Below are 111,958 nucleotides of genomic sequence, written 5' to 3' on the forward strand. Positions count from 1 at the left end.
GTCATAGAGATGGTCGGCACGCTTGAGCCGGTCACCGCCCTGCCCCTCGCCGAGCCGGATCGCCTGGTTGTAATGGCGGTCGCTGGGATCCTCGCACCAGGCGTCGGCTGCGGTGATGATCCGGGTCGGCAAGAAACTCTGCGGCCGGCTGTGGCGGTCGCCCCGCCACCACAACCGCCTGGGACGGAAGCTGCCCCTGGGGGTGCCGCCGTCGCCCTCGCGCTTGTTGGCCAGAATGCCGCCCCGCCCCAGCGCGACCGGTATGATCAGCGATCCCGCCGTCAGCCAACCTCGGCGCGGATTTCCGGCTGCAGGCTTAACGCGGATCGCGGAGAGCGGCCCGGCGCTTCGATTCATGGTGTAACCGACTGAAGATGCTTTGCTTTTCATTTGTAATTGCGGTGTCGAATTCATTACAGGACATTCATCAAAGCCGCCGGCTATTTTGGGTTAGAGTGGTTCTGGCTTGTGAATCGGTGACAGCCCACTACTTCAACACGAACAACAATAACAACAGCGACCCCCCTAAACTTCCCTCACGGCTGGGTGCAGCATGGATGCGCGCCGAGTCGGACCCCAAAAGGATGACCCCCTATGGCCAATGCCCGCAAGATCCTGATCGTGGATGACGATACCGATCTGCGAGACACGTTGGTGGAGCAACTATCGCTACACGAAGAATTCGAAGCCTCGGCCGTGGATACCGGCGCCAAGGGCGCGAGCGCCGCCAAGGCCAATGCCCCCGATCTCGTCCTGATGGATGTGGGTCTGCCCGACACCGACGGCCGCGAAGTGGTCCGCTCCCTGCGCAAGGGCGGCTTCAAGGCCCCGATCATCATGCTGACCGGGCACGACACCGATTCCGATACGATATTGGGGCTGGAATCCGGCGCCAACGACTATGTGGCAAAGCCTTTCCGATTCGCCGTCCTGCTGGCCCGCATTCGCGCCCAGCTCCGTCAGCACGAGGCCAGCGAGGACGCGGTGTTCTCGGTCGGCCCCTATTCCTTCAGGCCTGGCTCCAAGATGCTCACCGCCGCCAACGCGCGCAAGGTGCGGCTCACCGAGAAGGAAACCGCCATCCTCCGCTTCCTCTACCGCGCCGGCCAGATGCCGGTCTCGCGCGAGACCCTGCTCCAGGAGGTCTGGGGTTATAATTCCGGCGTGACCACCCATACGCTGGAAACCCACATCTACCGCCTGCGCCAGAAGATCGAGAAGGACGCCGCCAACCCGGAAATCCTGGTCACGGAAGCCGGTGGCTACAAGCTGGTGCCGTGATACGCTTGAAGGGCGTGCGAATCGTTTTAGATCGCATGCCCTTGAGCCTCGGATCTGAATGTCAATCGACGACGACGTAGCGCTTCTCGAGCGAGTCCCGACACTGCGCCTGTTGGGAGACGCCTCGTTGCGCATGCTGGCGATCGGCTCCGAGCAGCGTGACTTCGTCCGCGGCGACACTCTGTTCAATCTCGGCGACGATGCCGATGCCGGCTTCGTGGTCCAACGCGGCGCCTTCCGGGTCGACGACGGCGCCGGCGCCGAAATGATCGCCGGTCCCGGCGCATTGATCGGCGAGCTCGCGCTGGTGGTGCCGATGAAGCGGCCGTCGAGTGCGATCGCGCTGGAGCACTCCTCCGTCATCCGCGTCGCCCGCAGCCTGTTCCAGCGCGTGCTCGAGAGCGACCCGGCCGCCGCCGTGCGCCTGCGCGATGAATTCGCGGTGCGCTCCAGCCAGATCGCGAGCGATATTTTGATGGCGGGTGCGAAGCTGACGTCATAGGTCTTTCCGCCTGTCATTCCGGGGCGCGCATAGCGCGAACCCGGAAGGACGACAGGGACCTCACACCTCCAGCGTCACCGTGACCGGCACATGGTCCGATGGCCGCTCCCAGCTCCGCGCATCGCGAAGAATCTTGAAATCACTGACCGCGTCTTTCAGCGCGCGCGAGACCCAGATGTGGTCGAGCCTGCGGCCGCGATCGCCGACGGTCCAGTCGGCGGAACGGTAGCTCCACCACGTGTAGACCTTCTCGGACATCGGGATGCGCTCGCGTGCGACGTCGACCCAGTCGCCGGCCTGGAGCGCGGCCTGGAGCTTCTCGGTTTCGACAGGCGTATGCGAGACCACCTTCAGAAGCTGCTTGTGCGACCACACGTCGTTTTCGTGCGGGGCGACATTGAGATCGCCGACCAGGATGTGCCTGTCATCGCCGCGCGGATGCAGCGGCTCGCACGCCTTCATCTCGTCGAGGAAGCGAAGCTTGTGGTCGAACTTCTCGTTCAGCGCGGGATCGGGAATGTCGCCGCCGGCGGGGACGTAGAAATTATGCAGCACCAGCGGCTTTGCGATATTGGCCTTCTCGCCGAACGACACCGAGATGTGGCGCGAATCCACCTTGTCGCAGAAGGTGCGGATGTCCTTCGATTCGAATGGAATCTTCGAGACGATGGCGACGCCGTGATAGCCCTTCTGCCCGTTCAGCGCGACGTGCTCGTAGCCAAGCCGCTTGAAGCGCTTCAGCGGAAACGCATCGTCGATGCACTTGGTTTCCTGCAGGCACAGCACGTCCGGCCGCGCGCTCTTGAGGAATTTCGCGACCAGATCGATGCGCAGCCGCACCGAATTGATGTTCCAGGTTGTCAGGGAAAGACGCATGGGAAATGCGTCTTAGCATGGATTGGCGTGGGGAAAACGCTTGTCCACAACGAGCTCTCGTGGGTGGGCAAAGCGGAAGCGTGCCCACGTTCCTGCCGCGAGACGAGAGATGGTGGGTACGGCGCAAAACGCGCCTTTGCCCACCTTACGGCAGCGGAGCGCTCAACCCGGCGACGGGGCGTAATTGGTGAAGTCGATCTTGAACATGCCGGGATCGAGCTTCTTGCTCGTATCGAGATTATAGACCGCGATCGTGGTGTCGTAGCCCTGCGGGTCGGTGACGGTCCACTGCTTCAACTGGCCGTCCTTGGCGCCGAACATCAACAGGAGACGGCTGGTGCCGACCAGCGCCTGCTTCTCCTCGATGGTGACGCTGACGAAGACGTCGTCGGCGGAGACGTTGACGACGTTGGTGTCCTTCATCAGGTCGATGCGGTCGGACAGCAGGAAGCGCAGCGGCGTCTGCGACAGCGGGTAGACATCCTGGGTCGCAAGCTTGCGGTCGCGCACCACCAGCGAGGACCCGTCGGCGACGATGTCGATCGGGCTCGGCGCGTCATATTCGAAGCGGACCTTGCCCGGCTTCTGAATGTAGAAATCGCCTTGGGTCTTGCTGCCGTCGGGGCCGACCTGGACGAAATTTCCGACCAGCGTCTGCAGCGAGGACAGATAGGCGCTGACCTTGGCCGCCTGAGCCTTCTGGTTCGCATCGAAGGTCTGGAAGATGCTGCTCGGCACGTTGCGGCGCGGATCCGGGATCACAGGATTCGGCGGCGCCTGCGTCGCGCCGGTGACAGCCGGTCCACCGCCTCCGGATTGAGCACCATCACGGCCCTTCGGTGCGGGCTTCGGCACCGGCACGGTCTGCGCGAGCGACGTCGTGGTCACCATCGCGGCAGTGACGAGCAGCACGCCGGCCACCCGCGCGCTTCGCGCGGCGATGGTGGCAGCGAATCGAATGTCCGGATGTCTGATCAACGCGTCGTCCTGTATGGCTGGGCGTCTTTTAGCGTGGTTTCGGGCAAAAGCAGATAACGATTTCGCGTGAAATGATGTGTCGAGGCGGCTGCCTCACATATGGCTGTCTTCTTCCTCGACCAGAATCTCGCGCTTGCCGGCATGGTTGGCGGGTCCGACGATGCCTTCCAGTTCCATGCGCTCCATCAGTGAAGCGGCGCGGTTGTAGCCGATCTGCAGGCGGCGCTGGATGTAACTGGTCGATGCCTTGCGGTCGCGTTTGACGATCGCAACGGCTTGCTGGAATAGATCGCCGCCGCCATCCCCGCCCATGCCGGTCGCATCGAACACCGCGCCGTCCTCGTCCTCGGTCGGCTCCTCGGCGGTAACCGCTTCGAGATATTCCGGTTGCCCCTGCGTCTTGAGGTGACGCACGACCTTCTCGACTTCCTCGTCGGACGCAAAAGGTCCGTGCACGCGGCTGATGCGGCCGCCGCCGGCCATGTAGAGCATGTCGCCCTGGCCGAGCAGCTGCTCGGCACCCATCTCACCCAGAATGGTACGGCTGTCGATCTTGGACGTCACCTGGAAGGCGATGCGGGTCGGGAAGTTCGCCTTGATGGTGCCGGTGATGACGTCGACCGACGGACGCTGCGTCGCGAGGATCACGTGCAGGCCGGCGGCGCGTGCCATCTGCGCGAGGCGCTGCACTGCGCCTTCGATGTCCTTGCCGGCCACCATCATCAGGTCGGCCATTTCGTCGACGATGATGACGATGTAGGGCAGCGGGTCGAGCGAGAGCTTCTCTTCCTCGTAGATCGCCTTGCCGGTCTCCTTGTCGAAGCCGGTATGAACCGTGCGCGTCGGCTCTTCGCCCTTGGCCTTCAATTCGAGCAGGCGTGTGTTGTAGCCGTCGATGTTGCGCACACCGAGCTTGGCCATGTTCTTGTAGCGCTCTTCCATCTCGCGCACGGCCCATTTCAGCGCGACCACCGCCTTCTTCGGGTCGGTCACGACGGGCGTGAGCAGATGGGGGATGCCGTCATAGACGGAGAGTTCGAGCATCTTCGGATCGACCATGATCAGCCGGCACTGGTCAGGACGCAGCCGGTAGACCAGGCTGAGGATCATGGTGTTGATCGCGACCGACTTGCCCGAGCCGGTGGTGCCGGCGATCAGCATGTGCGGCGTGCGCGCAAGGTCGATGATAACGGGGTCGCCGCCGATGGTCTTGCCGAGGCAGAGCGGCAGCTTCGCAACCGTGTCGGTCGCCTCCTTTGCGATCAGCAGTTCGCGCAAATAGACCTTTTCGCGATGCGCATTGGGCAGCTCGATGCCGATGGCATTGCGGCCGGGCACGACGGCGACGCGCGCCGACAGCGCGCTCATCGACCGGGCGATATCGTCGGAAAGGCCGATCACGCGCGACGATTTGATGCCGGGCGCCGGCTCCAGCTCGTACAGCGTGACGACGGGACCCGGATTGGCCTTCACGATCTCGCCGCGCACGCCGAAATCCTGCAGCACGCCTTCGAGCGAACGGGAATTGGCTTCCAGCTCGGCCTTGCTGAGCGGTTGGCGATCGCCGGCCTTGGGCGCCGCCAGCACGGACACGGACGGAAGCTCGAACTTGTCGGAGGATTTCTTGGCAGGAGCTTTCGGCGCGGCCTTCTTGCGCGGGGCGCGCGCGACGGGCTCCTCCTCTTCGACCTCTTCGTGCTCGTCCTCGTCGTGTTCGTCGTGCTCGTCTTCGGGCTGCGGCGAGATCGAGGGCGCGGCGCGGCCGCCGCCGAGATTCGGCTCCTGGCGGCTGAATGCGGCGGCCTTGGTCTTCGGTCCGCTCGAGACCAGCGAGCGATAGGCGGCGCCAAGCAGCCAGCCCAACCGTGCCTTGGTGCTCATCAGCGCATGGAACAGCCAGCCCAGCGACACCGAGCCGCGATCGTTCTCCTCGTCTTCGTCAAGCGGCTTGTCGTCATCCTCGATCTCCGCGAGGTCGTCGTCATGCTCACGGGCGCCAAGACCGCAGGCGATCAGGAATGTCGCGGCCAGCGCGGCGAACAGGATCGTGCCGAGCACGATGCGATAGATCGTGCCGGCCGGTCCGAAAATCACCGCGGGCGCGCGCACCAGGGCGTCGCCGACCACGCCGCCGAGGCCGGTCGGCAGCGGCCATGCGCCGCCGTGGGGCCAGCAGCTGACGAAGCCCGCCGCAATCACCGTACAGAGAATCCAGGAGCCCAGCCGCAGCGCCTCGCGATCGAACGGGCGATGCGTCATCATGCGCCAGCCCCAGACCGCGACGGTCAGGACCAGCATGATGGCGCCGAGCCCGAGAATCTGCATCGCAAGATCGGCGCCGATCGCGCCGGCATAGCCGAGGATGTTGCGGATCGGCCGCGAGGTGGCGTGGCTGAGGCTGGGATCCTGCACCGACCAGGTCATCAGCGCCGCCGAGGCGACGCCGGACAGTGCGATCAGGCCGAGGCCGGTGAGCTCGCGCATGCGCCGCGCCAGACCCTCACGGATCGAGGGCGGCAGATGGCCGACCAGTGGAATGACACGTTCGATTGCCGACATGCTCATGGGCCCCGCCTAACCCAGAGTCTCGACCAGGCGGTGCAGCGCCTGCGCCGTGGTCTCGCCATCCTGCACCAGCGCAAGGCGAATGTAGCCCGCGCCGGGATTGAATCCGTCAGGCTGCTGCCGCGCCAGAAAGCTGCCGGGCACCACACGCACGCCCGCTTCCTTGAAGAGCTTCAGACACACCGACACGTCGTCGCCGATCGCGGACGTGTTGAGCCAGACGCAGAAGCCGGCATCGGGCCGGCGATAGAAGTAGCGATTGCCGATGATCTGGTCGGCGAGATCGAACTTGATCCGGTAAAGCCTGCGGTTCTCCTCGACATGCGCTTCGTCGCCATAGGCAAAGGTCGCGACGTGCTGGAGCGGCACCGGCACCTGGGGAGCGGCGATGTTGCGCAGCTCCAGGAACATCCCGATGAACGTCTTGTCGCCGGCGGCGAAGCCGACACGCAGGCCCGGCAGGTTCGAGCGCTTCGACAGCGACTGGAACGCGGCCACGCGGGTGAAATCCGCACCCGCGCATTCGAGCGCACTGCCCGGTGCTTCGCGGGTGTAGATCTCCGAATAGCACTCGTCGCTGAGGATCATGAAACCGTAGCGATCGGCGAGGCTTTTCAGGCGCGTGAAATAATCGCGCGAGGCGACCGAGCCCTGCGGATTGGCGGGCGAGGCCAGATAGAACGCCACGGTGCGCGCCAGCGTCGCTTCGTCGATGGCGTCGAGATCGGGCAGGAAACCGTTTTCGACCGTCGTCGGCAGATGGACCGGCTCGCAGCCCGCAGCAAAGGCGCCGGCGCCATAGACCGGATAGAACGGGTTCGGCATCAGGATCGCGGGCTTGCCGGGACGCGGGCCGACGTAACGCTTTGCGGCGATCGCGGCGAGGAACAGCCCCTCGCGGCTGCCATTGAGGACGAGAATCTCGCTTTTGGGGTCGAGCGGCCGCGGCAGCTTGAATCGCGACGACAGCCAGGTGCTGGCCGCCTGACGGAACGGATCGGTCCCCTGGTTCATCGGATAGCGGCCGAAATCGGCGATGTGCCTGGCCAGCACCGGGCCGACGAAATCAGGCACGGGATGCTGCGGTTCACCGACGGCGAGCGAAATCAAGGGCTTGCCGGGCTGGTGCGGCGCCAGCAGCTCGTTCAGCCGGACGAAGGGCGAGCGTTCGGTATCGGAGCTTCCACCGGCCTGCGGCGCGCGGGATGAAGCGGTCATAGCCATTCTGGGCGCCAGCACTCTTGGAACTGCCGGTTGCACCAAGGCACCGGCGGGAAGCGGTTCACTTCACCATAGATAGGGCGAGGTTAAGACGCGATTAACCATCGGCCGCCGCCCCCGTCCAGAGCAGGAATATCGAGGCCGGATGACAACGGGACGGGTGGCGACTTGTCTTGCCGGGACCCGATCGAAAGAAAGGGGCTCCAGCTTGCGCTGGAGCCCCTCAACGGTCAGGGCATTGCCGGGTATGTGCCCGGACCGTAGTTGTGGACGCGGTCTCCGGGGAGACCGCGCCCGGGAGGAGACTTACATGTTGTAGGCGCGCTCGGTGTGCTCGGTGATGTCGAGACCTTCACGCTCGCTCTCGACATTGGTGCGCAGTCCGACGATCACGTCGACGACCTTGTAGAGGATCGCCGAACCGATGCCCGACCACACCAGCGTGGTGGCGACGGCCTTGATCTGGGCCATCATCTGCACGGCGAAGTCGTAATCGGCGACCTTCGGCGGGATCGCGGTGTAGTCGACGATGCCGGCGCCGCCGAGAGCGGGGTTGACGAGAATGCCGGTGCCGATGGCGCCGACGATGCCGCCGACGCAGTGCACGCCGAACACGTCGAGCGAGTCATCGTAGCCGAGCGCGTTCTTCACGACGGTGCAGAAGAACAGGCAGACCACGCCGACAACGAGGCCGAGGACGATCGCGCCCATCACGCCGGAGAAACCGGCGGCAGGCGTGACGGCCACGAGACCCGCGACGGCGCCGGAAATGACGCCAAGCACCGACGGATGGCCCTTGATGATCCACTCCGCGAACATCCACGACAGCGCGGCGGCTGCGGTGGCGACGAAGGAGTTGGTCATGGCGAGCGCAGCGCCGCCGCTGGCTTCCAGGTTGGAGCCGGCGTTGAAGCCGAACCAGCCGACCCAGAGCAGCGAGGCGCCGATCATCGACATGGTCAGCGAGTGCGGGGCCATCAGCTCCTTGCCGTAACCGACACGCTTGCCGATCAGGAGGGCGCCGATGAGGCCTGCGATACCCGCGTTGATGTGCACCACGGTGCCGCCCGCGAAGTCGATCGCGCCCATCTTGAAGATCCAGCCGGCGTCGGCGTTGAGCTCGTCGAGCTTGGCCTGCGCCGCGGTCTTTGCCGCCGCGTCAGTTGCAGCAGCGAGCGCCTTGGCGGCGTCCTGGAGCAGATCCGGACCCTGCCAGTACCAGACCATGTGCGCGATCGGGAAGTAGACCAGCGTGACCCAGAGCGGGACGAACAGCGCGATCGCCGCGAACTTCATGCGCTCGGCAAAAGCGCCGACGATGAGGGCGGGCGTGATCGCCGCGAAGGTCATCTGGAAGCAGACATAGATGAGCTCCGAGATGTTGGCGTCGACCGAGAAGGTCGCGGCCTTCGTATCGGTGGTCACGCCCATCATGAAGGCCTTGGAGAAGCCGCCGATGAAGTCGGAGCCGCCGGTGAAGGTGAGGCTGTAGCCGTACACGGCCCAGATCACGGTGACGACGCAGACGGTGTAGAACACCTGCATCAGGACGGAGAGCATGTTCTTGGAGCGGACGAGACCGCCATAGAACAGCGCAAGGCCGGGGATCGTCATCAACAGCACGAGCACTGTCGATGTCATCATCCAGGCGTTGTCTCCCTTGTTGACCGTTGGCTCGGCGTAGGCTGCGGTCGCAGCGAACAGGCCGACTGCAAGAGCCGCCAATCCCGCGCCATAGGGACGCTTAAACGTCATATTATTCACTCCTGAATTGGATAAGGTTGAGCGCGAAATCAGAGGGCCGCGGCATCGGCCTCGCCGGTGCGGATGCGCACCGCGTGGTCGAGGTTGATGACGAAGATCTTGCCGTCGCCGATCTGTCCGGTTTTCGCGGCAGACGTGATGGCGTCGATGGTCTTGTCGACCTGGTCGGAGGCGACAGCGACCTCGATCTTGATCTTGGGCAGGAAGCTCACGGCATATTCGGCGCCGCGATAGATTTCCGTATGACCCTTCTGGCGGCCATATCCCTTGACTTCCGTCACCGTGAGACCGTGAACGCCGATGGCGGTCAGGGCGTCCCGGACTTCTTCCAGCTTGAATGGCTTAATAATCGCCATAACAATTTTCATGGGTCCTATCCCCGCTTGGGCCCGGTCCGGACATGGCCGGGCGTTCTCGACTGGTTCGCCACGAGGGAGAAAGTTCACTACGCGGGCACAGCCGGGACCCATAGAATCAAATGCCGTGCCAGATCAGGCGTGTTGCCTAACGGACTATGAAGACGGGGGTTTTCGCGTTTGACGGGTATTGCGGTGCGGTGCGCTATTCCGTCGCGCCCAAAACGTGGTCAGGCCTGCTCAAAACGCGAGCACGACAGGCTGCCGACACAATGTTGCTCATGCGTCGGGCAGACCAGAGGTAATTACGTAGCGCCGGCGCTCTATTGCAAGGCTTCGCCGTGCTGCGAAATATCCAGCCCCTCGAGCTCGTGCTCACGGGATACGCGCAAGGGCACGAACAGGCCGACCAGCTTGAGCAGGATGAAGCTCACGCCTGCCGACCAGACGAAGGTGACGGCGACGCCATAGAACTGGATCAGGAGCTGCTGCGGATGGCCCTCGAACAGGCCGGCGGTGCCCCCGATGGCGCTGGTCGCGAACACGCCGGCGAGCAGGGTCCCGGTCAGGCCGCCGATGCCGTGGACGCCGAACACGTCGAGCGAATCATCATAGTTGAAGCGGTGCTTCAGCCAGGTGCAGGCCCAATAGCACACGGCACCGGCAATGATGCCGATGACGATGCCGTGCCAGGGCGCCACGAATCCGGAGGCCGGCGTGATGGTGCCGAGGCCCGCGACCGCGCCGGAGATCATGCCGAGCACGGAGGGCTTGCGCCGGGTCGACCATTCGATCGCGGCCCAGGTCAGCGCGCCGGCGCAGGCGGCGAGATGGGTCGCGATGATCGCCATCACCGCGCGCGAATTGGCCGCGCCGGCCGAGCCGCCGTTGAAGCCGAACCAGCCGACCCACAACAGGCCGGTGCCCATCACCGCGAGCGACAGATCGAAAGGCGATAGATTTTCGCTGCCGTAGCCCTGGCGGCGGCCCATCACCTTCGCCGCAATGAGGCCGCTGGCCCCGGCCGACAGATGCACCACGAGACCGCCGGCGAAGTCGAGCACGCCCATGCTGTTCAGGAAGCCGCCGCCCCAGACCCAATGCGCCAGCGGAATGTAGACGAAGATGAACCAGGCGACGGAGAACAGGAGATAGGCGGAGAACCGCATCCGGTCGGCGACCGAGCCTGCGACCAGCGCCACCGTGATGATGGCAAACGTCATCTGGTACAGCATGAAAAGCGCTTCGGGGATGGTCTTCGCCGCCGGATTGACGCTGTCCATGGTCATGCCGGCGAGAAACCAGCGGTCGAGCGTGCCGATCCACGGACCGTCGCCGACGAAGCAGAGCGAATAGCCGAATGCGACCCAGAGAACGGAGATCATCGCCACCGCGGAGAGGCTCTGCGCCATGGTGGCGAGCACGTTCTTCTTGCGCACCATGCCGGAGTAGAACAGCGCGAGGCCCGGGATCGTCATCATCAGCACCAGCGCGGTGGCGACGATCATCCAGGCGGTGTCGGCGGAGTTGATCTCGGAGCCTGCGGCCTGCGCCGACGATGTCGTGATCGACGCAAACCCGATCGGCGCAGCGATAGACGCCGCGCGGCGCAACAATCCCGCCATCTCGTTTCCCCCAGCATAGAAATTACGTCGCACGCTATGGCCTCGTTGCCCGGTGCGATCGATGAAGAATTTGTTCGGTCAGAGCGTCTTCAAGCGAAGTGGATACCGGTTCGCGTCAAGAAAACGCGTCAAGACAAAATCTAGAGCGCGTCGCTGTCGGTTTCGCCGGTGCGGATGCGCAGCGCGTGGTCGATCGGCGTGACGAAGATCTTGCCGTCGCCGATCTGGCCGGTGCGCGCAGAGGCGGTGATCACACCCACGGCCTTGTCGGCGATGTCGGAGGCGACCGCGATCTCGATGCGCAGCTTGGGCAGGAAGTTCACGACATATTCGGCGCCGCGATAGATCTCGGTGTGGCCCTTCTGGCGGCCATAGCCCTTCACCTCGGTCACAGTCATGCCGTGGACGCCGATCGCCGTCAGGGCCTGGCGGACCTCGTCGAGCTTGAAGGGTTTGATGATAGCGACGACGAGCTTCATGGTCAGGCCTATTCCCCGGGATGCGCCGCGCCGCATGTCTCCGGCGCAGCGTCAATCTGGCATCTTTCCGGGCAAATGGCATAAAAAAGTTGCAGGTTGAAGCGGAAAAACGTTTGTCCATGTGAACGGGCGCCTCTGTACAGGGCAGCCGTTCATCCTTCACAATGCATTTTTGGCATGGATGCGGTGAACCCAAGCATCCGCGCCCGTACATAAGTATGTTCGAGGGGGACGGTACATGGCGAGCTGGTTCTACGCATCCGAGGGCAAGCAGCAGGGGCCCTTTCCGGAGGGGCAATTCCGCGACCTCGTCGCCCAAGGCGTCGTGCGCCCGGATACCCTGGTGTGGACCGAGGGCATGGCCGGCTGGCAGAAGGCCGCCGAAATCCCTGGCCTGGTCGGGGGTGGCGGCGCGCCGCCGATGATGCCGGCGGGCGGCCCGCCCATGATGGGCGGAAGCGGCTACGGTGGCGCCGGCGGCTACGCTGCGGCTGGCAGCGCAGGATCGCTGGCGGTCGATTTCGGCATTCTCGAGTTCACCTGGCGCAGCATCGTCCTGCTGATCGGAATGATCTTCATCATCCCGGCGCCGTGGGCGTTCGTCTGGTACACGAAATGGATCGTGTCCTGTGTGAAGGTCCCGGGCCGGCCGAACCTCACCTTCGCCGGCAGCGCGATGACGCTGGTGCCCTGGTATTTCGGCTTCATCGTTCTGGCCATCGCGATCGCCTTCGTCGGCAGCGAGATCCTGAGCAATCTGTTGTTCATCGTGCAGATCGTTCTCTACTGGCTCCTGATCAAATGGTTGGTCGCGAATCTTGCTTCCAACGGACAGCTGCTGGGCTTGAGCTTCACGGGCTCGATCTGGGCCTATATCGGCTGGAGCCTGCTGTTCGCGATCTCGATCATCACTATCATCGGATGGGCCTGGGTCGCCGCGGCACAGATGCGCTGGTTCTGCCGCAGCATCGAAGGCACGCGGCGCGAGATCGTCTTCAAGGGCAGCGGCCTCGGCATCCTCTGGCGCGGCATCGTCGCTGCGCTGCTGTGCAGCCTGATCATCCCGATTCCGTGGGTGTATCGCTGGATCATGAACTGGTTCGCGTCGCAGACGGAGCTGGCTCCGCGCGGGTCGCAGGGCGCATGATCCGGAAAGCCTCGAACGCGATACATCGCGTTCGAGGCGATTATCCCTTCCGCTCGCGCACGGAGCCTTCCTGCGCGACGGAGGCGACCAGGGTGCCGTCCGGCTTGAAGATGGAGCCGCGGGTGAGGCCGCGGCCGCCGCGCGCGCTCGGCGAGTCCTGCGCGTAGAGCAGCCATTCGTCGGCGCGGAACGGACGGTGAAACCACATCGCGTGGTCGAGGCTCGCAGGCATCATGCGCTTGTCGAATAGCGTGCGGCCATAGCGCGCCATGATCGCATCCAGCAGCGAAAAGTCGGAGGCGTAGGCGAGCGCGCACATGTGCAGCGCCGGATCGTCGGGCAGCGTCGCGGCGGTCTTGATCCAGACGTGAATGCGGCCATCGTCGATCTTCTGGCCGAAGTAACGGCCGAGCTCGACCGGGCGCAGCTCGATCGGGCGATCGGATTCATAGTAGCGGCGGATGAAGTCCGGCATCTCCCGGAACATCGGCTGCTTCGCCACCTCCTCCGCCGTGAGTTTTTCCGGCGGCGGCACGTCAGGCATCCTGTCCTGATGGTCGAACGCACTCTCTTCCTCGGCGTGGAACGACACCATGATCGAGAAGATCGCATTGCCGTGCTGGATCGCCGTGACGCGGCGTGTCGAGTAGCTCTTGCCGTCGCGCAGGCGCTCGACCTGGTAGATGATCGGGATCTGCGGATCACCCGGCAGCACGAAATAACAATGCAGGGAATGCGGCAGCCGCCCCTCGACCGTGCGGCAGGCCGCAACCATCGCCTGTCCGATCACCTGGCCGCCGAACACCCGCTGCCAGCTCGTCTTCGGGCTGTTGCCGCGGAACAGGTTCACCTCGAGCTGTTCGAGGTCGAGGATCGAAATGAGGTCGATCAGGCTTTTGGACATGACGGTGCTTTCAATTGTCTCGTCATTGCAGGGCATCGCGCTTTGCGCGCCCCGGAATGACGGGAACGAGGCCGTTCCGCCCTCGTTTCACCGCACTGTTTCGCCCACCTCAAGTCTGCTAGCAAGACCAGGATTTGGCCGGGAAGCTTGGTATGTCGGTACAGGGTAGCATTGTCATTGGTGGCGGCGCGTTCGCAGGGCTGGCGCTGGCGCTGGCGCTGCGACAGGGGCTCGGGCCCGAGATTCCCGTCATCGTCGCCGATCCCGCGCTCGGCACCCGGCCGAGCCGCGACCCCCGCGCCACCGCGATCGTCGCCGCCTGCCGCCGCCTGTTCGAGGTCATCGGCGCCTGGGACGACGTCAGGAGCGAGGCGCAGCCGATCCTCGACATGGTCGTCACCGATTCCAAGCTGGAGGACGCCACCCGTCCGGTGTTCCTCAATTTTGCCGGCGATGTCGCGCCGGGCGAACCCTTTGCGCATATGGTCGAGAACCGACGCCTGATCGATGCGCTGGCGGCGCGCGCCGAAGCCGAGGGCATCGACCTTCGCGCCACCGCGGTGACCTCCTACGACGCGCGTTCCGAGGGCATCGATGTGACGCTCGGTGACGGCAGCATGATCGCCGCCAGTCTCTTGGTTGCCGCCGACGGCGCGCGGTCGAGACTGCGCGAGCGCGCCGGCATCGTGACCCATGGCTGGGAGTATGACCAAGCCGGCATCGTCGTCACCGTCGGCCATGAGCGCGACCACGAGGGCCGCGCCGAAGAACATTTTCTCCCCGCAGGCCCCTTCGCGATCCTGCCGCTCTCGGGAAAACGCTCCTCGCTGGTATGGACCGAGGGCCGCGCCGAGGCCGCGCGCATCGTTGCGCTCAGCGACGAGGAATTTCACGCCGAGCTCGAGCAGCGTTTCGGCCTGCATCTGGGCGAGGTGAAGGCGCTCGACAAGCCGCGCGCGTTTCCGCTGTCCTATTTCGTCGCGCGCTCCTTCATCGCCACCCGCCTCGCGCTGGTCGGCGATGCCGCCCATGTCATCCACCCCATTGCGGGCCAGGGTCTCAATATGGGCTTGAAGGATGTCGCCGCGCTGGCCGAAGTCGTCGTCGATGCCGCGCGGCTCGGCATGGATATCGGCGGAGCCGACGTGCTCGAACGCTACCAGCGCTGGCGCCGCTTCGACACCATGGCGATGGGCGTTGCCACCAATTCGCTGAACTTCCTGTTCTCCAACCAGTCGACGCTGCTGCGCACCGTCCGCGACATTGGCCTAGGCCTGGTCGACCGCGCCCCGCCGCTGAAGAACCTCTTCATCCGCCAGGCCGCCGGGCTCACAGGCGAGGTGCCGCGGCTATTGAAGGGCGAGGCGCTGTAGGCGGCAATTCTCCTGTCGTCCCGGGGCGCGATGACGACACCGAGATTGTTGCTCCGTCATCGCGCAAACAGGATCTCCCCTCAATCGATCTTGCGCGCCTCTTCCGGCAGCATGATCGGGATGCCGTCACGGATCGGATAGGCGAGCTTGGCGCTGCGCGAGATCAGTTCCTGCTTTGCAGCATCGAACTCCAGCGGGCCTTTGGTCAGCGGGCAGACGAGAATCTCCAGCAATTTCGGATCGACGCTGGCGTCGGGACGGTCGGTGGGCGCGTTCATTGGGGTCTCCGGCAATCGGTTGCCTCTAACACAGAAATTCGCGCCCGCCCATCATGGTCGCCAAAGCGACTTCCAGCGGAATGGGCGCGGGTGCACGTCAAGCCCGGCACCTACGCGGAGACCATCGCCAGGACCTCGTCGATCAGGGCCTGCAGCCGAGCTGCCGGCAGCGGCGCGCCTGAGAGGGCGAAGCCGAGAAACGTCCAGTACAGGATCTGTGCGCGGGCTTGCGCGGTTGCCGGGGCGATCGCGCGTTTTTCCAGCAGCCCTTCGATATAATCGAGCCTGCGGCGATCGATTGCGCGCACCGCCCCTTGCGCCGCCGCATCGAAGGCTGCCCAATTGCGCACGGCGCGTTCGAGATCGAGCCGCGCGCCGAACGACCTGCGCAGCAGCGCCTTGAGCGGCTCGTCGCTTGCGGCCTCGACATCGGCGATGATCTGCTCCGCCGCGATCTCGCGCCAGCGCCTCAGCACGGCCGCGTGGAACGCGCCGAGATCGGCGAAATGCCAATAGAAGCTGCCGCGCGACACGCCCATGGCCTTTGCCAGCGGATCGGCCTTGAGCGCCGTGAACCCGCTTTTGGCAAGTGCCTTCAGACCTTCCTTGATCCAGTCGTCGGCGGAGAGCTGTTCGGTCATGTCGCGTTCCCAAGCTGACCATACACTAGTGTATTGACAGGCGGCAGGCCAGCGCCTATCTATCCATACAGAACTGTATGGATGAAGGAGGCGAGGTCTGCTGATGCGTGATCTGCTGCTGCAATGCGCCGGCGTCGCAGGAATCGTGGTCGCCCTGATCCATGGCGTGCTGGGCGAAGCCAAGGTGTTCGCCAAAGCGACCATCACCCCGGAACGCCTGCGCATGCTGATCCGACTGGTGTGGCAGGCTGGCACGGTGGCCTGGATCGGCGGCGGCGTGCTGCTGCTTGCGGCACCGACGTTGGGATCGGAGAGCGCGCGGCACTGGATTGTGGCGACCATCGTCGCTGTTTACGGCTTTGCCGCCCTCGCCAACGCCTGGTGGTCGCGCGGTCGCGGCTTTGGCTGGAAGGCTCTCACCGCCGTGGTCGCGCTCGCGGTCGCGGGATACTGAACCTGCCGATGCAATCTAAAGGAAGTGCGCGAGTCCTCGGGCCACCGACGATGGCGTGGCTCACGCCGACCGTCTATGATCGGCTTCACCGCATCGTCGGCTATGCCGTGCTCGGACTTCTGGCCTTCCGCCTGGCCTGGGGCCTTTGGGGAAGCCGCTATTCGCGCTTCCGCATGATCAGGGTCAGGCTCCGGGCTGCGCCAAGCTATCTCTGGAATCTGCGCCGCGGCATCACCGGCCGCTATATCGGACTCAATCCCGCTGGCACGGTGATGCTGGTCGTGCTGCTGGTCTCGCTCGCGGTCTCGGCGATCACGGGCGCGATGTCGGTGACCGTCACGTTCTTTGGCGTCTGGTGGGTCGAGGACACCCACCATTATTCGTCGGATGCGGTCATCGTTCTGGTCCTGCTGCACGTGCTTGGCGTGCTGCTGATGGGGATTCTCCAGCGCGAGAATCTGATCCGCGCAATGCTCACCGGCCGCAAGCACATTCGCAATCGCCCCTAGATACGTTGCCGATCGTTGCACGCCCTTCGCCCAGTTTGGGCGGGATTGCGATAGGAGGCATAGGAATGCCAGGCAAATTCGAATCGAATCCGAAGCATTAACGGGCCGGTAAGCATGCAACCGGACATTGCACGGGATTAACGCAAAGGACGCTTAGCCGGTCCACGATCCACCATATTGACGATGGAGCGGTACTGGATGTTCCGCATTTTCTCCTGTCTTACCGTAGAGCACGATTGGCGGCTGGTCCTGCTCGCTGGTCTGGTCTGCTTCGTCGCAAGCATCGTCGCGGTCAGTATTTTCCACCGTGCGATCGCGGCGCGCGCAAGAACGCGCCTGATCTGGATCGCGATCGCCGGCGCTGCGATCGGATACGGAATCTGGGCGACGCATTTCGTCGCCATGCTCGCCTACGAGCCCGGCGTCGCGACCGGCTACGGTCTCGTGCTGACGGCACTTTCGCTGGCAACTGCGATGCTTCTGACGTCGGGGGGCTTCGGCGTTGCGGCCGGTGATTCCGGCCGGTGGCGCGCGGGGACAGGCGGCATCATCGTCGGCGGCGGCATTGCCAGCATGCACTATCTCGGAATGTGGGCGCTCGAAGTGCCGGGCCGCATCGCATGGTCGCTCGACCTCGTGCTGGTCTCGATCATCCTGGGCATTTGCTTTGGCTATGCCGCCCTGGCTGTCGCGATCAAGTACCGGAGCTACCAAGGAACGCTCGCGGCGGCAGTCCTGCTGACACTTGCCATCACATCGCATCATTTCACGGCGATGGGCGCGGTGCACATCACGCCGGATCCGGCGCGTGCGACGGACGCCCTGTCGCTGTCTCCGGGCGTGCTCGCTGTGGCCATCGCCGGAGTAGCACTGTCCGTGCTGGGCATGAGCCTGATCGGCGTGTTGGCCGATCGCCGCCTGGCAAGCAGAACCGCCAAATTCGAGGAGATCATCAGCCAGCTTTCCGACGCCCGGCAGCAGCTGGAAGGTTCGCAGCACGAATTGCAGGCGCAGACGCTCAGGCTGGATACGGCGATCAACCATATGGTCGAGGGCCTTTGCATGTTCGACGCCGACAAACGGCTCGTGATCTGCAACGAGCGTTACGCCAACCTGTACCGTCTGCCGCCGGAGCTGCTGCGCGCGGGAACGCCGCACGGCGACATCATCAGGCATCGCATCGTCAGCGGCACACTCAAGGGCGATACCAGCGACATTGCCGCCGAACAGCTGATCTCGAAGCTCGATGCCTTGCCGGTCAATGCCGTTTCGAGCCGGATCGACGAGTTCTCCGATGGCCGGTTGATCTGCGTGACGAGACAGCCGATGGCCGGCGGCGGTTGGGTGGCGACACATCTCGATGTCACCGATCAGCGCCGGTCCGAAGCCAAGATCACCCATATGGCGCAGCATGATGCGTTGACGGAGCTGCCAAATCGCGTGCTGCTGAGGGCGCGTCTGGATCAGGCCTTTGCCAGCACGCGGAAGGCAGACCTTCATCTGGCGGTCCTCATGCTCGATCTCGACCGCTTCAAGGAGGTCAACGACACGCTTGGACATCCTGCGGGCGATTCGCTGTTGCGCGCGGTAGCGGCGCGCTTGCGCCTGTGCAGCAGGGAGACGACGTTGATTGCCCGCCTCGGCGGCGACGAGTTCGCCGTCGTGGACTATGTGACGAATCCGGTCGTGGAGGCGGCCACCCTCGCCGAGACGATCAAAGTGGCGCTCTGCGAGCCCTTTGATCTTGGCGACCATCAAGTCACGGTGGGAGCCAGCATCGGCATAGCCGTTGCGCCACGCGATGGCGTCGATTCCGATGTCATTCTCAAGAGCGCCGATCTCGCCCTCTACGCGGCGAAGGCCGCCGGACGCGGCGCATTCCGCTTCTTCGAGCCGGAGCTGGACCAGCTCATCCACGTCCGGCGCAACCTGGAAAAGGATATGCGGAAAGCGCTGGCGCGGGGCGAATTCGAGCTCCATTACCAGCCGTTCGTGAGCGTGGAGAGCGGACGGATCTGCGGCTATGAGGCGTTGTTGCGGTGGCATCACCCCGAGCGCGGTCTGGTCCTGCCTGGCGAGTTCATTCCGCTCGCGGAGGAAACCGGCCTGATCCTGCCTATCGGCGAGTGGGTCTTGAGGACGGCCTGCACTGAAGCCGCCAACTGGCCTTCCGATCTCACGATCGCAATCAACCTGTCTCCCGCCCAGTTCAGGAGCAAGGAGCTCGTCTCCATCATCGTCGGCGCCCTCGCGGCCTCGGGGATTGGTCCGCAAAGGCTCGAGCTCGAGATCACCGAGACGGTCATCATGCATGACAGCGAAGCGGTGTTCGCAGCCCTCGAACAGTTGCGTGAGCTCGGCGTGCGAATTGCCCTCGACGATTTCGGCACGGGCTATTCGTCACTGAGCTTCCTGCAGAAATTTCCATTCGACAAGGTCAAGATCGACCGCAGCTTCGTCAGCGAGCTCGCCAGCGAGAGGGAAGAGGCGCGTCGAATCGCCCGCGCCGTGGTTGCGTTCGCCGTCAGCCTCGGAAAGACGACGACCGCCGAAGGCGTCGAAACCGCGGACCAGTTGGCTATTCTGCGCGAAGAGGGCTGTGTCGAGGCGCAGGGCTACCACTTCAGCCGCCCCATGCCGGCCTCGCGGCTCGCACAGCTCGCGCAGCGCAAGGTCGAAGCGGCCATCTGCGCAGCCTGACTATATGGACCCTCACTGCAGCGGCGGATCGCCGCTGGTGCGCTTCTTGGCGAGGTCCATCTCGGTGACGGCGATCAGAATCTCGGCGCGCGTCTTCAGGTCGTGCGCCTCCAGCATGGCCTGCTTCTCCGCAGGGCCATAGGGCGACATCATCGCCAGGGCATTGACGAGCGCTTCGTTGGGCGCGCTTTCGACGCCTTCCCAGTCGACCTTGAGATTGTTGGCCTTCAAGAAATCTGCCAGCACGGCCAGCAGCGCCTCGCGGTCGACCTCGTCCTCGCCCATGCGGGCGGTGAAGTCGTCGACGAAGGCGAAGAAATCCACCTTGCACTGCCGGTAGGCGGTGAGCACTTCCAGCTCCTCGACCACCTTGAAGCGCGAGACGCCGGTGAGCTCGAGGATGTAGCGGCCGTCGCCGGATTCGGCGAGCTGGGTGATGCGCCCGACGCAGCCGACGCGGAACAGCGTCGGCTTGTCGGAATTTTTCGGCGAGTGCGCCACGTCAGGCTGGATCATGCCGATCAGGCGATGGCCGTCGCGGAAGGAATCATCGACCATCGAAAGATAGCGCGGCTCGAAGATGTTGAGCGGCATCTGGCCGCGGGGCAACAGCAGTGCGCCCGGCAGCGGAAACACCGGAATGATCTCCGGCAGGTCGGCGGGCCCGCGATATTCGATGTTGATCGGCATCTGCCCGGTCCCCCTGGCGTTGCCAGTACCCTTACGAAAACAGGATCGTCGACAAGCGCTTGCGTCCCTCGACGGTTGCATCATCCGTGCCGCCCCAGGCCTCGAAGAACTGCACCAGCTGCTTGCGGGCGCCGTCGTCGTTCCACTTGCGGTCGCGCTTGACGATCTCGAGCAGCTGCGCGGTGGCAGCAGCGCGGTCGCCTTGCGCGTTGAGCGCGGTCGCCAGATCGAATCGTGCCTGATGATCGAGCGGGTTTGCGGCGACTTTCTGTTCCAGCTCCGCGACCGGACCCAGGGATTGGGCCTGCTCGGCGAGATCGATCGCGGTCTGCACGGCCTTCACCGCCGGATCGCTGCGCTTGGATTCCGGCACCATGGCCAGCGTCTGCTTGGCCTGCTCCATCGCCCCGGAGACGGCGTAGCACTTCGCAAGGCCCGCGAGCGCGGCGATATTGGTCGAATCGTGGTGAAGCACCTCCGCATAGATCTGCGCGGCGGCTGCGGGGTCGCCCTCGGCGAGCACGGCCTCGGCCTCCTGCAGGATTTCAGCGATATTCGGCTCGCCCGGCGCAGTCACGCCCTTGGTCAGCTTTTCGATGAAGGCGTTGAGCTGGCTCTCGGGCACTGCGCCCATGAAGCCGTCGGCCGGCTGGCCGTTGACGAAGGCGATCACGGCCGGGATCGACTGGATGCCCATCTGGCCCGGGATCGCGGGGTGCTGGTCGATGTTCATCTTGACCAGCTTGACCTTGCCCTTGGCCGCCTTGACCGCCTTTTCCAGCAGGGGGGTGAGCTGCTTGCAGGGGCCGCACCACTCCGCCCAGAAGTCGATCAGCACCGGCTGGCGCTTCGACTCTTCGATCACGTCCTTCACGAAGGTCTGGGTGGTGGTGTCCTTGATCAGATCGGCGGCGGCCGGGTTTGCGGCTCCGTTACCCTGGTCGATGATCGTCACGGGATCCCCTCGTCATGTCCTGGAATGGCGGCTCTTTAGCACGTCGCCGCTGCCTATGCTTGGTGTCGGCTCTAAATTGGGCCGAATGGGCCGAATTTCAATCCGCCGCGGGCGATTCGCCGGTTCCGGCGTGTTTTCGGGCGATTTCGTCGCATCCGGGGCCCATATGGGGCCACCGATTGCGAATTGATGCCGCCGGTAGCTGTTGCATTCCCCTCCCGCTTTTGGCATACGACACCCGTTGCCGGCGCGTCACGCGACCGACACAGGATGCGGGTGTAGCTCAGTGGTAGAGCACGACCTTGCCAAGGTCGGGGTCGAGGGTTCGAGCCCCTTCGCCCGCTCCAATTTTTTCCAGAGCATCCAGCCGATCCGGACGGAAGAGTGGTTCTCCACGCCGACGGTGGCTGTTTTGGGTCTCACATGACAATTCTGGTTACGGGCAGCGCGGGTCACCTCGGCGAAGCCATTTTGCGGAAGCTTTGGACGCGCGGGTCGCCCGCGCGCGGGATCGATCTGAAGCCATCGCCCTTCACCGATGCCGTCGGCTCGATCGTCGACCCCGGCTTCGTGCGGCGGCAGATGGACGGCGTCACCACCGTGATCCACACCGCGACGCTGCACAAGCCGCATGTGGCGACCCACTCCAAGCGGGATTTCGTCGACACCAACGTCACTGGCACGCTCAATCTGCTCGAGGCGGCCGCAGCGGCCGGCGTGACGAGCTTCGTCTTCACCAGCACCACCAGCGCGTTCGGATCGCAACTTCGCCCCGAGGCGGGGCAGGCCGCCGTGTGGGTCACCGAGGATTTGCCGCCTGTCCCGAAGAACATCTACGGCACCACCAAGCTGATGGCCGAAAACCTCTGCGAGCTGTTCTTCCGCGAACGCGGGCTGCCGGTCCTGGTCTTGCGGACCTCGCGCTTCTTTCCGGAGGACGACGACGATCCGGCGATGCGCTCGGCTTACGCACTGGACAACGCGCAGGCCAACGAGCTGCTCTACCGCCGGCTGGATATCGCGGACGCCGTAAGCGCCCATCTGCTTGCCGTGGAGCGCGCGCCGAAGATCGGGTTTGGCCGCTACATCGCCTCCGCGAGCAGCCCGTTCGAGCCGCGCCATCTCGCCGCGCTGGCGCGTGATGCGGCTCGTGTCGTGCGCGAGCTCTATCCGGATTGCGCGGAGCTCTACGCGGCGCGCGGCTGGAACCTGCTCCCTGAGATCGACCGCGTCTATGTCAACGAGCGTGCGCGGCGCGAGCTGGGCTGGCGGCCCGAATTCGACTTCGCGCATGTCCTGAGATGCCTGCGCGATGGCTGCGATTTTCGCAGCACGCTGGCACACGAGATCGGCTCGAAGGGCTACCATGACACGGCGTTTGAAGACGGACCCTACCCCGTCGCCTCGTGAGCGCCTCGTTCGTCATTTCGCTCGATGCATCAAATGCCTGTCCAATGTCACCGCGCACAACCCGGCCCGAGCCGTTCTGCTTTGCATGGGGTTGTTTTCGCATTTTTTGTTTGACGCCCCTTTGGGGCCTCGATTCCGCGTTGCAGCGAGAACGCCGCCGTCGCCGCGTTTGCCCTCATTGACATTCCGTCTCAATTTTTATTGAGCGCAACCGCGGCGCACGCGGCGCCCTTCTCAGCGCTCGCAGATGTGCTAGCCTTTTTGCGTCTGCTTCTCGGCAGACCCCAAACTTCGCCTCTCGATTAGCAAAATAAAATAAATCGCAGCCCTGACGGCTGCCTTAGGGGAGTGACGCGATGACATCGATGTTCCATCGATCCGTGTTTGCGCTTGCAGCCGTGGCCCTTCTTGCGGGGACCAGCGCGGGCTATGCGCAAGACAAGAGCAAGCCGCTGAAGAAATACGAATCCGGCACCAAGGAGTTCTGGACCCATCCACCGGATGACTGGTTCCTGGGCGACGAGACCGAGGCGCAGAAGGGCCTTGCGCCGCCCTCGGGTCCGCCGACCGGCGCCTCCGACGCCGAGCTGGCCAACATCGTCAAGAAGATCAAGCTGCCGGCGGGCTTCAAGATTGAGGTCTATGCCTCGGGCGTGCTGGCCGCGCGGCAGATGGCCTGGGGTGACAAGGGTACGCTGTTCGTCGGCTCGTTCGGCCTCGGCAACGTCTACGCCATCAAGGACAACAACGGAAAGAAGGAAGTCAAGACCGTCCTCAAGGGCCTGAACATGCCCACCGGTCTCGCCTTCAGGGACGGCGCGCTCTATGTCATCGCCGTCGACAAGCTGATCCGCTACGACAACGCGGAGGCCAATCTGGACAAGCTCGGCGACGGCAAGGTCGTCTATGACGACATGCCGTCCTATGCCGCGCATGGCTGGAAGTACATCGCGGTCGACAAGGAAGGCTGGTTCTTCCTGCCGTTCGGGCCTCCCTTCAACATCGGCATTCCGCCGACCAGCGTGTCGCAGATCCGGCGCGTCGATCCCAAGACCGGCAACGCCGAAATCTGGGCGCTCGGCGTCCGCAACTCGGTCGGCGGCGACGTCGACCCCCGCACGGGCAAGCTCTGGTTCACCGAGAATGCCCGCGACTGGATCAGCGATGATCTGCCCTCGGACAAGCTCAACATGATCAACAGGATCGGGGAGCATTTCGGCTATCCCTATTGCCATCAGGGCAATCTGCCGGACGACAAGTTCGCGATGGGCCACAAGTGCTCCGAGTTCACGCCGCCGGTGTTGAATCTCGGCGCGCATGTCGCTCCGCTCGGCATGAAGTTCTACACCGGCAACCAATTCCCCGCCGAGTACAAGAACAACATCCTGATCGCCGAGCACGGCTCCTGGAACAGGCACAAGTACCAGGGCGCCCGAATCGTGCGCGTGATCGTCGGGCCTGACGGCAAGAACCCCAAGCGGGAGGTCTTCGCCTCCGGCTGGCTCGAGGGTGACCAGGGTTATCTCGGCCGCCCCAACGACATCCTGCTCGACAAGGACGGCTCGATCCTCGTCGCCGACGATTGGGCCGGCGCGATCTATCGCATCAGCTACAGCAAGAAGTAGCGCGACGTCACGGAGAGGCTGCGAGCGGGCGACCGACGCAGCCTCTTTCATGTCAAGGCCGACGCGTCGTTCCGGATTGCGCGCCAGCGCAAGTCCGGAACCCATAACCCCGGATCGTGGTTATGGATTCTCAGATGCGCAATTGCGTATCTTAGCTCGTGCTCCGCACGCCCCCATAGATCGGAATCGCAATCATGCGCCGGCAGTTCATCTCGCATGCAATCAGCACGATTGCGCTCCTGGCGCTCGGAGCTCTTCCGACAGGCGCCGCCGACAATTCTGCGATCAAGGAGAAGGCTTCGGTCTGCTCCGGCTGTCACGGCGAGAACGGCATTTCGCAGACGGAGAACATCCCCTCACTCGCGGGCCAGCCCGATCAATTCACCCAGTGGCAGCTCGTGTTCTTTCGCGCGGGATCGCGCAAGAACGACCAGATGCAGCCGATCGTCGAGCAGATAACCAACGAGGACATCCGCAATTTCGGCGCCTATTTCGCCTCGTTGGCGCCGCCGAAGGGCCCGGAGGACGACGACCCGGATCTGTCGAAGAAAGGCGCGCAGGTCGCCGCCGGCCGCCGCTGCGCCTCATGCCATCTGGACACTTATGCCGGCACCAAGGCGGTCGCGCGGCTTGCGGGGCAGCGTGAGGAATATCTCGTCAAGGCGTTACGAGACTACAAGGCGGGACAGCGCGTCGGCGGCGGCGTCGCCGCGATGGCCGATGTCGCCTATCACATGAGCGAGGAGGAAATCACCGCCGTCTCGCACTATCTCGCGCATTTGAAATAGCAGTGATGCTGCCTCCGCGGCCCCCGCCGTCGTGCCGGGTTCGCGCTATGCGCGCCCCGGCACGACGGCGGAATGTGGGGTTACCATCTACCCCGCCCGCTGCTTCTCATACGCCTTCAAATGCGTGTAGGCGATGCGCAGCTTCGGCACCGGCACCTTGGCGGCATCTGCGCGTGCGACGAGATCGCCGATGACGTGATCGGCCTCGACCGGCAGGCCCGCCTTGATGTCGCGGAACATCGAAGCGGTCATCGGCGAGCCCTCGGTGGTGAGCAGACCCTTGACGCGCTCGAAGAACGGCCCGCCCGGCGTATAGCCCGACGCGGCGGCGATCGCGCTGGTCTCATCCAGCATGCCGAGCAGAAAATCCCTGCCCCCGGGGGCGGCAAGAATGTTGCCGACGGAGGTACGCATCAGGCTGGTCGACGCCGCGAGCGAAGAAAGGAATACCCACTTCTCCCACATGTCCTGCATGATATTCTGGCTGGCGGTGGCGCCAGCGATGCCGCTCTTGAAGGCCTCGTCGATGGCCTTGACGCGGTCCGACAGCTTGCCGTCCCGCTCGCCGTAATTGATCGACTGCATCGGCTGGAGCTGCACCACCTCGCGCTGCTCGTTCAAGGTCGCGGCGATGGCGCAGAGTCCGCCGAGCACGCGCTCCTTGCCGAACTTGGCATCCAGCGTGTCGAGATGCTTCATGCCGTTCAACATCGGGATGATGGCGGTGTTCGGTCCGACGGCGGCCGCAAACGATTTGATGGCGTCGTCGAGGTCGAACGCCTTGCAGCTCAGGAGCACGACGTCGAACTTGTCCTTGAGCGCGCCGGCCTGCACTGTCGGTGGATTCTTCAGGGTCACGTCGCCATTCGGGCTCTTGATGACCAGGCCGTCGCTCGCAAGCTCGCCGGCGCGGCGTGGCCGCACCAGGAAGGTGACGTCGCGGCCGGCCTGCAACAGCCTGCCACCAAAATAGCCGCCGATGGCGCCGGCGCCGACCACGAGGATACGCATGGGGTGCTCCACTGTTGTTGTTCTTCAGACGGACGCGAATGGCGAATAGGGAGTAGCGAATAGGTTAGCACGCCACGAAATGCGAGTAACGTTTCCACTACTCGTTATTCGCCATTCACTATTCGCCCTTCTCCAACACCATTTCCTCGACCTCGCGCAACTGCTCCTTGCCGAAGAACATCTCGTCACCGACGAAGAAGGTCGGCGAGCCGAATGCGCCGCGGGCCACAGCCTCTTCGGTGTTCTTGATCAGCTTGCTCTTCACCTCGGGTTCCCCGGCGCGGGCGAACAGCTTTTGCGCATCGAGGCCGGAGGACGCCAGCGCCTTCGCCGCAACTTCCGGGTCGTCCATCTTCTTCGGCTCGCGCCACATGTGATGGAAGGCCGCCTCGACATAGGGCTCGAACACGCCCTCGAGCTGCGCGGCGATTGCCGTGCGCATCAGGTTCAGGGTGTTGACGGGGAAGAAGGGATTCATGACGTAAGGCTGGACCTTGAAGCGCTTGATGAAGCGCTCGGTCTCGACCGCGTGGAATTCGCGCTTGTTCTTGATGCCGGCGAGGGTCTCGGCCGGCGACTTGTTGTTGGTCGATTTGAAGATGCCGCCGAGCAGGATCGGGACGTACTCGAATTTGACGCCTATGCGCTGCTCGATCGCCGGAATCGCCAGATGGCTGAGATAGGCATTCGGGCTGCCGAAATCGAACAGGAATTGCGGTGCGGTGCGGGTCAAAATTCGATCTCCCTGACTTCTCTTTCGCGCATTGTGGCGCAGCATACGCCACAGGTCCACCGTTTAATGACGGTCATAATACATAGCTGTCAGACCAGCCGGCCGATCGCGCGCTTGCGCCACACCAGGAAGTAATAGCCCATCTGCAAAACGAACATGGCGCAGAACACGATGGGATAGGCGGCCCATACGCCGGCAAGCCCGATCGTGTGGCTCAGGAACACGGCGGCAGGCAGCTCGATTGCGACAATCGCGACGATCGAGAGCAGCATCGGCGCCAACGCGACGCCCGCCGCGCGCATCGCCCCGGAGAACACCGTGGCGAGGCCAAACGGCACGGAGCTCCACAGGGCGATGTCGAGCAGGCCTTTCGCCAGTTCGAGCACGGCGCCGTCGGTGATGAAGAGGCCGAGAACGGCGCGCGGGGCGAGATAGATCAGCGCCACGAGCCCGCCGGTCAGGACGAGGTTGAACGCGATCCCGATCCGCACGATGCCGTCGAGCCGGGCTCTGTCGCCGCCGCCGACCGCCTGCGCACCGAGGATCGAGACCGCGATCGAAATCGACATCGCCGTGAACTGCGTGTAGCCCATCACCTGGTTGACGGCGCCATAAGCCGCCGTGGCATCCGACCCGAAGCCGTTGACGAGGCCGAGCAGGACCAGCTCCGCGAGCGCCATCACCACCATGCCGATCGCGCTCGGCAAGCCGATGCCGAGAATCTTTCCGAGCATAGTGCCATCGAGCCGCAGGTGACGCAGCAGGGCCGCGTCCGGTGCGAGCGCGTGCTGCTTCCGCCGCAGATAGAGGGCCAGCGCCACCAGCGTGACCGCGTTCGAAATTGCTGCCGCCCATGCCGGACTGGTGATGCCGGCCGCCGGCAATCCGAACGCCCCCCGGATCAGCAGAGGCGTCAGGATCAGGCCGATCGCGGTCGACAACGCCAGCGCCAGCAGCGGCGTGAGCGCATCGCCGACGCCGCGGACCATCGCCGTCATCAGCAGGAAGACGAAGCCGAGCGGCATGGTGAGCAGCATGACGCGTGCGTAGGCGCTGGCTTGGTCGAGGATATCGGCGGGCGTCGCGAGTGCCATCATCAATTGGCGGCTGAAGATGCCGCCGATCAATGCAATCGCGATCGAGAACAACAGTCCAATCGCGAGCGCGGTGCCGACGACCAGCTTGATCCTGCCGTGCTCGCCTGCGCCAAAGGCGTGGCCGATCAACACCGTGGCGCCGGTGCTCAGGCCCATGACGAACGCAAACAGGAAGAACATCACGGGGAAGAAGGCCGAGGCTGCGGCGAGCGCGTCGATACCGATCATCTGGCCGAGATAGACATTGCTGACGGTGCCGAACAGCGATTGCAGGGCGTTGCCCAGCATCAGCGGTGCAAGGAAACGAAGAAACGTCGTCCAGAGTGGTGGTGTGGCGGACATCGGATCGGCCTTTCATCAGGGCGTGCGAAGCCGTTGCCGCGCGATGCGCGGCTCGGCCGTCGATGGGATTTTGCGGAGACGCGCCTAGGCGCGGTCGCTGTAGGCGAGCTTGACGATGTGGTCGCGGATATCGGTCGGCCAGTCCGCGATCAGTCTGGTGAAGCGCCGCCGGTCGTCCGCGAACAGCGCCCGCGAAGCTTCCTCGAATTGCGGCAGATTACCCGCCATGGTCGACATGAAATGATAGGCGGCCTCGCGCGCCTGCCGCTCGCGATCCTTGTCGCCGCTGGCGCGCCTCGCCTCGTCGACGAGCTTGCGCAACGCGACCGAGGCGCCGCCTGGCTGCGCACCGAGCCATTCCCAATGCCGCGGCAGCAACGTCACCTCGCGCGCGACCACGCCGAGCTTGGGCCGGCCGCGTCCGCGCGGCTCGCTCGGTGGCATGCTCTCCTCGACCGGGGGCGGGACGAGCTTCGCGAGCCGCGCCAGCACTTCGCGATCGCCGCCACGCAGATCGAAGTCGATCGATCGGCCCGTGCCGTCCTCGAAGATGATGATGGGCTCGTCCGGCCGTGAGGCCACGCGCTTGACGACCAGCGCGACCTCTCCGGCCGGCCCGGACACCAGACGGCGCGGGCCTTGGAAAGCGGTGAACATCTTCTGCATTGGAATCATTGCCAAATTGACGAAGCTGGGCGTTTTAATATCCGGGTATATTTAGAAGGTCAATATACCCGGGTGAAAATATCCGTGGCGATGGCTCGACATTGCGTTCCCGGGCTGGCACGAACGGCGCGGCGGACCGACCGCGCCTAGAGCCACCACGCTTCCCTGGGGACCTCACCGATGTTGACCGTTCACCACCTCAACAATTCCCGCTCGCAGCGTGTGCTGTGGCTGCTCGAAGAGTTGGGCGTGCCCTATGAAATCGTGCGCTATCAGCGCCAGGCGGACATGCGCGCGCCGACGGAGCTGCGCGCCATCCATCCGCTCGGCAAGTCGCCCGTCATCACCGACAACGGCAATACCATCGCCGAGTCAGGCGCGATCATCGAATATCTCATCGCGACCTACGGCAACGGCCGTCTGATCCCGCCACCGAACACGTCCGAGCGGCTGCGCTTCACCTATTGGCTGCATTATGCCGAAGGGTCCGCGATGCAGCCATTGCTGCTGAAGCTGCTGTTCACGCTGATGCCGAAGCGCGCTCCCGCGTTGCTCCGTCCGCTGGTGCGCAAGGTCTCGAACACGGCCCTGACCACGCTGGTCAACCCGCAGCTCAAGCAGCACATGGATTACTGGGAAGGCGAGCTTGCGAAGAGCGAGTGGTTCGCCGGCAACGAATTTACCGCGGCCGACATCCAGATGAGCTTTCCGCTGGAAGCCGCGCAAGCGCGCGGCGGGCTCGAGCAGGGCCATCCCAAAGCGATGGCATTCCTGGAGCGCATTCACGCGCGGCCGGCTTACGCCAGAGCGCTGGAAAAGGGCGGGCCATATCAGGTGGGGCGGTAAGCCGCTCGCCCGTCATTCCGTCCATGCAAATGTCCCGCCTACTGCCCCGCTGCCTCCGCGCCGCGCGTGCGCAGATCGGGCGCGCCGAGCGGCCCGTTCGGCGTCACGAGGATCGAGTTGGCCGATGTCTGCCCCATCGGCTCGACGATGAGGTGGCCCATCGCCTTCAGTTCGCCCAGGACATCGCTGGGGAAGCCACTCTCGACACGTACCTCGTCCGGCAGCCATTGGTGATGCAGCCGTGGCGTTGCGACGGCGGCGGCCACGTCCATCTTGTAGTCGAGGACGTTCACGATCACCTGCAGCACCGTCGAGATGATGCGGCTGCCGCCGGGCGAGCCCGTCACCAGCACCGGCTTGCCGTCCCTCAGCACGATGGTCGGTGACATCGACGACAGCGGCCGCTTGCCGGGTCCCGGCAGATTGGCCTCGAAGCCGACGAGGCCATAGGCATTGGAAGCGCCGACCGCCGCGGTGAAGTCGTCGAGCTCGTTGTTGAGCAGCACGCCGGTGCCGTCTGCGACCAGGCCGACGCCATAACTGAAGTTCAGCGTATAGGTGTTGCTGACGGCGTTGCCACGGCCGTCGACGACGGAGAAATGGGTGGTGTTGCTGCCCTCGCGCTGGGACGAGACCGCCGAAACCAGCTCCTTCGAGGGCGTGGCGCGATCCGCGGAGATGCCCGCGCGCAGCTTGACGGCGTAGTCCTTCGCGATCAGCGTCTCGATCGGTGCTTTGACGAAGGCGGGATCGCCGAGATGGCGCGCACGGTCCGCATAGGCGCGCTTCATGGCTTCGATCAAAAGGTGCAGCGATGCCGGCGAGCCCTGCTTCAGATCGGCGAGTTGGAAGCCTTCGAGGATATTGAGCGTTTCCACCAGCACCACGCCGCCGGAGGAGGGCAGCGGCATCGACACGATGTCGTAGCCGCGATAGCTGCCGCGCACCGGCGCGCGGATCACCGCCTGATACGATTTCAGGTCGGCCGGCGTCATGATGCCGCCGGCATCAGTCACGGCCTTGGCGAGCTTTTCCGCGACCGGCCCCTCGTAGAAGCCGCGTGGCCCCCGTGCGGCGACGGCTGACAGCGTTTCAGCGAGATCGCCCTGCACCAGCCGGTCGCCTTCACCGATCGGCGTGCCATCGGGCCGCGAAAAGATTTTGGCCGAAGAAGGCCAGCGTGCCAGCCGCCGGTGCCAGCCCGGCAGCGTATCGGCCATGTCGTCGCTGACGACGAAGCCATCGCGGGCGAGCGCAATCGCAGGCGCGAGCAACTGGGCTAGCGTGAACTGGCCTGAGCCGTATTTCTCCAATGCCAGAGCAAGACCTGCGACAGTGCCGGGCACGCCGATTCCAAGTGCGGAATCCCGTGATTTGGCTACGTCCGGCTTGCCGTCGGGTCCGAGGAATATCTGCGGCGTGGTCGCAGCTGGCGCGGTCTCGCGATAGTCGATCGTGATGTCTTCATTGCGGTCCGCGGAATGGATCACCATGAAGCCGCCGCCGCCGATATTGCCGGCGCGCGGATAGGTCACGGCCATCGCAAAGCCCGTCGCGACCGCGGCATCGATCGCATTGCCGCCGCTGCGCAGGATGTCGGCACCGATCTGCGCAGATAGCCTCTCCTGCGCAACCACCATGCCATGTTCGGCGGCGACGGCCCGCACCGTGTCGCGCGCGGGCGCGACATAGCCCCGCCGCGCATCCTGTGCCGTCGCGGGAGCAAGGCCGAGCGAAAGCGTGGCGATGACGGCCAAAAATGTCCGCCGTGTCGAATAAGAGGACATCATCAGAATATCCGTCGTGACTTGGGACCAGTTCACACCCGCCACCGCAATGCTATACGGTTTGCCCCAAGACAGGCAAAACTGTTCGTGATGAGGACCGCGTGATGACGACGATCGCCCCGGACGCGTGTATGGCGGGCGCGCCGCGGACCTATCCGCCGCGCGCTGCCGTCGTCAGCTGGATATTCTTCGACTGGGCCGTGCAGCCCTATTTTACGCTGATCACGACCTTCGTGTTCGCACCCTACTTCGCGACCGCCATCGCGCCAAATCCCGCCACCGGCCAGTCCTTGTGGGGCTTTGCGATGGCGGCCGCGGGCCTTGCCATCGCGTTGTTGTCGCCGTTGCTCGGAGCCATCGCCGATGCTTCGGGCCGCCGGAAACCCTGGATCGCAGGTTTCGGCCTGGTGCTGGTGCTGGCGTCCTGCACGCTGTGGATCGGCAAGCCCGGCGATGTCGCGATCATTCCGCTGCTCCTCACCGCGGTCGCGCTTGCCAGCGTCGGTGCGGAATTCGCCACGCTCTTCAACAACGCGATGATGCCGACGCTGGTGCCGCCGGAGCGGATCGGACGGCTCTCCGGCACCGGTTGGGCGACAGGCTATGTCGGTGGCATCGTCAGCTTGATCATCGTGCTCGGTCTCCTCGCCGCCAATCCCGAGACCGGCCGTACGTTGCTGGGTCTCTCGCCGTTGTTCGGGCTCGATCCGGTCAGCCGTGAGGGCGATCGCATCGTCGGGCCGCTGACCGGGCTGTGGTTCGTAATCTTCGTGACGCCCATGTTCCTGTTCACACCGGACTATCCGGCCAAGCGTCCGCTGGGCGAGGCGCTGCGCGAAGGACTATCGCAGCTGAAGCGATCGATCAGGGGGTTGCCGCAGCAGAAATCGCTCGCGGCCTTCCTGCTCGCCAACATGATCTACACCGACGGTCTGGTGTCGCTGTTCGCCTTCGGCGGCATCTATGCTGCGGGCACGTTCGGCTGGCACACGATCCAGATCGGCACCTTCGGCATCATGCTCGCGATCGCCGGCGCTCTCGGCGCCTGGCTCGGCGGCAAGCTGGACGATCGGCTCGGGCCGAAGCGTGTCATCGCCGGCAGCCTGCTGGTCCTGCTGCTGTCGGTGGCGGCGATCCTGCTGGTCGACAAGGACAGCGTGTTGTTCGTCAAGGTCGCGCCGCCGCAAGCCGGCGCTCCCTTGTTCTCGAGCGTGGCCGAGCGAGCCTATCTGGTGCTGGGCTGCCTCATCGGCGCGGCCGGTGGTCCACTCCAGGCGGCCTCACGCACGCTGCTCATCCGCCTCGCACCGAAAGACCGCATCGCCCAGTATTTCGGCCTGTTCGCGCTGACCGGGAAAGTGACGTCCTTCATCGGACCGCTTCTCATCGGCGTGATCACCGCGGTGACCGCAAGTCAGAAGGCCGGCATGGCCGTGCTGGTGGTGTTCTTCGTCACGGGGCTGGGACTGTTGATGCGGGTGCGGGAGTAGTCCGCAATTTGCTGTCATTCCGGGCTCGCGCCAAGTGGCGCGCCCCGGAATGACGGCGCGCTCAATGCCTGAAGTGCCGCGTGCCCGTGAACACCATGGCGATGCCGTGCTCGTCGGCGGCCTTGATCACCTCGTCGTCGCGCATGGAGCCGCCGGGCTGCACCACGGCGGTGGCGCCGGCCTCGATGCAGGCGAGCATGCCGTCGGCGAACGGGAAGAACGCATCCGAGGCCACCACCGAGCCCTTGGTCAGCGGCTCGGCGAGTTTCAGCTCGCTCGCCGCATCCTGCGCCTTGCGCGCCGCGATCCGCGCTGAATCCACCCGGCTCATCTGGCCAGCGCCGATGCCGACGGTGGCGAGATCCCTGGCGTAGATGATGGTGTTGGACTTGACGTGCTTGGCGACGCGGAACGCAAACTTCAGGTCGCGCATTTCGGCATCGGTCGGTGCACGCTTGGTCACGACCTTGAAGGTCATGTCGTCGACCACGGCATTGTCGCGGCTCTGCACGAGCAGGCCGCCGGCAACGGTCTTGGCGGTGAGGCCCGGCGCGCGGGGATCGGGCAGGCTGCCGGCGAGCAGCAGGCGCAGGTTCTTCTTGCCGCCGATGATGGCGATCGCCTCCTCGCTGGCATCGGGCGCAATGATCACCTCGGTGAAGATCTTTGTGATCTCGCGCGCGGTATCGGCGTCGAGCGCGCGGTTCATCGCGATGATGCCGCCGAACGCCGAGGTGGAATCGCAGGCCAGTGCCTTGCGATAGGCGCTGACGAGGTCGGAGCCCTCCGCGACGCCGCAGGGATTGGCGTGCTTGACGATGACGCAGGCCGCGGTGCGCTTGGCGTCGAACTCGCCGATGCACTCATAGGCCGCGTCGGTGTCGTTGATGTTGTTGTAGGAGAGTTCCTTGCCCTGGAGCTGGCGCGCGGTCGAAACGCCCGGGCGCTTGTCCGGCGTCGCATAGAATGCCGCGGTCTGGTGCGGGTTCTCGCCGTAGCGCAGCGATTGGATCAGACGGCCGCCGAAGGCGCGGAAGTCGGGCGCGTCGATGTCGAGCTGGCGGTTGAACCAGTTCGAGATCGCGGCATCGTAAGCGCCAGTGCGCGCATAGGCCTTTGCCGCAAGCCGCCGGCGCAGCTTCAGCGTGGTCGCGCCGTCGTTGGCTGCGAGCTCGTCGAGCACAGCCTTGTAGTCTTCGGCCTCGACCACGACCGCGACGTCGTCATGGTTCTTGGCAGCGGCGCGGATCATCGCGGGGCCGCCGATGTCGATGTTCTCGATGCAATCCTCGAAGCCGGCGCCTTTGTCGACGGTCGCCTCGAACGGATAGAGGTTGACGACGAGGAGATCGATCGGCGCGATGCCGTGCGCTTTCATCGCCTCCGCATGCTCCTTGTTGTCGCGGATCGCGAGCAGGCCGCCATGCACCTTCGGATGCAGCGTCTTGACGCGGCCGTCCATCATCTCGGGAAAGCCGGTGAGGTCGGAAACGTCCTTCACCTCGAGGCCGGCCGCAGCGATCGCCTTGGCCGTGCCGCCGGTCGAGACCAGCTCGACATCATGCGCGGCAAGCGCCTTGGCGAACTCGATCAGGCCGGTCTTGTCGGAAACGGAAAGCAGGGCGCGGGTGACGCGGCGGGGATGGTCAGTCATGAGCAAGATCCTCTGTTCAGGGAGTGTCTATGCCCAGGCGCGCGGCAGATATATCTCGCGCTTCCCGATGGTGCTCCATCCAAGGTCGCCAGTCGCGCGAGCGAGGGCTCGATAGCAGTTTCCGGCCGGTTTCACAACGCCAGACAGGACTGGCAGACACGCGTCTACAGCGGTAGTTCCGGCTCCCGCCGCGCGTTTCTTCGGGCATTGGTGACGGCAGGCGACGCGGTGGAACGCACAAAACTCCAGCGGATCGAGGGCGCCTGCCGCGCGTCCTGCCGGATCACGATCTGGGCGGTGCGGCGCGGGCCGTCATTGCCGGCCAGGAACACGCTGTCCTCGAGGTCGACCTTGTCGTCGAGCGCCTCGAAGGTCCAGACGTCGCGGTTCGGCAGCACCAGCATGACGCCGCGCGCATCCGAAAGCCGGCTCGCCTTCACCGCCGGATGCAGATGGAAGCGCAGCGCGAAATCGGCATCCGCGCCCTTGAAGCGTCCGCCCTGCGGCGGCGACAGCGTGTCCTCGCCGTCGATGCGCGCCCCGTCATTGGCGATCATCAGCACGCGGCGATGGATCGCGCCGAATTTGGCGAGATAGCCGTCATGCGAGGTCGTGAGCAGCGTGCCGTTTTGCACGATCTCGCGGTAGCTCTCGACCTCAACGGGGCCGCTCGTCACCGGCGAGCCGTGCAGGAGCCGCTTCATCGCCGACATCTCGACGAACTGGCATGACGAGGCGCCATGATAGGTCAGCGTCGAATGCGCCGCCGTGCCGCGTGCGAACGGCCGCCAATTGTCGCGGCCCGTGGTCGGCATGCCGCAATTAGTCACGATGCGGCTGATGCCGGAAGACAGTTCGAACGACAGGCAGCCGGCATGGGCGTCGTGACTGACGCCGGCCGGCGGCGGCGGGCCGGTGTCGATGATCACAGTGGTCTGTCCGGCATCGAGGCGCTGAAAGCCGGTATGCGGCATGTTCGCCATCGGCACGCCGTGGGTATCGTCATAGGCGAGAAGCGTCGCGAGCAGGTCCGAGGACGTTGCGCTCATGCCGTTGAACAGCGCGAAATTTCCGTCGCCATGCCGGAAGAAACGCAGCATCGGCATCATGCGGTCGATCGCGTTGAGCAGTGCCGGCGGTGGCGCGATGTTGCGCGCGGCAAAGGTCTGCCGGAGCGGCAGCAAGTCGATCAAGAGTTCGATCAGCGCGCCCGGGTTGCGGGAGATGTGTCCGCCGTCGGGCAGGATCTGCCGCTGCAATTCGTCCGAAAGCTTCTTCGACGCGTTGCGGATGTGGCTCGCCTGGTTGGCGAGGCACAAGGCCGCATAGCACAGCGCGATCAGCACTTGGAGTTTCGGCACCCCGTCCGGAATGTTGACCATGGTGTAGCGCAGGAAGCGGATCTCGCGGGCGAGAGCGCGCAGATAGCGGCGGTAGAATTTGTTGTCGGTCTCGTTGAGCACCAGCGGCGCCTGCGACAGCAGCGAGATCACGCGCCGGGCGAGCACGTCGGCACGGCGCGCGACCGGGCGACGCTTGTTGGCGGGGTTGGCGATCCAGTCTTCGATCAGCGCGCGCGCATTCGCCCGTGTCAGCGCTGTGTCGGCGGCGCGCAAATGGCGCAGCCAGCCGAAGCCGAGCAGCGCGACCTCCCAGTCCTCCGACGGCGGCTCGAGATCGAAGATCGAGCGGCCGTGGCAATTGACGATCTTGCCGGCAAAGACGAAACGGCCGGCATAGATCTCCGCAGCGCGAGTCGCATCCGCGGTGCGCAAATCGTGCGGCGCGATGATCAGCCGGTCGGTGCGGCCGGGCCAGACCCGCGACAGCGCAACGGAACCGCCGCTCGCGCGCGCGAGCATGTTCCGCGCGAAGCGGTTCATGACCAGCGTCGAGATACGTCTGCGTTGAGCGACTGACACGCCTTGCCTTGAAGGGGGAGAGGATTCCGACGAATCCCTATTAATCCCAAAATCGGGCGTCGGACACCACCTTGAACGTGTGAGAATCAGCGTCGTGGTCGCAAAATCCGGTGCAAAATCAGGATTTAACGAGCCGGGCCGCGAAAAATCCGTCGAGCCCGCCGAGCTTGGGATCGGCGTTCGGCAGATGGCTGGGCAAAGTGCGCAGGTCGCCTTCGCCGGTGATGATTTCGTCGAGGCCCGCGACCTCTGACGCCTCGATCGGGACGCGGCGAAGTGCAGGCTCGGCGGCCAGCAGCGTCGCTACGGCCTGCTCGCCTTCCTCCGGTTCCAGCGAGCAGGTGCAATAGACCAGCGTCCCGCCCGGCTTGAGCAGCGACACCGATTTTCGAAGCAGCCGCTGCTGGAGCGCAGTCATGGCGGTGACATCGGATTCCTGCCGCAACCAGGCCACGTCGGGATGACGGCGGATCGTGCCGGTCGAGGTGCAGGGCGCATCGACCAAGATACCGTCGAAGCCCTCGGGGGGGCCGGCCCATTCCACGGCGTCAGCGACGACAGTCTCGGCCTGGAGCGACAACCGCGTCAGGTTTTCGCGCAGCCGCGCCACCCGGGCCGGCGAGCGGTCGAGCGCCGTGACATGCGCACCCGATAGCGCCAGCTGCGCGGTCTTGCCGCCCGGAGCGGCGCAGAGATCGGCGATGGATTTGCCGTTGATGTCGCCGAACAGCCGGGCCGGCAGCGCGGCGGCGGCATCCTGCACCCACCATTGTCCTTCGGCGAAGCCGGGGAGCATGGTCACCGAGCCGTGCAGCAGCATCCGCACCGTCCCGGTCGGCAGCGTCTCGCCATGGAGGCGGCTCGCCCATTGCGCGGCATCCGATTTCACGGTGAGATCGAGCGAAGGCTCGTGCCCAAGCGCCAGCGCCATGTCTCGTGCGGTCGCCTCGCCATAATGCGCGCTCCAACGCGCAAGCAGCCATGGCGGTAGGTCCAGCGATTGCGCGGTAACTTCCTCGACCAGCGCCTTGCCCTCGCGCGCGCAGCGGCGCAGCACGGCATTGACGAGGCCGGCATAGCGCGCGGCGCGCCGGTCGGATTGCACCAGGCGAACGGAGAGGTCGACGGCCGCATGATCGGGCACGTCCATCCAGAGAATTTGCGCCGCACCGATCAGCAGCGCGCTCTGCGCGCGCGGCGCCTCGGAGGGAATGCCCTTGTCGAGCAGGCGGGACAGCACATGGCCGAGCGTACCGAGCCGGCGCAGCACGGTGGCGACCAGGCGCCGCATCAGTGCGCGGTCGCGGTCGGCCAGCGTCTTCAGTCCGGGATGGGCGCCGCTGCCGTCGAGTTGATCGTCAAGGGTACGGTGCTTGTGCAGCACGCCGTCGACGATATCGGCGGCAATCCGTCGCGCCGCAAGACCGGGCACTTCGGATGGAGGGGCGAAACGTTGAGATGGCATGCGGAAGCAAGGTTCTGAGCAAGCGGCAGTTCCGCCGCAATGGGCGCATGCCTTGAGAACTCGATCTCTGGCACGCGAATATGCCAAATGTAAGAATCGCTTCCGGCTTTTTCAGCCCTTCCCGGGCTGATTTCAGGAATGCGTTATTGGACGTCGCGTTGCAGGTCGTCCTGCGCTAGAAAGCCGGGCGATGAGTGACCAGCCGCCCGTTTCCGACCGCAAGCAGCTCACGCCGGCCGCCCAACGCGCGCTGGCCGAAGCCGAGGCACGCCGGCAGGCTGCCGCCGCCCAGGCCAAGGATGAGGCCAGGGCCAAGGAGTTGCAGGGGCCGAAGGGTCCGGAGCCTACCCGCTACGGCGACTGGGAGCGCAAGGGCATCGCCTCCGATTTCTGAGGCCTCCGTGGTTACGGCGGATCGTGCCTGTCCCGGCCGCTACAGATAGCGATTGTCCCTGAGATAGCGCATGATGCGCTCGCAAGCGGCGTCGGTCGACAGCTCCGAGGTGTCGATGGTGATCTCCGGGGCCTGGGGCGCCTCATAGGGATCGTCGATGCCGGTGAATGCCGCTAATTCACCGGCCCTTGCCTTGCGATAGAGTCCCTTGGGATCGCGGCGCTCGCATTCGACGAGCGGGGTCGCGACATGGATCTCGATGAACTCGCCCGCTTCGACTCGCTGGCGCGCCAGCTCGCGTTCACTGCGGAACGGCGAGATCAGCGCGACCAGCGCGATCATGCCGGCATCGACGAACAGCGCCGCGATCTCAGCAGTGCGCCGGACGTTCTCCGCCCTGTCCGTGTTGGAGAAGCCGAGGTCGCGGTTGATGCCGTGACGAAGATTGTCGCCGTCGAGCAGCGCCGCATGACGTCCGAGTTCGGCAAACCTGCGGTCAACGAGATCGGCGATCGTCGATTTGCCGGCGCCGCTGAGCCCCGTGAACCAGAGCACGCAGGGCCGCTGCTGCTTCAGCCGCGCCCGCACGGATTTGTCGACGGCCAGCCGCTGCCAATGGATGTTGGTGGCGCGGCGGAGTGAAAGGTCGATCATGCCTGCTGCGGCGGTGCGGTGGCTGATCGGATCGACGAGAATGAAGCTGCCCATGTCGCGGTCGTCGCGATAGGCCTCGAATACCAGCGGTCGGTCGAGGCTGAGATGGGCGTAACCGATCTGGTTGGCGTCGAGCGTAGCGGCGTCTTCATGCGCCATGGTGTCGATGGCGATGCGGTGCTTGAGCGTCGTGATGACCGCGCCGGTCGAGGCCGCGCCGCATTTGAGCAAATAGCGCCGGCCCGCGACCATGGCTTCGTCATCGAACCAGACGAGATGGGCGGCGAGCTGATCCGAGACCAGCGGCGCGGGTCCCGCCGTCAGCACGTCGCCGCGACTGACGTCGATCTCGTCGGTCAATGTGAGCGTGACCGATTCGCCCGCAGCAGCCCGATCGCGCTCGCCGCCGGGCGTGAGAATGCGTGCGACGCGCGTCTGACGGCCCGAGGGCTGCACCGCAATGGGCTCGCCTATCTCAATCGTTCCGCTGGCGATCCTCCCGCAGAAGCCGCGAAACTCCGCGTTCGGCCGGTTGACCCATTGCACCGGCAGCCGGAACGGCCGCTGCGAGACGTCGCCGGCCACGTCGACCGATTCCAGGTACGCGGTGACGGTCGGCCCCGTGTACCAGGGCATCCGCGCGCTCACTGTCACGATGTTGTCGCCGTCGGGCGCCACGACCGGGATGCACCGGACCTGCGAGATTCCGAGCTGTCCGGCCATGGTGAGATATTCGGCGGTGATGGCCGCAAAGCGGTCCCCGTCGAATCCGATCAGGTCCATCTTGTTCACGGCGAGCACGACGTGGTGAATGCCGAGCAGAGACAGGATGTGGCTATGGCGTCGCGTCTGCGTAATCACGCCCTTGCGGGCGTCGACCAGCACCACGGCGAGATCGGCGTTGGATGCGCCGGTCGCCATGTTGCGGGTATATTGCGCATGTCCCGGCGTGTCGGCGACGATGAAGCGGCGCAGCCTGGTGGCAAAGAAGCGGTAGGCGACGTCGATGGTGATGCCCTGCTCACGCTCCGCCTGCAAGCCGTCGACCAGCAGCGCGAAATCGAAATCGCCGCCAGTCGTGCCGACGGTCTTGCTCTCGGACGCCAGCGCGTCGAGCTGATCGTCGAGCAGCGTCTTGGAATCGTACAGCAGCCGGCCGACCAGCGTGCTCTTGCCGTCGTCGACGCTGCCGCAGGTGACGAAACGCAGCGTCGGACGATCATCCTGATCCAACCGCAGCACATCGGAGGCGGCGATCGTGGGGGCCTCGTGATAGGACATCAGAAGTAGCCTTCCGCTTTCTTGCGCTCCATTGATGCCGGACTGTCCCGGTCGATCATGCGTCCTTGCCGTTCGGAGGTGCGCGAGGCCGTCATCTCCCGGACGATCTCGGGCAGGGTTGCCGCCGTCGAGACCGTGGCGCCGCTGAGCGGATAGCAGCCCAGGGTACGAAATCTGACCGAACGCCACAGCGGCTCTTCGCCCGCACGCAGCGGCATCCGTTCGTCGTCCACCATGATCAGCGCGCCATCGCGCTCGACCACCGGGCGCGAAGCCGCCAGATAGAGCGGAACAATCGGGATGTCCTCGAGCAGGATGTAGTCCCAGACGTCGAGCTCTGTCCAGTTCGACAGCGGAAACACCCGCATGCTCTCGCCGGGCGCGAGCATCGTGTTGTACAGGCTCCACAGCTCGGGCCGCTGGTTCCTCGGATCCCAGCGATGCGCCGCGCTTCGGTGCGAGAATATGCGCTCCTTGGCGCGTGACTTCTCCTCGTCGCGCCGTGCTCCGCCGATCGCGGCGTCAAAGCCGTGAAGGTCGAGCGCCTGCCGCAACGCCTGCGTCTTCATGACGTCGGTGTAGCGCGCCGAGCCGTGCGTGAAGGGGTCGATGCCCTGGCTCAGTCCGTCCTTGTTGATATGGACGATCAGATCGATGCCGAGTCACGCGCGCGGCGGTCGCGAAATTCGATCATCTCGCGGAACTTCCAGGTCGTGTCGACGTGCAGCAGCGAAAACGGCGGCTTGCCTGGATGAAATGCCTTCATCGCCAGGTGCAGGAGCACCGAGGAGTCTTTGCCAATCGAGTACAGCATGACCGGCTTGCGGAATTCGGCCGCGGTCTCCCGGAGGATATGGATGCTCTCCGCCTCCAGGCGCCGAAGATGCCTGACGGCGTGAAGCTGCTCGCGGCCCGTTCGTTCAGCGGGCGCGGGCTCGGCGGTCGTGAGAATATCCAGCATGCTGATCACGCGGCTTCGGCGAACCAGTCGCCGAACAGGTGCGCCGAAATTGCCGCGTTCAGGCCGAGATCGCGAGCGCAAGCCGCGACCGAGGCTCGATAGGCATCATTGACCCCGCAGCGCTCCAGAATCTCCAGCTGAGCTTCGCTCACCGAGGCCGTCGCGCGGCGCTGGTAGCGATAGGCGCTATCGGAGGTGTGCAGATTGGGCACCTTGTAGATCGTCGCTTCGCTCGGGAAGATGACGCGCGCGTTGCTTGCTTGCGCGTCCCCCGGGTCCCGCCACGACGTCACGGCGTTCTCGGTAAAGCTGCTGGAAAGGCCGAGGCGATCGAACAAGACGCGCACCGACGATACGGCCTCCTTGCTCACCTCGTAGACGTAGTGAGTGACGGGAATGCCCTCTCGCCGGGCGCAACTTGCGACCCGGGCCGCGCTGAGCGCGGCGACGACGTAGTGCCGCAGCAATGTCTCTTCCGGCGCGCGCGAAATCAGCTTGTCGAACCAGGACGCCAGCGAGCTCGCCGGCTCGCGATCGAGCATGATGAGATGCAATCGGTCCCGTGGATATCCCGCGTCGATCAGGAGCTGCAGTGGATTGAACAAGCTCTCGGCGAGCACGTAGGGCCCGATCGTTTCCTTGCTGAAGATGTGCGGCTCGTCGGTCGCCGAGGGGATGATCCAGGGCGTCAGCGGACGGCCAACGAGCGCCTCGCGCAAGATCGCCTTCAGCGGCTGATAATACGAAGGCATCCCGGTCATGCCGAACAGATTGCTGAGGGCGGTCGACCCGACCCTGGCTTTGCCGCATGCGAAATAGAGCATCGGAAAGTCGTGCGCGGGACGACGCAGGAAATCTTCTGCGAGACAGTCCGTCACTTCGCGCATCAACGTCGCCAGGGTAACGGCTCTGGTCTGGAATTCGCCGACCGGCGCCAACGGCGTGGTGTCGAGGGAACGATGCTGCTGTCGAACGAGGTCGGCCATCCGTTCGAGCGAATCGGCTGAGGTTGCGTCGATGTTCATGTTGGGGGCCCACTGCATGGGAGTTCCACGAGCAATTGCGCGTGCGATAGAACCCAACCTACAGTTGTTGAGCGTGCCGAACAATTCCGGGGAATCCCGGAGGCGCTATCCAGATGCGACGAGCGTCGGAGATATGTTGCCGCTTTCCAGATTCATGCTGCGCGTACGGTGTTGAGGAACTTCTCGACTTCCGCCTTCAGGAGGCTGCTTTCGCTCGACAGCGAGCGCGCCGATGCCAATACCTGTCCCGATGCAGCGCCGGTGGCGCTGGCGCCATGACTGACCTGGGCGATCTTGTCCGCGACTTCGACGGTTCCCTTGGCGGCCTCGCTGACGTTTCGTGCAATCTCCGCCGTTGCTGCGCCCTGCTCTTCGATCGTCGCAGCAATGGTCGTTGAAATGTCAGAAATGCGGGCGATGGTCGTGCTGATTTCCTTGATCGCTCCGACGGAGTCCTCGGTTGCCGATTGCATGCCGGCGATCTGCGTGCTGATTTCCTCGGTCGCTCGCGCGGTTTGCGCCGCGAGTGCTTTGACCTCGCTGGCCACGACCGCAAAGCCGCGGCCGGATTCGCCGGCACGCGCCGCTTCGATCGTTGCGTTCAGCGCCAGGAGGTTGGTCTGTTCGGCAATCGCAGTGATCAATTTGACGACATCGCCAATTCGGCCCGCCGCCTTGAGCAGTTCGTTGATCCGGACGTCGGTGCGTTCCGCCTGCCTGACCGCTTCGCCGGCGATGCGGCTGGAATCGTGGACTTGGCGGCCGATCTCGACGACCGACGTGCTCATTTCCTCGGCGGCGGACGCCACGGCTCCGACATTGGTCGATGCCTCCTCCGAGGCAGCCGCGACCATGCCGGAGAGCTCCTGAGTCTCTTCCGCGGTTCCCGACAGCGTCCCGGCGGCAGCCTCGAGCTGCTGGGAGGCCGCCGACACCGAGTCGATGATGCCGCCGACCGCGGCTTCGAACACGCCGGCGAGCTTGGTCATCTCCGCCTTGCGCTGAGCGACCGCAGCGGCTTCCTGATCTTTCTGCTCGGCTTCCATCCGTTCGATACGGATGAGGTTTTCCTTGAAGGTCTGGGCCGCGCGAGCGTTGTCGCCGACTTCATCGCCACGGCGCGTATAGGGAATCTCGACCGTCTTGTTGCCGTTGGCGAGCTCGAGAAGCACGGCGCCGATGCGCCGGATCGGTCGGGCGATGTTCAACACGGAAAAGACGGCGGACCCGATCAACGTCAGGACGACGAATATGCCGACCACCAATGCGAAGTTCGCGACACGGTCCAGTTCGGCGAGCATCTCACCCTTGCGGCGCGCGGCGAATTCGTTGGCGACACCGACCAGATCGTCGATGCGTTTGCTCACTTCCAGCGCCGCCGGACGCATACGCTCTGCGAGAATGGTCGCCTTCGTCGACTCGGCCGCCGTTCGGGCGCCGCCGGCCGCTGCGCCGATGACTGCCTTTTGCGCCCCCGCCAGTTCAATGCCGCTGGCCAGATACGCATCGACAAATTTCTTGGTCTCACGGTAGGCGTCCTGGGTGACCTTCCGGGTCGCCCGGTCTGTCGCGGCATCGATTTCCGCGCCGGCTTCGCCTGCTCGCGTGCGGAGCATTTCGAGCAGCTTGTCGACCTCTGCGGCTGACGAAGCGGAACCGATCTCGAGGGCTGCGAGCTGCGCCCGCGCCATCGCCGTCTGCGCCGCCTGGGCATTGCCCTTGTTGAGATAGTTGATGGTGACCAGGCGATTGGATTCGGCAATCGACCGGTTGCCGAGCATCTGATTGGTCAGCATGCCGAAGACCAGCACAACGCTGACGCCCGTCACGATGCCGAGCTTTGTTCCAATGCGAAATCTGAATGACCCCACCACCATCTCCTTCGCGCTGACGTGTAACACGTATTCGCAACCAATGATTGAGATTTGGGTAATGTTCGCGGGCCTCCAGTAGTACTACGGCTGATGTATTCGAGAGGCGGAACTTTCCTGCAGGCTTGCACATCGGCCAGTGCGGCGCGTGCACGCCCATGCTTGTAGGTTCCCCCGACTCAGTCCTAGCGTGAGGCGATGCGTTTCCAGGATCGACCAAATATTCATCGGCCGCGGTTCGGCGGCTCGCCGTTCGGTCGGCACTTCTCGGGATTGTTGCCGTGGATGTTCGTGGTCGGCGTCGTGATGGCTGTCGTGCTCGGTTTCCGCCATGGGATGGACTGGCTTGTTCCGCATGAGAGCGACAGCCAATCCCAGGCGGCGGAAATCGTCCTGCAGCAGGCGGGTCATCCCGATGTGCGCGAGCCGGTCAATGTCGTTCGCACCATCGACGGCGACACCTTCCTTGCGCGTGTTCGTCAGCGCGACGGCCGCGATCTCGTCGTGCGTGTTCGGCTGCGCGGCATCGATGCGCCCGAATTGAAGGCATCGTGTCAGGAGGAGCTGGACAAGGCTGAAGCCGCGGCCCGCGCGCTGCGCAATCTGCTCGGCCAAGGCGATGTGACGATTTCCAATCTCGCGCCCGACAAATACGGACGCATTCTCGCCGATGTCGCGACCCGCCGGACCGCTAGCGTCTCGGCCACGCTGCTCGCGGGCGGTTACGTGCGCAGCTACAATGGCGGCCATCGCGACGGCTGGTGCGCGCGCGGCTGGCGCTTCTGGCAATGAAAAGCCGCGTCGAGCGACGCGGCTTTCGCAATCCTCCCGATCTTCTCGATCAGCGCGTCACGACCACTGTCGTGCCGACGGAGACGCGGCCATAGAGATCCGTGATGTCGTCGTTGAGCATGCGGATGCAGCCATAGGAGACGAAGCCGCCGATCGAACCCGGCACGTTGGTGCCGTGGATGGCATATTCGCCGCCGGCCAGCGTCATCGCCGCGACGCCCATCGGATTGCGGGGCGAGCCGCCGGGAATGACATCCGGAATGCTCGGCTTGTCGCGCTTCACCTCTGCCGGCGGCGACCAGGCCGGATTTCGATACTTCCCGTCGATGCGAGTGGTGCCGGCCCACTGCTTGCCGGACTTGCCGACGCCGACCGGATAGCGCACGGCGTGGCCGTTATCGAGGACGAGGTAGAGCCGCCGCTCGCTGGTTTTGACCACGATGGTGCCCGGCGAATAGTCGGCCAGATGCGCTCCCACCATCTCCGGCCGCGCCTCTGCCGCCGTCGATATCAAGACCCCCGCCCCGATGGTGGCAGCCATCGCCGCCGCAATCTTCATCGACATCGATTTCCCCTTGCCCAACACGTATCGCCCAAAATCACGCAGAACCGGCAATCGCTGCCTCGCCCACCTATTCTTAACCGCGCCTGTTAACCGGATGGTTTCCAGGCGCGGCCACCAACGGCCAGCCAGCAGGGGGAACAAAGAAAATGTTCGAAATAAAGTAAATGACCTGAAAACAACACTCGGCGGGAAAGTTGCGGGCTCGCCGCTGTGGGCCTGACAAGGACGCGAGGATATGAGCGCCTACTGTTCGGGGGCGTTGGCGCGGAGGCAGCCCCGTGTCCCGGACGCGCCGCGGCGCTCCTGCGCTGCTGGGCTACGTCCGGGGCACGAGAGCGATGCTTACGCTGACTTCCTGTTCTGCCGATTCTTGACGAGATCATCGACCACGGAGGGATCGGCCAGGGTCGAGGTATCGCCCAGGCTGCCCGGCTCGTCCTCGGCGATCTTGCGCAGGATACGGCGCATGATCTTGCCGGAGCGGGTCTTGGGCAGGCCCGGCGCGAACTGGATCTGGTCGGGCGAAGCGATCGGGCCGATCTCCTTGCGCACCCAGGTCACGAGTTCCTTGCGCAGGTCTTCGGTCGGCTCGACGCCGGACATCAGGGTGACATAGGCGTAGATGCCCTGCCCTTTGATGTCATGCGGGAAGCCGACCACTGCGGCCTCCGAGACTTTTTCATGCGCCACCAGCGCGCTCTCGACTTCCGCGGTGCCCATGCGGTGGCCGGAGACGTTGATGACGTCGTCGACGCGGCCGGTGATCCAGTAATAGCCGTCGGCGTCGCGCCGGCAGCCGTCGCCGGTGAAGTACTTGCCCTTGTAGGTCGAGAAATAGGTCTGCTCGAAGCGGGCGTGATCGCCGTAGACCGTGCGCATCTGGCCCGGCCATGACCGCGTGAGACAGAGATTGCCGGTGGTCTCCCCTTCCAGCACCTTGCCGTCGGCATCGACGATTTCGGGCACCACGCCGAAGAACGGCTGCGTTGCCGAACCCGGTTTCAGCTTGGTCGCGCCCGGCAGCGGCGTGATCAGGATGCCGCCGGTCTCGGTCTGCCACCAGGTGTCGACGATCGGGCAGCGGTCGTCGCCGACCACGCGGTGATACCACTCCCAGGCTTCCGGATTGATGGGTTCGCCGACCGAGCCGAGCAGGCGGAGCGAAGCGCGCGAGGTCTTCTTCACGGGCTCGTCGCCCGACTGCATCAGCGCACGGATCGCGGTCGGCGCGGTGTAGAAGATGTTGACCTTGTGCTTGTCGATGACGTTCCAGAACCTGGAATTGTCGGGGTAGTTCGGCACGCCTTCGAACATCAGCGTGGTCGCGCCGTTCGCCAGCGGCCCGTACAGGATGTAGCTGTGGCCGGTGACCCAACCGACGTCGGCAGTGCACCAGTAGATGTCGCCGTCGTGATAGTCGAAGACGTATTGATGCGTCATCGAGGCGAACACGAGATAACCTGCGGAGGTGTGCAGCACGCCCTTGGGCTGGCCGGTCGAGCCCGAGGTGTAGAGGATGAACAGCGGATCCTCGGCATGCATGTGCTCGACCGGGCATTCCGTCGTCACCATCGCCGCCGCCTCGTGATACCAGAGGTCGCGCGTCGGGTTCATGTCGATCTTGCCGCCGGTGCGCTTGACCACGACGACCCAGTCGACGCCGTCGGCTTTCGTGAGGGCCGCGTCGACATTGGCCTTCAGCGGCACCTTCTTGCCGCCGCGCAGGCCTTCGTCGGCAGTGATGATGACCTTGGATTGGCAGTCATTTATGCGCTGGGCGAGGCTGTCCGGCGAGAAGCCTGCGAACACCACGGAGTGGATGGCGCCGATGCGCGCGCAGGCGAGCATCGCATAGGCCGCTTCCGGAATCATCGGCAGGTAGATGGTGACCCGGTCGCCCTTCCCGACGTTGCGGGTGCGCAGGATGTTGGCCATCCGGCAGACTTCGTCGTGCAGCTCCTTGTAGGTGATGTGCCTGGATTGCGAGGGATCGTCGCCTTCCCAGATGATCGCGGTCTGGTTGCCGCGCGTGTGAAGGTGCCGGTCGATGCAGTTATGGGCGACATTGAGGACGCCGTCCTCGAACCATTTGATCGAGATGTTGCCCGGCGCGAAGGAGACGTTCTCGATTTTCGTCGGGGTCTTCATCCAGTCGATGCGCTTGGCCTGCTCCGCCCAGAAACCGTTGGGGTCCGAGATCGAGCGAGCGTACATCTCCTTGTACTTGGCCTGGTCGACCCAGGCGCGCTTCGCCCACTCCGCGGGGACGTCATAGATCTTCTCGGACATGCTTTCCCTCCACCTACGGCAGGCCGAGCGCTAGCGACTGGCGAGCCGACTTGATCATTGACTGATTATGCGTCGGGCTAACCGGACCCGACAAGGAGCACAAGCTGGACCTTCGGCGGGCCGTCTGCCATGCGGAGGATCAAGGCCTGCGGCACGAGTGTCGCAGATCTGAAACAGGCCAGGGCCCCGGCCTTTCGGTATTTACCCAGACCGCCAAAATCAGCCGCGCAGGGTGCCCATGCGCCGCGGGCGGTATTTAGAAACCGCTTCTCACCGATTCGGGACTCGCAATGCGGTTCGGAACACCCTAAATGGCCAACCCGGGTCCGGAGAGACCCCTTGGAACAAAAATTACAACAGCGGCATTGAACGGTAACAGACAGGGTCAAGGCTTAACACTATGATGGATCAGCAGAATCTCGGGACGATGCGGCCCGCTTCAGCCGATCCTGCGGCCATTGCCCTCGCCAAGGCCCTCGGACAATGGCCGAAACCGGCCTCGTTCAGGCGTCCGAGCCCGAAGAAAGTCTTCGACACGGCGCCCGCGGCGACGGTCGAGGCGCTCGCAAGGGAGCTCGGCCTGCGGCTCGGCGACCAGAACGAGCTGACCATCCGCCGCATCAAGCGCGGCAAGGGCTATTCCTTCGTCCGTCCGAACGGCGCACACATCCGCGACGCCCGCACCATCCGCCGGCTGCATGCCATGGCGGTGCCCCCGGCCTATCGCGAGGTGCGCTACTCCGCCGATCCGAGCTTGCATCTCCAGGCGGTGGGACGCGATGCCGCGGGCCGGCTGCAATATCGCTATCACGCCGATTGGGAAAAGATTCGCGAGCATCGCAAGGCGCATCGCCTGGAAAAGCTCGTCGGCGCGCTGCCGAAGATCCGGCGCAAGGTCTCGGCGTTCCTCTCGGGCGACGAGCCGACGCGTGAATTTGCGCTCTCGGCCGTGATCGAGCTGATCGCGCGCACCGCCATCCGCCCCGGCAACGAATCCTACGCCCGCCTCAACGGCACCCGCGGCGCGACCACGCTGTTGAAGTCCAACGTTACGCTGGAAGACGACAGCTTCGTGCTGACCTTCAAGGCGAAGGGCGGCAAGGCCGTGCGGAAAGAGTGCGACGCCGCCAAGCTGGTGCGCGCCATCGGCATTTTGCAGGGCGTCCCCGGCAAGCGCATGTTCCAGTATCGCGATGCCTACGGCGTCGTGCGCGCGGTCAGCACCACGCAGGTGAACGCGTTTCTGCGCGAGATCGCCGGCATCAAGATCTCGCTGAAGGATTTTCGTACGCTGATGGCGTCTGCCGTCGTCGTGGAATCCTTGTCGCGGATCACGCCGGCAACCAGCCAGCGCGGCCGCAAGAAGCAGGTGCTGGACGCGATCCGCGCCGCTGCGGACAAGCTCTCGAACACGCCGGCGATCTGCCGCAAGAGCTACGTCCACGACACCATCGTCACCGCGTTCGAGGACGGCATCCTCGAACGCTTTGCCGCGACCATGAAGGGCCAGCGTTCGCAGGCGCGGCGCGAGCAACTGCTGGCGCAGGTGGTCGCGACAGCGGCGGTGTAACGTCGCGCTACGCTTTGTTGGAAATGCCCCGATCCGGGCCGGGATCGCCACCCGCCGCTGCGATCGTCAGCCGCTCCAGATAATGCGCCCACCCCGTCGCGTGCGCGGCGGCCTGTGCTTCGCTCGGCAGGCCGCTATGGGTCATGCGCAGCAGCGTGCCGCCATCGTGTTCGATCAGGTCGATCTCGATCAGGCTCGAGCCGGGCGGCACTTCCTGGCCGGCCTCCCAGCCGAACGTGTAGGCGAGACGATGCACCGGCACGACCTCGCGGAATGTGCCGCGGGCGCCGCCGTCGCGTGGGCCGACGCCCTTGAGCACATAGAGCCCGCCGGGATGCGGCTCCGTGATCGCGTCTGAACCCATCCAGCTCAGGATTTTCTCGGGATCGGTCAAATAGGCGAAGACGGTGGCGCGCGGGGCTGCAATCTGGGTCTCGCGTCGCACTACGAATTGCTCGGTCATCGGCGATCATCCCTGGGGCTGATACTGGCACATGGCGGGGCCGAAGCGGCCCGTCAAGGATTGCCCGTGACAAACCTGGCCGGCCTTCGCCATGATCGAGCCATGCAGCTGTCCCCGACCCTCGCCTGGCTCGTCGATGCCGCCTCGGATTGCCTCGGGGCGGACCGCCTACTCGCGGAACTCGGCGCACATCTGATCGCGGACGGCGTGCCGCTCGCGGCGGGCGCCCTCACGCTGGAGGTGCCGCATCCGCTGATCGCGAAGCGGACCTGGTTGTGGCGCGCCGATAGCGGTCAGGTGATCGAAGCGCTCGGCTTCGCGCCTGGGGGCCTCGCACCGGATCCGCCCAACGATGCCGGTCGCCGCTGGTTGCGCGACATCGCGCGCGGGGAAGTGCACGAAGATATCGTCGGACGGCAAGATGGGCCGCTGCTCGGCTGGATCGCGCCGCGTCCGTTCACGGCAGACGAGATCGGGCAATTGCGCCAGGCCGCGCGTTTTGCCGCGGCGCCCCTCGCGGTGCTTGCCGCGCGCGCCACGTTGCGGGCAACCCTGGAGGCCTATCTCGGCAAGCGCAGCGCGGAGCGGGTGCTGGCGGCACCCTTGCGGCGCGATCTCGGGGAGACCATTCAGGCCGCGCTGCTCTATGCGGATTTGCGCAATTTCACGATCCTCTCGGAAGCCTCACCGCCTGGCGAGGTCATCGCCGCGCTCGACGCCTGGTTCGATCGTATCGCGGGCGCCGTCCACGCTTTCGGCGGCGAGGTGCTGAAATTCATCGGCGACGGCGTGCTCGCGATCTTTCCGGTGGTCGAGGCATCACCGCGCCGCGCCTGCGAGGCCGCTCTGCGTGCTGCAGGCGCGGCCGAGGCCGGGATGGCCTATCTCAACGCAGAGCGCGGCGCCAAGGGCCTGCCGCCGCTGGCGTTCGGTGCCGCGCTGCATCTTGGTGAGATGCTCTGGGGCAATATCGGCGCGGCCAACCGGCTCGATTTCACGGCGATCGGGCCCGCCGTCAATCTCGCCAGCCGCCTCGAAGGATTGTGCAAGCCGTTGGGGCGGACCGTGCTGGCGTCGGGCGCGCTGGCGGCCGAGACGGACATGCCGCTGGTCGCGCTCGGCCCGCATACGCTGCGCGGCATTGCTGCGCCGTGCGAGGTGTTTGCGCTGCCGGAGGCGCAAGCGAACGTATCGTAGCCCGCATGAGCGCCGCGATATGCGGGTAGCAGTGGTCCCGGGCGTCGCTTTCGCTTATCCGGGCTACGCACCTGCAACTACATTCCGCCCATCTTGCAGACGAGCTTCCACTCTTCCGCCGTCACCGGCTGCACCGAGAGGCGCGAATATTTCACCAGCGCCATGTTGGCGAGCTTCTTCTCGGCCTTGATCGCGGCCATCGTCACCGGCGTTTTCAGGGGCTTGTCGGCCTTGATGTCGACGCAGACGAATTTCTCGGTCTTGTCGGTCGGGTCCGGATAGGCCTCCTTGATGACCTCGGCGATGCCGACGATCTCCTTGCCCTCGTTGGAATGATAGAAGAACGCCTTGTCGCCCTTCTTCATGGCGACGAGGTTCTGGCGCGCGGTGTAATTGCGCACGCCGGTCCAGGCCTCGCCCTTGGCGCCCTTTGCCACCTGCTGATCCCAGGACCACACCGACGGTTCGGATTTCACCAGCCAGTACGCCATGTTCATTCCTCTGCCTTGAAGGGGCGCGTCAGCAGCCCCGAGATCGCGGCGTCGATCGTGCTCCGGCCGCTCAGGATCGAGGCGACGGCTTCTGATACCGGCATCTCGATATCTTGCGAAGCTGCGAGTTGGATCAGGACCGGCGCGGTGAATTCCCCCTCGGCGAGCTTGCCGGCGGGCGGCTGCTCTCCGCGACCGAGTGCGAGGCCAAGGGCAAAGTTGCGTGATTGCGGGCTCGAGCAGGTCAGAATGAGATCACCGAGGCCGGACAGGCCCGTCAGCGTCTCGCTGCGCGCCCCGATGGCGCGGCCGAGGCGCGTCAGCTCGGCAAAGCCGCGGGTCGTCAGTGCAGCCTGGGCGGAGGCGCCGAGCTTGCGCCCGACCGCGATGCCGACCGCAATCGCCAGCACGTTCTTGGCCGCGCCGCCGATCTCGACGCCCCTGATGTCGGTGGAGTGATAGGGCCGGAATGTCGGCGAGCCCAGTGCCTGCACGAGCGCGCTCGCCAAGGTCTCATCGCCAGCCGCCAGCGTCACCGCCGTCGGCAGGCTGCGCGCGACATCGTCGGCAAAGCTCGGGCCCGACAGAATGGCCGGTTGGGCGTGTGGTGCGGCTTCGGCGATCACGTCGGTCATGAATTTGTGGGTGCCGTGCTCGATACCCTTGGCGCAGGCAATGATCGGTGCAGGCCCTGGCAGATGCGGGGCCAGCATGTTGACCGCGCTGCGGACATGCTGCGCCGGTGTTGCGATCAGCAGCATGTCCGCGCGCGCGGCGAGCGCCAGATCGTTTGTGACCACGATCTCCGGAGCGATCTGCACACCGGGGAGCCGCGGGTTGTCGCGGGTCGAGGCGATCCGTGCGGCATGTTCGGCATTGCGTGCCCAGAGCGTCACGCTGCGCCCCGCCCGTGCCGCGACGGTCGCCAGCGCCGTGCCCCAGGCGCCCGCGCCGATCACCGCGACGGATTGGAACGCTGACATCGCTAATATCCCGCCCGCGTCTTGCCGTAGCCTGCCGGCGCTATTGCGTTCGCGTCGAGCAGCCACCTCGCGCGGGGCTGGGCGTCCATCGTGTCGGTCATGCCGAGCGCGAGGCGCTCGGCACCAGCCCAGGCAATCATCGCGCCGTTGTCGGTGCAGAGCGCGGGCGGCGGCATGATCAATTGCGTCCCGGCCTGCCTCGCGACGTCGTCGAGCGCGCCGCGTATGGCCTGATTGGCGGCGACGCCGCCGGCCGCAACCAGGGCGCTCGGCGCGCCGAACCTGTCGTGGAAAAGCCTGAGGCCGACGCTCAGCCGATCGGCCGTCGAATCAAGCACGGCGGCCTGAAAGCTCGCGCAGAGATCGCTGATGTCCTGTGGCGTGATCTCGGCGAGCCGGCTCGCTTCGCTGCGCACCGCGGTCTTCAATCCCGACAGCGAGAAATTGGCATCAGGGCGCCCCTGCATCGGCCGCGGAAACGCAAAGCGCGTGGGATCTCCGCTTGCCGCCGCGCGCTCGACCTGCGGGCCGCCGGGATAGGGCAGGCCCAGCATCTTCGCGACCTTGTCGAAGGCCTCGCCGATCGCGTCGTCCACGGTGGTGCCGAGTCGCATATATTGTCCGACGCCGGTGACCGCGACGATCTGGGTGTGACCGCCGGAAGCGAGAAACAGGCAATAGGGAAACGCGATTCCGTCGGTGAGGCGCGGCGTCAGCGCATGCGCCTCCAGATGATTTACCGCGACCAGCGGTGTGTCGTGCACCATCGCGATCGCTTTCGCGGTGGTGAGCCCGACGATGACGCCGCCGATCAGGCCCGGCCCCGCGGCGGCCGCGACGCCATTGAGCTCGGCGAAGCCGATGCCGGCCTCGCGCATGGTGCGATCGACGATGCCGTCGAGCAGGTCGACATGGGCGCGAGCGGCAATCTCCGGCACCACGCCACCGAAACGGGCGTGCTCCTCGACCTGCGACCGCACGATGTTGGACAGGATCTTGCCGCTGCCGTCGCCCGCGCGCTCGATCACGGCCGCGGCAGTCTCGTCGCAGGTTGTTTCGATGCCCAGTACCAGCATTGGCGAATTGTTATCCAATTTGCGCCCTTGCGCTCATCCGTAAAGCAGAGTTCTGGTACGTCCGGTAGCATTCCGGGGACAGATTGCGCAATCGTCACGAAGCAATCCGTTCTCGTCATGGGTCACCGCCAATTGGTTCGGGAACACTTGCGATGTCCATTCTTGTCACACGGCCGCATCCCGACAACGAGGCGACCGCGGAAAGCCTGCGTGCACGGGGGCATGCGGTGCTTCTTGCGCCTGCGCTCAAATTCGAGCCGGTCGTCTTCCATGACGAAAGTCAAACGCCCTACGCCGCCGTCATCGTCACGTCGGCCAACGCGGTTCGTGCCGTCGCAGCACAATTGCGGGGCCTTGGCCTCTTGGAGCTGCCATTGTTTGCGGTCGGCGAGCATACGGCTGCAGCGGCGCGAGGCGCCGGCTTTGCCGAGGTGATCGTCGCCGGCGGCGATGCCGCGTCCTTGCGGGACAAGGTGATGCAGGCTGCGCGCGACAAGGTGCTGAAGAAAAAGTGCACGCTGCTTTATCTCGCGGGCGCGGATTTGTCGCGCGACCTTAGCGGCGAGCTCAGTGCGGAGGGTTTCTCCGTGGTCACGCGGACGACCTATCGCATGACGCCGGTCAAGCATCTGCCGCGCGAGGTCTGCGAGGGCTTTGCCGCCCACGGGGTCGAGGCGGTGCTGCACTACTCCCAGCGCAGCGCCCGGGCGTTCCTGGATGCGGCGAGGGACGAAGGCGTCGAAATCTCGGCGCTGGCGATACCGCAATGCTGCCTGTCCGAGACGGTTGCCAGTGCGCTACGCGATGCCGGCGCGTCGCAGGTTCTGGTCGCCGCGACACCGGACGAAAATGCCCTATTTGCCACCTTGGAGCGTGCGTTGCGTACCCGTTTGGCGTAAGAGGTCGGGCCGAATCCGACGTCATCGGGTCCCCTAAGGGCCCGTGCCCAAGGACTTAATGGTATGGAAGTGTGAGGAACCGTCACGATGGCCGACGACAAGCCTGAAGACGCAGGATTGGCGCCCGACACTGGTCGTGCCAAGCGCACGCCGCCCACCATCGACCTCGAAGCCACCGACGTATCGACCCAGCCGCAGGAGCCGGCGGTCGGGGCCGAGGCCACGCCAGCGCCGGAACACGCCGGGCCTGAGCAGGCAAAATCCGACCAGATTGACGCAGAGCCGGAGCGTATCGAAGCGCAGGCGCCCGCGTCGTCCATTTCGCCCTGGGTCGTCGCGCCGTTCTCCGGCGCTGTCGCCGCGGTGGTCGTGATCGCAGTCGGCTGGATGCTGGGCTGGCCCGCCGTGCAGGCGCCGCCGGCCGCGCCGCAAGTCACCAGCGCCTCGGTCGATGCGCTGAGCGGCCGTGTAGCGGCGGTCGAAGCCAGGGCCGGCAAGCCCGTCGCCGATCCGGCCATGGCGGCGCGGATCGACGCGCTGGAGAAATCCGCAGGCAGCTTGCGCGGCGACGTCGCCAATCTGCGTACGCAGTTCGACAAGACCGCGAGCGCATTGAACGATGCGAAATCGGCGCCCGCCACGACTGCGCCCGATCTTTCCGCTCTCAACGATCGCATCGCCCAGCTCGAGCGCGCCAGCAAATCCGAACGTGCCGAGCTCGCGCAGCAGGGCGAGAAGATCGCCGAGGCGAAAGCGAGGGATGACAAGCCGCTGCGCTCTGTGGTGGCGGCCGCCCTGCTCGACGTCGCCGTTCGCCATGGCGACCCCTATCAGTCACAGCTGTCCGCGGCGCGTTCGCTCGCCGCCAAGCCTGATATGCTGAAGCCGCTCGAGACATTTGCATCGTCGGGTATCCCGACCCCGGTCGCGCTGAGCCGCGAGCTCCTCAACATCGTGCCCAAACTGTCGCCGCCGGCGGAAGCTCAGACCAGCGGCACGGGCATCGTCGAGCGTCTCCAGGCGGGAGCGTCGAAGCTCGTGCGCATCGAGCGCACCGACGGCGTCGGCAACGATCGCGGCGCCATCGTCACGCGGGTGACGGCCGCGGCGCTTCGCAATGATTTCGTGGAAGCGCGGCGTGAGCTCAAGACGCTGCCGGAGGCCGATCGCGCGCCTGCGCAGGCCTGGCTCGACAAGGCCGATGCCCGCGACGCCGCGCTCGCCGCCTCCCGCAAATTCGCCGACGATGCCATGGCGGATCTCGCCAAATCTGCTCAATAGGATTCGCGCAATCATCGGCGCGTAACAGGGATCGCCATGCTTCGCATCGTCCTCTTCCTCGTCTTGATCGCGCTTGCGGCGGCCGGCGCGGCCTGGGTTGCTGACCAGCCCGGCGAAGTCGTCATGACCTGGGGCGGCTGGCGCGCCTCGCCGACCATTCCCGTGTTTGTGCTCCTTCTCGGCATCTTTGCCGTTGCGATCGTCCTGCTCTGGAGCATCCTGACAGCGACATGGCGATTGCCGGGCCGCATGCGCCGCCGCCGCCACGACAAGCGCCACGCCCGCGGCCGCCACGCCATCACCCACGGCCTGCTCGCGATCGGTCATGGCGACACGGCGCTCGCCCACCGTCATGCCGTGGCGGCGCGGCGGCATGCCCCGGATGATCCGCTCGCGCTGCTGCTGCATGCGCAGTCAGCGCAGCTCGAAGGCAATCGCGACGAGGCGCAGCGCGTCTTCCGTGCCATGGCCGAGCGCGAGGATACGCGCCTGCTCGGCCTGCGCGGCCTGTTCATCGAGGCGCAGCGCGCCGACGATGTGGTCGGCGCCGTGATGATCGCCGAGGAAGCGATCAAGCTGTCGCCGTCCTCGACCTGGGCCTCGCATGCGGTGCTCGGCTTCCGCTGCGCGCGCGGCGACTGGAGCGGCGCGCTCGCGATCCTCGATTCGAATCTGTCCGCGGGCCTGATCGACAAGCCGGCCTATCGCCGCCAGCGCGGCGTGCTGCTCACCGCACGGGCGCTGGAACTGCAAACCATGGACCGCGACGTCGCGCGCGAGAGCGTGATGGAGGCGATCAAGCTCGCGCCGACCCTGGTGCCGGCCGCAGTGCTTGCCGCAAAATTCGAGAGCGAGGCGCATCAGGTGCGCCGTGCCATGAAGCTGGTCGAGACCGCCTGGCTCGCCAATCCGCATCCCGATCTCGCCGATGCCTACGCGCATGTGAAGCTCGGCGATACCGCGTGGCACCGCTTGCAGCGCGTCGAGACGCTTGCGGCCAAGACGGCTGCGAACGCGCCCGGCCATATCGAGGGTCAGATCGCCATCGCGCGCGCCGCGATCGACGCCGCCGAGTTTGCCCGCGCGCGCGAGGTGCTGGCGCCATACGTCAGCGATCCGACCCAGCGCATAGCGCTGCTGATGGCCGAGATCGAGCGCACCGAGCACGGCGACGGCGGCCGCGCCCGCGCATGGACCTTGCGCGCGGTGCGCGCCCGCCACGATCCGGCCTGGACCGCGGACGGCTATGTCAGCGACCGCTGGCGTCCGGTCTCCCCGGTCACCGGCCGGCTCGATGCGTTCCAGTGGCAGACGCCGGTCGCGAGCCTGCCCTCGGACAGGGGCACCACGATCGAATCCTCCGCCTTCGAGGAAGCCATGCTGGCGGCGCCGCCGCCGAAGCGGGTGACGGCGGCCCCTAGCGAAAGCGAGGTGGAACCGACGATGACAGCCCCGGCGCCGGCCGCCCAGGACAATTCGCCCGTGATCGTCAAAGAAGAGCCGGCAGTCGCGCATGCCGAACCGGCCCAACCGGCCCCCGAACCCACCGAATCAGCGCCGCCGGCGGCAACGCCGGTGTTCAGGACCCGCGTCGACCTCGGCAAACCCGCGGCAGCGCCAATTCCCGCGGTCATCCCGATCGTCCGGGCTCCGGACGATCCCGGGATCGATGACGAGGGTCCGAGCGACGAATTTACGGAACAAATCGGCACGCCCAAGGCCCAGGCCGGGGGGTGGCGCGGATTCTGGTCCCGCTGGGGCGCGTGAGCCGCATTTCGAACCCCGCTTGTCCTTGCCAATTCGGGCCATGCCCGATATCAGGAGCGCGCGTATCGGGGCCGGCATCGCCCGGGCCCCGGCAGGGTTCGCCGCAATAGCTCAGTCGGTAGAGCACGTCATTCGTAATGACGGGGTCGGGGGTTCGAATCCCTCTTGCGGCACCAGCCTTTCGCCCTTGAAAAGCAGCGCCGCAGCTATCCTTGTTCTCTTTGCGCGCTACGAAATGTTGCCTTCTGGAACCACCGCGTAACCACCATTTTTAATTCGAAAGTACCCCACCCATTTTGGGGCCCCACTGCCCCGTCCGGAATCGAACAAAAGATGATTTTGCTCAAGGAGAACGGCATCTGCCTTGGCCGGTCCGATCTCGCTTTGGTTTCGATTAGCGAGTAGTCATAGAGAACTATCGCACGTTGCCCGTGCGCAGCCGTGGTCATCATGATTTCGCATATCGAAGCACAGGTCCGGCAGAAGCTTCAGCAAATCCATGCGGTCACTTTGCAAAAGCTTGCGGAAGACCTGGCCTGTATCAAATTTCCTGATCGGTTCGGTGGCCGCGTGTTGCGCCGTCCGGGCCGCAACGATGAAGATCAGACTACGAAGGGTTGGCCAGACGCCTTCGTGTCCACCGGAGAGAACATCGTCGATGGAATCGAAGCCACGCGCCAGGCCAAAACCTGGAAGTCGCACCTGGAAGATGATCTAAAACACGCGATCGATCCCAATTACCGGAACCTATCCGGATACGTTTTTGTCGGTGGCTATCCGGAGGATGCGCCGGCAGCTGCTCAGATCGACGGCTGGGTCGACCGCTTCGCGGCTGCCGGCTTGAGCAGAAGCAAGGTCACCATCCTGGTCGGTAGCGACCTCGTAGCCGAGCTTTGCCGTCCGGAATACGCAGGCGTGCGGCAGGCTCATCTAGGCCTAGCGCCCGAACTAGAATGGTTTCGATTACTGGGTCACTTGCCCTTAAGCGACCGGCGGCTTGGCCTTTTTCAACCTACACAGAACGAGTACGACAACGGAACGGTTCGAGCTCCCACGATCACCGATGCGGTGGTCGAGGATCTCCTAACGGTTGGGTGCGCGCTTGTGCGGGGATATGGAGCCGCAGGCAAAACGACTTTGGCGGAATTGATCGCGCGGCAAATTCGGATCTCACCGAACGCAGTTTGGTACGCCGATCTAGCGAAGGCTCCCGAAGAGGAAGCTGGCGCCGCACTTCTTAACGAAATGACCGAACTTGCCGCGCGGGGTACGGTGTTTGTTGTCGACAACATACACCTCGATGAGGTGTATGCCAGCCGTATTCATGACCATTGGATCCGGCATTCTAGACCTGTGGGATCGCGTCTGCTTCTGCTTGGCCGACGTACTAAGCCGAGCGGCTCTCGCCTCGCATCAGCTATTCCGTCTCATGAACTACGAGCAGGTATTCCTGAGATGTTGGCGGTTGCCAATCGTCTCGCTGTGCGCGAAGGGCTCACCTTACCGCAAATTCCTTCTCAGGCAGAAAGCTCCTGGGCACGCACATTCGGGGGTAGCGATAAGTCAACGGAAACAGCGGTAGATCTTATCGCGTTCACCGCGGCAGTGGATCGAAGGGTGAGGCAGATCGCAACTGGCGATTTCAGATTGTCTGCGTTGGATGCTGTCGATGCTATCAGGGTACGTTACCTGCAGCCGCTTCAGAGTAGTCGTGAACTTTCAAATATACTGCGCTTAGCCGCGCTCGCAAAATTTGAAATCCCGCTCTTGGATGAGCAGTTGCCAGACCCCTTGGCTGGCCTGAGGGACTCCGTTGATATTCTCGGTCTGGTAGTACACGACGACTTGGGGCTCGAAGCCAGGCGGCACTACCGGTTGGTCCACGCGGGCGTAGGGCCGCTTCTGCTGGAAGCAATTGGCACAAACTTCAGTGAGCGGGATGAGCGTCTGGCGGCGGTCTCCCAGAACCCCGGGTTGGGGCTGAGAATCGCAGCAGCACTCAGGCGCGTACAACCCTTGGCGGACGACCACAGCGAAATCAACGCGGCTGTATTATGCGCATTGGCCTCGTCGACTTGGCCAAGTAAGGTTTCGAGTTTTTATGAACTCGGACGACTCGCCCGCTATGCGCATCGTGAAGGGGTGGCCTCACCTGAGGCCATCGATGAAACTATACATTCGTCCAACGTCATTCCTCGTCTACTTTCTCGCGCACCGGCCGTTCCGGCGCTTAACCACTTCCTGGCATACACAACCAGGATCGGCTTGCCGCGCGCTGCGGCTACAATCGGCGCGGCAGCGGCGCGATCGCCCATAGTTGATATCCTCGGCTGTTCGCGTCCAAGCGACGTCGCGGCGTTGATTCGCGCTGCGCCGAACGGGTCAGAAATCCTCGCCAGGATCGACCTCCGAAGTTGGAGCGACGGTCAAAATCTACCGCCGATGGAGCAGGTAAGTGAGACCGTCTCTGCTTGCCGGTTTTTTGAGGCTTCGACCCGTCCAGAATTGGCTCGCATCGCGGCTTTGCGGCAGGTTGTACTTGCTGACTCCAAGCTCTGGGACCATTTCGATGCGAGCTTGTTGTCTCATCTACTCCGCATTGCCCAGCCTGATAGCCAGGCAGCGAAGACGCTCCTTGACGCACTGACGTCGTCTGGATGGCTGTCGGCCGCATTCTCTCATGGGAAAGACGGTCATCTTTGCGGAGCCTTGCTATCGTTGGCGAACTATCTCGACCCGGTTCTGAGAAGTCTCATCTTGATCCCCGAACTCGAATTTAGGGTGATCAGGGAGATAACGTCACCCCTGGCTAAGCGAAAGCACATCAGCCGTCCGGTTTGCCTAATTGGTGGATTCGACGTTCTTGGCGGAAAGCTTGATAGGGTGCCGCAACTTGACTGGTCAGCGGATCCTCATGCTGAACTCATCCTGGATGAAGTAGCTCACAGCGAAGTGGGTGATGCGATTGGCATGTACGAGGTTCAACTGTGGCTGGGGCTTAAAGCACTCCATAGACTCGGACAGGGACCGAACACAGTACCTGGCGAACGCGGCGAGAGTTTTCTCATTCGTCTTGGCGAAGCGGTTCCTCCGACGCATGAGGCTGCTGTGATTCAGACTGGCCTGCTCGAATGGCTCGGACAGATCAGGCGGTCAGGGTGGACGCTCGGCGCGAAGGCATAGTTGAAGCTCCTGGATAGCGACGTTTGCCGTTAGCGCGACCAGTCGACGGTGTTGAGCCTCGCGTACAACTTTGCTGCGTAAGCTGGATTTACCTGATGAGCAAACGCGATTAGGCCTTCGATGTGTCGACGCATGCCGATCGTTGAAGCAAAACCTCGCTTTTGCCGGTGAGCAGAGGCTCCGATCTTATCGCTCGTGAGCGCAAAGAGATGCGTTTCAACATTGTTGCGAAAGGCGCGAGTGAGCCGCGGGCGATCACTGTCCACCAGCACGCCTAGAAGCACCTTTCGTGCACCCGGCGGGACAACGCTAGTCTTTTCACGGTGATGGGTCAGCCCAACAAGTTCTAGTTGGTGTGCAACTTGCTTCGCTAGTCGCATCGCGACGATACGCGAAGTCTCGTCTGTTCTCGAGAAAGCGAGATCGTCAGCATATCGAGTGTAAGTCCATCCCTCGCTTCGCGCCAGCCCTGTCAGTCGACGGTCGAGCGTTTCCATTGTCAAATTCGCCAGCATTGGGCTGGTAGGTGCTCCTTGAGGTAGGTGGCCTGGGTCATGCCTGCGATAGGGCAAACCGGGTTCGGCCCTGCCAAGTGGGCGACTTAGCGCACCCGGGCGATGGCCGGGCAAGCGTGTGCAGATCCGCGCCATTTGGAATGACAGCAGCGCACCATATCCAAGTAAGCGAAACACTCGATAAACCTGTGGCTCTGAGATCGACTCGAAGAAATGTCGAACGTCCATTTTGACGAGCCATCTCGAACCGAGATGACGCGCGGCTGCCCCAACGAGATCACGTCTCGGTGTGAAGGCAAAGCTGGCTGGATGAGGGTCTATGAGATTGAGAATATTCTGAGCAATCCAACGTTGCACTTGCATCAGAAACTGTTGCGGTACACAGATCGTCCGGTACCGCCGTGGTTGAGCCGGAATCATACCAGGCACCCCTCGCTTCTTGACGCGGAATACTCGGTAGGCGTCCACTTTACGGAAGGCCACCTGCTGCAGATCGTCGGCCGACACCTCGGCTAGATGCGCTAAGTGATGCAGCGTAAAGATGACAGGAAGGTCGGGATGCACCCGCTTGATCGCTGAAGCCGCGCTTACCGCAGCCTCTATCATAATCTCGGGACGGCCAGCCTTCCTTGCTTCTCCCCGAAAATGCTGAGGACTCCACGGGTGTTTCATCTACTTGAATCCAGCCCCGCGTGGGCGCTGCTTCGTCCATCGAAACGAGTCTCTCGAGGAGGTTCCCGCAGGGAACGAAGGACGAAGTAGCGTGTACCGGCGTTCGGAAGCTCTGTCAGCGGCGACCGGAAGCCCGGCCGCCCACGACAGCAAGCTAGTACTTGCCATCATGGCCGCCCCGAAGGGCGGCGGGTGCTAGATGAGCCCCGCGAAGTCCTCAGCGCCAAGGGATAATACGGTTGCGAATCTGTTGCAACCACTGGTCGCTTTCGCTCGGAACGTCGTCCTGCCGCCAAGAGGGCTTGTCCAGAATCGGTTAGCCTGCCCGAGCCATTGACAAGACCGCCCTTGAGGGCCCGAGCAAGTATGTCCATGATATCTGGTACTGCCATTCCAGTGCGCTCGGCCAGCGCGACCTGGCTTTTTGCGTGCCATCGTCCACGAAGTAAGCTGAGTACGAGTATCGTCGCAGCAGCTTCCGGCGATAGATCGTCGGAGATTGCGACGCCGGTCATCTGTGCTGCCTGTCCAATGACTTCTGAAGGTGCCCGGACGCCGAACGCTGGCCTTAGATCATCTGGTGCGGCACCGTCGTAAAGGGCGCGCCAACCCTCGTGGGTGCGGTGCACCAGGGCCGGAGTATTGTTGGGGAGCCGATAGTTGAATGCTACGAGCGCCGCGTCGCCTCCAAACCCATAGCGGCTCGCTCCCCGGCCAGCATCAGGTCCATATCTCTCGATCAGAGCCGACCACTCGTCTGCCTGCACGAAATCCGGATGGCTGCTAATCGTGGGTGCAGCATGTTGGAATAGCACTTCAGGCCCGAGCCTGTGCCGTTTCACCTTCGCGACCCCGGCAGCCGTGGCTGCCGCGGCTATCACCTTGAAATTGATCCATTTCCTCGAAACCCAGGATCGGACGCTGGGGACGGCCCAAAATGCATCTAGCATCTCGCAAACGCGCGAACCTGAACCGATAAAATCGGTAACGATGCCAATACTTCCCGCGGGACTTGTTTTCCCGCGGATCAAGTCAGGTCCGGGATGATTCATAAATGATCGCGGCTTGGTCGCGTGAGCTTGCGATATCACGAACGCAACAAGACCTTCGCTTCCCACACGGCCGCTGCCTCGAACAGGACTTACTGGCGCAGGTCCCTTCCGGCCGATCGACCGTCGACGAAGCCTACCAGCGGCATCTGGAATCGATTCCACCGTGAATGCTGGTGCGCCTCCAAATTCCCGCTCGGCATAAAGAGCGACTCTTTTGCGCCTTCCATGCCGGGAAGCTGCCAGCGCGTACAGCTGCGACCGGAGGGCTGCACTGACCTGCTCCTCATTAAGAAGGAGCATAGAGTCCAACATCAGTCCTGCTGCCGGCTGATCGGATTGACCACCACAACCTCATGAAATTATGGAATGCGCTGACAAAACTGCTCGGTGACGCGGGCGCTCCGGCAGATGACGTATATTCAAAATACATTCTAAAACTACTCAATCACATTAACGAAATCGATTCTGACGGTGAGCAGTTCCGTTACCCGCACGCGAAGGACGGACAAGAGTTTGTGCTGGCGAAGATCGAATTGGAGGGGCTTCTCAAAGCGTATTGGCACATTACCCGGTATGCGGAGGGGTCGGTTGAAATGATTGGCGAGCTTGGCGAAGAAGACGGTTGATCCAAGCGCCGCCGAACCAAAGCGGTCCTCCGTCGACCCTGTTTATGCATTGAGATGTTGCCCGCCGGATGCAGGGTCTGTCCCTTTGTCCCACCAGCTAGTGTGTGGGACAACGGGACATGCCGAGTCTCAGGCTAATTCCACGCATTCGCGAACGCCTCTGCCTGTCTGATCACTAGATCGACCGCGGCCTTCTGAAGGTCAGGCGGGTACCCATATCGGGCCAACAGCTTGCGAACCTCGATCCTCATTCTAGCCCGAACGCTCTCCTGGCTGCGGATCTTCGGCTTCGTCAGTCTCGCCGCCGGCATCACCGCCATCGTCGCCTCGAGATCGCTCGGCGTCTCGCAGCTGCGCGGGCGGTTGTCCGTTCCTCCGCTTTATGACGACGTCTCCTATTTCCTGGATGCCATCAGGTGGATGAATTCGGTCGGTGACCGGAGCATCGCCGCAAGTAGCTGGACTCTGCTGCACGACCACGCGCCGTTTTCGACGATGGTGGCGATCACGGGGTTTGCGCTGTTTCCCGGCAGCTTCATCGGGCCTTATCTCGTCCACGCTGTATTGGTCTTTGCATTTCTGCTCGGGATCGTCTGGCTGGCGTGGCGGCGGCCCGTGCTCGAGATCGCGGCCTGCCTGATCGCGGTCGCTTGCGTCCCGGTGCTGTGGCACACGGTGACCGAGGCGCGACCGGATCTGCCCTCGGGTCTTGCCATTGGCCTTGCGACCGGGGCGATCGTTCACCGCGGCGTGCTCGATCGGAGCGCACGTGCCCTGGCCGGTCTCGGCATTGCCTGCGCACTGGCCGTCAGCATCAAGCCGACCGCGTTCTTTGCCACGCTCGCTCTGCTCGGCAGTTCATTTGCGATCAGGTTGTTCGTCGATGGCCTGGAGGCCGGCGGATCGCGCATCTCGATCCGCCAGGCGCTCGCTGCGCTGCTGTGGTTCGTGTTGCCGCTGCTTGCGGCAACGGCGCTCTTGATCGGGCCTGCTCTGGTCGAGACCGTCACCTACATCCTTCACGTTTTCGTTGGCCAGCGCGACCTCTGGACGACAGGCGAAAGTTTCTCGGCCGGTTTACTGCGCTTCTCGATCGGCGGAGAAGGTCAGTTCGGTCTGCATTACTGGTTCGCCATCGGGACGGGACTGATGCTGCTGCGCCTGGTGCTGGCGGCCATCTGCGGAAGCGCCGCGCTGCGCGACGCCGCCGTCCTCCTCGCGGCCGTGCTGATCGCCTATGCCATTCCATCCGTCGCGGCGATCAAGACCTATTATTTCGGCGCGATGTTCTATGGCGTGTTCATCGTCGCGATGGTGCTCAACGGCTGCGCCAGCATGGCGCTCATTGAAGAGCTGCTCATCCGCTTCGGCCTCCGCAACGACATCCGCCGCTACCTTCTCGCCGCCTGCCGGGTGCTGGCGCTCGCCTTTGTTCTTCAGCTCTTTCTCAGGCACGTCGTCATCGGTCAGATCAGCACGGCGACACCGCTGAGCGCGCAGCAGCAGGAGAGCATCCGCCTCGCGACCGCGCGGCTCTGGTCGCTGCTGCGCGAGATCAAGCCGCAAACGCCCGGCCCGCTCTATGTCGGCTTCTCCAGCCCTTATCCGGTGACGTCGGCGACCATCCAGCTCTACGCGGCGCAGGCGAAGATGAATCTCGTCGTACGCGACGAGCTGTATTTCCGGAGCGCGCAGGAAACGGGCGATGCATTGTTGAAGTCGGAGATTCTCGTGCTCTCGAGCTCGATCCAGCACACGCTGGTCGGGCCGCGCGTCGGCAATGAGCTCATCGCCCGCATGGACGCGGAGAAGGGCGTTTGCCTGCTCGACAGCATGAGCTATCCGGACGTGAGCTTGCGGGTCTATCGGCGCGGGTGTTGATCGCAGCCAGCGGGTTCGAAACTGTACCGCGATTGTGTGAGGCCAATCACTTAACCCCACGCGCACCCCCCGTAATGTCCCGGTCACGCCAACACGGGGAGACTTTCACATGCGCAAGATCATTCTGGTTGCCGCCATGGTGCTGACCGCCGCATCCGCCCAGGCGGACGGCTCCCGCAGCCTGTCGCTGTCAGCGTCGGGCGCTCAGACCCCGGCTCCGCTGACCGCGCCGACGTCGGCGACTACGGCACAGGTGAGCGAGCCAGCGCCGGCCACCGAGGCGCCGACATATTCCGATCGTCCGCCGGCCGTGTCGCTCTCAGCGCCACCGGCCACCACGGCTGCACCTGCGGCGGCCGCGCCTGCCACCACCTCGGCGCCGGTCGCGACGAGCAAGCCCGCCACCAGGACCGCGGCGAAGGCAGACAAGCCGAAGCCCAAGCGCAGCTGGACCGAGCGTCGCATCATCAGCGAGCTGCACCGCCACGGCATCTATTGGTAAGCCGCTCACCCAAAGCAAATGGCCGGGCAAGAGCCCGGCCATGCGCGTATTGAGGAAGCCTTGGCTGGAGCTTACTGCGAAATCGTCTGCACCACGCTTGCGATCGGACGGGAGTTAGTGCCAGCGGTCGGCACCTTCATGTCCTTCATCAGCGCCTCGTCATATTCCGGCAGCGTCTGGAGGCTCGTCTTGGCCTTCATCTGCACGACCTTGTAGCCGCCGGCCTTGAGCCGCGCGAGCAGCGTCGGCATGGCGAGGCCAGTATTCTTCTGGAAGTCGTGCATCAGGATGATGCCCTTGCCGAGCTTGTCGAGCCTGGTCATCACGGTCTCGACGATCTTCTCCGGGGTGGCACCCTTCCTGAAATCGAAGGAGTCGATTTCGGTCGAGAACATCGCGACGTTTCGGGTGCCGAAATAGGCCACCATCGCGGGGTTGTGCTGAAGCTGCGGGAAGCGGAAGAACGGCGCCGGGTTGGTGCCGAGCGCAAATCTCACTGCGCTGAAGCCCTTCTCGACTTCGTCCTTGACCTGCTGCTCCGTCATCTTCTTGCTGTTCAGGTTGACATGCGACCAGGTGTGCGTGCCAACCGTGTGGCCCTGGGCCAGCACCTGTTTCAGGATTTCCGGATGATAGGTCGCGTGCTTGCCGACCGAGAAGAACAGGCCCTTGGTGCATTCGTCCGCGAGTGCCTTCAGCACCGTGGGCGTATTGACCGGCCACGGACCGTCATCGAAGGTCAGCACGACTTCCTTCTCAGTGAGAAAGTCGAACTGCTTGAAGTGCTCGAAGCCGAAGCCGGGGCCGCCGGTGGTGTCGATCTCGACGACGCGGGACACGCCCAGCGCGTTCGGATTGGCGCAGACCTGCTTCGGCTGCACCGGCATGACGGGGGCGGGTGCCGCCGCCGGGGCAACTGCCGGCTTGGCTGCGATCGTCGCGGTGGTCTGGACGTCGTCCTTGGCGGCGAGCTTCGCCGGTGCCGGCAACGGATCGGCAGCACGGGCGGCAACTGTCTTGGGGGCGCCCTGATCGGCGCGCGTGGAATAATAAAACCAACCGCCGGCGGCAATCACGACCGCCGCAACTACACTGGCCAGCATCAGGCCCAACGCATTACGCATCGCTATTCTTTCCAATTACGCAACCAAAGGAGCGGAATTTCCCGCGCGACGAGCCATTAATGCGAAGTAACAGTTAACGTGACACCAACACGACGGCGGTTGTGGAGGAATTTCAGGGAGGTGCGCCAAAGTGACCGACGTCACACTCGGGGTGCGGCCCGTGACCATCATCACAGTGGAAACTGTTTTCCTGGAGCATCGTCGTTCCCATCAACAACGGGCGCCGTTGCGACGGCGCCAATGGGAGCTTCAAATGACCAAGTCCTGTTCTACGAAGTCCTTTTCGATCAAGTCTTCCTCCACCAAGTCCCTGACGGCCAAGATCCGCGACACCAGCCTCGCCCTCGGCTTTGCTGCCATCGTCTCGATCGCCTCGACGACCTCGAGCTTCGCCTTCTCGTCCGAAGCGCAGCAGATGTGCACTGGCGACGCCTTCCGCCTGTGCTCGGCGGAAATCCCCAACATCCCGAAGATCACCGCGTGCATGATCAAGCATCGTTCGGACCTGAGCGCCGGCTGCCGCGCGGTGATGGACAAGACTCTCGCCAAGGGCGCGTCGCGCAAGGTCGCTGACGCCCAGAGCACTCAATAAGAGCGCGCGCAACAACGACCGTCGCGCTGGTCAGCTCCCCTCGCGATGTGCCCCGGCGTCAAGCCGGGGCCACGCCGCTGCACTCTCCCGCTCGGCAATAAAGCCGTTGCAGCCCCGGGATCGTCGCACTAGCTTCCCCGCACATCTTCCCGGGTAAGAGGCATTACGCGATGACCAGATTTCTTTTCATCATTCCTTTGCTCCTGTGCGGCTCGGTCGCAACGGCGCAGCAGCAGCCCGGCCACGATGCCTGCGCGCGCGACGTCAGCCGCTTCTGCCGCGCCGTGATGAACAATGGCGATGGCGCCGTGCTCGCCTGTCTGAAGCAGAACCGCACGAAGCTGAGCAAGGGCTGCGACAAGGTGCTGACAGAGCACGGGCAGTGATCGTCATTCCGGAGCGCGCCGCCAGGCGCGAGCTCCGGAGCGAAAGCTATGTGCTGCTCCCCGCTGCGGTCGCGACTACCGGCAGCACCTCGGCGCTCGCACGATCAGGCGTCTCGTCCTTCCAGCGCACCGAGCCGAACGGGCGCTCCAGCATGCGGCGGATCCGCACCGGCTCGGGGCCGATGTGGAAGGCGATCGCCTCGAGGTGAAGCGCGCGTTCGGATTGCGTCGAGCGGTTGCGCTGACGCAGATAGTCGAACCAGGTCGGGCAGTGATAGCGCTCGGTCCACAATTCGGGATCGGCGATGTCGCGCGCGATCGACCAGCCATAGGCGCCGTTGCGCTGGCGCGAGAGCTGCACGTCCTGCATCACGTTGTGGAAGGCGCGCGCGTTCTCCTGGGCGACCCGGTATTCGATCTCGACCACCAGCGGTCCGCTGCGCCCCGTCAGCGACAGCTTCACCTCGGGATCGGCCAGCACGTCGGCATCCTCGTTGCGGGCACCGACGCGCGGCATCGTCAGCCAGATCCCGAGCAGCGGCGAGATCAGCATCAGGCCGGCCGCGGTCAGCAGCGCGACTTCCACACCGGCAAAGTCGGTGAGACGGCCCCAGCCCCAGGCGCCGATCGCGATGCCGCCGGAAATCGAGGCCTGGAACGCCGCGAGCGAGCGCCCGGCAACCCAGCGCGGCGCCGAAAGCTGCACGCCGATATTGAACAGCGCAATGGCGGCCATCCATACCGCACCGGCCAGAACCAGCGCGGTTGCGGTCAGCACCGGCTCCGTGCTCAGAGCCAGCGCGGCCATCGCGAAAGCCATCGAGATGGTGCAGGCGCGGATCGCGGCCTCGCCGCTCATGCGCTTGCGCAATTCGTGGATGTTGAGCGCGCCGATCACGGCGCCCATGCCGAAGGCGCCGAGCATGATGCCATAGGTCTGCGCGCCGCCATGCAAGAGGTCACGCGCGACCAGCGGCATCAGCGCCATGATGGCGCCGCCGATCAGGCCCATCACCAGCGTGCGCAACAGCACGATCTTGATCGGTGGCGAATTGGTGATGTAGCGGAAGCCGGAGACCATGGCGCGGTTGAGTTTCTCCCGCGGCAGGCGGGAGGGTTCGGTGCTGCGGCGCCAGAGCAGCAGCACCACCAGCAGCGGCAGATAGAGGATCGCGTTGCAGGCGAACGCCGCGACCGCGCCGAGCGAAGCGACGATGACGCCGCCCACCGCGGGACCGAAGCTGCGTGCGATGTTGTAGCTGATGCCGTTCAGCGCCACCGCGGACGCCAATGCCTCGGGCGGCACCTGTTCGCTGACCGAGGACTGCCAGGCCGGGCCGAACAGCGCATTGCCGCTGCCGACCACGAAGCAGAAGACGAGCAGTAATTCGGGGGTGATCATGTTGAGGCCGGCCAGCAAGGTGAGCGCGCTCGCGCCGATCAAGGCAATCATCAGCGAGATCAGCGCAACGATGCGGCGGTCATACATGTCGGCGATGGCGCCGGCCGGCATCGAGATCAGCATGATCGGCAGCATCAGGGCGGTCTGCACCAGCGCGACCTTGTCGGCCGACGCCGCCATCTGCGTCATCGCCCAGGCTGCGCCGACGCCCTGGATCAGCAGGCCGAGATTGGAAAGCAGGCTGGCGAGCCAGATGCGCCGGAACACGGTGTACCGCAGCGGCGCGGTGATGCCGTCGGCGGCGATTTTCTGGCGGTTCGTCTGCTCGGTCATATCCCCTTCCAAATGGGCTGGCAGAAGTGCTCCACGCGATTCCGGCAAGTCCAGTGATGCCCGCGAAAGTCCTTCGCTGTCCAGTGATTAGGCCGCTATAAGCAGTGCAAAGAGGCGGTTTGCCGGGGAGGAACAAATGCAGCTGTCGCGACGGACGATCCTGCTGGGGACTGGGACCGCGGCTTTCGCAGTTGCGAGCTTGCGAGCGGGCGCGCTGGCCCAGACTGCGCCTGCCGCGGCGCCGAATGCTGAAGCGCCGCCGATCCTCTTCGTCCACGGCAATGGCGATTATGACGCGCTCTGGATGACCACGATATGGCGGATGGAATCCAACGGCATCGCACGCGATCGCATGGCCGCGATCAATTTCACGGATCCGCTGGCGCGCAGCGACGACAAGGTCGAGCAGGCGAACCGCTCCTCGACCGAGGACCAGCGCCGGGAGCTCACTGCTGCCATCGCCGAGTTGAAGCGACGGACCGGCGCACCTCGCGTGGCGCTGGTCGGCAGCTCGCGCGGCGGCAATGCGATCCGCAACGTCATCAGGAATGGCGGAGCGGCCGATGTCAGTCACGCCGTGCTGTGCGGCACACCCAATCACGGCGTGTTCGCGACCGATGACCAGCCCAACAACGAGTTTAACGGTCGCGGTGCATTCCTGCGCGGCCTGAACGAGGGCGAGAGCGAGGTGACACCGGGTGTTGCCTTCCTGACGCTGCGCAGCGACGGCATGGACAAATTTGCGCAAGCGGACGGCCGCTTCATCGGCAAGCCCGGCACGCCGACCGGCGTCACCAATGAAGGCCCGGAGCTGAAGGGCGCCACCAATCTCGTGCTCGGTGCACTCGACCATCGCGAGGTCGCGTTTCATCCGCGCGCCTTCCGCGAGATCTACAAATTCATCGCGGGTCGCGAGCCCGCGCGCATCGCGATTGTTCCCGAGGCAAGCGTCAAGTTGAGCGGACTCGTCACCGGCACGCCCGGCGGCGTGTCGACCAACCGTCCGGTCGCAGGTGCAACCGTCGATATCTTCCGCGTCGACCCTGATACCGGTGAGCGCAAGGGCAGTGCGCTGCACAGCGCAACGACCGGCGCTGACGGACGCTGGGGTCCGGCGCAGGTCGACTCGTCCTGGTCGCTGGAATTCGTCCTGACCTCGGCGGGTGCGCCGATCACACACATCTATCGCTCGCCATTCCTGCGCTCGTCCGACGTCGTCCATTTGCGCGCCGCACGGCCGCTCGGGCCAGCGGACAAGGACGCCGGCGCGGTCGTGATCATGTCACGGCCGAGGGGCTATTTCGGTCTGCCGCGGGACGTGGTTCTGTTCGACGGCAAGGAGCCGGCCGACGTCAAGCCGGGCGTGCCGACGGATTCGGTGGCAACATTGCGGTTTGCGGCGGCCGAGGTCGGACGTAACATCGTGGCCCAGTTCGGCGAAGAACGGATTGTGACACGTGCCTGGCCCGCCCTCGAGAACAGGATTGCGATCGCCGAGCTGACTTATTAGCTGTTGCCTGCGTCCCATCCCCCGGGAGAGTGCCATGAATATCGCCAGCGTGCGTCGGCCCATCATCCCTCCGGCTCCCCCGCGTGCGCCCGACGACATGTCATTTTTCGGTCGTCTCGCGGTGATCCGCCGGAACATGATCGCAACCTGGGGGCAGCGCGCCTATGAGGAAGACGTCGTCCAGGGGCGCTTCTTCTTCCGCAACAGTTTCATCCTGAACCGGCCGGATGCGATCCGGCACGTCCTGCTCAACAATTACGAGAACTACACGCGCACGCCGGCGGGAATCCGCATGCTGCGTCCCGTTCTCGGTGACGGCCTCCTGATCGCGGAAGGTCATTCCTGGACGTTTCAGCGCCGCACGCTTGCGCCGGCCTTCACGCCGCGCGCGACCGCAAACCTGGTCCCGCACATGACGGCGGTGCTCGACGAGACCATCGCGAAGCTGGATGGCCGCTCGGGTGAAGACGTCGATCTGCGCGAGATCATGCAGCGCATGACCCTCGAGATCGCCGGGCGCACGATGTTCTCGTTCGGCATGGACCGGCATGGCGCGACCCTGCGCAATTTCATCATGGAATATGCCGCCCGGTTAGGACGCCCGTATCTCCTCGACATGGTGCTGCCGGTGTCCTGGCCGAGCCCGATGGATTTTGCGCGGGCGCGCTTCCGCAAGCGCTGGACCGATTTCGTTGCCATGCTGATCGCCGAACGGCGTGCAACCGGCAAGAAGGACGGCGCACCGCCGCGCGACCTGTTCGACCTCATGGACGAGGCGCGGGACCCCGAAACGGGCAAGGGCTTTTCCGACGAACAGCTCGTCGACGAGGTCGCGACCATGATCCTCGCCGGTCACGAGACCACGGCGACGGCGCTGTTCTGGGCGCTCTATCTGCTCGCGCTCGACCCTGATACGCAGGAGGAGGTCGCCTCCGAGGCCCGCGGAGAGCATCTCGACAGCATGGCCGACATCGATCGGCAGAAGTTCACCCGCGCCGTGATCGAGGAGACGATGCGGCTTTATCCGCCTGCCTTCCTCGTGGCACGCGCGGCGCGCGACAAGGACAATGCGGCCGGCGTCGAGATCGGCAAGGGCGACATCATCATGATCGCGCCCTGGCTGCTGCACCGGCACGAGAAGCTGTGGGATCAGCCGAACGCGTTCATTCCCAAGCGCTTCACGTCGACGGAGGCGCCCGATCGTTTCGCCTATTTGCCGTTCGGCGCCGGTCCGCGCGTCTGTATCGGCGCGCCGTTCGCGCAAGCCGAATCCGTGCTGGCGCTGGCCCGGCTGATCGGCGCGTTCCGGGTCGAGCTCGCCGATACCGCGAATCCCGTGATCCCGCTCGGTGTCGTCACGACCCAGCCGGACCATTCACCCATGTTCCGCATCACGCGTCGATGACAGGCTCTCGTCTGGCCGATGTCTTGATCTCCATTAGGTAGAGTCTCGCCATGAGCGACGTCCAGGCCCAATTTTCCGTTCTGAAGCAGACCGCCGACGCTAAAGTGGTCGACGCGATCGCGCGCCTCATCGAGCACGGCGAGGATCACGAGCTCAACCGCGTCAATGTTCTCGACTTCGCGACGCAGTATGGCGTCGACGAAGAGCATGCGATCTCCGGCTTCCTGCATGCGGCGCGGCTCGGCCTGTTCGATCTCGGCTGGAACGTGTTATGCCCGGGCTGCAGCGGCGTGCTGGGGGCGCATTCGACCCTGAAGGCGCTCAAGCCGGATGAGTATCATTGTGCGCTCTGCGCGTGCGGTTACAAGACCTCGGTCGACGATCAGGTCGAGGTCTCCTTCACCGTGAATCCGCGGGTGCGACGAATCGCGGCGCACGACCCCGATACGCTTCCGGTTTGGGAGTATTTCAAGCAAATGTTCTGGAGCTCCGGCGTCGACTTCAATCTTGAATCGTTCGCGACGCTCGCTAACGAAGTAACGCTCGACACGATGGAGCTGCCGGCCGGCGAGAAGGCGACCATGTCGCTGCAATTGCCTAGTGACTTCGTCATCATCTTCGAGCCGGTGACGCACGCGGCCCATTTCATCGACGTCCAGGGCGAGCCGACCAAGGACCGCCAGCAGCTAGCCATCATGTACAACAAGGTGCAGGCCCCGACGGGGACCACGACGATGCGGCCGGGTCCGCTGCGGCTGTCGCTGGAGAACCAGGCCGGCGTGCGCGTGTTGCCTTCGGTGTTCATCGCCGCCGAGGCACTTCACCATCTCATCGGCAAGCGCAAGCCGTTCCTGACCGCCAAGCGGATGCTGTCGAACCAGACCTTTCGCGACGTGTTCAAGGCGGACAATCTCAGTCTCGACCAGCGGCTGCAGATCACCTCGCTGACCTTCCTGTTCACCGATCTCAAGGGATCGACCGCGCTCTACGAGCGCGTCGGCGATCTCGCCGCCTTCGATCTCGTGCGGGCGCATTTCCATGCGCTGCTCGAGATCATCTCCTCCGAGAAGGGCGCCGTGGTGAAGACGATCGGGGATGCCGTGATGGCGACCTTTGTCCGTCCCGAGCATGCCATCGTCGCGGGCTTGCGGATGCGCGCGGCGATGGACGCGCTCAACAAGCAGCGCGGCACGGACGATCTCATCGTCAAGATCGGCATCCATGAAGGTCCCTGCCTCGCGGTCATGCTCAACGAGCGGCAGGACTATTTCGGCCAGACGGTCAACATCGCCGCCCGTGTGCAAAGCCTTTCGACCGCGCAGGAGATCCACATCACCGGCCCGGTGCTCGATGCGCCCGCGGTTGCCGAGGTGCTGGAGCAGCGTGCAATCAAGCCGATCCAGAAACAGGCGGCGCTGCGCGGCATCGCCGACAAGATGGTGGTGTACGAGATCCCCTGAGCTACAAACTGTCATTCCGGGTCCGATGCTCGCGCATCGTCCCGGGATGACAGTGAACAGATTGCCGAAACGTAATGCGACGCGCGGAACTGCCGCATGTTGCGCCGGTTGAGTTTCCTCCTCATATGATGCTGGTAACAGCCGCGCTCCTTGCGGCGCATCGATTTCGGTAGGACCTTATGCTCGACGGCCTGCGCCAATTCATCACGGACATCGTCGCCCCCCAGAACCAGAACCGCACGTTCGGCGACAGCGATTATCGATTGGCCGCGACGGCGTTGCTGGTCCACGTGATCTCGCTGGACGGCCAGCCGACAGCGGAAGAGCAACGCAAGCTGCACGGCCTGATCGAGAGCCATTTTGGGCTCGACCGAGGTACGGCGGAGCGTCTGATCGCGGACGCAACCCAGGTCGAGGGCGAGGCGGTAGACCTCTATCACTTCACCAGCGTCATCATGCGCTCGCTCGACGAGGAGGGGCGCAAGCGCATCGTGCAGATGATGTGGGAGCTGGTCTATGCCGACGGACAGGTGAGCGAGTTCGAGGACAACGTCGTCTGGCGCGCCTCCGACCTGCTCGGGATTGCCCAGCGCGACCGGATTGAGCTGAAGCACGCCATTGCGGACCGTGCCGGCGGCCAGTTGAAGGATAGCGCCGTCGGTGGCTGACCCCGTGCCACCTGCGCGGGATGGCCGGTTGTGCGGATCACATGACGAAACTTTAATGTAGCCGCCGGCCCCGTTGCGTCCGGATTCATCGGTATTCCGCGGCTTTCTTGCTCTCTCTGACCTCCGCTCAAGCTGCCATGCTGCCAGCGCCGCTTGCCTGTCGCGCTCGGCCTATGCTCTGGTTCCACCATTGCGGGGCCAAATTCATCAATCCATGAGACTTGGATCAAGAGACTTGGATCGTGACTGAGCGGGTAACGTTGATCACCGGTGCCTCGGCGGGCATAGGCACGGAGCTGGCGCGCGTATTTGCCGCCAACGGACATCGTCTGGCATTGACGGCGCGGCGCGCGGATCGGCTTGAGGCGCTCGCGAACGAGCTCGCCGCCAAGAGCGGTCAGAAGCCGATCGTGATCGTCTGCGATCTCCAGGATACCGATGCCGGCGAGACGATCGCGGCGGCGCTCGCCGCCGAAGGCGTCGAGCTCGATCACCTCGTCAACAATGCCGGCTTCGGCGTATTCGGCGATGCCATCGAGCGCGATCGCGAGGACCAGGTCGGGATTGTCGATGTCAACGTGCGGGCCCTGACGGACCTGTCGCTGCGCTTTGCCGATCAGCTCATCAAGAACAAGGGCGGTCTTCTCAATGTCGGCTCGGTCGCGGGATTCCTGCCCGGCCCCGGCATGGCCGTCTATTATGCGTCCAAGGCCTACGTGATTTCCTTTACCGAAGCGCTGCGGGCGGAGCTCGCGCCGCGCGGCGTTCGCGTCACCGTCCTTTGCCCGGGTCCCGTGCCCACCGAATTCCAGGCGCGTGCCGGCGTCGGCTCCGGACACGATACGGCCCTTCTCAATGTTTCTGCCGTCGATGTCGCCCGGGAGGCCTATCGTGGGCTGATGGCCAATAAAAGGGCAGTGCTGCCCGGTCTGGGCATCAAGATTGTGCCATTTGCACTGCGCTTTTTCCCGCGGGGTTTCATCCTGGCCGCCACCAGTCGGTTCCAGAGGCAGAGGCACTAAGGAGCGCCCGGCGTCCGTATTGGCCCGGAGCTTGCTTACGTTTCGATGTGTGCGCGAACTCACACGAAATTAACGATCGCTTAGTTATGCTGGCGGTCTGGACCTAATAACTTTCGCAAGGACAATGTCGTTCCGGACGGACAGGTTTGGTAGCGCAGAATTGGTGCCCTTCCCGCTAACGACGCCGGGCGCGCCTGCCTCCAATTCGACAAGCGGCCTGCCGGTTCTCATTATCCTGCATCAGGAATGCTCGACCCCCGGCCGCGTCGGCAATGCGCTGCGCGCGCTCGGCCATCGTCTCGATATCCGCCGTCCCCGCTTCGGCGATCCCCTGCCCGAGACACTCGATCAGCATGCCGGCGCCGTGGTCTTTGGCGGCCCGATGAGTGCCAATGATTACGACGACTATATTCGTCGCGAGATCGACTGGATCGAAATTCCGCTGCGCGAGCAGCGGCCGTTCCTCGGCATTTGCCTTGGGGCCCAGATGCTCGCGATGCAGCTCGGTGCGCGCGTCGCGCCGCATGCCGATGGGCTGACCCAGATCGGCTACTACCCGATCCGCCCCACAGCCGCGGGCCGCGCGCTCTGTCCGGCCTGGCCGGCTCAGGTCTATCACTGGCATCGCGAGGGGTTCGAGCTGCCTGTCGGCGCAGAGCTGCTTGCAGAAGGTGACGATTTTCCAGTGCAGGCGTTCCGCGCCGGCAATGCGTTCGGCGTGCAATTTCATCCTGACGTGACCTACGCGATGATGCACCGCTGGACTACGCGTGGCTATGACGGCTTCAGCGCGCCCGGTGCGCGGCAGCGGCACCATCACTTCGCCGATCGTGCCGTGTACGATGTTGCGGAGCGTGCCTGGCTCGATCATTTCATCGACGGCTGGCTGGCGCGCCGGCCCGTGCTGGCGCAAGCCGCCGAGTGACCTTCGCGCAGGTCCTACGTACAGGTCCTTCGTACAGGTCCTTGGCGCAAGTCCTTGCCTCTGCTCCTGATATGCTAGGCTCTCTGCCAACGAGCGCGCACCAATGCGTGCCGGCAAACAAGGGAGAGCGCCGTGGCCTACGAACACATTCTCTACGAGGTGAGCGACAAGATCGCGACTATCACGCTCAATCGTCCCGACCGCATGAATGCGTGGACGCCGACCATGGAGCGCGACGTGCGCCATGCGATGGAAGCATCGAGCGCCGCCGATGATGTCCGCGTCATCATCCTCACCGGCGCGGGCCGCGCGTTCTGCGCCGGCGCCGACATGGATGCGCTCAAGGGGCTCGACCCCGATGACGTCAGGCGCGCCTCGAACCTGCCGCCGTTCGACATGAACCGGCGGCCGGACTGGCAGACGCGCTACGGTTTCTACCCCTCGATCGGAAAGCCTGTGATCGCCATGCTCAATGGCGCCACCGCCGGCATCGGACTCGTCCACGCCCTCTATTGCGACCTGCGCTTTGCCGCCGACAATACCGTGTTCACGACGGCCTTCGCCCGGCGCGGTCTGATTGCCGAGCATGGCATCAGCTGGATGCTGCCGCGCATCGTCGGTCATGCCAACGCGATGGATTTGTTGCTGTCGGCGCGGCGTGTGTCGAGCGACGAGGCGCTGCGAATCGGACTGGTCAACCGGCTCAGTTCGCCCGAGAAGCTGCGCGAGGAGACCTATGCCTATGCGCGCGATCTCGCCGACTTCGTCTCGCCGAGCGCGATGGCCGTGATCAAGCGCCAGCTCTACGAGGTGCCGTTCCAGACGCTGGCGGAGGCGACGATCGAGGCTAACCGGGAGATGATGGTGGCGTTGGCCGGCAGCGATTTCCGGGAAGGCGTGGCGAGCTTCATGGAGAAGCGGCCGCCAAGGTTTACGGGGAGGTAGGGATTCAAAATGAGCCCGGCTTCGCCCTTCGGGCTCCGCCGCGGCAGCCTTCACTACTAAAAGGCTTGCCAAGCCGAAGCAGGCGTAGCCTGCGAAGGCTGGTGGAGCCAGGCGGGATCGAACCGCCGACCTCGTCATTGCGAACGACGCGCTCTCCCAGCTGAGCTATGGCCCCTTTGCTGGCCGCTCTGGTAAACGCGGCCGACAACCGGGCGCCATTTAAGTCCCCGCCAAGGTCAAGTCAAGGACGGGTGTCACCCGGTTTTAGCCATTCGGACGCCGACTTCCCTTGTTTGGATGGGGGGGAACCGATATCTAGCAACAGGCGTCAATCCCGACCGCAGCCAGAGTTTTCAAAAGCCAGAGTCTTCAAAAGCCATGCGTGCCGTTCTCGACATCGTCATCATCGTGCTCGACCTCTACGTCTGGCTGTTGATCGCCTCGGCGATCCTGTCCTGGCTGATTGCCTTCAACGTCGTGAACACCCGCAACCAGTTCGTATCGGCGGTGGCGGAGTTCCTGTACCGGATCACCGAACCGGTCCTCGCGCCGATTCGCAATTTGCTGCCAAGTCTGGGCGGCCTCGACATCTCGCCGATCATCCTGATCCTGCTTATCATGTTCATCGAGCGGGTGATCCTGTACTACATCTATCCGAACGTGGTCTGAGCGGGCTGGAGCGCCTTGGTCGCCCGAGAAACCGGCAAGGAAGCTTACAAGGAACCTTGGCGCTACTCGGCCGCGGGAATCAGCGTCGCGCTACGGGTAACGCCGCGCGGCGGCCGCGACGACATCGACGGGATCGAGCAGCTGGCCGATGGCCGCAGCGTGCTCAAGGTGCGGGTCCGCGCCATTGCCGATGGCGGCGAGGCCAACAAGGCCGTTTTGGTGCTGCTGGCAAAATCGCTTGGTGTCCCCAAGGCCAGCGTGCGGCTTCTGTCCGGCGCCACCTCGCGGCTGAAGCAGATCGCGGTCGACGGCGAGCCGGCACGGCTGGGCGATGCCCTGCGCCAGCTTGTCCAAGTCAAATCGGCGGCCGCCAAATCGAAAGACTGAGGGACTGACATGACCGCCAGGATTATCGACGGAAAAATCATCGCCGCGGAGCTTCGGGCCCGCGTCACTGAGGAGGTCGCCCGGGTCAAGCGCGAGCACAATCTGGTGCCGGGTCTGGCGGTCGTCCTGGTCGGCACCGACCCCGCCAGCGAGGTTTATGTCCGTTCCAAGCACACCCAGACCCAGGCCGCCGGCATGGCCTCGTTCGAGCACAAGCTTCCCGCCGACGTCGCGCAGGCAGATCTGCTGGCGCTCGTCGCAAAGCTGAACCGCGATCCGGCCGTGCACGGCATTCTGGTGCAGCTGCCGCTGCCGAAGGGGTTGAACACGGAAGCCGTCATCAACGCCATCGACCCCGCCAAGGACGTCGACGGGCTGCATCCGAACAATGCCGGCCGGCTTGCCGGCGGCTTCGAGGCGCTGTCGCCCTGCACGCCGCTCGGCTGCATCATCCTGACCAAGAGCGTGCACGCCTCGCTGGAGGGCATGAACGCCATCGTCATCGGCCGCTCCAATCTGGTGGGCCGCCCGCTGGTGCAATTGCTGTTGAACGAGAACGCCACGGTGACGATCGCACATTCGCGCTCGCGCGACTTGCCCGGGCTCGTGAAGAAGGCCGATCTCGTCTATGCCGCGGTCGGAAGGCCGGAGATGGTGCGCGGCGATTGGCTGAAGCCGGGCGCGACCGTGATCGACGTCGGCATCAACAGGATTCCGAAGGATGATGGCAAGACCCGCCTCGTCGGCGACGTCGCCTATCAGGAAGCGCTTGGAATCGCCGGCGCCATCACGCCGGTGCCGGGCGGCGTCGGTCAGATGACGGTGGCTTGCCTGCTGGTGAACACACTGCGCGCGGCCTGCGCGATCGCTGGGCTGCCGAAGCCGGCGGTGTAAGGGGTTGTCATTCCGGGGCGGCTTGGAGAGCCGAACCCGGAATCTCGCGCCTCAACCTCTGGATTCTCAGTTGCGCAAGAGCGCACCGTCGTTCGCGCTGACGCGCGCCCCGGAATGACGAGGGGGCCGAACTCAGGCCTTCTTCTTGTTCTCGCGATCCATGCCTTCGAGGATCAGCTTGTGTGCATCCTCCGGGCCACCCCAGCGCAGGATCTTCACCCATTTGCCCTTCTCGAGGTCCTTGTAGTGCTCGAAGAAGTGCTGGATCTGCTGCAGCGTGATGTCGGGCAGGTCGGAGTACGACTTCACCTTGTCATAGCGCTGCGTGAGCTTCGACGATGGCACCGCCAGAATCTTCTCGTCGCCGCCGGCCTCGTCCTCCATGAACAGCACGCCGACCGGGCGCACGCTCATGACGGCGCCGGGGATGATGGCGCGGGTGTTGATGATCAGGACGTCGCAGGGGTCGCCGTCATCCGACAGAGTGTGCGGAATGAAGCCGTAGTTACCGGGGTAACGCATCGGCGTGTAGAGGAAGCGATCGACCACCAGCGTGCCGGCCTCCTTGTCCATCTCGTATTTGATCGGTTCGCCACCCACGGGGACTTCGATGACGACGTTGACTTCATGTGGTACGTTTTTCCCGATCGAGATCGCATCGATACGCATTCAAGGCTCCGTTGTTGCCGAGGTAAAATCGCGCCCCGGCAGCCGATTTTGGCGCTGTCATACGCGGGCTTGGCCCGCTGATCCATCGCGTTTTTGTGAAAGAATGAATCCGGCAATCACCGGCTCAAAGGCAGCGGTATCGACGGAAGGGAAACGCTGCCGATTCAGCTTTCAGCAGCTCAATTGGTCCAAGCGAAGGCAACCTTGTCGAGCGACTTCGGCCCGAAGCGCTCTGACGAGCGTGCCACCATACGGCCCCCCAGGGCCCGGTAGAACTCGGTCGCCGGGTCGTTGTCCGAGAGCGCCCACACCACCATGCTCTTCAGCCCGCTCTGCATCAGGTCGCGGCGGGCGGCGGTGAACAGGCGACGGCCGAAACCGAGGCCCTGGAATTCCGGACGCAGATAGAGCTCGTAGACCTCGCCGTCGAAGTGCAGACTGCGGGCGCGGTTGCGACCGTAATTGGCGTAACCCGCGATCTTGTCGCCGAACACGAGTACGCTGACGCGGCTGCCCTTGCGGATTGCGCTGTCCCACCATTGCGGGCCACGGCGGTTGATGAGCTTTTCCAGCTCGGCGCCGGGAATGATGCCCTGATAGGCGGAGCGCCAGGCTTCGTCATGCGTGGACGCCACCGCAGTTGCATCTGCAGCTTTGGCCGGCCGGACCTCGATCAGGGTTGTGCTCATGGACGCAATCAAACCAAGTCGCCGCGTCGGCGGCAAGACCTATCGTTAATTATCGGTTAACGTGTGGACTTTGTGCATCAGTATCTCAACCATGTTGTGCCGAAAAAAGACAAGACGCATCGTCAAAGGCCACCTGCATGCCCTGCGTCGGTGCAAAACTCCTGTTGCGGCAACGAATGAATGACAATGGCGACGCAGAAAGTCCGCCCATGGTGATTCGTTCCTACTAGTGTGGCTGTCGCTGTTCGTGTTCGCCCTCGGCCATTCATGCGGCTCGTCAACACCATCGCGCTCTTGCCTCTGCTGGCCTTGCTGACCGCGCCGCCTCTGTGCGCTCAGGTCACGTTTGGCCCCTCGGAACAGGAGGGTAGCCCGCTTCGCCGGCAAGAATGGCTTGTGCCGTCGCCGGATGCCGACATTGCCGCGCATGCCCTGCTGTTTCGCCCCGCCGGCACAGGTCCGTTCCGGCTTGCGGTGATCGCGCACGCCTCGACGCAGAACGTCTTGCGTCGTGCGCAAATGCCGCAGCCGGAATACCGTCCGCTCGCAGCCTTCCTGGTCGCGCGCGGTTTTGCCGTGCTGGTGCCGGAGCGCCTCGGCCATGGCGCCACCGGCGGCCGCTATGTCGAGGACCAGGGTGGTTGCGACGAGGCCGATTATGCGCGTTCGGGCCGTGCAACGGCCGAGCAAATCCGGCTCGCGCTGGAGCATTTGCGAAAGCAGGATTTCATTCGCAAGGAAGCCGGCATCGTGATCGGCCATTCCGCCGGCGGCTGGGGCGCACTGGCGCTCGCCAATGCCGATCCGGGAGCGATTTCCGCGATCACGGTGTTTGCGCCGGGGCGCGGTGGTCATGCCAATGACGAGCCGAACCGAATCTGCGCGCCGCACGCGCTTCGCGCGGCCGCCGCGGAGTTCGGAAGGGGCGCGCGCATTCCTGTCACATGGCTCGTCGCGGGCAACGACAGCTACTTCTCGCCGGCTTTTTCAAGAGCGTTGGTCGAGGCGTTTCGCAGCAGTGGTGGTAAGGTCGACTTCCGCACCTTGCCGGCTGTCGGCAGCGAGGGGCATTGGATGATCGAGAGCGAGGCCGGGGTCGACGCTGCGAGCCGCGAGCTCTCGCGCGCGCTGAGTCAGCCACGGCCAATGGCGACCAAGAAGCCATGACGCTGTATTTCCTGGTAAAGTATCTGCATGTGCTAGGTGCCGTCGTCATCCTCGGCACCGGAACGGGCATTGCTTTCTTCATGCTGATGGCGCATCGCACGAACGATGTGGCGTTCATCGCGCGTACGGCTTCCGTGGTGGTGGTCGCGGATGCGATCTTCACGTTGTCGGCAGTGATCCTCCAGCCGTTGACGGGCGGCCTGCTGATGATACTCGCGGCGACGCCGTTCACGGAGCACTGGCTGCTCGCCTCGCTCGGGCTCTACCTCGTCGCCGGCCTGTTCTGGGTCCCTGTCGTCTTCATGCAGATCGAGATGCGCGATCTCGCGCACAAGGCGGCGGGGCAGGGCAGTGCGCTACCGGAGCGCTACTTTGTTCTGTTCCGCCGCTGGTTCGCATTCGGCTTCCCCGGTTTCGGTGCGACGATGCTGATCCTGTGGCTGATGATCGCCAAACCCTTCTGAGAGGCACGATGGGTATGAGAACCATTTTGGTGCTCGGCGCCTCTGGCCTCATCGGCCGCTTCGTCACTGACGATCTTCGCGCGCGGGAATTTCGCGTCGTCGGCCTCGCGCGCAGCCTGTCGCCGGCGCAAAAGATGAACTCGCTGGACATCGAGCTGCCGATCCTCTCCCTCGATATCGCCGCGCTGACGCGACTGCTCCGCGAGCACGCCGTCGACGTCGTCGTGAACTGCCTCGGCGTGCTCCAGGACGGGCCCGGCAGCGATACGGGCGCCGTGCATCGCGATTTCGTCACGCGGCTGCTGGCGGCGATCGGCGATAGCGGCCGCGCGATCCGGTTGGTGCACATCTCGATTCCGGGGACGGCAGAAGCCGACCGCACCGCCTTCGCGACGACCAAGCGCGAAGCCGAGCGCTTGATCGCGGCCTCGGGCATTCCGCATGCCGTCCTGCGGCCCGGCTTCGTGATCGCACCGTCGGCTTATGGCGGCAGTGCCATGCTCCGCGCGCTGGCAGCCTTACCGTTCGAGATCCCAGACAAGGAGATGGCGACGCCGTTCCAGCCCGTGGCGGTCGAGGATATTTCAGCCACCATCGCCTGGCTCGCCGCGCGCGACGTCGACGATGCGACCATGAAGGCGGTGAGCTGGGATCTGATGCAAACAGAGCCTGTCACGATGGCCGCCGTCATCGAGCAATTCCGCCGCGCGTTCGGCACATTCGGCTGGCCGCGTATCACGATGCCGGCTTTCGTGCTCGATCTCGGGGCCAAAGTCGGCGATCTCGCCAACACTCTCGGCTGGATGCCGCCGATGCGCTCCACGGCCATCGCCGAGCTTCGCCGCGGCGTGACGGGCAATCCCGCTGCCTGGATCGCCGCGACCGGCATCACGCCAAAGACGCTGGTTGAGACGATCGGCCGTCATCCCGCAACCATCCAGGATAAATGGTTCGCGCGCCTGTTCCTGGTCAAGGCGCTGATCTTGGCGAGCCTTGTGGTGTTCTGGCTCGTCTCCGGCTTCATCGCGCTGTTCGTATCCTATCGCGCAGCCGCCGGGATCCTGAGCGCGCACAATTTTCCGCCCGCGCTGGTCGATCCCGTCACCATCGGCACCAGCCTGATGGACATGAGTATCGGGGCGCTGATCGCCTTCCGCCGCACCGCGGCGATCGGCCTGGTCGCGGGCATTGTCGCCTCGCTCGGCTATATGGTCGGCGCGGCGATCCTGACGCCCGACCTCTGGATCGAACCGCTCGGTGCACTGGTCAAGACCGGCCCCGCGATCGTGCTGATGCTCGTCGCGCTGCTGATGCTGGATAATCGATAGGGTTTTCGGGCGAAGTGGAATTCCGGTTCGCGTGAAGAAGACGCGTCAAAAAGAGAGTCTGATGAGCAAATGGCCCGACGACGACGTAATCCTTTTCGACGGCGTCTGCATCTTCTGCTCACGCTGGGTCCGTTTCGTGGCGCAGCGCGATACGGCGAGACGATTTCGGTTCACGCCGATCCAGTCGGATTATGGGACCCGGCTCGCGCGGACATTCGGTATCGATCCGGAGGACCCCGACACCAACGCGGTCGTTTATGGCGGAGAGGTCTTCATGAAGTCCGATGCCGCGCTGACGGTGCTGTCGCAGCTTCCAGGCTGGGGTTGGGTGCGCGCGTTGTTCGCTGTGCCGAAGCCGCTGCGGGACGCGGTATACAGCCTCATCGCGCGCAACCGCTATCGCATTTTTGGGAAGTATGACGTCTGCTTCGTGCCAGATGCGGATTTGCGGGGTCGGATGATTGAGTGATAAAACTGCCGTCGGCTATAGGAAGCGAAGTATCAGGAGCGATAAGTCCAAGGAATGTCGAAGGCGGTTCTCACGACAAAAGTGACTCCCGGGTACAAAGACCTGCCAGAGGTCCGCTATCATTTTCCTCGCACCTATCTCAATCAGGTTCGGCAGGCGGTCGGCGACTACATTCTTTACTATGAGCCCAGGCGCACGACAGTTGAACTGTCGAGTTTCGGTGGACGACAATCGTACTTCGCAGTCGCCCGCGTGGTAGAGCTCATTGAAGACAAGGAGAAAGAAGACCACTACTACGCTCGCGTGGATGACTATTTGGACTTCGATCGGCCGGTGCCATTCACCGAAGGGAGTCACTACTATGAAAGAGCCCTGAGAAAGGCAGATGGAAGCACCAACAAGGGTGCCTTCGGTCGTGCTGTTCGACTGATCCCTGATGCTGAATTTGATTAGATTCTGAAGGCTGGATTTGCACCGATTCTTGGCGAGGAAACGACGCAGCGCCAGTCGCGGCAGTTCGAAATTTCCGAGCCGAGCATCCCCTTTGAGCGTCCGATCATCGAGATGACAGTTTCGCGCCCTTTTCGCGAGAAGTCATTCATGTACAACGTTCGCGCGGCGTACGAGAACCGATGTGCGATGACGGGACTTCGTCTTATCAACGGAGGCGGTCGCCCCGAAGTTCAGGCCGCGCACATTCAGCCCGTCGCAGAGAAAGGGCCAGACTCCGTTCGCAATGGTCTGGCACTTTCGGGTACTGTGCACTGGATGTTTGATCGAGGTCTGATCTCGATAGGAGACGATTACAAAATCCTGACCGCGGAAAATCATGTTCCAGATGACGCCCTGCGACTCCTCAATCAAAGCCGCTCGATCAATCTTCCAAATGATCCAGCATTCTACCCCAATGCGCTCTTTCTGAAATTTCATAGAGACAAGATATTTAAAGGTTAGCCCTTCCCGATCGCCGCCAGCACTTCCCGCGCCGCCCGCTCCCCGCTGTCCCGCGCGCCATGCGCTGTCGTGAAGAACTCCGGCGACGTCGCCTCGCCCGCGAAGAACAACCGTCCATCCACTGGCGCTGCCAGCACCGCACGGTCGCCGGCGTGGCCGGGCAGGGCATGGGAATACGACCCGCGGGCGAACGGATCGTGAGCCCAGCGCGACTCGTACAGGGGCTTCAACTTGCGGCGGATGTCATTGCCGAGAAAGCCGGCGATCTCGTCGATGCTATGGGCGGCAATGGCGCCTTCGCCGGAATTCTCCAGGGCGCGCGCGAAGCTGCCGCCGAAGAAGCCTTCGATGCAGGGCTGGCCGAACGGGCGGACGTGGTAGGTGCCCATGTCCGTGCGCATGGTGGCGCCGCGGAGGTTGCCTTCCTTGGGAAAGGCCTCGGCGTCGTCGAGCGCCAGCGTCACCTTGTCGTCGACGCCGAGCGGCAGGCCGGCGGCGGCATCGACCTTGGCCGGAAGCGGAGGCGAGAAGCGGATCGCTTCCTCGGCGATCAGGTTGGTCGGCACCGTAACGATCACCTTGTCGGCTGTCAGTGTACCCAGCGATGTCTCGATGCGGATGCGCGTGTCGGAATGGTCGATCAGCGTGACGTTGCAGCTCAGCGCCACCGGGCAGTGTGCACCATACGCTGCGACCAGCGCGCCATAGCCGCGCCGGACGCGCCAGTTGAGGCCAGTGTCCTCATAGGCGTTCCAGTCCAGCGTGGACATGTCCTTGAGTTCGCAGCCGTTGATGTAGGTCGAGATCGCATCGATCATGGGATTCCAGCGATTGCCGGCCTCGAGGCTCAGGCTCGCGGGTTCGTCCTTGCCGTTTTGCGCTGCTTCCCACAGGCGCTCATAGAATGCGTCCATCGCGCGCATGAAGTCGTCGCGCTCGGCCTGCGGAAAAGCGTTGCCGAAGGCGCGCTCTCGCCAGGGCGGCAGGTCCCGGTTGAGCTCGAAACCGAGCTGTCGCGCGATCGGCACGAAGGAGTTCTTGTCCGCGGAGTGAAGCCAGCCGCAGCCGACGTCGAACGTCACCTCGGGCGAGGCCTGCACGGTCCAGGCGCGACCGCCAATCCGGTCGCGGGCCTCCAGCACGATCACGGAGAGGCCGCAGCCTCGCAGCGCATGTGCCGCGCCGAGGCCGGCGGCACCGGCGCCGATGATCGCGACGTCGACGGAGGAGGGGAGGGAGGTCATGGGCGGGCTCTAGCACGTTCGCGAAGAGTGCTGAAGCCGCCACGCGCACAACTGTCATCGCCCGGCTTGACCGGGCGATCCAGTATTCGAGAGACGACCGTTGTAGAGCCGAGAAGCCGCGGGGTACTGGATGCCCCGGTCAAGCCGGGGCACGACAGCGAGTGTGTGCCGCGGCCTTACGCCACCGCTTCCTTGGCCTTCTCCGCGCGCTTGCGCTCGTTCGGGTCGAGGTGCTTCTTGCGCAGGCGGATCGACTTCGGCGTGACCTCGACGAGCTCGTCGTCCTCGATATAGGCGAGCGCCTTTTCCAGGGTCATGCGGATCGGCGGGGTCAGGCGCACGGCTTCGTCCTTGGAGGTCGTGCGGATATTGGTGAGCTGCTTGCCCTTGAGCACGTTGATCTCGAGGTCGTTGTCGCGGGTGTGCTCGCCGACGATCATGCCCTTGTAGACCTTCCAGCCCGGCTCGATCATCATCGGGCCGCGATCCTCCAGCTTGAACATGGCGTACGCCACCGCTTCGCCCTGGTCGTTGGAGATCAAGACGCCGTTGCGGCGGCCCTGGATCTCGCCCTTGTACGGCGCATAGCCGTGGAACAGGCGGTTCATGATCGCGGTGCCGCGGGTATCGGTGAGCAGTTCGCCCTGGTAGCCGATCAGGCCACGGGTCGGCGCGTAGAACACCAGGCGCTGGCGGTTGCCGCCCGAGGGCTTCATCTCGATCAGCTCGGACTTGCGCTCGCTCATCTTCTGCACGACGACGCCGGAATGTTCCTCGTCGACGTCGATCACGACCTCCTCGATCGGCTCCATGGTGGCGCCGGTCGCTTCGTCCTTCTGGTAGACGACGCGTGGACGCGACACCGAGAGTTCGAAGCCTTCGCGGCGCATGGTCTCGATCAGGATCGCGAGCTGCAATTCGCCGCGGCCCGACACTTCCATCGCGTCCTTGTCGGAGGCTTCGACCACGCGCAGCGCGACATTGCCTTCGGCTTCGCGGAGCAGACGGTCGCGGATCATGCGGCTCGTCACCTTGTCGCCTTCGGTGCCGGCGAGCGGGGAGTTGTTGACGATGAAGGACATCGACACGGTCGGCGGGTCGATCGGCTGTGCCGGCAGCGGCACTTCGACGGTCGGATCGCAGAAGGTGTCGGCGACGGTGCCCTTGGTCAGGCCCGCGATGGCGACGATATCGCCGGCTTCGGCTTCATCGAGCGGCGTGCGCTCGAGACCGCGGAACGCCAGGATCTTGGTGATGCGTCCGGATTCGACCAGCTTGCCCTCGGCGTTGAGCACCTTGACCTGCTGGTTCGGCTTGAGCACGCCCGAGGAGATGCGGCCGGTGATGATGCGGCCGAGATAGGGATTGGCCTCCAGGATGGTGCCGATCATCTTGAACGGACCTTCCTCGACCGTCGGCGGCGCCACGTGGCGCAGGATCAGGTCGAACAGCGGCTCCATGCCCTTGTCCTTCGGGCCTTCCGGGCTGTCGGCCATCCAGCCCTGCTTGGCCGACCCGTACAGGATCGGGAAGTCGAGCTGCTCCTCGCTGGCATCGAGCGCCGCGAACAGGTCGAACACCTCGTTGATGACTTCGGTCGGGCGCGCGTCGGGGCGGTCGACCTTGTTGATGACGACGATCGGCTTGAGGCCGACCTTGAGCGCCTTGGAGACCACGAATTTGGTCTGCGGCAGCGGGCCTTCGGCGGCGTCGACCAGCACCAGCGCGCCATCCACCATGTTCAGGATGCGCTCGACCTCGCCGCCGAAATCGGCGTGGCCGGGGGTGTCGACGATGTTGATGCGGGTGTCCTTCCACTGCACCGAGGCCGCCTTGGCCAGGATGGTGATGCCGCGCTCGCGCTCCAGATCGTTGGAGTCCATGGCGCGATCGGTCACCTTCTGGTTCTCGCGGAACGTGCCGGACTGCTGGAGGAGCTTGTCGACGAGGGTCGTCTTGCCGTGGTCGACGTGGGCGATGATGGCGACGTTGCGGAGGTTCATGAGGGAGCTTCTTTGCGTTCGAACAATGGGTTAAGCGCGATCTCGCCGGTCGGACCGGGACCTCTTCTCGAAACAACGCTGGAAGACTGGAAACGGGCGCTCGCCGCCCAAAAAGGAAGCCCGGCCATCTTGACCGGGCACCCTACGCGTTGCGGCGCAATATATGCAAAAACGGCCAAAAAACAATGCGTTCTTTGGGCCTTGGTTGACTGAATTTTGTCCGGGAATCCCCGGGGGTTAGCTCCCGTTCCGGGCCGGCGGGGCCTTTCGGCCCACGATGGCCGCCCAGATCATGACGACGCCTCCGATGCCGATAACGAGACCCAAAAAGACCAGCGAGGCGATGTCGGAAGGGATCTGGCCACCCTCGACCACAGACATTCCGCCGAACAGGAGCGCGCAGAGTCCCGGCAGCAGCATGAAGATCCCGGCGATCGCCATCAGCGCGGTCAGGCAGCCGCTGCGCGGTTGCTGGATCTGTGGAGGCACTGCCGGTGGGGTGGGGCTGGAATCGCTCATGGTCTCTTTCTCGCTGCCCTGATCAGCATCACGCCGGCAAAGGCCACCACCATTGCAAGCACAAGGACGGGGATGAAACGAGGGTCGAAGTGAGACGACTGGGTCTGGTCGAAGGCAAAGATCAGGGCGCAGATGCCGGGCAGCAGCAGGATCACCCCGAACATTACCATGAACGCGGTGGCGCATCCGCTCCGCGACGATGGAGGTGAAGGCGTCTCGCTCAACGAGGCATCTCCTCACGCTGCCCGGCGTCCCGATAGGTTTCGCCGGCCAACTCGGCGCGGATGCCGTCGATCTTGCCGTTCCGGTAGAACAAATTGTAGGTGTCGAACGGAATGATCGCCCCCTGCTCCGTCACGAAATGGATGCAGCTGCGCTTGACGTTGCCGACGCAGAAATTGAAGCGGTCGAGGAATTGCACGATGGTGACGCGGAAGACGTTCTCGTAAGACAGCCCTTCCGGCACCTGGAAGCTCGGCAGGCAGCACAAGAGTTCGCAGACGCGCTCGCTCGTGTTGAGCGGGCCTGACGACAGCGAGAACAGGTCGACGAATTTTTCCCGCAGCACCGGGTATTTCTCGGGGCTGATCGTGTTGGGCATCACGGCGACGAGCTGCTCCTGCGGGATCAGCGAGGTCAGCGGCAGCACCTTCTCGCCATTGCGCAGGCCGTAGCCGATCGAGATGCTCTCGGGATTGCAGGGCAGCGGGATCATGTCCTTGTCGCCGAATACGCCGGTTTCGATCACGCGCTTGCGGATCTCCGACAGCATGATGCGGTCGGTCTTCTCGTCGAAATCGTCGTTGCGGCCGGCGTCCTGCACGGGCTGCAAGGTGACGCCGCGTACGCATGTCCAGGTCAGCGCGTGACGGACGATGTCGCCGATCTCGGCATCGTTGACGCCTCGCTTGATGGTGGCGACCAGCGTGGTCGATACGCCGTAATGCTCGAGATTCTCCAGCGCCTGCTGGCGGATCTTGCGCAAATCCGCGCCGCGCAGGTTGATCAGCCCCTCGCGCTGCAGCGAATCGAACTGGAGATAGACCTCCAGCCCGCGCTTGTTCTCGGCCAGCCGCGCCACGAAATCCCTTTCGCGCGCGATGCGCAGCCCATTGGTGTTGATCATGACGTGGCGGATCGGGCGGGCGCGCACGGCGTCGAGGATCGCGAAGAAGTCCGGATGCAGCGTCGGCTCGCCGCCGGAAATCTGCACCAGATCAGGCTCGCCCTCGCTGGCGACCAGCGCGTCCAGCATCTTCTCGACGGTGGCGAGCGGGGTGAATTTCGTTCGTGCCGGCGAAGATTCCGCGAAGCAGACCGGGCAGGTGAGGTTGCAGTGCTCGGTGATCTCGATCAGCGCCAGGCAGGAATGCTGCTCGTGGTCGGGACAGAGGCCGCAATCATAGGGGCAGCCGAATTCCGTGCGCTGCTGGAATTGCAGCGGCCGGTCGCCGGGCTTGATGAAGTCCTTGCAGAGGCGCCAATAGGCGGCATCCGTCGAGACCAGGGTCGACTGGACGCCATGCTCCTTGCAGCGCTTTTCGTACCAGACCTCGTTGTCGAGAATCTGGATCTTGGTCGGCACCAGCTTCAGGCAGGTCTCGCAGAGGGATTGGGTCTGGCCCCAGAAGATATACGGACGCGATCTACGCAACGGCGCGTTCATGCAAGTAACTCATTCTGCAAGGGTCTCGCTTTGGGCGCGGTCGCCAACATGACGCCGGCGTAGAGCAGGATGGACAGCGACAGCAGGTGAAACAGGGTGAGCGGGCCGATCAGCGTGCCGTAGGGCTTGAGAAATTCCCATAGAAAGCGTTGCGCTCCATAGCAGGCGAGCGCCAGGTAGAAACCATTGGTGATTACAAACGCGTTCCGGTTCAAGACCGTCAGCACGTAGGCGAGCGCGAATGTGGCCATGGCCGCGCTCTCGTAGAGTTGCACCGGATGGCGGAGAACGCCGTCGCCGAAATCGTGGCCCCAGGGCAGCGATGTTGGCGTGCCATAGGTGAAGTCGTCGAGGCCCGCGAAGTAGCAGCCGAGCCGGCCGATCGCGATGCCGACGGCCAGCGGCAGCGCAAACCGCGCGCCGGTGCGCAAGGCGATGCCGGCCGTCCATTTGTAGAGCTCGATCGCCACGATGCCGCCGGCCAGCGCGCCCTCGACCGAGCGCGCAATGCCGCTCTGGCCCGACAGCCAAAGATTGGCGGAGCCGAACAGATGGGCGCCGAGGCCGGCGCCGAACACCAGCGCGGCGACATAGGGCAGTTGGAAGGATTGGGCCGGAAACTGCAGGCGTTGTCGCGACAGCCACCAGACGGCGGCGGCCGCCGCCAGCCATGCCGCAATGTCGAAGATGACGTGAAGCAAAGCCCCGCTCATGCCGGGGATACTAGCGCAGGTTCAGGCGGTGCGGGATAGTGGGAAGAAGCCGCTACCCGGCCTCCCGCTCCTCGGTCGGATAGACGCCGCGCAGCACCTCCTCGAAGTGCATTTTCACCGCGTCGTTGCACAGGCAGGCGCGAAGCCTCAGGCCGTCGCGGTTGAGGACCAGAATCGAGCCGCGCCTCGTGTCGAGAATCCGTTCTGCCTTGAACGACTGAAGCACGCGGCTGGCATAGGAGCGGCCAACGCCGAGCAGCGTCGCGAGCTGTTCGTGGGTCAGCGGCACGCTGCTCTCGTCCCCGGTCCGCTCCATCGCCGCCAGGATCCATTTGGCGGTCCGCTGCTCGATCGAATGGATCGCGTTGCAGGCGGTCGACTGGAAGATCTGCGCCAGCATGCAATCGGCATAGCGGGCAAAGATGTTGCGCAGCGACGCCGAGCGCAGCTTGGCCGCTTCCAGCTTGGCGACATGAATATGCGCAAACGGCCCGCCGAATTTCACGCAGATCCGGGTATAGGCGGGCAGGAATCCCTCGCTGACGATGCCGCCCACGGCGCCCTCACGGCCGACCAGGATGGTTTCGACGTCGCGGCCGTCCTCGTTGGGGACGAGAAAGGTCGCGAGCGCCGGTCCGCAGGGGAAGTGCACGACCTGGACGTCGTCGCCGGGATTGTAGAGCAGCTGGCTGGCCGCGCGGTCCTCGAAGGCGATGTGAGGCGCGAGCAGGGCGTAGTCCGCCTGGCTCAACCGCCTCAGCAGATTGTTGGCCGGCCGGCTCTCGACCTCGGTTGTCTTGCTGATGCGCGCATCCATGGTGATCCCCATCTGCTCCAAACAATAGCGAGTTCCGGCCGGATCCTGTGTGCACAAGTGGACAGACTGAAGAACTGTGATGTGGTGGTTTCGTTCCGGGAACCCTCCGATGCGCTGAGCGCAGGTATCGTGGCGCGGCTGCCCTGATCCGAAAACCCCCTGCTCCAAGTTGCGATCATGTCACCCGTACTTTCCGATGGCTCACCCTGTCCCGCCGACGTTCTGGTCGTGGAAGACGATCCGATCATTGCGATCGATTTCGAGGACCGGCTGCTCGGGTTCGGCGTGGCAAGCGTGAGGACCGTCGGGTCGGTGACGCAGGCGCTGGACGCCATCGCGAACCGCCCGCCCGATTTCGCGCTGCTCGATGTCGAGCTGATCCGTGAGACCAGCTTTGCGGTCGCTGAGCGGCTGGTCGCGCTGAATATCCCGTTCGTCTTCGTCACCGGCTATGGCGCCGAGGCGCGCATTCCGCCCGAATTTTCCGGTCAGCCACGCTTGCAGAAGCCGTGTTCGAGCGACGTGCTGGAGGCGGCTCTGCGCGCGCGCGCTCCCTGACGTTCAGGCAGGTTTCGGGTCGAGCGTCGTCGACCACAGCGCGACATCGGCACGGTCGCGCAATGTCACGATCATCTGGCCGGAGGCGCCGTCGATCTTGACGTGGCCGAAGAACTGCATGCCGGCGGATGGCGGCAGGTTCTGGCTGTCCTGGCCCGGCGCCTTGACGAAGCGCACCTCGGGTCCAAAGGTGTTGTCGAGCGCGTTCGGACCGAAAGTGCCGGCATGCAGCGGGCCCGAGACGAATTCCCAGAACGGCTCGAACTCCTGGAATTGCGCCTTGTTCGGATCGTAATAATGCGCGGCGGCATAGTGCACGTCGGCGGTCAGCCACACGATGTTGCTGATCGGCGCCATCTTGATGAAGCGAAGGATGTCGGCGATCTCGAACTCGCGACCGTGCACTGGGCCGTCGCCCTGCGCGATTGCTTCCGAGCCGCCCTTCGGCGTGTCCGACACGATGAGACTGAGCGGCATGTCGGAGGCGATCACCTTCCAGGTCGCGCGCGAATTGAGCAGGCCGCGCTTGAGCCAGGCGATCTGGTCCGGGCCGAGGAAATGGCTCGCGGGGCCGTAAGCGGTTTCGACATTGGGACCGTTCGGGCCGCGATAGCTGCGCTCGTCGAGCACGAACACGTCCAGATGCGGGCCGTAGGAGATCTGGCGATAGACCCGGCCGGGCTCAGTGATGCTCTCGCGCAGCGGATACATCTCGTGGAAGGCGCGCGCGCCGCGCGCGGCGAGCAGCGCGATGTCGCGCTCCTTGTAGGCGGCGGGCAACTCCTTCGACAGCGACCAGTTGTTGGTCACCTCGTGGTCGTCCCACTGCACGAAGATCGGCACCTCGGCATTGAAGGCGCGGAGATTGGCGTCGGTGAGATTGTATTTGTGCGCGGCGCGGTACTCGTCCAGCGTCTCGGCGACCTTGGCCTTCTCGGGGATGGTGACGTTCTTCCAGATATTGCCGTCTGCGAGCTTCACCTCGGAGGCAATCGGGCCGTCGGCATAGATGGTGTCGCCGGAATGCAGGAAGAAGTCCGGCCGGTGCTTGCGCATCGCCGAGAAGGTGACCATGCCGCCGTCGTCAGGGTTGATGCCCCAGCCCTGGCCGGCGACGTCACCGCCCCAGACGAAGCTGACATCGCGGCGATCGGCCGGCGCGGTGCGGAAACGGCCGACAACCGCCTCGCCCTCGATCGCGCTGTGCGAGAGATCGCGGAAGCGGACGCGGTAAAAGATGTCCTGTCCGGCCGGCAAGTTTTCGAGGAGCATCTTTGCGGTGAAATCGCTCTCGGGCAGCGCCGCGATCGGCGGCAGCGCGCGGACATCCCTGAACGTGTCAGTCGTCGCCACCTCGACCAGCATCTGCGCGGGTCGGTCGGTACGCGCCCACACCACGCCGCCGTCGACGGTGACGTCGCCCGACTGGACGCCATGAGTGACCGCCGGCCGGTCGGCCGCGCGCGACAGATAAGGCATCGCGATCGTGCCGAGCGCGCCGGCGCCGGTGGCGAGGAAGCGGCGACGCGAGAATGGGAAGTCCATGGAGGTTGGCTCCAAATCCGAGCTTGCAGAAGAGACCGTCATTCCGGGGCGCGGGTAGCGCGAGCTATGGTGCGCAATTGCGCACCTGAGAATCCATGTCTCCTCGCGAATGCGGCGCGATGGATTCCGGGTTCGATGCTTCGCATCGCCCCGGAATGACGGAAGCTATAGTGAGGCAATGTGACGCAGCGATTACGCGGGCAAGCGCTCAGGCGTTGCCGGCGGCCCTGAACTGCGCGCCCGCGCGCTGCAGGTTCTGGGGCAGGCTGAACAGCACTGCCTTGCGGTCGGCGACGGCGGCGTGGAACTGGTCGAGCGCGATGTTGAAGGCGGTGAGCGCGGCCTCCTCGATCGCGCCGTGATCGAAGCAGCGCAACGTGTCGCGCAGGATCTCGTCGGCCTCTGTCTGCATCTGGTCGAGCTCTTCGGTCGTCTCGCATTTGCGTGCGGCGGCGATCATGTCGAGCAGGCGTTCGCGCTGATGGTTGTTGTTGTCGCGCTCGTCCTTCTTCAGATAGCCCGCGAACCAGGCACCGATCGAACCCATGGCGGACAATGCCATCAGGCTCCACCAGATGTAATCGCTGTACTTGTCGAGGAAGGTCTTTTCCTCGCCGTCGACGAAGGCGGCCGCGCCGGGATGCACGGGGATCACGGCATCCTTGTCGGTGTCGGGCGTTTCGATCTTCGCCGCGAGCGGAAATTCCGTCACCAATTGGTGACGCACGGCGAAGAGCTGGCGCGTGAAGGCCGCGATGGTGGTTTCGGACACGCCTTTGCGTGCCACGACGTGGTGCGAGAAGCTGATGGTCTTGACCTCCTCCTCCGGGCGGGCGGGCGAGCCGCCATAGGTGCCGGCTGGAATCTCGGAGGCTTCGTAGACCGGATGGTTCTGCGCGATCGCGTCCGCCGAATCGATCGCGAGGAAGCTGGGCGCGCCGAAATCCTTGATGGAGGCGGCGATTGCATCCGCCGTGATCTTGCTGTTGACCGGGCCGGCGGCGAGATAGACGTCGGCCTTCTGGGACTTGATCGCCTCGGCGACTTCGTTGGCCGGGAATTGCACGATCTCGACCTTGGCGGGATCGACGCCGTATTGCTGCAGGATCACCTTGAGCAGATTGACGTTGGCCTGGGTGCGGCCGACCACCCCGATACGATGGCCGGCGAGCTGCGAGATCTTGGTGATCTTCGGACCCCGCTTCTTGGCCTTGCCCGGGACGGACCACAGCACCGCGACGTTCTTGCGCAGGGTCGCGACCGCTTGCGCGTTCTTGGGCACATCGAGATCGCCGCGCACGATGGCGAGATCGACCTTGCCTTCCGCCAGCGCATCGCGGCTAGCGGTCGCGCCATCGGTCTGGATCGGCCGGAGCCGCACTTGGCTCTTGGTCTGTGTGAAGGCCTGCGTCAGTGCCTGGACGACCCTGACGTCGTCGCTGTTGGCGGGACCGACCGCGATCTTCAGCGTCACCGGCCGCATCGCGAAGTAATAGCCGCCGGCGAGCGCGCCGATGATCGCAAGCACGAGCGCAAGAGTCACGAGCGCGGTTTTCCGCGCCGCGGATCGCGGCGAAGGCGGAGGGGGCGCTTCGGCCAGGTCCAATCCCCCGGTCATCGATCTCCCAAACAGGCGCTTCAGGCTCAGTTTCATCGTGGCCGGCGATTTACGCCCACAAGTGTAGCAAATTTCTTGTCCGGCGGGGTTACATCTCCGTCATGGTTAGCGGAGGAGGAAAATCCCATTGAACCCGGGGGCGTCGGGACGGTGTTAGGGTAAAGTTCCCTGAAGGACGGAGACGACCATGGCAGAACGGCTCTCGGCGGAGGCGCGCAGGCAGGCGCTCAGCGGACTACCTGGCTGGCGTGAGGTTCAGGGCCGGGATGCCATCGGGAAGACCTTTATCTTCAAGGATTTCAACGAGGCGTTCGGCTTCATGACCCGCGCCGCGCTGGTCGCCGAGAAGATGGATCACCACCCCGAATGGCGCAACGTCTACAAGACGGTGGAGGTGGTGCTGTCGACCCACGATGCCGGCGGCGTCACAGAGCTCGACATCGCGCTGGCCAAGACCATGAACGCGATCGCAGGCTGAATCGGCTGACATCTTGCAGCGGTCGGCTACATCCCCATCTTTGTGATCAGCCCGAACGTGGCGATCCGTCGCCGGGGCTGAACGGGGAGTTTGTCGAACATGGCTGCCGAACACAGCGTCGGTTTCGAGCCGGCCGATCGGCTCGCAGAGGATCGCGAGAGCGTGCGCCGCCGCTTCTGGCGCAAGCTGAAGCATGTCGCCGCGCATCTGCCTTTCGCTGAAGATTTGCTTGCTGCCTATTACTGCGCGTTCGATCGGCAGACGCCGCGTCACGTCCAGGCCTCGCTGCTCGGGGCGATCGCTTACTTCATCCTGCCGCTCGACTTCGTTGCGGATGTGATGCCGATCCTCGGCTTCGCCGATGACGCAGCCGTGCTCGCCACCGCCATCCGCATGGTTGCCGGCCACATCACGGCCGAGCATCGCGAGGCCGCCCGCGCGGCGCTGAAGCGGGGGTTGGGTGAGCGGGACTCGGAAGTGGACGCCGAAGCCGTGTAGCAGGAGCGGATTCAACCACACCCACCCGGTCATGCCCCGGCTTGACCGCGGCTTCGAGTACGCCGCGGCTTCCCGGCGTAATCACCAAAGTCTCTGGAATACTGGGTCGCCCGGTCAAGCCGGGCGACGACAGTCAGCTTGGGGCGAGCGCCCCTCTCACATCCTCACGGATGCAGGATCACCTTGCCCATGGCCTGGCGTCCCGCGAGCACCTTCAACGCGTCCGCGGTCTGGGCCAGCGGGAAGGTGCGATCGACATGCGATGAGATCTTTCCCTCGGCCGTCCACTTCACGAGCTTCTCGAGATTGGCGCGGTTCTTTTCCGGATTCTGCCGCGTCCATGCGCCCCAGAACACGCCGCGGATGTCGCAGCCCTTCAGCAGCGCGAGGTTCAGCGGCATCTTCGGAATGTCGCCCGCAGCGAACCCGATGACGAGGAAGCGGCCTTCCCAGGCGATCGAGCGCAGCGCCTGCTCGGCATAGGCACCACCAACCGGATCGAAGATGATGTCGACGCCCTTGCCGCCCGTGAGCTTGCGCAGACCTTCCTTCAGATCCTCCTTGGCGTAGTTCAACGTCAGCTCGGCGCCATGCGCTTTCGCGAATTCGAGCTTCTCGTCCGACGAGGCGCAGGCGATCACCTTCAAGCCCATCAGCTTGCCGAGCTCGCAGGCGGCAAGGCCGGTGCCGCCGGCAGCGCCCAGCACCGCGAGCGTCTCGCCCGGCTTGGGGCTGGCGCGATCTTCCAGCGCATGCAGCGCGGTGCCGTAGATGATGATGATGCCGGCGGCACGGTCGTAGTCGAGATTGTCGGGGATCTTCACGATCGACGCGGCAGGCAGCGCGATCTTCTCACGCGCGCCGTTGTGGCCGCAGGATGCGACGACGCGATCGCCGACTTTCAGATCGGTGACGCCGGGACCGATGCTCTCGATCACACCCGCGACTTCCGCGGCCGGTGAGAACGGGAACGGCGGCTTGATCTGGTACTTGCCCTGGATCATCAGGAGGTCGAAGAAGTTCAGCGCTGCCGCCTTGATCGCGATCACCGCTTCGCCGGGACCGGCCACCGGATCCGGCACCTCGGTCAGCACGAGATCGTCAGGCTGGCAATATTGCGAGCAGAGGATGGCTTTCATGACGGCACCTTGGGCGTTTCGAGTGGAATTATAGTTGGCCCGGTTTTGCCGGATTTAGTGCGGCCCGACAATCCGGATTCTTTGCTGGACGCTATGATCGCCCTATCCTCGTCATTGCGAGCGCAAGCGAAGCGATCCACACTATTTCCGCCGGGCGGATTCCGGATTGCGTCGCTGCGCTTGCAATGACGGAGCGCGCAAGACAGCGAGGAATCAAACGATGTTTGAAACGAGCCTGCTCAAGAACAAGCGCATTCTCGTCACCGGCGGCGGTTCGGGCCTTGGCGCCGCGATGGGGCGACGCTTCCTCGCGCTCGGCGCCGAGCTCGTGATCTGTGGCCGCAAGCTCGATCGGCTCGAAGCGACCGCGGACGAGATGCGCGAGGAGACCGGCGGCAAGATCACGGCGATCGCCTGCGACATCCGCGACGGTGTCGCGGTCGAGGACATGATGGATCAGATCTGGCGTGAGGCACCGCTCGACATCCTCGTCAACAACGCCGCCGCGACCTTCATCGCGCAGAGCGAGCACCTCTCGTTCCGCGCCGCGGATGCAATCCTGGCGCCGACGCTGCATGGTGCCATGTATTGCACGCTCGCCGCCGGCAGGCGATGGATCGAAGGCAAGCATGGCGGCGTCGTGCTCTCGATCCTCTCGACCTCGACCATCACTGGGCGCGCTTTCACCGTGCCGTCGGCGATGGCGAAATCGGCGCTGCTGGCGATGACCAAAAGTCTTGCGGTGGAATGGGGGCCGAAAGGCATCCGCACCGTCGCCATCGCGCCGGGTCCGTTCCCGACCGCGGGCGCGTCCGGGCAGCTCCGCCCCGAAGGCCGTGACGAAGCCTGGACCGCGCGCAATCCGCTGGGACGTACGGGCGAGCACAGCGAGCTTGCCGATCTCGCCAGCTTCCTGGTCTCGGACCGCGCCGGTTACGTCAATGGCGAGATGGTCGTCATCGACGGTGGCGCGCATCTGCGCAGTTCCGGCGCCGAGGATTTGCTCGGCTGGACCGACGCGCAATGGGCCGGGCAGCGTGCCGCGCGATCCAAAGGCTGATACTGCTAACTGCCTTCCCAAATTGGACTTTCCCCGCTATCCCTGCCACGGGGACAACGCGCGGCCGGGCCATCTTCCAGTCACAATATTGAGGGAACCACTCCAGCATGTGGCGGGTGCTGATTTTAGCTTTGATGACTGGCGTCGCAGCCGGGGGTATCGCCGATTCCGCGCGGGCGCAGACGGCACAACCGGCGCCCAAGCCTGCTCCAAAGGAGTCTGCTCCAAAAGAGGTTGCACCGAAATCGGCCGCACCGGCGGCCCCCGCGGCTGCGAAGTCGGCTCCAAAGCCCGAGAGCAAGCCAGCGGCCCCGCCCGCGGCAGTTGCGGGCGGTGCGGAGCCGACCTTGATCGGCCAGTTCGGCACCTGGGGCGCCTATTCGGCGACGCCCAATGGCAAGAAAGTCTGCTTCGCGTTGGCAAAACCCTCGTCGTCGAAGACCAACCCGCCGAATCGGCCACGCGATCCCGCCTATGCCTTCGTCTCGACCCGCCCGGCGGAGAAGGTCAACAACGAAGTCTCGGTCATGATCGGCTATGCGCTGAAGCCGGGCTCGGAATCGTCGGCCGAGGTCGGCGGCGCCGCCTTCGCGATGTACACGCAGGGCGACGGCCTCTGGATCAAGAACGCGGCCGAGGAGGAGCGGATGGTCGAGGCCATGCGCAAATCCGCCGAGTTGGTCGTCAAGGGCGTCTCGGCCAAGGGCACCGAGACGACCGATACCTTCTCGCTAAAGGGACTTGCCCAGGCGCTGGACAAGATCGCCCAGGATTGCCGGCGGTAAGGCTAAATAATAGCCGCGGTCGCAATCGAAGTTTCTGATTGCTATATAGAGGCAGTTCCAGGTTTTTCCGTCATTCCGGGATGGTCCGACGGACCAGACCCGGAATCTTGAGGTTCCGGGTTCGATGCTCGCATCGCCCCGGAACGACCCCCTAATCAGGTCCATTCAATGCAACCGACTGCCGAGCCGCACAACACGACATTGGTGGAGAAGACTCCGCTTGAAACCTATGTGCCGCCGGCAAAGCCCTCGCTGATCGGCCTGTCGCGCAGCGAGCTTGCCGATCGCCTCGGCGAGATCGGCGTGGCGCCGGCGCAGCGCAAGATGCGGGTACAGCAGCTGTGGCACTGGCTCTACTTCCGGGGTGCCCAGAGCTTTGACGACATGACCTCGATCTCGAAGGGCATTCGCGCCGAGCTCGCGCAGCATTTCACCGTCGACCGGCCCGAGGTCGTGGCCGAGCAGATTTCGAACGACGGCACCCGCAAATGGTTGCTGCGTTTGCCGAGCGGCGACAATCTCCAGAAAGCGCACGAAGTCGAGTGCGTCTACATACCCGAGACCGATCGTGGCACGCTCTGCGTCTCCTCGCAGGTCGGCTGCACCCTGAACTGCTCGTTCTGCCACACCGGCACGCAACGCCTGGTGCGCAATCTCACCGCCGGCGAGATCGTGGGGCAGGTGATGGTCGCGCGCGATCGCCTGAACGATTGGGCCGATCGCGAGGACGGCACGCGCCGCGTCACCAACATCGTGATGATGGGCATGGGCGAGCCGCTCTACAATTTCGACGCGGTGCGCGATGCGCTGCTGATCGTCGGCGACAATGAAGGCATCGGCATCTCCCGCCGCCGCATCACGCTGTCGACCTCGGGCGTGGTGCCGAACATCGTGCGCGCCGGCGAGGAGATCGGCGTCATGCTCGCGATTTCGCTGCATGCGGTGCGCGACGAATTGCGCAACGAGCTGGTGCCGCTCAACCGCAAATATCCGATCAAGGAGCTGCTGCAGGCCTGCCGCGACTATCCCGGCGCGTCGAACGCGCGGCGCATCACCTTCGAATACGTGATGCTGAAGGGCGTCAACGATTCGCTCGATGATGCAAAGCTGCTGGTGAAGCTGCTCAAGGGCGTTCACGCCAAGATCAATCTGATCCCGTTCAACCCCTGGCCCGGCACGGCCTATGAATGTTCGGACTGGGACCAGATCGAAAAATTCTCCGAATACATCTTCAACGCCGGCTATTCCTCGCCCGTCCGCACCCCGCGCGGCCGCGACATCCTCGCCGCCTGCGGCCAGCTCAAGTCGGAAACCGAAAAGCTCTCGGCCAGGGAGCGCCAGGCGCTGCGCGCCATGGCGATGACGGATTAGTCTGCCATGCTCGCGCCGTCGCAACCTCGTCATTGCGAGGAGCGCAGCGACGAAGCGATCCAGGCTGCGTCCGCGGACGCATCTCTGGATTGCTTCGCGGAGCCTGTCATCCGGCCCGCCGGAGGAGGGACCGGGTGGCTCGCAATGACGGCAGCAATGGTTTGGGCGCCATGTCCCTGATCGGCCGCCTCGTCGTCATCTTCATCGGCTTTCTCGCCGCCTGCTTCGTCGGCGGCATGATCGTCGTCATGGCGCTGCTATTCCCGGAATTCGCCGATCTCGGCGCCGGTCCCGTCGACCAAGGCACGATCGATATCCTGCTCGGCTTCGGCTTCATCTTCGTCTCGGGCTTCTCGCTGGTTCCGGCGGCGGTGATCGTCGCGATCACCGAGGCGCTCTACATCCGCAGCGCGCTCGCCTATGCCGTCGGCGGCGGCCTCGTCGGGCTTGCCTGCTATCTCGGCCTCGTTCCCTTTCACCCCGATACGTTCCAGTTCGAGGGCATCGTGCGCCGTCATTTGGAGATCATGACGGGCGCAGGTATCGCCGCCGGGATGGTCTATTGGCTGATTGCCGGCCGCAACGCCGGCGCCTGGCGCGAGCCGCTACCTCCGCGCAAACCGCCCCCGCCACTGCCGTCCAATTCGCGGCCGGATGCGCGGTGACATTGTTGCCTCCGCCCGGGGTTTTCATCTACTCCCCACTCCGCTAAACCGCGCGCCATGAACCGGACCGGACTTCTCATCGCCCTGGCGCTGTGGCTCGTGATCGGCGTCGTTTTCGGCCTCTATCCCGAGCTCGATCTCAAGCTGGCGTCGCTGTTCTTCGACCCCGAGACCAGGACGTTTCCGCTCAAGCTGAACGGCTGGGCCAACTTCGCGCGCGATGCGGCGATGTGGGTCGCCTGGGCCTTCGTGCTGCCGTCGCTCGTCGCGCTCGTGGTCAAGATGATCCGGCCCGACCGGCCGCTGCTGGTCTCCGGGCGCGCGATCGTGTTCCTGCTGGTCACGATCATTCTGTCGGCCGGCATTCTCACCAACCTCACCTTCAAGACCTATTGGGGCCGGCCACGCCCGGTGGTGGTGACGCAGTTCGCCGGCGACCAGCAATTCGTGCCGTGGTGGGACCCGCGCGGCGGCTGCGCGCGCAACTGCTCGTTTTTCTCGGGCGAGGGCGCGACCGCGTTCTGGACGCTGGCGCCGGCCGCGCTCGCGCCGCCGCCATGGCGCCCGCTCGCTTATGCCGGAGCAGTCATCTTTGGCGCCGTGACGAGCGGGCTGCGCATGGCCTTCGGCGGGCACTTCTTCACCGACGTGGCGATCGCCGGCCTCGTCACCTTCGTCGTGATCTGGTTCGCCTATGCGATGATCTACCGCTGGCCGCGAACGCGGTTTTCAGACGAGGCCGTGGATGCCGCCCTGACCCGGCTGAACATGCCCGCCTACCGGCTCCGCCGGCGCCTGTTCGGCCGCAAGACCGACCCCGAGCCGTCGGTTTGAGCCATTAAATGCGTGCCCAGCCCTGCGAAATTTGATATTCGCGCGGTCAAACCGCCCTGACACCCGCCCTTGAGACCCGATTGGAAGCGCCATGACCACGATCCTGAAAAGCCTGCCCAAGGGTGAGAAAGTCGGCATCGCTTTTTCGGGCGGCCTCGACACCTCCGCGGCGCTGCTCTGGATGAAGCAGAAGGGCGCGCGCTGCTACGCCTACACCGCCAATCTCGGCCAGCCCGACGAGGCCGACTACAACGAGATTCCGCGCAAGGCGATGGAGTTCGGCGCCGAGAATGCGCGGCTGGTCGATTGCCGAACGCAGCTCGTCCATGAAGGCATCGCCGCGATCCAGTCGGGCGCCTTCCACATCTCGACCGGCGGCATCACCTATTTCAACACCACGCCGCTCGGCCGTGCCGTCACCGGCACGATGCTGGTCGCGGCGATGAAGGAGGACGGCGTCAACATCTGGGGCGACGGTTCGACCTTCAAGGGCAACGACATCGAGCGCTTCTACCGTTACGGCCTGCTCACCAATCCCGGCCTGAAGATCTACAAGCCCTGGCTCGACCAGCAGTTCATCGACGAGCTCGGCGGCCGCGCCGAAATGTCGGCGTTCATGACCGCGCAGGGCTTCGCCTACAAGATGAGCGCCGAGAAGGCGTATTCGACCGACAGCAATCTGCTTGGCGCCACGCACGAGGCCAAGGATCTCGAAAGCCTCGACAGCGGTATCAAGATCGTCAACCCGATCATGGGCGTGCCGTTCTGGCGCGACGACTGCAACGTCAAGGCCGAGAAGGTCGTGGTGCGGTTCGAGGAAGGCCAGCCCACGGCGCTGAACGGCCAGACCTTCTCCGATCCCGTCGCGCTGTTCCTGGAAGCCAACGCGATCGGCGGACGTCACGGCCTCGGCATGAGCGACCAGATCGAGAACCGCATCATCGAGGCCAAGAGCCGCGGCATCTACGAGGCGCCCGGCATGGCGCTGCTCCACATCGCCTATGAGCGTCTCGTCACCGGCATCCACAACGAGGACACCATCGAGCAGTACCGCATCAGCGGCATGCGCCTCGGCCGGCTGCTCTATCAGGGCCGCTGGTTCGACTCGCAGGCGTTGATGCTGCGCGAGACCGCGCAGCGCTGGGTCGCGCGCGCCGTTAGCGGTGAAGTCACGTTCGAGCTGCGCCGCGGCAACGACTACTCGATCCTCAACACCGAGAGCCCGAACCTCACCTATGCGCCGGAAAGGCTCAGCATGGAGAAGGTCGAGGACGCCTCGTTCTCGCCGGCCGACCGCATCGGCCAGCTCACCATGCGCAATCTCGACATCGCCGATACCCGCACCAAGCTGAAGCTTTATAGCGACACCGGCCTGCTGTCGGGCAGCGAAGGCTCGCAGATCTTCCGGCTGGAGAGCGACAAGGGTTGAGGCTGCGAGTGCTCTAACCCCGGATGGAGCCGACGGAGCTACGAGCTTAATGACGGTGTCATCCTCGATCGCTACGCTCCCTATCGAAACGGGATTGCGGAGCATCGCGCATGGTCAAGAAATCGGTAGTCGCTTCTCTCATGGTCGTCTGTTGGACGACGTCACCGTCGGCACAGACTATCTATCCGATCGATCGCGCAGAGATCCTGGCCGGAGCGCGATTCGACTTCAAGGTCGAGCTGCCCGGACTGGTCGATCCGGCCAAGTTGAAGGTGACGGTGAACGGCGCCGATTATGCGACCGCGTTCGGCCGTTCCGGCACATTCACCGAGCGCGAGGACGGCAAGGAGCAGTCGGCCCTGATCCTGCGCGACGTCACGCTGACCAGGCCGGGCAGCATTGCCGTGGAGGTGAGCGACGGCACGCGCCAGCGCAGCGTCACATGGACGGTCTTCGACACGGGCCCGCGCAAGGCGAAGAACGTCATCCTGTTCATCGGTGACGGCATGTCGCCGGCGCATCGGGTCGCAGCCCGAATCCTGTCCAAGGGGATTTCGGAGGGCAAGAGCCGCGGCAAGCTCGCCATCGACGACATGCCTCATATGGCGCTGGTGGCGACCGCCGGCTCCGACTCGATCATCACGGATTCCGCGAACTCGGCCAGCGCCTATGCGACCGGGCACAAGAGCGCCGTCAACGCCATGGGCGTCTATGCGGACCGCTCCTTGAGTGCGTTCGACGACCCCAAGGTCGAAACCATCACCAGCCTTGCCAAGCGGCGGGCGGGCATGGCGATCGGCATCGTCACCAACACCGAGGTCGAAGACGCGACGCCGGCCGCGATGGTCGCGCACACCCGCCGCCGCGCCGCCTATGACGAGATCGTCGAACAGTTGTTCGCGGCGAAGCCGGATGTGCTGATGGGCGGCGGCAGCGCGAACTTCATGCCGAAGTCGGCTGCCGGCTCGAAGCGCAAGGACGAGACCGACTACATCGCGAAGTTTCGTGACGCAGGCTACCAGATCGCGACGACCGCGAGGGAGCTCAGCGCCTCTGCCGCAAAGCCGGAGACCAGCAAGCTGCTCGGCCTGTTTGCCACCGGCAACATGGATGGCGTGCTCGATCGCAAATTTCTGAAGGGCGGCGGCGTCAAGAAATTCCCTGAGCAGCCTGATCTGACCGAGCAGGTGCAGGCAGCGCTGAACATCCTCTCGAAGAACGAAGCCGGCTTCTTCCTGATGGTCGAGTCCGGAATGATCGACAAATATGCGCATCTGCTCGACATGGAGCGCGCCGTCTACGACACGATCATGCTCGACAACGCGGTGCGTCAGACACGTGAATGGGGGCGCGCGCGTGGCGACGACACCCTCATCCTGGTGGCGGCCGACCACAATCATCCCAACAGTCTCGTCGGCACGGTGAATGACGACATGGGCACGACGCCCAATGTTCCCTTGCGCGAGCGCGTCGGCGTCTACGACAAGGCCGGGTTTCCCAATTACCCGGCGCCGGATGCGGAAGGCTATCCGTCACGCGTCGATGTCAGTCGCCGGCTCGCCATCTTCTCGGCCAGCCTGCCGGATCACTACGAGACGTTCCGCCCGAAGCTGGACAGTCCCAATGAGCCGACCGTGAAGGCCGGCGACGACGGGACGTTCAAGGCCAACGACAAATACAAGGATGTGCCAGGCGCGGTGCTGCGGCCGGGCAATCTATCGGCGATGATCGGCGCCAGCGTACATTCGGGCGAGGACGTCATCCTGACCGCGACCGGACCGGGCAGCGAGCGCGTGCAGGGCTCGATGGACAATACCGAGGTGTTCCGCGTCATAGCCGATGCGCTCGGGCTTGCCGCCGCGCAATAACGCGGCGACACGAGCATCAAACAAAAATGGCCGGGATCGCTCCCGGCCATCTTCTCGTTGCGAAGGTTTTACTGGCGCGGCGGAGGCGGTGCCGCGTTGGCTTGGCCGCCGTTGAGCAACGGCGTGATGTTGCGGATGGTAACCCGTCGGTTGATCGCGCTCGGTCCCGGCGTCTGGTCCTTCAGGTACTGCTCGCCATAGCCCTGCGACGTCAGGTTCTCTGCGGGCACGCCGAACTGCTGGGTGAGCAATTCGGCAGCGGCCTGCGCGCGGCGGTCGGACAGCGACAGATTGTCGACTTCGTTGCCGACCGCATCGGTGTGTCCTTCGATCAAGAACACCTCTTGCGGATTGGCCTGGATCGCCTGGTTGAGACCGTCGGCGATCACCTGCAACCGCGCCGCCTGGTCGGGCGGGATAGTCCACGATCCGGTCTCGAAGACGATCGTGTTGACGTCGATGCTCGGCATCTGCATGCGAACATTCGGGCTGTAGCGGATCTCGTCGAGCGAGTAGCGTCGATCGATCCGTTGAACCGGCGGGGCCCGCATCGTTTCGTAGATCACCTGCGGCGACGCGTCCTGGGCGGCGACGATGTAGCGATCATAGGGGATGCTGACCACCGGCGGCGGCACGTCGACATAGAAGCCGCCGACCGCCCGCGGATCGCGGTAGCTGTTGTCGATGATCACGAGCTCGCGTCCGCGCGGGTCCCTGCGGATTCGGCGCAGGAGTCGGCCATCGGCGCCGACCACCGTGACGATCTCGCTGCCGTCGGGACGTATCACGACAGTGCGCGTCTCGCCGCCGACGGTATCGGTGCGGATGTCGCGGGCGCCGTAGCGGAAGCGATAGAGATCGTTGCCGCGGACATAGGCCTGCCCGCCCGGATCGCGGACGATGATGCGATCCGGCTCGGTGTAGATGGTGCGGCCGCCTTCGATACTCTCGCGTCGCTGGTTGTGGATGTCGGCGATGGTCGCGCCGACCACGACACCGGCTACCACGCCTGCACCGATCGCGAGCGGCGTCAGGTCACGCTGCTGCGGACGGGGGGGCGGCGGCAAGGGTGCTACGACCGTCGGCGCGGCGCGGAAGGCCGGGGCAATTGTCGGCGGTCTGTATTGTGCTCTGTCCGGCGGCGACGTTGCGGCCGCCGAACCGGGGACGATCGACGGCGCTGCGACGCCGGCGGGAGGTGCCGGCGGTCGGGCCGGGGCGCCGGCCTGCGGTGCTGCGGGCGGAGCTCCGGCAGCGGGCCCGCCGGCAGGCGGTGATGCGCCCTGTTGTCCCGGAGCGGGCGTCGCACCTGGAGCGGGTGTCGGTCCGGCACCGGGACGTCCGGGCGGCGGTGTCGGCGTGCTGCCGGGGGCCGGCGTGGCCGTCGGAGCGGGCGCGGCGCCGGGAGCCGGCGTTGCACCTGGAGCAGGTGTCGGTGCTGCACCGGGACGTCCGGGCGGCGGTGTCGGTGTGCTGCCGGGGGCCGGCGTGGTCGTCGGAGCGGCCGCAGGGCCGGGAGCCGGCGTCGGTGATCCCGCAGCCGGAGGCGTGCCGGGACGTCCGCCGGGCGGTGGCGCACCCGGACGGCCCGGCGGCGGTGCGGCGGGCGTGCTGCCGGGCGCCGGGGTCGCGGTCGGTGCGGGAGATGTCGCCGGTGCAGGCGTGGTCGCCGGCGCAGGTGCGTCCGGACGCGCTGGTGGCGCGGCTGTCGGAGCAGGCGGCGTCGCCGTCGGCACGGGCGCCGGCCGTCCTGCAGGACCCGCTGCGGGCGGCGGCGGAGGCGGAGGGGGCGTCGGGCTCGGGCGCGCGGCAGGCGCCGGCGCGGGAGGCGTACGCTGCTGCGGAGCCGCGGCGGGGGGCGGTGCCGGCGGCGTGGGAGCCGGGCGTGCGGCGGGTGGAGAATGCTGCTGCGGCGCGGCGGCCGGCGGTGGCGCAGGCTGCTTCGGAGCAGCGGGCGGCGGGGGTGGCGGCGGCGGAGCCGGACGAGCCGCGGGCGGAGGCGGCGGGGGCGGAGCTGCTGGGCGTGGCGGTGCGGCTGCCGGCGGAGGCGCGGCGGGCGGTGCAGCGGCAGGCGGCGGGGCCGGCCGCGCGGGTCCTGCAGGCGGGGCGGCCGCAGGCGGTCCCTTCGGAGGCTGCTTCGGTCTTCCGTCGGGCCCGGCTTCTGGCTGGCCCTGGGCGACAACGAGCGGCGCAGTTTGCGCATGCGATGCGGAGCTTGCGAATTGCATCGCGGTCAGAGCCGTCGTTGCAAGCAGCACGAAACGAAGGTTGGTCATGGTGGTGAACTTCCCCGGAAGGTTCTTTGACGAAGTGTCGTGATGAACGGCTACGCGTTAGGCCGCATTGTGGCGGGCGAAGCGGTCGCGGCCCGATTTATTTCTGCACGGAAATCGGCTCACTATGATGACGTTCATTGCGCATTCAGGCGTCGGTTGCAATCGCCTCAGATGTGATGGCTCGCTTCACATGTGATCCCGCGTCGGCATCGCGTCCGTCGCGGGGTTGGGCGTGAGCGGACCGTTCGGCCCGCGCGATGGAATCTCTTCAGGCATGCGGCCCGGCAATTCGTCGGGCCGCGGAGATTCGCCGGGCTCGCGCACCGGCGGCGTGATTTCGGGCTGCGGATTGCCGGGTGGAATTCCCGGCGGAGGCTCGGTGGGCGTGCCCGGTGTCGACGGAGGAATCTCGGGCGGCTCGATCGGCATCACATCGAGACCTTGCGGTTCTCGCCGATGTCGGGGCGTGTGTTCGTCACCGCCGCAGCTGCCATTTTCACATAAGAGATCACCGTGCCTGGCGAATCCCAGAACTCGGCATCGTCGGGTGTGATCTTGAGCACGCGGATGTTGGGGTCCTCGGCGCTGTCCCACCACGCCTTGGCCGGCGTCGAAAACAGCTCCTTGATCTTCGCACGGTCGTTGGAGACGGCGGCCGTCCCTGTCAAAGACACGTACTTCTGGCTAGCCGCATCAGCGAAGGACAAATTGATGGATGGATAGCGTGCAATCTCCTCATCCTTGTGGTTTCGCGCGTCGGTCAGGAAGAAAATCGCGTTTGCGTCACGTTCGAGATGAGCGCTCATCGGCCGTGCGCGCAGCTTGTCGCCGTCGCGCGTCACGAGCATCGCGAAGCCGATTTTCTTCATCAGCTCCCAGGCGCGATCGACGTCGCGGGCATTGTCGTTGGCCATATCGTACTCCTTGTTGCAAGAGACGATAACGGCCTGCCGGGAACGAGGTTCCTGCCGGAATCCCGGCCTTATTCCGGCGCGTGGCAGACGGCCTCGATGTTGTGGCCGTCGGGATCGAGCACGAAGGCGCCGTAATAGTTCGCATGATAATGCGGGCGGATCCCGGGCGCGCCGTTGTCGCGTCCGCCGGCCGCGATCGCCGCCTTGTAGAAAGCGTCCACCGTGGCGCGGTCCTTGGCCGCGATCGCGATATGCACCGGCTTGTTCATCGCGCCTTCGCCGCCGAACCAGAAATCGGGCTTGCCGTTGGCGCCGAATCCGGCGGCTGCAGCGTGGCCGGTCTGCTCCGCCGTGACTTCCATGATCAGGCCGTAGCCGAGCGGCGCCAGCGCCTTGGCGTAGAACGCCTTGGCGCGCTCATAGTCGGAGACGGAAAAACCCAAATGATCAATCATCGCTGGCCTCCATTGTTCGTTCTCGTCAGCGTGACAGGAACGTATTGCTCCGCGTCTTGCGCGCGATCGTGAAGCCGCGCGCGACCATGTCGGCGATACAATCCTGCTGCCAATCCTTTTGTGACAGGTGCTCGATCACCACCGCGCGCGGCCACAGCGATGGCGATGCGTCGCGGAAAAAGCCGATCAGCACGCGGTCCTCGAAACCCTCGACGTCGATCTTGAGCGAATCGACTTGGCCGACGCCGGCCTCGTCGAGGATACGCGTCAGGCGGAGCGACGGCACCTTGATCGCGTCGGCGCTGGCCGTGCCGGTGACGACGTGGGTGGCGCCGAGATTGCCGCCTCCGCTCTCGATCATCAGCTCGCCGTCGCTGTCACCGGCTGCCGCCTGCACCAGGCGCACCTGCGCCGCTTTCGATGCGGCCTGATTGAAGGAGAGCCGGGCAAACGTCATCGGATGCGGCTCGATCGCGACCACCTTGCCCGTGGTGCCGACCTGTTGCGCCATCACCAGCGCAAACGTGCCGACATTGGCGCCGACATCGACGAACACGCCACCCGCCGGAGTGTGCTGGCGGAGGAAGTCGAGCTCGTCGAGATTGTAATCGGGATTGAACAGCGCACCGCGCTCGGTCGCGCTGCCCTGGTGATACAGACGGAACGAGGCGCCCTGATATTGCAGGTCGACCGGGCCGCCGCGCAGCAGATTGACCAGCCGCGACATCCACGGCCGGAACGCGCCGCGCTTAAGTCCTGATCGCTGCACGAAGCGGATGATCGCGGCCTGCGCCGCATTCGGCGCAAACGCGCCGAATGGCGCGGACGAAGGGGTATTGTCGGTCGTCACGCAGGCGATCCTCGTTGCAAGCGGCGCATGCATAGCCGGTTTTGATTGACGCCACAATTTCAGTGTCGCCCCCGGGGGCGCGAAGCGAGCCACGATCCCGGTGTCGTCCCCGCGAAGGCGCCAAACGCCTCCCTGCGGGTATGGATCCCGGATCTGCGCGCGCTTATAGCGCGCTTGTCCGGGACGACGAGGAGAGAGTCAGGCTGCCGTCTTCTTCCCTGCCTTCCGCTGCCGCAGGAATCGCCCGAGCAGCTTGCGCCTGCCCTTGCGTGGGATCAGGTCGATGTCGCTGACGAGCTTGGCGCCGCCCTTGCGCCGCTCCAGCACGATCTTGCGGCTGTGGAAGGCCTCCAATTCGGCACGATGCGCCACGCTGACGATGGTCGCCCTCGGCAGCGCGTCGGTGACCATCTTCATCATCTTGTCCTGACTCTTCTCGTCGAGCGCGGAGGTCGCTTCGTCCAGCACGACGATGTCGGGGTTGTGCAGCAACAGCCGCGCGAAGGCGAGGCGCTGCTTCTCGCCGCCTGATAGGGTCTGGTCCCATGGACCCTCCTCCTCGATCTTCTCCTTGAGATGATCGAGCCCGACCTTGTGCAGGGCTTCGCCGATCTCGTCCACGGTCCAATGGTCGGCGGCGCCGGGATAGGCGACCGCACGGCGCAGCGAGCCGGAGGGCACGTAAGGCCGCTGCGGCAGCATGAACAAGCGCCGGTCGGGATGGAAATTGACGCTGCCGCCGCCCCAGGGCCACAGCCCTGCGATGGCGCGCACCAGCGTGCTCTTGCCGGTGCCGGATTCACCGGCAACCAGCAGCCGCTCGCCCGGCTCGATCACCACTTCGGTCTCGCCGACCACGGCAGTGCCGTCGTCGAGCGTGACCGAGAGATCCTTCAGCTCCAGCATGGCGTCATTGCCGGTCTCGCCGCGCTTGATGCGGCCGAGACCGTCGCCCTGTTCGGCGCGCTCGAGGCCGTCGAGCGACATCATCAGCGAGGCGATGCGGCGCGCGCAGGCGTTCCAGTCGGCAAGCCGCGGATAGTTGTCGACCAGCCAGCCGAACGCGC

At 64.6% G+C, this 111,958-nt stretch carries 105 protein-coding genes, 3 tRNA genes, 1 pseudogene and 1 riboswitch (2 of these 110 cut by a window edge); of the genes and pseudogenes, 53 read left to right on the plus strand and 56 right to left on the minus strand.

What is annotated here, in order from left to right; all coding sequences use genetic code 11:
- A protein-coding gene (locus tag ACFDR6_RS06380; protein ID WP_375857920.1) for a L,D-transpeptidase family protein crosses the window boundary here: on the minus strand, positions 1 to 357 show its 5' portion. 180 nt of this gene lie to the left of the window's left edge; only the first 357 of its 537 coding nucleotides appear in the window; its start codon is at positions 355 to 357; its stop codon lies beyond the left edge, outside the window.
- A gap of 237 nt (positions 358 to 594) precedes the next feature.
- On the opposite strand from ACFDR6_RS06380, the gene ACFDR6_RS06385 reads away from it, so the two are divergent.
- Both ACFDR6_RS06385 and ACFDR6_RS06390 read left to right on the plus strand, forming a co-directional pair.
- Positions 595 to 1,281 (plus strand): response regulator transcription factor, encoded by a 687-nt coding sequence (locus ACFDR6_RS06385; RefSeq protein WP_007598630.1) that lies wholly within the window; start codon positions 595 to 597, stop codon positions 1,279 to 1,281.
- A 58-nt stretch (positions 1,282 to 1,339) separates the two neighbouring features.
- Positions 1,340 to 1,783 (plus strand): cyclic nucleotide-binding domain-containing protein, encoded by a 444-nt coding sequence (locus tag ACFDR6_RS06390; protein WP_194405284.1) that lies wholly within the window; start codon positions 1,340 to 1,342, stop codon positions 1,781 to 1,783.
- 60 nt (positions 1,784 to 1,843) lie between these two features.
- Here ACFDR6_RS06390 and xth read toward each other — a convergent pair whose 3' ends face one another.
- The 8 genes from xth to ACFDR6_RS06430 all read right to left on the minus strand — a co-directional run bounded on the left by xth (position 1,844) and on the right by ACFDR6_RS06430 (position 11,647).
- Positions 1,844 to 2,659 carry an exodeoxyribonuclease III gene (gene xth, locus ACFDR6_RS06395; protein WP_375857776.1) on the minus strand — a complete coding sequence of 272 codons (816 nt, stop codon included), beginning with the start codon at positions 2,657 to 2,659 and terminating at the stop codon, positions 1,844 to 1,846.
- A 162-nt stretch (positions 2,660 to 2,821) separates the two neighbouring features.
- Positions 2,822 to 3,580, minus strand: coding sequence for an outer membrane lipoprotein carrier protein LolA (locus tag ACFDR6_RS06400; RefSeq protein WP_212084551.1), 759 nt, complete (start codon positions 3,578 to 3,580; stop codon positions 2,822 to 2,824).
- Positions 3,581 to 3,730: 150 nt separating this feature from the next.
- Complete coding sequence (locus tag ACFDR6_RS06405; protein ID WP_375857777.1) at positions 3,731 to 6,202, minus strand: DNA translocase FtsK; 2,472 nt, start codon at positions 6,200 to 6,202, stop codon at positions 3,731 to 3,733.
- A gap of 9 nt (positions 6,203 to 6,211) precedes the next feature.
- Positions 6,212 to 7,426 carry an aminotransferase class I/II-fold pyridoxal phosphate-dependent enzyme gene (locus ACFDR6_RS06410; RefSeq protein ID WP_212082700.1) on the minus strand — a complete coding sequence of 405 codons (1,215 nt, stop codon included), beginning with the start codon at positions 7,424 to 7,426 and terminating at the stop codon, positions 6,212 to 6,214.
- 303 nt (positions 7,427 to 7,729) lie between these two features.
- On the minus strand, positions 7,730 to 9,178 hold the full coding sequence (locus ACFDR6_RS06415; RefSeq protein WP_212082697.1) for an ammonium transporter: 1,449 nt from the start codon (positions 9,176 to 9,178) through the stop codon (positions 7,730 to 7,732).
- 38 nt (positions 9,179 to 9,216) lie between these two features.
- A complete protein-coding gene (locus tag ACFDR6_RS06420) occupies positions 9,217 to 9,555 on the minus strand; it encodes a P-II family nitrogen regulator (protein ID WP_008142813.1) in 339 nt (112 codons plus the stop codon).
- A gap of 311 nt (positions 9,556 to 9,866) precedes the next feature.
- Entirely contained in the window at positions 9,867 to 11,168 is a 1,302-nt protein-coding gene (locus ACFDR6_RS06425; RefSeq protein ID WP_212082694.1) for an ammonium transporter, read from the minus strand.
- Between the two features lie 140 nt (positions 11,169 to 11,308).
- Positions 11,309 to 11,647 carry a P-II family nitrogen regulator gene (locus ACFDR6_RS06430; RefSeq protein ID WP_027535359.1) on the minus strand — a complete coding sequence of 113 codons (339 nt, stop codon included), beginning with the start codon at positions 11,645 to 11,647 and terminating at the stop codon, positions 11,309 to 11,311.
- A gap of 238 nt (positions 11,648 to 11,885) precedes the next feature.
- Here ACFDR6_RS06430 and ACFDR6_RS06435 point away from each other — a divergent pair, with 238 nt between their 5' ends.
- Positions 11,886 to 12,794, plus strand: a complete 909-nt coding sequence (locus ACFDR6_RS06435; RefSeq protein ID WP_212082692.1) for a DUF4339 domain-containing protein — start codon at positions 11,886 to 11,888, stop codon at positions 12,792 to 12,794.
- A 40-nt stretch (positions 12,795 to 12,834) separates the two neighbouring features.
- Here the strand turns inward: ACFDR6_RS06435 and tesB are convergent, their stop codons facing one another.
- Positions 12,835 to 13,698: an acyl-CoA thioesterase II gene (gene tesB / locus ACFDR6_RS06440; protein ID WP_212082690.1), complete on the minus strand. Its 864-nt coding sequence runs from the start codon at positions 13,696 to 13,698 to the stop codon at positions 12,835 to 12,837.
- Between the two features lie 152 nt (positions 13,699 to 13,850).
- Between tesB and ACFDR6_RS06445 the strand changes: the two genes are divergently transcribed.
- Complete coding sequence (locus tag ACFDR6_RS06445; RefSeq protein WP_212082688.1) at positions 13,851 to 15,071, plus strand: ubiquinone biosynthesis hydroxylase; 1,221 nt, start codon at positions 13,851 to 13,853, stop codon at positions 15,069 to 15,071.
- Positions 15,072 to 15,151: 80 nt separating this feature from the next.
- On the opposite strand, the gene ACFDR6_RS06450 is transcribed toward ACFDR6_RS06445, so the two are convergent.
- Positions 15,152 to 15,349: a Trm112 family protein gene (locus ACFDR6_RS06450; protein WP_212082685.1), complete on the minus strand. Its 198-nt coding sequence runs from the start codon at positions 15,347 to 15,349 to the stop codon at positions 15,152 to 15,154.
- Between the two features lie 110 nt (positions 15,350 to 15,459).
- Positions 15,460 to 15,990, minus strand: coding sequence for a TetR/AcrR family transcriptional regulator (locus ACFDR6_RS06455; protein ID WP_212082683.1), 531 nt, complete (start codon positions 15,988 to 15,990; stop codon positions 15,460 to 15,462).
- Between the two features lie 103 nt (positions 15,991 to 16,093).
- On the opposite strand from ACFDR6_RS06455, the gene ACFDR6_RS06460 reads away from it, so the two are divergent.
- The 3 genes from ACFDR6_RS06460 to ACFDR6_RS06470 all read left to right on the plus strand — a co-directional run bounded on the left by ACFDR6_RS06460 (position 16,094) and on the right by ACFDR6_RS06470 (position 19,653).
- Positions 16,094 to 16,444, plus strand: coding sequence for a hypothetical protein (locus ACFDR6_RS06460; protein ID WP_212082681.1), 351 nt, complete (start codon positions 16,094 to 16,096; stop codon positions 16,442 to 16,444).
- A gap of 50 nt (positions 16,445 to 16,494) precedes the next feature.
- Positions 16,495 to 16,953 carry a cytochrome b/b6 domain-containing protein gene (locus ACFDR6_RS06465; protein WP_317241796.1) on the plus strand — a complete coding sequence of 153 codons (459 nt, stop codon included), beginning with the start codon at positions 16,495 to 16,497 and terminating at the stop codon, positions 16,951 to 16,953.
- Between the two features lie 198 nt (positions 16,954 to 17,151).
- Positions 17,152 to 19,653, plus strand: coding sequence for an EAL domain-containing protein (locus ACFDR6_RS06470; RefSeq protein WP_375857778.1), 2,502 nt, complete (start codon positions 17,152 to 17,154; stop codon positions 19,651 to 19,653).
- A gap of 12 nt (positions 19,654 to 19,665) precedes the next feature.
- On the opposite strand, the gene ACFDR6_RS06475 is transcribed toward ACFDR6_RS06470, so the two are convergent.
- The gene (locus ACFDR6_RS06475) at positions 19,666 to 20,343 is read right to left on the minus strand and encodes an LON peptidase substrate-binding domain-containing protein (protein WP_212082672.1); all 678 of its coding nucleotides are present in this window, start codon (positions 20,341 to 20,343) and stop codon (positions 19,666 to 19,668) included.
- A 31-nt stretch (positions 20,344 to 20,374) separates the two neighbouring features.
- A complete protein-coding gene (gene trxA, locus ACFDR6_RS06480) occupies positions 20,375 to 21,298 on the minus strand; it encodes a thioredoxin (protein ID WP_212082670.1) in 924 nt (307 codons plus the stop codon).
- A 272-nt stretch (positions 21,299 to 21,570) separates the two neighbouring features.
- On the opposite strand from trxA, the gene ACFDR6_RS06485 reads away from it, so the two are divergent.
- The 4 genes from ACFDR6_RS06485 (at position 21,571) to ACFDR6_RS06500 (ending at position 25,121) form a co-directional block, all read left to right on the plus strand.
- Positions 21,571 to 21,645 (plus strand) — tRNA-Gly (locus ACFDR6_RS06485).
- Between the two features lie 76 nt (positions 21,646 to 21,721).
- Positions 21,722 to 22,708 carry an NAD-dependent epimerase/dehydratase family protein gene (locus tag ACFDR6_RS06490; protein ID WP_375857779.1) on the plus strand — a complete coding sequence of 329 codons (987 nt, stop codon included), beginning with the start codon at positions 21,722 to 21,724 and terminating at the stop codon, positions 22,706 to 22,708.
- A 356-nt stretch (positions 22,709 to 23,064) separates the two neighbouring features.
- Positions 23,065 to 24,333, plus strand: a complete 1,269-nt coding sequence (locus tag ACFDR6_RS06495) for a PQQ-dependent sugar dehydrogenase (protein ID WP_317241799.1) — start codon at positions 23,065 to 23,067, stop codon at positions 24,331 to 24,333.
- A 194-nt stretch (positions 24,334 to 24,527) separates the two neighbouring features.
- Complete coding sequence (locus tag ACFDR6_RS06500) at positions 24,528 to 25,121, plus strand: c-type cytochrome (RefSeq protein ID WP_375857780.1); 594 nt, start codon at positions 24,528 to 24,530, stop codon at positions 25,119 to 25,121.
- A gap of 87 nt (positions 25,122 to 25,208) precedes the next feature.
- Here ACFDR6_RS06500 and panE read toward each other — a convergent pair whose 3' ends face one another.
- The 4 genes from panE to ACFDR6_RS06520 form a co-directional block, all read right to left on the minus strand.
- Positions 25,209 to 26,132 (minus strand): 2-dehydropantoate 2-reductase, encoded by a 924-nt coding sequence (panE, locus tag ACFDR6_RS06505; RefSeq protein WP_375857781.1) that lies wholly within the window; start codon positions 26,130 to 26,132, stop codon positions 25,209 to 25,211.
- A 118-nt stretch (positions 26,133 to 26,250) separates the two neighbouring features.
- Positions 26,251 to 26,865: a 2-hydroxychromene-2-carboxylate isomerase gene (locus tag ACFDR6_RS06510; RefSeq protein ID WP_375857782.1), complete on the minus strand. Its 615-nt coding sequence runs from the start codon at positions 26,863 to 26,865 to the stop codon at positions 26,251 to 26,253.
- A gap of 89 nt (positions 26,866 to 26,954) precedes the next feature.
- Complete coding sequence (locus ACFDR6_RS06515; RefSeq protein ID WP_375857783.1) at positions 26,955 to 28,304, minus strand: MATE family efflux transporter; 1,350 nt, start codon at positions 28,302 to 28,304, stop codon at positions 26,955 to 26,957.
- A gap of 84 nt (positions 28,305 to 28,388) precedes the next feature.
- Positions 28,389 to 28,970: a DUF2239 family protein gene (locus tag ACFDR6_RS06520; protein WP_375857784.1), complete on the minus strand. Its 582-nt coding sequence runs from the start codon at positions 28,968 to 28,970 to the stop codon at positions 28,389 to 28,391.
- Between the two features lie 180 nt (positions 28,971 to 29,150).
- On the opposite strand from ACFDR6_RS06520, the gene ACFDR6_RS06525 reads away from it, so the two are divergent.
- Complete coding sequence (locus ACFDR6_RS06525; protein ID WP_375857785.1) at positions 29,151 to 29,816, plus strand: glutathione S-transferase family protein; 666 nt, start codon at positions 29,151 to 29,153, stop codon at positions 29,814 to 29,816.
- 38 nt (positions 29,817 to 29,854) lie between these two features.
- Here ACFDR6_RS06525 and ggt read toward each other — a convergent pair whose 3' ends face one another.
- The gene (gene ggt, locus ACFDR6_RS06530) at positions 29,855 to 31,606 is read right to left on the minus strand and encodes a gamma-glutamyltransferase (protein WP_375857786.1); all 1,752 of its coding nucleotides are present in this window, start codon (positions 31,604 to 31,606) and stop codon (positions 29,855 to 29,857) included.
- A 101-nt stretch (positions 31,607 to 31,707) separates the two neighbouring features.
- Between ggt and ACFDR6_RS06535 the strand changes: the two genes are divergently transcribed.
- On the plus strand, positions 31,708 to 33,093 hold the full coding sequence (locus tag ACFDR6_RS06535; RefSeq protein ID WP_375857787.1) for an MFS transporter: 1,386 nt from the start codon (positions 31,708 to 31,710) through the stop codon (positions 33,091 to 33,093).
- A 61-nt stretch (positions 33,094 to 33,154) separates the two neighbouring features.
- Here the strand turns inward: ACFDR6_RS06535 and purH are convergent, their stop codons facing one another.
- From purH to ACFDR6_RS06550, 3 genes are all read right to left on the minus strand, one after another.
- Positions 33,155 to 34,747 (minus strand): bifunctional phosphoribosylaminoimidazolecarboxamide formyltransferase/IMP cyclohydrolase, encoded by a 1,593-nt coding sequence (purH, locus tag ACFDR6_RS06540; RefSeq protein ID WP_375857788.1) that lies wholly within the window; start codon positions 34,745 to 34,747, stop codon positions 33,155 to 33,157.
- Positions 34,748 to 34,771: 24 nt separating this feature from the next.
- Positions 34,772 to 34,853, minus strand: a riboswitch (ZMP/ZTP riboswitch).
- Positions 34,854 to 34,911: 58 nt separating this feature from the next.
- The gene (locus ACFDR6_RS06545; protein ID WP_317241806.1) at positions 34,912 to 36,630 is read right to left on the minus strand and encodes a heparinase II/III family protein; all 1,719 of its coding nucleotides are present in this window, start codon (positions 36,628 to 36,630) and stop codon (positions 34,912 to 34,914) included.
- Positions 36,631 to 36,787: 157 nt separating this feature from the next.
- Entirely contained in the window at positions 36,788 to 38,134 is a 1,347-nt protein-coding gene (locus ACFDR6_RS06550) for an RsmB/NOP family class I SAM-dependent RNA methyltransferase (protein ID WP_212082608.1), read from the minus strand.
- Between the two features lie 190 nt (positions 38,135 to 38,324).
- On the opposite strand from ACFDR6_RS06550, the gene ACFDR6_RS06555 reads away from it, so the two are divergent.
- A complete protein-coding gene (locus ACFDR6_RS06555) occupies positions 38,325 to 38,528 on the plus strand; it encodes a DUF1674 domain-containing protein (protein ID WP_212082606.1) in 204 nt (67 codons plus the stop codon).
- A gap of 39 nt (positions 38,529 to 38,567) precedes the next feature.
- Here the strand turns inward: ACFDR6_RS06555 and cysC are convergent, their stop codons facing one another.
- The 4 genes and pseudogenes from cysC to ACFDR6_RS06575 form a co-directional block, all read right to left on the minus strand.
- Entirely contained in the window at positions 38,568 to 40,463 is a 1,896-nt protein-coding gene (cysC, locus tag ACFDR6_RS06560; protein WP_375857789.1) for an adenylyl-sulfate kinase, read from the minus strand.
- Positions 40,463 to 41,424, minus strand: a pseudogene (gene cysD, locus ACFDR6_RS06565) (sulfate adenylyltransferase subunit CysD). Before cysD ends, cysC begins: the two are co-directional and overlap by 1 nt.
- Positions 41,425 to 41,429: 5 nt before the next feature.
- Entirely contained in the window at positions 41,430 to 42,449 is a 1,020-nt protein-coding gene (locus ACFDR6_RS06570; RefSeq protein ID WP_375857921.1) for a sulfotransferase family protein, read from the minus strand.
- A gap of 152 nt (positions 42,450 to 42,601) precedes the next feature.
- Positions 42,602 to 44,320 (minus strand): methyl-accepting chemotaxis protein, encoded by a 1,719-nt coding sequence (locus ACFDR6_RS06575; RefSeq protein ID WP_375857790.1) that lies wholly within the window; start codon positions 44,318 to 44,320, stop codon positions 42,602 to 42,604.
- 198 nt (positions 44,321 to 44,518) lie between these two features.
- Between ACFDR6_RS06575 and ACFDR6_RS06580 the strand changes: the two genes are divergently transcribed.
- A complete protein-coding gene (locus tag ACFDR6_RS06580) occupies positions 44,519 to 45,112 on the plus strand; it encodes a thermonuclease family protein (protein ID WP_212082594.1) in 594 nt (197 codons plus the stop codon).
- Positions 45,113 to 45,161: 49 nt separating this feature from the next.
- On the opposite strand, the gene ACFDR6_RS06585 is transcribed toward ACFDR6_RS06580, so the two are convergent.
- Positions 45,162 to 45,677 carry a L,D-transpeptidase gene (locus ACFDR6_RS06585; RefSeq protein ID WP_375857791.1) on the minus strand — a complete coding sequence of 172 codons (516 nt, stop codon included), beginning with the start codon at positions 45,675 to 45,677 and terminating at the stop codon, positions 45,162 to 45,164.
- Positions 45,678 to 46,019: 342 nt separating this feature from the next.
- Positions 46,020 to 47,966 carry an acetate--CoA ligase gene (gene acs, locus ACFDR6_RS06590; protein ID WP_375857792.1) on the minus strand — a complete coding sequence of 649 codons (1,947 nt, stop codon included), beginning with the start codon at positions 47,964 to 47,966 and terminating at the stop codon, positions 46,020 to 46,022.
- Between the two features lie 400 nt (positions 47,967 to 48,366).
- Between acs and ACFDR6_RS06595 the strand changes: the two genes are divergently transcribed.
- The gene (locus tag ACFDR6_RS06595) at positions 48,367 to 49,536 is read left to right on the plus strand and encodes a DNA topoisomerase IB (RefSeq protein ID WP_212082587.1); all 1,170 of its coding nucleotides are present in this window, start codon (positions 48,367 to 48,369) and stop codon (positions 49,534 to 49,536) included.
- 7 nt (positions 49,537 to 49,543) lie between these two features.
- Here the strand turns inward: ACFDR6_RS06595 and ACFDR6_RS06600 are convergent, their stop codons facing one another.
- Positions 49,544 to 49,999: an SRPBCC family protein gene (locus ACFDR6_RS06600; RefSeq protein WP_317241811.1), complete on the minus strand. Its 456-nt coding sequence runs from the start codon at positions 49,997 to 49,999 to the stop codon at positions 49,544 to 49,546.
- Between the two features lie 102 nt (positions 50,000 to 50,101).
- On the opposite strand from ACFDR6_RS06600, the gene ACFDR6_RS06605 reads away from it, so the two are divergent.
- Positions 50,102 to 51,196 (plus strand): adenylate/guanylate cyclase domain-containing protein, encoded by a 1,095-nt coding sequence (locus ACFDR6_RS06605; RefSeq protein WP_375857793.1) that lies wholly within the window; start codon positions 50,102 to 50,104, stop codon positions 51,194 to 51,196.
- A gap of 77 nt (positions 51,197 to 51,273) precedes the next feature.
- Here the strand turns inward: ACFDR6_RS06605 and ACFDR6_RS06610 are convergent, their stop codons facing one another.
- From ACFDR6_RS06610 to tsaD, 3 genes are read right to left on the minus strand one after another with little or no spacing between them, the layout of a single operon-like run.
- Positions 51,274 to 51,687, minus strand: a complete 414-nt coding sequence (locus tag ACFDR6_RS06610; RefSeq protein ID WP_375857794.1) for an EVE domain-containing protein — start codon at positions 51,685 to 51,687, stop codon at positions 51,274 to 51,276.
- 2 nt (positions 51,688 to 51,689) lie between these two features.
- Entirely contained in the window at positions 51,690 to 52,670 is a 981-nt protein-coding gene (locus ACFDR6_RS06615) for an NAD(P)H-dependent glycerol-3-phosphate dehydrogenase (protein WP_375857795.1), read from the minus strand.
- 2 nt (positions 52,671 to 52,672) lie between these two features.
- A complete protein-coding gene (gene tsaD, locus ACFDR6_RS06620; RefSeq protein ID WP_375857796.1) occupies positions 52,673 to 53,746 on the minus strand; it encodes a tRNA (adenosine(37)-N6)-threonylcarbamoyltransferase complex transferase subunit TsaD in 1,074 nt (357 codons plus the stop codon).
- A gap of 152 nt (positions 53,747 to 53,898) precedes the next feature.
- Here tsaD and ACFDR6_RS06625 point away from each other — a divergent pair, with 152 nt between their 5' ends.
- The 5 genes from ACFDR6_RS06625 to ACFDR6_RS06645 all read left to right on the plus strand — a co-directional run bounded on the left by ACFDR6_RS06625 (position 53,899) and on the right by ACFDR6_RS06645 (position 60,876).
- Positions 53,899 to 54,645 carry a uroporphyrinogen-III synthase gene (locus ACFDR6_RS06625; RefSeq protein WP_317241814.1) on the plus strand — a complete coding sequence of 249 codons (747 nt, stop codon included), beginning with the start codon at positions 53,899 to 53,901 and terminating at the stop codon, positions 54,643 to 54,645.
- A gap of 87 nt (positions 54,646 to 54,732) precedes the next feature.
- Complete coding sequence (locus ACFDR6_RS06630) at positions 54,733 to 55,926, plus strand: COG4223 family protein (RefSeq protein WP_375857797.1); 1,194 nt, start codon at positions 54,733 to 54,735, stop codon at positions 55,924 to 55,926.
- Positions 55,927 to 55,962: 36 nt separating this feature from the next.
- Entirely contained in the window at positions 55,963 to 57,693 is a 1,731-nt protein-coding gene (locus ACFDR6_RS06635; protein ID WP_375857798.1) for a heme biosynthesis HemY N-terminal domain-containing protein, read from the plus strand.
- A gap of 100 nt (positions 57,694 to 57,793) precedes the next feature.
- Positions 57,794 to 57,869 (plus strand) — tRNA-Thr (locus ACFDR6_RS06640).
- A 274-nt stretch (positions 57,870 to 58,143) separates the two neighbouring features.
- Positions 58,144 to 60,876 carry a hypothetical protein gene (locus tag ACFDR6_RS06645; RefSeq protein WP_375857799.1) on the plus strand — a complete coding sequence of 911 codons (2,733 nt, stop codon included), beginning with the start codon at positions 58,144 to 58,146 and terminating at the stop codon, positions 60,874 to 60,876.
- 29 nt (positions 60,877 to 60,905) lie between these two features.
- On the opposite strand, the gene ACFDR6_RS06650 is transcribed toward ACFDR6_RS06645, so the two are convergent.
- Positions 60,906 to 62,063 carry a reverse transcriptase family protein gene (locus ACFDR6_RS06650; RefSeq protein WP_375857800.1) on the minus strand — a complete coding sequence of 386 codons (1,158 nt, stop codon included), beginning with the start codon at positions 62,061 to 62,063 and terminating at the stop codon, positions 60,906 to 60,908.
- A gap of 167 nt (positions 62,064 to 62,230) precedes the next feature.
- Positions 62,231 to 63,427 carry a phosphoribosyltransferase-like protein gene (locus ACFDR6_RS36340; protein WP_434056899.1) on the minus strand — a complete coding sequence of 399 codons (1,197 nt, stop codon included), beginning with the start codon at positions 63,425 to 63,427 and terminating at the stop codon, positions 62,231 to 62,233.
- Positions 63,428 to 63,468: 41 nt separating this feature from the next.
- On the opposite strand from ACFDR6_RS36340, the gene ACFDR6_RS06655 reads away from it, so the two are divergent.
- Positions 63,469 to 63,741, plus strand: coding sequence for a hypothetical protein (locus ACFDR6_RS06655; RefSeq protein WP_375857801.1), 273 nt, complete (start codon positions 63,469 to 63,471; stop codon positions 63,739 to 63,741).
- A gap of 134 nt (positions 63,742 to 63,875) precedes the next feature.
- Here ACFDR6_RS06655 and ACFDR6_RS06660 read toward each other — a convergent pair whose 3' ends face one another.
- Entirely contained in the window at positions 63,876 to 64,061 is a 186-nt protein-coding gene (locus ACFDR6_RS06660) for a type I restriction enzyme endonuclease domain-containing protein (RefSeq protein WP_375857802.1), read from the minus strand.
- Between ACFDR6_RS06660 and ACFDR6_RS06665 the strand changes: the two genes are divergently transcribed.
- Both ACFDR6_RS06665 and ACFDR6_RS06670 read left to right on the plus strand, forming a co-directional pair.
- Positions 63,973 to 65,622: a glycosyltransferase family protein gene (locus tag ACFDR6_RS06665; protein ID WP_375857803.1), complete on the plus strand. Its 1,650-nt coding sequence runs from the start codon at positions 63,973 to 63,975 to the stop codon at positions 65,620 to 65,622. The two genes, ACFDR6_RS06660 and ACFDR6_RS06665, sit on opposite strands and share 89 nt — an antisense overlap.
- Before the next feature lie 109 nt (positions 65,623 to 65,731).
- Entirely contained in the window at positions 65,732 to 66,124 is a 393-nt protein-coding gene (locus tag ACFDR6_RS06670; protein ID WP_375857804.1) for a hypothetical protein, read from the plus strand.
- Between the two features lie 71 nt (positions 66,125 to 66,195).
- Here ACFDR6_RS06670 and ACFDR6_RS06675 read toward each other — a convergent pair whose 3' ends face one another.
- Positions 66,196 to 67,248 carry a polysaccharide deacetylase family protein gene (locus ACFDR6_RS06675; RefSeq protein WP_375857805.1) on the minus strand — a complete coding sequence of 351 codons (1,053 nt, stop codon included), beginning with the start codon at positions 67,246 to 67,248 and terminating at the stop codon, positions 66,196 to 66,198.
- 253 nt (positions 67,249 to 67,501) lie between these two features.
- Here ACFDR6_RS06675 and ACFDR6_RS06680 point away from each other — a divergent pair, with 253 nt between their 5' ends.
- Positions 67,502 to 67,840, plus strand: a complete 339-nt coding sequence (locus ACFDR6_RS06680; protein ID WP_375857922.1) for a hypothetical protein — start codon at positions 67,502 to 67,504, stop codon at positions 67,838 to 67,840.
- A 170-nt stretch (positions 67,841 to 68,010) separates the two neighbouring features.
- Positions 68,011 to 68,226: a cysteine rich repeat-containing protein gene (locus tag ACFDR6_RS06685; RefSeq protein ID WP_212082533.1), complete on the plus strand. Its 216-nt coding sequence runs from the start codon at positions 68,011 to 68,013 to the stop codon at positions 68,224 to 68,226.
- Between the two features lie 46 nt (positions 68,227 to 68,272).
- On the opposite strand, the gene ACFDR6_RS06690 is transcribed toward ACFDR6_RS06685, so the two are convergent.
- The gene (locus tag ACFDR6_RS06690) at positions 68,273 to 69,961 is read right to left on the minus strand and encodes an MFS transporter (RefSeq protein ID WP_375847817.1); all 1,689 of its coding nucleotides are present in this window, start codon (positions 69,959 to 69,961) and stop codon (positions 68,273 to 68,275) included.
- 136 nt (positions 69,962 to 70,097) lie between these two features.
- Between ACFDR6_RS06690 and ACFDR6_RS06695 the strand changes: the two genes are divergently transcribed.
- The 7 genes from ACFDR6_RS06695 to ACFDR6_RS06725 all read left to right on the plus strand — a co-directional run bounded on the left by ACFDR6_RS06695 (position 70,098) and on the right by ACFDR6_RS06725 (position 77,896).
- Positions 70,098 to 71,471, plus strand: coding sequence for a hydrolase (locus ACFDR6_RS06695; protein WP_375857806.1), 1,374 nt, complete (start codon positions 70,098 to 70,100; stop codon positions 71,469 to 71,471).
- Between the two features lie 34 nt (positions 71,472 to 71,505).
- Positions 71,506 to 72,876: a cytochrome P450 gene (locus ACFDR6_RS06700; RefSeq protein ID WP_375857807.1), complete on the plus strand. Its 1,371-nt coding sequence runs from the start codon at positions 71,506 to 71,508 to the stop codon at positions 72,874 to 72,876.
- A gap of 50 nt (positions 72,877 to 72,926) precedes the next feature.
- Positions 72,927 to 74,336, plus strand: coding sequence for an adenylate/guanylate cyclase domain-containing protein (locus tag ACFDR6_RS06705; RefSeq protein ID WP_212082476.1), 1,410 nt, complete (start codon positions 72,927 to 72,929; stop codon positions 74,334 to 74,336).
- Between the two features lie 179 nt (positions 74,337 to 74,515).
- Positions 74,516 to 75,004: a tellurite resistance TerB family protein gene (locus tag ACFDR6_RS06710; RefSeq protein ID WP_212082473.1), complete on the plus strand. Its 489-nt coding sequence runs from the start codon at positions 74,516 to 74,518 to the stop codon at positions 75,002 to 75,004.
- Between the two features lie 242 nt (positions 75,005 to 75,246).
- On the plus strand, positions 75,247 to 76,026 hold the full coding sequence (locus ACFDR6_RS06715) for an SDR family NAD(P)-dependent oxidoreductase (RefSeq protein ID WP_212082471.1): 780 nt from the start codon (positions 75,247 to 75,249) through the stop codon (positions 76,024 to 76,026).
- A 124-nt stretch (positions 76,027 to 76,150) separates the two neighbouring features.
- A complete protein-coding gene (locus ACFDR6_RS06720) occupies positions 76,151 to 76,951 on the plus strand; it encodes a glutamine amidotransferase (RefSeq protein WP_375857808.1) in 801 nt (266 codons plus the stop codon).
- A 132-nt stretch (positions 76,952 to 77,083) separates the two neighbouring features.
- Positions 77,084 to 77,896 (plus strand): enoyl-CoA hydratase, encoded by an 813-nt coding sequence (locus tag ACFDR6_RS06725; RefSeq protein ID WP_375857809.1) that lies wholly within the window; start codon positions 77,084 to 77,086, stop codon positions 77,894 to 77,896.
- Positions 77,897 to 77,995: 99 nt separating this feature from the next.
- On the opposite strand, the gene ACFDR6_RS06730 is transcribed toward ACFDR6_RS06725, so the two are convergent.
- Positions 77,996 to 78,071, minus strand: a tRNA-Ala gene (locus ACFDR6_RS06730).
- A gap of 203 nt (positions 78,072 to 78,274) precedes the next feature.
- On the opposite strand from ACFDR6_RS06730, the gene ACFDR6_RS06735 reads away from it, so the two are divergent.
- From ACFDR6_RS06735 to folD, 3 genes are read left to right on the plus strand one after another with little or no spacing between them, the layout of a single operon-like run.
- Positions 78,275 to 78,565, plus strand: coding sequence for a YggT family protein (locus ACFDR6_RS06735; protein ID WP_212082462.1), 291 nt, complete (start codon positions 78,275 to 78,277; stop codon positions 78,563 to 78,565).
- A gap of 15 nt (positions 78,566 to 78,580) precedes the next feature.
- Complete coding sequence (locus tag ACFDR6_RS06740) at positions 78,581 to 78,952, plus strand: DUF167 domain-containing protein (RefSeq protein ID WP_375857810.1); 372 nt, start codon at positions 78,581 to 78,583, stop codon at positions 78,950 to 78,952.
- A 9-nt stretch (positions 78,953 to 78,961) separates the two neighbouring features.
- On the plus strand, positions 78,962 to 79,846 hold the full coding sequence (gene folD / locus ACFDR6_RS06745) for a bifunctional methylenetetrahydrofolate dehydrogenase/methenyltetrahydrofolate cyclohydrolase FolD (protein WP_375857811.1): 885 nt from the start codon (positions 78,962 to 78,964) through the stop codon (positions 79,844 to 79,846).
- Between the two features lie 132 nt (positions 79,847 to 79,978).
- Here the strand turns inward: folD and ppa are convergent, their stop codons facing one another.
- Both ppa and ACFDR6_RS06755 read right to left on the minus strand, forming a co-directional pair.
- Positions 79,979 to 80,515, minus strand: a complete 537-nt coding sequence (gene ppa / locus ACFDR6_RS06750) for an inorganic diphosphatase (RefSeq protein WP_317241829.1) — start codon at positions 80,513 to 80,515, stop codon at positions 79,979 to 79,981.
- A 179-nt stretch (positions 80,516 to 80,694) separates the two neighbouring features.
- The gene (locus ACFDR6_RS06755) at positions 80,695 to 81,204 is read right to left on the minus strand and encodes a GNAT family N-acetyltransferase (RefSeq protein ID WP_007598725.1); all 510 of its coding nucleotides are present in this window, start codon (positions 81,202 to 81,204) and stop codon (positions 80,695 to 80,697) included.
- A 267-nt stretch (positions 81,205 to 81,471) separates the two neighbouring features.
- Between ACFDR6_RS06755 and ACFDR6_RS06760 the strand changes: the two genes are divergently transcribed.
- The 6 genes from ACFDR6_RS06760 to ACFDR6_RS06785 all read left to right on the plus strand — a co-directional run bounded on the left by ACFDR6_RS06760 (position 81,472) and on the right by ACFDR6_RS06785 (position 85,586).
- Positions 81,472 to 82,371 carry a dienelactone hydrolase family protein gene (locus tag ACFDR6_RS06760; RefSeq protein ID WP_375857812.1) on the plus strand — a complete coding sequence of 300 codons (900 nt, stop codon included), beginning with the start codon at positions 81,472 to 81,474 and terminating at the stop codon, positions 82,369 to 82,371.
- Positions 82,368 to 82,835, plus strand: a complete 468-nt coding sequence (locus ACFDR6_RS06765; RefSeq protein WP_375857813.1) for a DUF2269 family protein — start codon at positions 82,368 to 82,370, stop codon at positions 82,833 to 82,835. Before ACFDR6_RS06760 ends, ACFDR6_RS06765 begins: the two co-directional genes overlap by 4 nt.
- Before the next feature lie 8 nt (positions 82,836 to 82,843).
- Entirely contained in the window at positions 82,844 to 84,163 is a 1,320-nt protein-coding gene (locus ACFDR6_RS06770; RefSeq protein WP_375857814.1) for an SDR family oxidoreductase, read from the plus strand.
- Positions 84,164 to 84,224: 61 nt separating this feature from the next.
- Positions 84,225 to 84,632 carry a thiol-disulfide oxidoreductase DCC family protein gene (locus tag ACFDR6_RS06775; RefSeq protein ID WP_375857923.1) on the plus strand — a complete coding sequence of 136 codons (408 nt, stop codon included), beginning with the start codon at positions 84,225 to 84,227 and terminating at the stop codon, positions 84,630 to 84,632.
- Positions 84,633 to 84,686: 54 nt separating this feature from the next.
- Entirely contained in the window at positions 84,687 to 85,085 is a 399-nt protein-coding gene (locus ACFDR6_RS06780) for a hypothetical protein (protein ID WP_375857815.1), read from the plus strand.
- Between the two features lie 147 nt (positions 85,086 to 85,232).
- Positions 85,233 to 85,586, plus strand: coding sequence for an HNH endonuclease (locus tag ACFDR6_RS06785; RefSeq protein ID WP_375857816.1), 354 nt, complete (start codon positions 85,233 to 85,235; stop codon positions 85,584 to 85,586).
- On the opposite strand, the gene ACFDR6_RS06790 is transcribed toward ACFDR6_RS06785, so the two are convergent.
- The 7 genes from ACFDR6_RS06790 to ACFDR6_RS06820 form a co-directional block, all read right to left on the minus strand.
- Entirely contained in the window at positions 85,583 to 86,830 is a 1,248-nt protein-coding gene (locus tag ACFDR6_RS06790) for a flavin monoamine oxidase family protein (protein ID WP_375857817.1), read from the minus strand. The genes ACFDR6_RS06785 and ACFDR6_RS06790 overlap by 4 nt on opposite strands.
- A gap of 176 nt (positions 86,831 to 87,006) precedes the next feature.
- Positions 87,007 to 88,833, minus strand: coding sequence for a translational GTPase TypA (gene typA, locus ACFDR6_RS06795; protein ID WP_317241835.1), 1,827 nt, complete (start codon positions 88,831 to 88,833; stop codon positions 87,007 to 87,009).
- A gap of 237 nt (positions 88,834 to 89,070) precedes the next feature.
- The gene (locus ACFDR6_RS06800; protein ID WP_194405357.1) at positions 89,071 to 89,352 is read right to left on the minus strand and encodes a hypothetical protein; all 282 of its coding nucleotides are present in this window, start codon (positions 89,350 to 89,352) and stop codon (positions 89,071 to 89,073) included.
- A complete protein-coding gene (locus tag ACFDR6_RS06805) occupies positions 89,349 to 89,576 on the minus strand; it encodes a hypothetical protein (protein WP_375857818.1) in 228 nt (75 codons plus the stop codon). The genes ACFDR6_RS06800 and ACFDR6_RS06805 overlap by 4 nt, the downstream gene beginning before the upstream one ends.
- Positions 89,573 to 91,018, minus strand: coding sequence for a radical SAM protein (locus tag ACFDR6_RS06810; RefSeq protein ID WP_375857819.1), 1,446 nt, complete (start codon positions 91,016 to 91,018; stop codon positions 89,573 to 89,575). The genes ACFDR6_RS06805 and ACFDR6_RS06810 overlap by 4 nt, the downstream gene beginning before the upstream one ends.
- Positions 91,015 to 91,731 carry a prolipoprotein diacylglyceryl transferase gene (locus ACFDR6_RS06815; protein WP_375857820.1) on the minus strand — a complete coding sequence of 239 codons (717 nt, stop codon included), beginning with the start codon at positions 91,729 to 91,731 and terminating at the stop codon, positions 91,015 to 91,017. Before ACFDR6_RS06815 ends, ACFDR6_RS06810 begins: the two co-directional genes overlap by 4 nt.
- Positions 91,732 to 91,783: 52 nt before the next feature.
- Positions 91,784 to 92,548 (minus strand): Crp/Fnr family transcriptional regulator, encoded by a 765-nt coding sequence (locus tag ACFDR6_RS06820; RefSeq protein WP_317241839.1) that lies wholly within the window; start codon positions 92,546 to 92,548, stop codon positions 91,784 to 91,786.
- Positions 92,549 to 92,725: 177 nt separating this feature from the next.
- Between ACFDR6_RS06820 and ACFDR6_RS06825 the strand changes: the two genes are divergently transcribed.
- A complete protein-coding gene (locus ACFDR6_RS06825) occupies positions 92,726 to 93,106 on the plus strand; it encodes a response regulator (RefSeq protein WP_317241840.1) in 381 nt (126 codons plus the stop codon).
- 3 nt (positions 93,107 to 93,109) lie between these two features.
- Here ACFDR6_RS06825 and ACFDR6_RS06830 read toward each other — a convergent pair whose 3' ends face one another.
- Positions 93,110 to 94,651: an alkaline phosphatase D family protein gene (locus tag ACFDR6_RS06830; RefSeq protein WP_375857821.1), complete on the minus strand. Its 1,542-nt coding sequence runs from the start codon at positions 94,649 to 94,651 to the stop codon at positions 93,110 to 93,112.
- A gap of 208 nt (positions 94,652 to 94,859) precedes the next feature.
- Positions 94,860 to 96,305, minus strand: coding sequence for a TAXI family TRAP transporter solute-binding subunit (locus tag ACFDR6_RS06835; RefSeq protein WP_375857822.1), 1,446 nt, complete (start codon positions 96,303 to 96,305; stop codon positions 94,860 to 94,862).
- A gap of 151 nt (positions 96,306 to 96,456) precedes the next feature.
- On the opposite strand from ACFDR6_RS06835, the gene ACFDR6_RS06840 reads away from it, so the two are divergent.
- A complete protein-coding gene (locus ACFDR6_RS06840) occupies positions 96,457 to 96,747 on the plus strand; it encodes a 4a-hydroxytetrahydrobiopterin dehydratase (RefSeq protein ID WP_212082388.1) in 291 nt (96 codons plus the stop codon).
- Between the two features lie 99 nt (positions 96,748 to 96,846).
- Complete coding sequence (locus ACFDR6_RS06845) at positions 96,847 to 97,245, plus strand: YkvA family protein (protein WP_375857823.1); 399 nt, start codon at positions 96,847 to 96,849, stop codon at positions 97,243 to 97,245.
- Between the two features lie 164 nt (positions 97,246 to 97,409).
- Here the strand turns inward: ACFDR6_RS06845 and ACFDR6_RS06850 are convergent, their stop codons facing one another.
- Positions 97,410 to 98,384, minus strand: coding sequence for an NADPH:quinone oxidoreductase family protein (locus tag ACFDR6_RS06850; RefSeq protein ID WP_212082382.1), 975 nt, complete (start codon positions 98,382 to 98,384; stop codon positions 97,410 to 97,412).
- 220 nt (positions 98,385 to 98,604) lie between these two features.
- On the opposite strand from ACFDR6_RS06850, the gene ACFDR6_RS06855 reads away from it, so the two are divergent.
- From ACFDR6_RS06855 to ACFDR6_RS06885, 7 genes are all read left to right on the plus strand, one after another.
- Positions 98,605 to 99,444 (plus strand): SDR family oxidoreductase, encoded by an 840-nt coding sequence (locus ACFDR6_RS06855; RefSeq protein ID WP_317241844.1) that lies wholly within the window; start codon positions 98,605 to 98,607, stop codon positions 99,442 to 99,444.
- A gap of 107 nt (positions 99,445 to 99,551) precedes the next feature.
- Positions 99,552 to 100,229, plus strand: coding sequence for an invasion associated locus B family protein (locus ACFDR6_RS06860; RefSeq protein WP_317241845.1), 678 nt, complete (start codon positions 99,552 to 99,554; stop codon positions 100,227 to 100,229).
- Positions 100,230 to 100,397: 168 nt separating this feature from the next.
- Entirely contained in the window at positions 100,398 to 101,600 is a 1,203-nt protein-coding gene (gene rlmN, locus ACFDR6_RS06865) for a dual-specificity RNA methyltransferase RlmN (RefSeq protein WP_212082360.1), read from the plus strand.
- A 170-nt stretch (positions 101,601 to 101,770) separates the two neighbouring features.
- The gene (locus ACFDR6_RS06870; protein WP_375857924.1) at positions 101,771 to 102,265 is read left to right on the plus strand and encodes a hypothetical protein; all 495 of its coding nucleotides are present in this window, start codon (positions 101,771 to 101,773) and stop codon (positions 102,263 to 102,265) included.
- A 57-nt stretch (positions 102,266 to 102,322) separates the two neighbouring features.
- Positions 102,323 to 103,099: a phosphatase PAP2 family protein gene (locus ACFDR6_RS06875; RefSeq protein WP_375857824.1), complete on the plus strand. Its 777-nt coding sequence runs from the start codon at positions 102,323 to 102,325 to the stop codon at positions 103,097 to 103,099.
- Between the two features lie 91 nt (positions 103,100 to 103,190).
- Positions 103,191 to 104,528 carry an argininosuccinate synthase gene (argG, locus tag ACFDR6_RS06880; protein ID WP_375857825.1) on the plus strand — a complete coding sequence of 446 codons (1,338 nt, stop codon included), beginning with the start codon at positions 103,191 to 103,193 and terminating at the stop codon, positions 104,526 to 104,528.
- A gap of 110 nt (positions 104,529 to 104,638) precedes the next feature.
- Positions 104,639 to 106,396 (plus strand): alkaline phosphatase, encoded by a 1,758-nt coding sequence (locus ACFDR6_RS06885; protein ID WP_375857826.1) that lies wholly within the window; start codon positions 104,639 to 104,641, stop codon positions 106,394 to 106,396.
- A 68-nt stretch (positions 106,397 to 106,464) separates the two neighbouring features.
- Here the strand turns inward: ACFDR6_RS06885 and ACFDR6_RS06890 are convergent, their stop codons facing one another.
- The 6 genes from ACFDR6_RS06890 to ACFDR6_RS06915 all read right to left on the minus strand — a co-directional run.
- Positions 106,465 to 108,672 carry an OmpA family protein gene (locus ACFDR6_RS06890; protein ID WP_375857827.1) on the minus strand — a complete coding sequence of 736 codons (2,208 nt, stop codon included), beginning with the start codon at positions 108,670 to 108,672 and terminating at the stop codon, positions 106,465 to 106,467.
- 186 nt (positions 108,673 to 108,858) lie between these two features.
- Complete coding sequence (locus ACFDR6_RS06895) at positions 108,859 to 109,101, minus strand: hypothetical protein (protein ID WP_317241850.1); 243 nt, start codon at positions 109,099 to 109,101, stop codon at positions 108,859 to 108,861.
- Positions 109,101 to 109,586: a pyridoxamine 5'-phosphate oxidase family protein gene (locus ACFDR6_RS06900; RefSeq protein ID WP_317241851.1), complete on the minus strand. Its 486-nt coding sequence runs from the start codon at positions 109,584 to 109,586 to the stop codon at positions 109,101 to 109,103. Before ACFDR6_RS06900 ends, ACFDR6_RS06895 begins: the two co-directional genes overlap by 1 nt.
- Before the next feature lie 68 nt (positions 109,587 to 109,654).
- Entirely contained in the window at positions 109,655 to 110,041 is a 387-nt protein-coding gene (locus ACFDR6_RS06905) for a VOC family protein (protein ID WP_375857828.1), read from the minus strand.
- 25 nt (positions 110,042 to 110,066) lie between these two features.
- Positions 110,067 to 110,891, minus strand: a complete 825-nt coding sequence (locus ACFDR6_RS06910) for an FkbM family methyltransferase (protein ID WP_375857829.1) — start codon at positions 110,889 to 110,891, stop codon at positions 110,067 to 110,069.
- A gap of 198 nt (positions 110,892 to 111,089) precedes the next feature.
- A protein-coding gene (locus ACFDR6_RS06915; protein ID WP_375857830.1) for an ABC transporter ATP-binding protein/permease crosses the window boundary here: on the minus strand, positions 111,090 to 111,958 show its 3' end. It continues 1,090 nt past the right edge of the window; 869 of the gene's 1,959 nt are visible here — the last part of the coding sequence; its start codon lies beyond the right edge, outside the window; the stop codon is at positions 111,090 to 111,092.

The organism is Bradyrhizobium tunisiense, from assembly GCF_042263385.1.
Taxonomy (GTDB): Bacteria; Pseudomonadota; Alphaproteobacteria; order Rhizobiales; family Xanthobacteraceae; genus Bradyrhizobium; species Bradyrhizobium tunisiense.

Coding starts and splice junctions, on each gene's coding strand:
- ACFDR6_RS06385 (WP_007598630.1), top strand. CDS start 595: ATGGCCAATGCCCGCAAGATCCTGATCGTGGATGACGATACCGATCTG.
- ACFDR6_RS06390 (WP_194405284.1), top strand. CDS start 1,340: ATGTCAATCGACGACGACGTAGCGCTTCTCGAGCGAGTCCCGACACTG.
- xth (WP_375857776.1), bottom strand. CDS start 2,659: ATGCGTCTTTCCCTGACAACCTGGAACATCAATTCGGTGCGGCTGCGC.
- ACFDR6_RS06405 (WP_375857777.1), bottom strand. CDS start 6,202: ATGAGCATGTCGGCAATCGAACGTGTCATTCCACTGGTCGGCCATCTG.
- ACFDR6_RS06410 (WP_212082700.1), bottom strand. CDS start 7,426: ATGGCTATGACCGCTTCATCCCGCGCGCCGCAGGCCGGTGGAAGCTCC.
- ACFDR6_RS06415 (WP_212082697.1), bottom strand. CDS start 9,178: ATGACGTTTAAGCGTCCCTATGGCGCGGGATTGGCGGCTCTTGCAGTC.
- ACFDR6_RS06420 (WP_008142813.1), bottom strand. CDS start 9,555: ATGAAAATTGTTATGGCGATTATTAAGCCATTCAAGCTGGAAGAAGTC.
- ACFDR6_RS06425 (WP_212082694.1), bottom strand. CDS start 11,168: ATGGCGGGATTGTTGCGCCGCGCGGCGTCTATCGCTGCGCCGATCGGG.
- ACFDR6_RS06430 (WP_027535359.1), bottom strand. CDS start 11,647: ATGAAGCTCGTCGTCGCTATCATCAAACCCTTCAAGCTCGACGAGGTC.
- ACFDR6_RS06435 (WP_212082692.1), top strand. CDS start 11,886: ATGGCGAGCTGGTTCTACGCATCCGAGGGCAAGCAGCAGGGGCCCTTT.
- tesB (WP_212082690.1), bottom strand. CDS start 13,698: ATGTCCAAAAGCCTGATCGACCTCATTTCGATCCTCGACCTCGAACAG.
- ACFDR6_RS06445 (WP_212082688.1), top strand. CDS start 13,851: ATGTCGGTACAGGGTAGCATTGTCATTGGTGGCGGCGCGTTCGCAGGG.
- ACFDR6_RS06450 (WP_212082685.1), bottom strand. CDS start 15,349: ATGAACGCGCCCACCGACCGTCCCGACGCCAGCGTCGATCCGAAATTG.
- ACFDR6_RS06455 (WP_212082683.1), bottom strand. CDS start 15,990: ATGACCGAACAGCTCTCCGCCGACGACTGGATCAAGGAAGGTCTGAAG.
- ACFDR6_RS06460 (WP_212082681.1), top strand. CDS start 16,094: ATGCGTGATCTGCTGCTGCAATGCGCCGGCGTCGCAGGAATCGTGGTC.
- ACFDR6_RS06465 (WP_317241796.1), top strand. CDS start 16,495: ATGGCGTGGCTCACGCCGACCGTCTATGATCGGCTTCACCGCATCGTC.
- ACFDR6_RS06470 (WP_375857778.1), top strand. CDS start 17,152: ATGTTCCGCATTTTCTCCTGTCTTACCGTAGAGCACGATTGGCGGCTG.
- ACFDR6_RS06475 (WP_212082672.1), bottom strand. CDS start 20,343: ATGCCGATCAACATCGAATATCGCGGGCCCGCCGACCTGCCGGAGATC.
- ACFDR6_RS06490 (WP_375857779.1), top strand. CDS start 21,722: ATGACAATTCTGGTTACGGGCAGCGCGGGTCACCTCGGCGAAGCCATT.
- ACFDR6_RS06495 (WP_317241799.1), top strand. CDS start 23,065: ATGACATCGATGTTCCATCGATCCGTGTTTGCGCTTGCAGCCGTGGCC.
- ACFDR6_RS06500 (WP_375857780.1), top strand. CDS start 24,528: ATGCGCCGGCAGTTCATCTCGCATGCAATCAGCACGATTGCGCTCCTG.
- panE (WP_375857781.1), bottom strand. CDS start 26,132: ATGCGTATCCTCGTGGTCGGCGCCGGCGCCATCGGCGGCTATTTTGGT.
- ACFDR6_RS06515 (WP_375857783.1), bottom strand. CDS start 28,304: ATGTCCGCCACACCACCACTCTGGACGACGTTTCTTCGTTTCCTTGCA.
- ACFDR6_RS06520 (WP_375857784.1), bottom strand. CDS start 28,970: ATGCAGAAGATGTTCACCGCTTTCCAAGGCCCGCGCCGTCTGGTGTCC.
- ACFDR6_RS06525 (WP_375857785.1), top strand. CDS start 29,151: ATGTTGACCGTTCACCACCTCAACAATTCCCGCTCGCAGCGTGTGCTG.
- ggt (WP_375857786.1), bottom strand. CDS start 31,606: ATGATGTCCTCTTATTCGACACGGCGGACATTTTTGGCCGTCATCGCC.
- ACFDR6_RS06535 (WP_375857787.1), top strand. CDS start 31,708: ATGACGACGATCGCCCCGGACGCGTGTATGGCGGGCGCGCCGCGGACC.
- purH (WP_375857788.1), bottom strand. CDS start 34,747: ATGACTGACCATCCCCGCCGCGTCACCCGCGCCCTGCTTTCCGTTTCC.
- ACFDR6_RS06545 (WP_317241806.1), bottom strand. CDS start 36,630: ATGAACCGCTTCGCGCGGAACATGCTCGCGCGCGCGAGCGGCGGTTCC.
- ACFDR6_RS06550 (WP_212082608.1), bottom strand. CDS start 38,134: ATGCCATCTCAACGTTTCGCCCCTCCATCCGAAGTGCCCGGTCTTGCG.
- ACFDR6_RS06555 (WP_212082606.1), top strand. CDS start 38,325: ATGAGTGACCAGCCGCCCGTTTCCGACCGCAAGCAGCTCACGCCGGCC.
- cysC (WP_375857789.1), bottom strand. CDS start 40,463: ATGTCCTATCACGAGGCCCCCACGATCGCCGCCTCCGATGTGCTGCGG.
- ACFDR6_RS06570 (WP_375857921.1), bottom strand. CDS start 42,449: ATGAACATCGACGCAACCTCAGCCGATTCGCTCGAACGGATGGCCGAC.
- ACFDR6_RS06580 (WP_212082594.1), top strand. CDS start 44,519: ATGCGTTTCCAGGATCGACCAAATATTCATCGGCCGCGGTTCGGCGGC.
- ACFDR6_RS06585 (WP_375857791.1), bottom strand. CDS start 45,677: ATGTCGATGAAGATTGCGGCGGCGATGGCTGCCACCATCGGGGCGGGG.
- acs (WP_375857792.1), bottom strand. CDS start 47,966: ATGTCCGAGAAGATCTATGACGTCCCCGCGGAGTGGGCGAAGCGCGCC.
- ACFDR6_RS06595 (WP_212082587.1), top strand. CDS start 48,367: ATGATGGATCAGCAGAATCTCGGGACGATGCGGCCCGCTTCAGCCGAT.
- ACFDR6_RS06600 (WP_317241811.1), bottom strand. CDS start 49,999: ATGACCGAGCAATTCGTAGTGCGACGCGAGACCCAGATTGCAGCCCCG.
- ACFDR6_RS06605 (WP_375857793.1), top strand. CDS start 50,102: ATGCAGCTGTCCCCGACCCTCGCCTGGCTCGTCGATGCCGCCTCGGAT.
- ACFDR6_RS06610 (WP_375857794.1), bottom strand. CDS start 51,687: ATGGCGTACTGGCTGGTGAAATCCGAACCGTCGGTGTGGTCCTGGGAT.
- ACFDR6_RS06615 (WP_375857795.1), bottom strand. CDS start 52,670: ATGTCAGCGTTCCAATCCGTCGCGGTGATCGGCGCGGGCGCCTGGGGC.
- tsaD (WP_375857796.1), bottom strand. CDS start 53,746: ATGCTGGTACTGGGCATCGAAACAACCTGCGACGAGACTGCCGCGGCC.
- ACFDR6_RS06625 (WP_317241814.1), top strand. CDS start 53,899: ATGTCCATTCTTGTCACACGGCCGCATCCCGACAACGAGGCGACCGCG.
- ACFDR6_RS06630 (WP_375857797.1), top strand. CDS start 54,733: ATGGCCGACGACAAGCCTGAAGACGCAGGATTGGCGCCCGACACTGGT.
- ACFDR6_RS06635 (WP_375857798.1), top strand. CDS start 55,963: ATGCTTCGCATCGTCCTCTTCCTCGTCTTGATCGCGCTTGCGGCGGCC.
- ACFDR6_RS06645 (WP_375857799.1), top strand. CDS start 58,144: ATGATTTCGCATATCGAAGCACAGGTCCGGCAGAAGCTTCAGCAAATC.
- ACFDR6_RS06650 (WP_375857800.1), bottom strand. CDS start 62,063: ATGAAACACCCGTGGAGTCCTCAGCATTTTCGGGGAGAAGCAAGGAAG.
- ACFDR6_RS36340 (WP_434056899.1), bottom strand. CDS start 63,427: ATGTTGGACTCTATGCTCCTTCTTAATGAGGAGCAGGTCAGTGCAGCC.
- ACFDR6_RS06655 (WP_375857801.1), top strand. CDS start 63,469: ATGAAATTATGGAATGCGCTGACAAAACTGCTCGGTGACGCGGGCGCT.
- ACFDR6_RS06660 (WP_375857802.1), bottom strand. CDS start 64,061: ATGGCGGTGATGCCGGCGGCGAGACTGACGAAGCCGAAGATCCGCAGC.
- ACFDR6_RS06670 (WP_375857804.1), top strand. CDS start 65,732: ATGCGCAAGATCATTCTGGTTGCCGCCATGGTGCTGACCGCCGCATCC.
- ACFDR6_RS06675 (WP_375857805.1), bottom strand. CDS start 67,248: ATGCGTAATGCGTTGGGCCTGATGCTGGCCAGTGTAGTTGCGGCGGTC.
- ACFDR6_RS06680 (WP_375857922.1), top strand. CDS start 67,502: ATGACCAAGTCCTGTTCTACGAAGTCCTTTTCGATCAAGTCTTCCTCC.
- ACFDR6_RS06685 (WP_212082533.1), top strand. CDS start 68,011: ATGACCAGATTTCTTTTCATCATTCCTTTGCTCCTGTGCGGCTCGGTC.
- ACFDR6_RS06690 (WP_375847817.1), bottom strand. CDS start 69,961: ATGACCGAGCAGACGAACCGCCAGAAAATCGCCGCCGACGGCATCACC.
- ACFDR6_RS06695 (WP_375857806.1), top strand. CDS start 70,098: ATGCAGCTGTCGCGACGGACGATCCTGCTGGGGACTGGGACCGCGGCT.
- ACFDR6_RS06700 (WP_375857807.1), top strand. CDS start 71,506: ATGAATATCGCCAGCGTGCGTCGGCCCATCATCCCTCCGGCTCCCCCG.
- ACFDR6_RS06705 (WP_212082476.1), top strand. CDS start 72,927: ATGAGCGACGTCCAGGCCCAATTTTCCGTTCTGAAGCAGACCGCCGAC.
- ACFDR6_RS06710 (WP_212082473.1), top strand. CDS start 74,516: ATGCTCGACGGCCTGCGCCAATTCATCACGGACATCGTCGCCCCCCAG.
- ACFDR6_RS06720 (WP_375857808.1), top strand. CDS start 76,151: ATGTCGTTCCGGACGGACAGGTTTGGTAGCGCAGAATTGGTGCCCTTC.
- ACFDR6_RS06735 (WP_212082462.1), top strand. CDS start 78,275: ATGCGTGCCGTTCTCGACATCGTCATCATCGTGCTCGACCTCTACGTC.
- folD (WP_375857811.1), top strand. CDS start 78,962: ATGACCGCCAGGATTATCGACGGAAAAATCATCGCCGCGGAGCTTCGG.
- ppa (WP_317241829.1), bottom strand. CDS start 80,515: ATGCGTATCGATGCGATCTCGATCGGGAAAAACGTACCACATGAAGTC.
- ACFDR6_RS06755 (WP_007598725.1), bottom strand. CDS start 81,204: ATGAGCACAACCCTGATCGAGGTCCGGCCGGCCAAAGCTGCAGATGCA.
- ACFDR6_RS06760 (WP_375857812.1), top strand. CDS start 81,472: ATGCGGCTCGTCAACACCATCGCGCTCTTGCCTCTGCTGGCCTTGCTG.
- ACFDR6_RS06765 (WP_375857813.1), top strand. CDS start 82,368: ATGACGCTGTATTTCCTGGTAAAGTATCTGCATGTGCTAGGTGCCGTC.
- ACFDR6_RS06770 (WP_375857814.1), top strand. CDS start 82,844: ATGGGTATGAGAACCATTTTGGTGCTCGGCGCCTCTGGCCTCATCGGC.
- ACFDR6_RS06775 (WP_375857923.1), top strand. CDS start 84,225: ATGAGCAAATGGCCCGACGACGACGTAATCCTTTTCGACGGCGTCTGC.
- ACFDR6_RS06780 (WP_375857815.1), top strand. CDS start 84,687: ATGTCGAAGGCGGTTCTCACGACAAAAGTGACTCCCGGGTACAAAGAC.
- ACFDR6_RS06785 (WP_375857816.1), top strand. CDS start 85,233: ATGTACAACGTTCGCGCGGCGTACGAGAACCGATGTGCGATGACGGGA.
- ACFDR6_RS06790 (WP_375857817.1), bottom strand. CDS start 86,830: ATGACCTCCCTCCCCTCCTCCGTCGACGTCGCGATCATCGGCGCCGGT.
- typA (WP_317241835.1), bottom strand. CDS start 88,833: ATGAACCTCCGCAACGTCGCCATCATCGCCCACGTCGACCACGGCAAG.
- ACFDR6_RS06800 (WP_194405357.1), bottom strand. CDS start 89,352: ATGAGCGATTCCAGCCCCACCCCACCGGCAGTGCCTCCACAGATCCAG.
- ACFDR6_RS06810 (WP_375857819.1), bottom strand. CDS start 91,018: ATGAACGCGCCGTTGCGTAGATCGCGTCCGTATATCTTCTGGGGCCAG.
- ACFDR6_RS06815 (WP_375857820.1), bottom strand. CDS start 91,731: ATGAGCGGGGCTTTGCTTCACGTCATCTTCGACATTGCGGCATGGCTG.
- ACFDR6_RS06820 (WP_317241839.1), bottom strand. CDS start 92,548: ATGGATGCGCGCATCAGCAAGACAACCGAGGTCGAGAGCCGGCCGGCC.
- ACFDR6_RS06825 (WP_317241840.1), top strand. CDS start 92,726: ATGTCACCCGTACTTTCCGATGGCTCACCCTGTCCCGCCGACGTTCTG.
- ACFDR6_RS06830 (WP_375857821.1), bottom strand. CDS start 94,651: ATGGACTTCCCATTCTCGCGTCGCCGCTTCCTCGCCACCGGCGCCGGC.
- ACFDR6_RS06835 (WP_375857822.1), bottom strand. CDS start 96,305: ATGAAACTGAGCCTGAAGCGCCTGTTTGGGAGATCGATGACCGGGGGA.
- ACFDR6_RS06840 (WP_212082388.1), top strand. CDS start 96,457: ATGGCAGAACGGCTCTCGGCGGAGGCGCGCAGGCAGGCGCTCAGCGGA.
- ACFDR6_RS06845 (WP_375857823.1), top strand. CDS start 96,847: ATGGCTGCCGAACACAGCGTCGGTTTCGAGCCGGCCGATCGGCTCGCA.
- ACFDR6_RS06850 (WP_212082382.1), bottom strand. CDS start 98,384: ATGAAAGCCATCCTCTGCTCGCAATATTGCCAGCCTGACGATCTCGTG.
- ACFDR6_RS06855 (WP_317241844.1), top strand. CDS start 98,605: ATGTTTGAAACGAGCCTGCTCAAGAACAAGCGCATTCTCGTCACCGGC.
- ACFDR6_RS06860 (WP_317241845.1), top strand. CDS start 99,552: ATGTGGCGGGTGCTGATTTTAGCTTTGATGACTGGCGTCGCAGCCGGG.
- rlmN (WP_212082360.1), top strand. CDS start 100,398: ATGCAACCGACTGCCGAGCCGCACAACACGACATTGGTGGAGAAGACT.
- ACFDR6_RS06870 (WP_375857924.1), top strand. CDS start 101,771: ATGTCCCTGATCGGCCGCCTCGTCGTCATCTTCATCGGCTTTCTCGCC.
- ACFDR6_RS06875 (WP_375857824.1), top strand. CDS start 102,323: ATGAACCGGACCGGACTTCTCATCGCCCTGGCGCTGTGGCTCGTGATC.
- argG (WP_375857825.1), top strand. CDS start 103,191: ATGACCACGATCCTGAAAAGCCTGCCCAAGGGTGAGAAAGTCGGCATC.
- ACFDR6_RS06885 (WP_375857826.1), top strand. CDS start 104,639: ATGGTCAAGAAATCGGTAGTCGCTTCTCTCATGGTCGTCTGTTGGACG.
- ACFDR6_RS06890 (WP_375857827.1), bottom strand. CDS start 108,672: ATGACCAACCTTCGTTTCGTGCTGCTTGCAACGACGGCTCTGACCGCG.
- ACFDR6_RS06895 (WP_317241850.1), bottom strand. CDS start 109,101: ATGCCGATCGAGCCGCCCGAGATTCCTCCGTCGACACCGGGCACGCCC.
- ACFDR6_RS06900 (WP_317241851.1), bottom strand. CDS start 109,586: ATGGCCAACGACAATGCCCGCGACGTCGATCGCGCCTGGGAGCTGATG.
- ACFDR6_RS06905 (WP_375857828.1), bottom strand. CDS start 110,041: ATGATTGATCATTTGGGTTTTTCCGTCTCCGACTATGAGCGCGCCAAG.